At 63.3% G+C, this 97,303-nt stretch carries 96 protein-coding genes, 1 tRNA gene and 1 pseudogene (1 of these 98 cut by a window edge); 46 read left to right on the top strand and 52 right to left on the bottom strand.

Annotated features, from left to right (window positions below):
• Window positions 1-123: 123 nt before the first annotated feature.
• On the bottom strand, window positions 124-1,233 hold the full coding sequence (locus NKJ91_RS13865; protein ID WP_352456006.1) for a Gfo/Idh/MocA family protein: 1,110 nt from the start codon (window positions 1,231-1,233) through the stop codon (window positions 124-126).
• Window positions 1,234-1,386: 153 nt separating this feature from the next.
• On the opposite strand from NKJ91_RS13865, the gene NKJ91_RS13860 reads away from it, so the two are divergent.
• On the top strand, window positions 1,387-2,232 hold the full coding sequence (locus NKJ91_RS13860) for a MurR/RpiR family transcriptional regulator (protein WP_023677514.1): 846 nt from the start codon (window positions 1,387-1,389) through the stop codon (window positions 2,230-2,232).
• Between the two features lie 6 nt (window positions 2,233-2,238).
• On the opposite strand, the gene NKJ91_RS13855 is transcribed toward NKJ91_RS13860, so the two are convergent.
• From NKJ91_RS13855 to NKJ91_RS13845, 3 genes are read right to left on the bottom strand one after another with little or no spacing between them, the layout of a single operon-like run.
• Window positions 2,239-2,790 carry an IS630 family transposase gene (locus tag NKJ91_RS13855; RefSeq protein ID WP_352456005.1) on the bottom strand — a complete coding sequence of 184 codons (552 nt, stop codon included), beginning with the start codon at window positions 2,788-2,790 and terminating at the stop codon, window positions 2,239-2,241.
• 36 nt (window positions 2,791-2,826) lie between these two features.
• Window positions 2,827-3,225, bottom strand: coding sequence for a transposase (locus tag NKJ91_RS13850; RefSeq protein ID WP_352456004.1), 399 nt, complete (start codon window positions 3,223-3,225; stop codon window positions 2,827-2,829).
• A gap of 51 nt (window positions 3,226-3,276) precedes the next feature.
• Window positions 3,277-4,167, bottom strand: coding sequence for an AraC family transcriptional regulator (locus NKJ91_RS13845; RefSeq protein WP_352456003.1), 891 nt, complete (start codon window positions 4,165-4,167; stop codon window positions 3,277-3,279).
• 138 nt (window positions 4,168-4,305) lie between these two features.
• On the opposite strand from NKJ91_RS13845, the gene NKJ91_RS13840 reads away from it, so the two are divergent.
• The 9 genes from NKJ91_RS13840 to phnN all read left to right on the top strand — a co-directional run bounded on the left by NKJ91_RS13840 (window position 4,306) and on the right by phnN (window position 13,772).
• Window positions 4,306-5,034, top strand: a complete 729-nt coding sequence (locus tag NKJ91_RS13840; RefSeq protein WP_352456002.1) for an SDR family oxidoreductase — start codon at window positions 4,306-4,308, stop codon at window positions 5,032-5,034.
• Between the two features lie 200 nt (window positions 5,035-5,234).
• Window positions 5,235-7,169 (top strand): bifunctional 5-dehydro-2-deoxygluconokinase/5-dehydro-2-deoxyphosphogluconate aldolase, encoded by a 1,935-nt coding sequence (locus NKJ91_RS13835; protein ID WP_352453012.1) that lies wholly within the window; start codon window positions 5,235-5,237, stop codon window positions 7,167-7,169.
• A 34-nt stretch (window positions 7,170-7,203) separates the two neighbouring features.
• The gene (gene iolD / locus NKJ91_RS13830; protein ID WP_352456001.1) at window positions 7,204-9,048 is read left to right on the top strand and encodes a 3D-(3,5/4)-trihydroxycyclohexane-1,2-dione acylhydrolase (decyclizing); all 1,845 of its coding nucleotides are present in this window, start codon (window positions 7,204-7,206) and stop codon (window positions 9,046-9,048) included.
• 44 nt (window positions 9,049-9,092) lie between these two features.
• The gene (gene iolE / locus NKJ91_RS13825) at window positions 9,093-10,010 is read left to right on the top strand and encodes a myo-inosose-2 dehydratase (protein ID WP_352453010.1); all 918 of its coding nucleotides are present in this window, start codon (window positions 9,093-9,095) and stop codon (window positions 10,008-10,010) included.
• Between the two features lie 27 nt (window positions 10,011-10,037).
• Window positions 10,038-10,256: a DUF3329 domain-containing protein gene (locus NKJ91_RS13820; RefSeq protein ID WP_352453009.1), complete on the top strand. Its 219-nt coding sequence runs from the start codon at window positions 10,038-10,040 to the stop codon at window positions 10,254-10,256.
• A gap of 2 nt (window positions 10,257-10,258) precedes the next feature.
• A complete protein-coding gene (gene iolB, locus NKJ91_RS13815; RefSeq protein WP_352453008.1) occupies window positions 10,259-11,071 on the top strand; it encodes a 5-deoxy-glucuronate isomerase in 813 nt (270 codons plus the stop codon).
• A gap of 148 nt (window positions 11,072-11,219) precedes the next feature.
• Window positions 11,220-11,927: a DUF1045 domain-containing protein gene (locus NKJ91_RS13810; RefSeq protein WP_352453007.1), complete on the top strand. Its 708-nt coding sequence runs from the start codon at window positions 11,220-11,222 to the stop codon at window positions 11,925-11,927.
• A gap of 79 nt (window positions 11,928-12,006) precedes the next feature.
• On the top strand, window positions 12,007-13,146 hold the full coding sequence (locus NKJ91_RS13805) for an alpha-D-ribose 1-methylphosphonate 5-triphosphate diphosphatase (RefSeq protein WP_352455999.1): 1,140 nt from the start codon (window positions 12,007-12,009) through the stop codon (window positions 13,144-13,146).
• Complete coding sequence (gene phnN, locus NKJ91_RS13800) at window positions 13,143-13,772, top strand: phosphonate metabolism protein/1,5-bisphosphokinase (PRPP-forming) PhnN (protein WP_352455997.1); 630 nt, start codon at window positions 13,143-13,145, stop codon at window positions 13,770-13,772. Before NKJ91_RS13805 ends, phnN begins: the two co-directional genes overlap by 4 nt.
• A gap of 92 nt (window positions 13,773-13,864) precedes the next feature.
• Here the strand turns inward: phnN and NKJ91_RS13795 are convergent, their stop codons facing one another.
• From NKJ91_RS13795 to NKJ91_RS13780, 4 genes are all read right to left on the bottom strand, one after another.
• Window positions 13,865-14,395, bottom strand: a complete 531-nt coding sequence (locus tag NKJ91_RS13795; protein WP_352453004.1) for a DUF2231 domain-containing protein — start codon at window positions 14,393-14,395, stop codon at window positions 13,865-13,867.
• Between the two features lie 153 nt (window positions 14,396-14,548).
• The gene (locus tag NKJ91_RS13790; RefSeq protein ID WP_023677502.1) at window positions 14,549-15,544 is read right to left on the bottom strand and encodes an ABC transporter permease; all 996 of its coding nucleotides are present in this window, start codon (window positions 15,542-15,544) and stop codon (window positions 14,549-14,551) included.
• Window positions 15,545-15,567: 23 nt separating this feature from the next.
• On the bottom strand, window positions 15,568-17,112 hold the full coding sequence (locus tag NKJ91_RS13785) for a sugar ABC transporter ATP-binding protein (RefSeq protein WP_352455995.1): 1,545 nt from the start codon (window positions 17,110-17,112) through the stop codon (window positions 15,568-15,570).
• Between the two features lie 115 nt (window positions 17,113-17,227).
• Entirely contained in the window at window positions 17,228-18,190 is a 963-nt protein-coding gene (locus tag NKJ91_RS13780; RefSeq protein WP_352455994.1) for a sugar-binding protein, read from the bottom strand.
• A gap of 543 nt (window positions 18,191-18,733) precedes the next feature.
• Here NKJ91_RS13780 and NKJ91_RS13775 point away from each other — a divergent pair.
• Both NKJ91_RS13775 and NKJ91_RS13770 read left to right on the top strand, forming a co-directional pair.
• The gene (locus tag NKJ91_RS13775; RefSeq protein ID WP_352996191.1) at window positions 18,734-19,756 is read left to right on the top strand and encodes a LacI family DNA-binding transcriptional regulator; all 1,023 of its coding nucleotides are present in this window, start codon (window positions 18,734-18,736) and stop codon (window positions 19,754-19,756) included.
• 69 nt (window positions 19,757-19,825) lie between these two features.
• Window positions 19,826-20,968 carry an alpha-hydroxy acid oxidase gene (locus NKJ91_RS13770; protein ID WP_352455992.1) on the top strand — a complete coding sequence of 381 codons (1,143 nt, stop codon included), beginning with the start codon at window positions 19,826-19,828 and terminating at the stop codon, window positions 20,966-20,968.
• Window positions 20,969-21,015: 47 nt separating this feature from the next.
• On the opposite strand, the gene NKJ91_RS13765 is transcribed toward NKJ91_RS13770, so the two are convergent.
• The 3 genes from NKJ91_RS13765 to NKJ91_RS13755 form a co-directional block, all read right to left on the bottom strand.
• Entirely contained in the window at window positions 21,016-21,330 is a 315-nt protein-coding gene (locus NKJ91_RS13765) for an antibiotic biosynthesis monooxygenase family protein (protein WP_352455991.1), read from the bottom strand.
• Between the two features lie 638 nt (window positions 21,331-21,968).
• Window positions 21,969-22,045: transfer RNA gene (locus NKJ91_RS13760), tRNA-Arg, on the bottom strand.
• A 325-nt stretch (window positions 22,046-22,370) separates the two neighbouring features.
• A complete protein-coding gene (locus NKJ91_RS13755) occupies window positions 22,371-23,858 on the bottom strand; it encodes an ATP-binding protein (protein WP_352455990.1) in 1,488 nt (495 codons plus the stop codon).
• 334 nt (window positions 23,859-24,192) lie between these two features.
• Here NKJ91_RS13755 and rpmH point away from each other — a divergent pair, with 334 nt between their 5' ends.
• The 5 genes from rpmH (at window position 24,193) to yihA (ending at window position 27,980) form a co-directional block, all read left to right on the top strand.
• Window positions 24,193-24,327: a 50S ribosomal protein L34 gene (gene rpmH / locus NKJ91_RS13750; RefSeq protein ID WP_008833937.1), complete on the top strand. Its 135-nt coding sequence runs from the start codon at window positions 24,193-24,195 to the stop codon at window positions 24,325-24,327.
• A 23-nt stretch (window positions 24,328-24,350) separates the two neighbouring features.
• A complete protein-coding gene (gene rnpA, locus NKJ91_RS13745) occupies window positions 24,351-24,704 on the top strand; it encodes a ribonuclease P protein component (protein ID WP_352455989.1) in 354 nt (117 codons plus the stop codon).
• A gap of 13 nt (window positions 24,705-24,717) precedes the next feature.
• Window positions 24,718-26,541: a membrane protein insertase YidC gene (gene yidC, locus NKJ91_RS13740; RefSeq protein ID WP_352455988.1), complete on the top strand. Its 1,824-nt coding sequence runs from the start codon at window positions 24,718-24,720 to the stop codon at window positions 26,539-26,541.
• 144 nt (window positions 26,542-26,685) lie between these two features.
• Window positions 26,686-27,324, top strand: coding sequence for a CatB-related O-acetyltransferase (locus NKJ91_RS13735; RefSeq protein ID WP_352455987.1), 639 nt, complete (start codon window positions 26,686-26,688; stop codon window positions 27,322-27,324).
• The gene (yihA, locus tag NKJ91_RS13730; RefSeq protein WP_031193748.1) at window positions 27,321-27,980 is read left to right on the top strand and encodes a ribosome biogenesis GTP-binding protein YihA/YsxC; all 660 of its coding nucleotides are present in this window, start codon (window positions 27,321-27,323) and stop codon (window positions 27,978-27,980) included. Before NKJ91_RS13735 ends, yihA begins: the two co-directional genes overlap by 4 nt.
• A 21-nt stretch (window positions 27,981-28,001) precedes the next feature.
• Here yihA and NKJ91_RS13725 read toward each other — a convergent pair whose 3' ends face one another.
• The gene (locus NKJ91_RS13725) at window positions 28,002-28,751 is read right to left on the bottom strand and encodes a TetR/AcrR family transcriptional regulator (RefSeq protein WP_352455986.1); all 750 of its coding nucleotides are present in this window, start codon (window positions 28,749-28,751) and stop codon (window positions 28,002-28,004) included.
• 143 nt (window positions 28,752-28,894) lie between these two features.
• Between NKJ91_RS13725 and NKJ91_RS13720 the strand changes: the two genes are divergently transcribed.
• Window positions 28,895-30,073 (top strand): HlyD family secretion protein, encoded by a 1,179-nt coding sequence (locus NKJ91_RS13720; RefSeq protein WP_352455985.1) that lies wholly within the window; start codon window positions 28,895-28,897, stop codon window positions 30,071-30,073.
• 67 nt (window positions 30,074-30,140) lie between these two features.
• The gene (locus NKJ91_RS13715; RefSeq protein WP_245274730.1) at window positions 30,141-31,694 is read left to right on the top strand and encodes a DHA2 family efflux MFS transporter permease subunit; all 1,554 of its coding nucleotides are present in this window, start codon (window positions 30,141-30,143) and stop codon (window positions 31,692-31,694) included.
• Between the two features lie 126 nt (window positions 31,695-31,820).
• Here the strand turns inward: NKJ91_RS13715 and msrB are convergent, their stop codons facing one another.
• The 4 genes from msrB to NKJ91_RS13695 all read right to left on the bottom strand — a co-directional run bounded on the left by msrB (window position 31,821) and on the right by NKJ91_RS13695 (window position 34,498).
• Complete coding sequence (msrB, locus tag NKJ91_RS13710; protein ID WP_023677487.1) at window positions 31,821-32,321, bottom strand: peptide-methionine (R)-S-oxide reductase MsrB; 501 nt, start codon at window positions 32,319-32,321, stop codon at window positions 31,821-31,823.
• A 174-nt stretch (window positions 32,322-32,495) separates the two neighbouring features.
• Window positions 32,496-33,053 (bottom strand): fasciclin domain-containing protein, encoded by a 558-nt coding sequence (locus tag NKJ91_RS13705; protein WP_023677486.1) that lies wholly within the window; start codon window positions 33,051-33,053, stop codon window positions 32,496-32,498.
• Window positions 33,054-33,257: 204 nt separating this feature from the next.
• Window positions 33,258-33,962 carry an anti-sigma factor gene (locus NKJ91_RS13700; RefSeq protein WP_352456015.1) on the bottom strand — a complete coding sequence of 235 codons (705 nt, stop codon included), beginning with the start codon at window positions 33,960-33,962 and terminating at the stop codon, window positions 33,258-33,260.
• Window positions 33,959-34,498 (bottom strand): sigma-70 family RNA polymerase sigma factor, encoded by a 540-nt coding sequence (locus NKJ91_RS13695; protein ID WP_023677484.1) that lies wholly within the window; start codon window positions 34,496-34,498, stop codon window positions 33,959-33,961. Before NKJ91_RS13695 ends, NKJ91_RS13700 begins: the two co-directional genes overlap by 4 nt.
• Window positions 34,499-34,624: 126 nt before the next feature.
• Here NKJ91_RS13695 and NKJ91_RS13690 point away from each other — a divergent pair, with 126 nt between their 5' ends.
• On the top strand, window positions 34,625-36,121 hold the full coding sequence (locus NKJ91_RS13690) for an amidase (protein WP_352455984.1): 1,497 nt from the start codon (window positions 34,625-34,627) through the stop codon (window positions 36,119-36,121).
• Window positions 36,122-36,217: 96 nt separating this feature from the next.
• On the top strand, window positions 36,218-37,111 hold the full coding sequence (gene argB, locus NKJ91_RS13685; RefSeq protein ID WP_023677482.1) for an acetylglutamate kinase: 894 nt from the start codon (window positions 36,218-36,220) through the stop codon (window positions 37,109-37,111).
• A gap of 19 nt (window positions 37,112-37,130) precedes the next feature.
• Here argB and bchE read toward each other — a convergent pair whose 3' ends face one another.
• Together bchE and NKJ91_RS13675 are read right to left on the bottom strand one after the other, a co-directional pair.
• Window positions 37,131-38,669, bottom strand: a complete 1,539-nt coding sequence (gene bchE / locus NKJ91_RS13680; RefSeq protein WP_352455983.1) for a magnesium-protoporphyrin IX monomethyl ester anaerobic oxidative cyclase — start codon at window positions 38,667-38,669, stop codon at window positions 37,131-37,133.
• A 102-nt stretch (window positions 38,670-38,771) separates the two neighbouring features.
• Window positions 38,772-39,248: an Lrp/AsnC family transcriptional regulator gene (locus tag NKJ91_RS13675; protein WP_352455982.1), complete on the bottom strand. Its 477-nt coding sequence runs from the start codon at window positions 39,246-39,248 to the stop codon at window positions 38,772-38,774.
• 140 nt (window positions 39,249-39,388) lie between these two features.
• Here NKJ91_RS13675 and phhA point away from each other — a divergent pair, with 140 nt between their 5' ends.
• On the top strand, window positions 39,389-40,222 hold the full coding sequence (gene phhA / locus NKJ91_RS13670) for a phenylalanine 4-monooxygenase (RefSeq protein WP_352455981.1): 834 nt from the start codon (window positions 39,389-39,391) through the stop codon (window positions 40,220-40,222).
• A gap of 8 nt (window positions 40,223-40,230) precedes the next feature.
• Here phhA and NKJ91_RS13665 read toward each other — a convergent pair whose 3' ends face one another.
• The gene (locus tag NKJ91_RS13665) at window positions 40,231-40,716 is read right to left on the bottom strand and encodes a MarR family winged helix-turn-helix transcriptional regulator (RefSeq protein ID WP_352455980.1); all 486 of its coding nucleotides are present in this window, start codon (window positions 40,714-40,716) and stop codon (window positions 40,231-40,233) included.
• A gap of 93 nt (window positions 40,717-40,809) precedes the next feature.
• Between NKJ91_RS13665 and NKJ91_RS13660 the strand changes: the two genes are divergently transcribed.
• A complete protein-coding gene (locus NKJ91_RS13660) occupies window positions 40,810-40,977 on the top strand; it encodes a hypothetical protein (RefSeq protein WP_352455979.1) in 168 nt (55 codons plus the stop codon).
• A gap of 49 nt (window positions 40,978-41,026) precedes the next feature.
• Here NKJ91_RS13660 and NKJ91_RS13655 read toward each other — a convergent pair whose 3' ends face one another.
• On the bottom strand, window positions 41,027-41,788 hold the full coding sequence (locus NKJ91_RS13655) for a GGDEF domain-containing protein (protein WP_023677477.1): 762 nt from the start codon (window positions 41,786-41,788) through the stop codon (window positions 41,027-41,029).
• Window positions 41,789-41,949: 161 nt separating this feature from the next.
• Between NKJ91_RS13655 and NKJ91_RS13650 the strand changes: the two genes are divergently transcribed.
• Complete coding sequence (locus NKJ91_RS13650) at window positions 41,950-42,657, top strand: pyrimidine 5'-nucleotidase (protein ID WP_352455977.1); 708 nt, start codon at window positions 41,950-41,952, stop codon at window positions 42,655-42,657.
• A 34-nt stretch (window positions 42,658-42,691) separates the two neighbouring features.
• Here NKJ91_RS13650 and NKJ91_RS13645 read toward each other — a convergent pair whose 3' ends face one another.
• Window positions 42,692-43,531 (bottom strand): LOG family protein, encoded by an 840-nt coding sequence (locus tag NKJ91_RS13645; RefSeq protein ID WP_352455976.1) that lies wholly within the window; start codon window positions 43,529-43,531, stop codon window positions 42,692-42,694.
• A 145-nt stretch (window positions 43,532-43,676) separates the two neighbouring features.
• Here NKJ91_RS13645 and dapD point away from each other — a divergent pair, with 145 nt between their 5' ends.
• The 4 genes from dapD to NKJ91_RS13625 all read left to right on the top strand — a co-directional run bounded on the left by dapD (window position 43,677) and on the right by NKJ91_RS13625 (window position 47,185).
• Window positions 43,677-44,531 (top strand): 2,3,4,5-tetrahydropyridine-2,6-dicarboxylate N-succinyltransferase, encoded by an 855-nt coding sequence (gene dapD / locus NKJ91_RS13640; RefSeq protein ID WP_352455975.1) that lies wholly within the window; start codon window positions 43,677-43,679, stop codon window positions 44,529-44,531.
• 30 nt (window positions 44,532-44,561) lie between these two features.
• Window positions 44,562-44,939: a DUF805 domain-containing protein gene (locus tag NKJ91_RS13635; protein WP_352455974.1), complete on the top strand. Its 378-nt coding sequence runs from the start codon at window positions 44,562-44,564 to the stop codon at window positions 44,937-44,939.
• A gap of 21 nt (window positions 44,940-44,960) precedes the next feature.
• A complete protein-coding gene (locus NKJ91_RS13630) occupies window positions 44,961-45,749 on the top strand; it encodes a hypothetical protein (RefSeq protein ID WP_352455973.1) in 789 nt (262 codons plus the stop codon).
• A 335-nt stretch (window positions 45,750-46,084) separates the two neighbouring features.
• Window positions 46,085-47,185: a GGDEF domain-containing protein gene (locus NKJ91_RS13625; RefSeq protein WP_352455972.1), complete on the top strand. Its 1,101-nt coding sequence runs from the start codon at window positions 46,085-46,087 to the stop codon at window positions 47,183-47,185.
• On the opposite strand, the pseudogene NKJ91_RS13620 reads toward NKJ91_RS13625, so the two are convergent.
• Window positions 47,175-48,207 (bottom strand): annotated as a pseudogene (locus NKJ91_RS13620) (2-dehydropantoate 2-reductase). The gene NKJ91_RS13625 and the pseudogene NKJ91_RS13620 sit on opposite strands and share 11 nt — an antisense overlap.
• A 129-nt stretch (window positions 48,208-48,336) precedes the next feature.
• Here NKJ91_RS13620 and dapE point away from each other — a divergent pair.
• Both dapE and NKJ91_RS13610 read left to right on the top strand, forming a co-directional pair.
• On the top strand, window positions 48,337-49,536 hold the full coding sequence (gene dapE / locus NKJ91_RS13615) for a succinyl-diaminopimelate desuccinylase (protein WP_352455971.1): 1,200 nt from the start codon (window positions 48,337-48,339) through the stop codon (window positions 49,534-49,536).
• Window positions 49,537-49,538: 2 nt separating this feature from the next.
• Window positions 49,539-50,147, top strand: coding sequence for a transporter (locus NKJ91_RS13610; protein WP_352455970.1), 609 nt, complete (start codon window positions 49,539-49,541; stop codon window positions 50,145-50,147).
• Here NKJ91_RS13610 and truA read toward each other — a convergent pair.
• Genes truA through def form a run of 4 tightly spaced genes read right to left on the bottom strand, consistent with a single transcriptional unit; the run spans window position 50,129 to window position 52,885 of the window.
• Entirely contained in the window at window positions 50,129-50,884 is a 756-nt protein-coding gene (truA, locus tag NKJ91_RS13605; protein WP_352455968.1) for a tRNA pseudouridine(38-40) synthase TruA, read from the bottom strand. The genes NKJ91_RS13610 and truA overlap by 19 nt on opposite strands.
• 18 nt (window positions 50,885-50,902) lie before the next feature.
• Complete coding sequence (locus tag NKJ91_RS13600) at window positions 50,903-51,412, bottom strand: GNAT family N-acetyltransferase (protein ID WP_352455966.1); 510 nt, start codon at window positions 51,410-51,412, stop codon at window positions 50,903-50,905.
• Window positions 51,409-52,338 carry a methionyl-tRNA formyltransferase gene (gene fmt, locus NKJ91_RS13595; protein WP_352456014.1) on the bottom strand — a complete coding sequence of 310 codons (930 nt, stop codon included), beginning with the start codon at window positions 52,336-52,338 and terminating at the stop codon, window positions 51,409-51,411. The genes NKJ91_RS13600 and fmt overlap by 4 nt, the downstream gene beginning before the upstream one ends.
• Window positions 52,339-52,354: 16 nt before the next feature.
• A complete protein-coding gene (def, locus tag NKJ91_RS13590) occupies window positions 52,355-52,885 on the bottom strand; it encodes a peptide deformylase (RefSeq protein ID WP_352455964.1) in 531 nt (176 codons plus the stop codon).
• A gap of 103 nt (window positions 52,886-52,988) precedes the next feature.
• Between def and NKJ91_RS13585 the strand changes: the two genes are divergently transcribed.
• On the top strand, window positions 52,989-54,251 hold the full coding sequence (locus NKJ91_RS13585) for a DNA recombination protein RmuC (RefSeq protein ID WP_352455962.1): 1,263 nt from the start codon (window positions 52,989-52,991) through the stop codon (window positions 54,249-54,251).
• Window positions 54,252-54,290: 39 nt separating this feature from the next.
• On the opposite strand, the gene NKJ91_RS13580 is transcribed toward NKJ91_RS13585, so the two are convergent.
• The 3 genes from NKJ91_RS13580 to NKJ91_RS13570 all read right to left on the bottom strand — a co-directional run bounded on the left by NKJ91_RS13580 (window position 54,291) and on the right by NKJ91_RS13570 (window position 56,658).
• Window positions 54,291-54,695 (bottom strand): GFA family protein, encoded by a 405-nt coding sequence (locus NKJ91_RS13580; RefSeq protein WP_023676952.1) that lies wholly within the window; start codon window positions 54,693-54,695, stop codon window positions 54,291-54,293.
• A gap of 66 nt (window positions 54,696-54,761) precedes the next feature.
• Window positions 54,762-55,724 (bottom strand): cation diffusion facilitator family transporter, encoded by a 963-nt coding sequence (locus tag NKJ91_RS13575; protein WP_352455960.1) that lies wholly within the window; start codon window positions 55,722-55,724, stop codon window positions 54,762-54,764.
• A gap of 124 nt (window positions 55,725-55,848) precedes the next feature.
• Window positions 55,849-56,658 (bottom strand): transglutaminase-like domain-containing protein, encoded by an 810-nt coding sequence (locus NKJ91_RS13570; protein ID WP_352455958.1) that lies wholly within the window; start codon window positions 56,656-56,658, stop codon window positions 55,849-55,851.
• Between the two features lie 215 nt (window positions 56,659-56,873).
• On the opposite strand from NKJ91_RS13570, the gene NKJ91_RS13565 reads away from it, so the two are divergent.
• Together NKJ91_RS13565 and sugE are read left to right on the top strand one after the other, a co-directional pair.
• Complete coding sequence (locus NKJ91_RS13565; RefSeq protein ID WP_013528464.1) at window positions 56,874-56,999, top strand: hypothetical protein; 126 nt, start codon at window positions 56,874-56,876, stop codon at window positions 56,997-56,999.
• Between the two features lie 154 nt (window positions 57,000-57,153).
• Complete coding sequence (gene sugE / locus NKJ91_RS13560) at window positions 57,154-57,468, top strand: quaternary ammonium compound efflux SMR transporter SugE (RefSeq protein WP_352455956.1); 315 nt, start codon at window positions 57,154-57,156, stop codon at window positions 57,466-57,468.
• Window positions 57,469-57,550: 82 nt separating this feature from the next.
• Here sugE and NKJ91_RS13555 read toward each other — a convergent pair whose 3' ends face one another.
• Window positions 57,551-57,979, bottom strand: coding sequence for a DUF6481 family protein (locus NKJ91_RS13555; protein ID WP_023676956.1), 429 nt, complete (start codon window positions 57,977-57,979; stop codon window positions 57,551-57,553).
• 229 nt (window positions 57,980-58,208) lie between these two features.
• Between NKJ91_RS13555 and NKJ91_RS13550 the strand changes: the two genes are divergently transcribed.
• The 3 genes from NKJ91_RS13550 (at window position 58,209) to NKJ91_RS13540 (ending at window position 61,717) form a co-directional block, all read left to right on the top strand.
• The gene (locus NKJ91_RS13550) at window positions 58,209-59,270 is read left to right on the top strand and encodes an LLM class flavin-dependent oxidoreductase (protein WP_352455954.1); all 1,062 of its coding nucleotides are present in this window, start codon (window positions 58,209-58,211) and stop codon (window positions 59,268-59,270) included.
• A 133-nt stretch (window positions 59,271-59,403) separates the two neighbouring features.
• Window positions 59,404-60,564 (top strand): AI-2E family transporter, encoded by a 1,161-nt coding sequence (locus NKJ91_RS13545; RefSeq protein ID WP_023676958.1) that lies wholly within the window; start codon window positions 59,404-59,406, stop codon window positions 60,562-60,564.
• Between the two features lie 151 nt (window positions 60,565-60,715).
• A complete protein-coding gene (locus tag NKJ91_RS13540; protein WP_352455952.1) occupies window positions 60,716-61,717 on the top strand; it encodes an LLM class flavin-dependent oxidoreductase in 1,002 nt (333 codons plus the stop codon).
• Window positions 61,718-61,872: 155 nt separating this feature from the next.
• Here the strand turns inward: NKJ91_RS13540 and NKJ91_RS13535 are convergent, their stop codons facing one another.
• Window positions 61,873-62,496 carry a L,D-transpeptidase gene (locus NKJ91_RS13535; protein WP_352455950.1) on the bottom strand — a complete coding sequence of 208 codons (624 nt, stop codon included), beginning with the start codon at window positions 62,494-62,496 and terminating at the stop codon, window positions 61,873-61,875.
• Between the two features lie 254 nt (window positions 62,497-62,750).
• Entirely contained in the window at window positions 62,751-63,770 is a 1,020-nt protein-coding gene (locus tag NKJ91_RS13530) for a LacI family DNA-binding transcriptional regulator (protein ID WP_352456013.1), read from the bottom strand.
• 217 nt (window positions 63,771-63,987) lie between these two features.
• On the opposite strand from NKJ91_RS13530, the gene NKJ91_RS13525 reads away from it, so the two are divergent.
• The 3 genes from NKJ91_RS13525 to NKJ91_RS13515 are packed head-to-tail and all read left to right on the top strand — an operon-like array spanning window position 63,988 to window position 67,843.
• Entirely contained in the window at window positions 63,988-65,571 is a 1,584-nt protein-coding gene (locus NKJ91_RS13525; protein WP_352455948.1) for a sugar ABC transporter ATP-binding protein, read from the top strand.
• Complete coding sequence (locus NKJ91_RS13520; protein WP_352455946.1) at window positions 65,568-66,881, top strand: ABC transporter permease; 1,314 nt, start codon at window positions 65,568-65,570, stop codon at window positions 66,879-66,881. Before NKJ91_RS13525 ends, NKJ91_RS13520 begins: the two co-directional genes overlap by 4 nt.
• The gene (locus tag NKJ91_RS13515; protein ID WP_254815861.1) at window positions 66,878-67,843 is read left to right on the top strand and encodes a substrate-binding domain-containing protein; all 966 of its coding nucleotides are present in this window, start codon (window positions 66,878-66,880) and stop codon (window positions 67,841-67,843) included. Before NKJ91_RS13520 ends, NKJ91_RS13515 begins: the two co-directional genes overlap by 4 nt.
• Before the next feature lie 68 nt (window positions 67,844-67,911).
• On the opposite strand, the gene NKJ91_RS13510 is transcribed toward NKJ91_RS13515, so the two are convergent.
• Genes NKJ91_RS13510 through NKJ91_RS13485 form a run of 6 tightly spaced genes read right to left on the bottom strand, consistent with a single transcriptional unit; the run spans window position 67,912 to window position 74,976 of the window.
• Window positions 67,912-68,373: a MarR family winged helix-turn-helix transcriptional regulator gene (locus NKJ91_RS13510; protein WP_352456012.1), complete on the bottom strand. Its 462-nt coding sequence runs from the start codon at window positions 68,371-68,373 to the stop codon at window positions 67,912-67,914.
• On the bottom strand, window positions 68,370-68,954 hold the full coding sequence (locus NKJ91_RS13505) for an amino acid synthesis family protein (RefSeq protein WP_023676966.1): 585 nt from the start codon (window positions 68,952-68,954) through the stop codon (window positions 68,370-68,372). Before NKJ91_RS13505 ends, NKJ91_RS13510 begins: the two co-directional genes overlap by 4 nt.
• Complete coding sequence (locus NKJ91_RS13500; protein ID WP_352455944.1) at window positions 68,947-69,822, bottom strand: UPF0280 family protein; 876 nt, start codon at window positions 69,820-69,822, stop codon at window positions 68,947-68,949. Before NKJ91_RS13500 ends, NKJ91_RS13505 begins: the two co-directional genes overlap by 8 nt.
• A complete protein-coding gene (locus NKJ91_RS13495; protein ID WP_352455943.1) occupies window positions 69,819-71,363 on the bottom strand; it encodes a 6-hydroxynicotinate reductase in 1,545 nt (514 codons plus the stop codon). Before NKJ91_RS13495 ends, NKJ91_RS13500 begins: the two co-directional genes overlap by 4 nt.
• Entirely contained in the window at window positions 71,360-74,116 is a 2,757-nt protein-coding gene (locus NKJ91_RS13490; RefSeq protein ID WP_352455941.1) for a molybdopterin-dependent oxidoreductase, read from the bottom strand. Before NKJ91_RS13490 ends, NKJ91_RS13495 begins: the two co-directional genes overlap by 4 nt.
• Window positions 74,116-74,976, bottom strand: a complete 861-nt coding sequence (locus NKJ91_RS13485; protein ID WP_352455940.1) for an FAD binding domain-containing protein — start codon at window positions 74,974-74,976, stop codon at window positions 74,116-74,118. Before NKJ91_RS13485 ends, NKJ91_RS13490 begins: the two co-directional genes overlap by 1 nt.
• A gap of 272 nt (window positions 74,977-75,248) precedes the next feature.
• Here NKJ91_RS13485 and pncA point away from each other — a divergent pair, with 272 nt between their 5' ends.
• Window positions 75,249-75,848: a bifunctional nicotinamidase/pyrazinamidase gene (gene pncA / locus NKJ91_RS13480; RefSeq protein WP_023676971.1), complete on the top strand. Its 600-nt coding sequence runs from the start codon at window positions 75,249-75,251 to the stop codon at window positions 75,846-75,848.
• A gap of 40 nt (window positions 75,849-75,888) precedes the next feature.
• Window positions 75,889-77,316, top strand: a complete 1,428-nt coding sequence (locus NKJ91_RS13475; protein WP_352455939.1) for a sodium:proton antiporter — start codon at window positions 75,889-75,891, stop codon at window positions 77,314-77,316.
• Here NKJ91_RS13475 and NKJ91_RS13470 read toward each other — a convergent pair whose 3' ends face one another.
• The 8 genes from NKJ91_RS13470 to gcvA form a co-directional block, all read right to left on the bottom strand.
• Window positions 77,317-78,036 carry an ABC transporter ATP-binding protein gene (locus NKJ91_RS13470; RefSeq protein ID WP_352455938.1) on the bottom strand — a complete coding sequence of 240 codons (720 nt, stop codon included), beginning with the start codon at window positions 78,034-78,036 and terminating at the stop codon, window positions 77,317-77,319.
• Window positions 78,029-78,757 carry an ABC transporter ATP-binding protein gene (locus NKJ91_RS13465; RefSeq protein ID WP_352455937.1) on the bottom strand — a complete coding sequence of 243 codons (729 nt, stop codon included), beginning with the start codon at window positions 78,755-78,757 and terminating at the stop codon, window positions 78,029-78,031. The genes NKJ91_RS13470 and NKJ91_RS13465 overlap by 8 nt, the downstream gene beginning before the upstream one ends.
• On the bottom strand, window positions 78,754-79,716 hold the full coding sequence (locus NKJ91_RS13460) for a branched-chain amino acid ABC transporter permease (RefSeq protein ID WP_352455936.1): 963 nt from the start codon (window positions 79,714-79,716) through the stop codon (window positions 78,754-78,756). Before NKJ91_RS13460 ends, NKJ91_RS13465 begins: the two co-directional genes overlap by 4 nt.
• Complete coding sequence (locus NKJ91_RS13455) at window positions 79,713-80,594, bottom strand: branched-chain amino acid ABC transporter permease (RefSeq protein ID WP_352455934.1); 882 nt, start codon at window positions 80,592-80,594, stop codon at window positions 79,713-79,715. Before NKJ91_RS13455 ends, NKJ91_RS13460 begins: the two co-directional genes overlap by 4 nt.
• Window positions 80,595-80,680: 86 nt before the next feature.
• The gene (locus NKJ91_RS13450; protein ID WP_352455933.1) at window positions 80,681-81,985 is read right to left on the bottom strand and encodes an ABC transporter substrate-binding protein; all 1,305 of its coding nucleotides are present in this window, start codon (window positions 81,983-81,985) and stop codon (window positions 80,681-80,683) included.
• 162 nt (window positions 81,986-82,147) lie between these two features.
• Complete coding sequence (locus tag NKJ91_RS13445) at window positions 82,148-83,587, bottom strand: hypothetical protein (RefSeq protein WP_352455931.1); 1,440 nt, start codon at window positions 83,585-83,587, stop codon at window positions 82,148-82,150.
• 169 nt (window positions 83,588-83,756) lie between these two features.
• On the bottom strand, window positions 83,757-85,061 hold the full coding sequence (gene pncB / locus NKJ91_RS13440; RefSeq protein ID WP_254815847.1) for a nicotinate phosphoribosyltransferase: 1,305 nt from the start codon (window positions 85,059-85,061) through the stop codon (window positions 83,757-83,759).
• 192 nt (window positions 85,062-85,253) lie between these two features.
• Window positions 85,254-86,228, bottom strand: a complete 975-nt coding sequence (gene gcvA, locus NKJ91_RS13435) for a transcriptional regulator GcvA (protein WP_023676980.1) — start codon at window positions 86,226-86,228, stop codon at window positions 85,254-85,256.
• 180 nt (window positions 86,229-86,408) lie between these two features.
• Here gcvA and speB point away from each other — a divergent pair, with 180 nt between their 5' ends.
• From speB to NKJ91_RS13415, 4 genes are all read left to right on the top strand, one after another.
• Window positions 86,409-87,470, top strand: coding sequence for an agmatinase (gene speB / locus NKJ91_RS13430; RefSeq protein ID WP_352455929.1), 1,062 nt, complete (start codon window positions 86,409-86,411; stop codon window positions 87,468-87,470).
• A 130-nt stretch (window positions 87,471-87,600) separates the two neighbouring features.
• Window positions 87,601-88,422, top strand: a complete 822-nt coding sequence (locus NKJ91_RS13425) for a transporter substrate-binding domain-containing protein (RefSeq protein WP_352449471.1) — start codon at window positions 87,601-87,603, stop codon at window positions 88,420-88,422.
• Between the two features lie 6 nt (window positions 88,423-88,428).
• On the top strand, window positions 88,429-89,097 hold the full coding sequence (locus NKJ91_RS13420; protein ID WP_352449472.1) for an amino acid ABC transporter permease: 669 nt from the start codon (window positions 88,429-88,431) through the stop codon (window positions 89,095-89,097).
• The gene (locus NKJ91_RS13415; RefSeq protein WP_023722520.1) at window positions 89,094-89,741 is read left to right on the top strand and encodes an amino acid ABC transporter permease; all 648 of its coding nucleotides are present in this window, start codon (window positions 89,094-89,096) and stop codon (window positions 89,739-89,741) included. The genes NKJ91_RS13420 and NKJ91_RS13415 overlap by 4 nt, the downstream gene beginning before the upstream one ends.
• Window positions 89,742-89,757: 16 nt before the next feature.
• Here the strand turns inward: NKJ91_RS13415 and NKJ91_RS13410 are convergent, their stop codons facing one another.
• Entirely contained in the window at window positions 89,758-91,161 is a 1,404-nt protein-coding gene (locus NKJ91_RS13410) for an MATE family efflux transporter (protein WP_352449473.1), read from the bottom strand.
• 233 nt (window positions 91,162-91,394) lie between these two features.
• On the opposite strand from NKJ91_RS13410, the gene NKJ91_RS13405 reads away from it, so the two are divergent.
• On the top strand, window positions 91,395-91,976 hold the full coding sequence (locus tag NKJ91_RS13405; RefSeq protein WP_352456011.1) for a histidine phosphatase family protein: 582 nt from the start codon (window positions 91,395-91,397) through the stop codon (window positions 91,974-91,976).
• A 14-nt stretch (window positions 91,977-91,990) separates the two neighbouring features.
• On the opposite strand, the gene NKJ91_RS13400 is transcribed toward NKJ91_RS13405, so the two are convergent.
• The 5 genes from NKJ91_RS13400 to NKJ91_RS13380 form a co-directional block, all read right to left on the bottom strand.
• Window positions 91,991-93,577, bottom strand: a complete 1,587-nt coding sequence (locus NKJ91_RS13400) for an FGGY-family carbohydrate kinase (RefSeq protein ID WP_352455928.1) — start codon at window positions 93,575-93,577, stop codon at window positions 91,991-91,993.
• A complete protein-coding gene (locus NKJ91_RS13395; RefSeq protein ID WP_352455927.1) occupies window positions 93,574-94,257 on the bottom strand; it encodes an HAD family hydrolase in 684 nt (227 codons plus the stop codon). Before NKJ91_RS13395 ends, NKJ91_RS13400 begins: the two co-directional genes overlap by 4 nt.
• Before the next feature lie 15 nt (window positions 94,258-94,272).
• Complete coding sequence (locus NKJ91_RS13390) at window positions 94,273-95,751, bottom strand: mannitol dehydrogenase family protein (RefSeq protein ID WP_352455926.1); 1,479 nt, start codon at window positions 95,749-95,751, stop codon at window positions 94,273-94,275.
• Between the two features lie 71 nt (window positions 95,752-95,822).
• Window positions 95,823-96,593 carry an L-iditol 2-dehydrogenase gene (locus NKJ91_RS13385; RefSeq protein WP_023676990.1) on the bottom strand — a complete coding sequence of 257 codons (771 nt, stop codon included), beginning with the start codon at window positions 96,591-96,593 and terminating at the stop codon, window positions 95,823-95,825.
• Window positions 96,590-97,303, bottom strand: partial view of an ABC transporter ATP-binding protein gene (locus NKJ91_RS13380; RefSeq protein ID WP_023676991.1) — the 3' portion only. Its footprint extends 291 nt past the window's final position; only the last 714 of its 1,005 coding nucleotides appear in the window; its start codon lies off the right edge, out of view — the gene reads right to left on this strand; it ends in the stop codon at window positions 96,590-96,592. The genes NKJ91_RS13385 and NKJ91_RS13380 overlap by 4 nt, the downstream gene beginning before the upstream one ends.

Here is a 97,303-nt window from a genome sequence, read left to right as displayed (position 1 = left end):
CGTCCGCCAGACTCAACTGACCCAGAACACGATCCGCCATCCCGAATCTCCCTGCTTCGACCATCATCACAGAATCACCAATCGGCTTCTATGCAAAGGTCTCCTTGTGGGGGAAGGGGCTTACTACCGCACCTCCATCCAGCGCTGTTCCGCGAACGAGCGCGCCATCGCGTGCACCGTGCGCTCGATCTCCAGGCCTTCGTCGAAATCGATGATCCGCGCCGGCTTGCCGGCAAGTCGCGTCAACAGTTCCCGGCATTCGATAATCTTGAGGTCATTAAAGCCAAGTCCGTGGCCGGGCGCCGGCAGGAAGGCGTCATAAGGCTTATGATGCGGCGCCACCAGGATGGTGCGGTAGCCTTGCTCGGTCGGCCGGTCGGCCGTCAGATAGAGTTGGAACTCGTTCATCCGCTCCTGGTCGTACAGGATCGAACCCTTCGAACCAAAAATCTGGATGGCGATCCGGCCCTTGCGGCCCCACGCCGAACGGTTGACCAGCAGCGTGCCGGCGATGCCGTTTTCGAGATGCATCAGGATGCTGGCGATGTCGTAGGTCTCGACCGCGCGGCGCCCGCCCGAGGCGACGCGGCGGTCGGCATAGGGTTTGGCCATGTCGCACATGACGCGGGCAACGCGGCCGAACAGTACGGCGATGAGCGACAGCGGATGCACGGCGAAATCGTCGAGCGCGCCGTAACCGGACGCCGCCTCGTGCTTCCAGAAGAACAGCGCCTCCGGATCGGCCATGAAGTCCTCGTCCATCTCGATACGCAGATGGTTGACCTCGCCGATGATCTTCTCGTCGAGCAGCGCGCCGATATGGCGGATCGCTGGGTTCTGAATATAGTTATAACCAAGCGCGGCCACCTTGCCGGACTTTTGGGCCGCCGCAGCCATTGCTTGCGCCTCCGCAAAACTTGGCGCCATCGGTTTTTCACACCACAGGTGCTTGCCGGCTTCGAGGATGGCGATGGCCATTTCCGGGTGGAACTGGTTCGGCGTGGTCAGCGAGATGACATCGACATCCGGGTCGTCGACGACGGCGCGCCAGTCACCGGACGCCTTGGCGAAGCCGAATTCGCTGGCACGGCGTTTGGCAAGATCCTCGTTGACCTCGCCCAGATGGACCAGCCTTGGCTTGGCCACATCGGGAAAGACGGTGCCGACCGCGTTCCAGGCAATGGCGTGGCACTTGCCCATGAAACCCGTGCCGATAAGACCTACCCCGACCATCCGCTTGCCTCCCTGTGTGCAAAATTTGTGTGGATGAATTAGTCCATTTTGTCTGGAGATGGAACGCTTGTCTCATTTTTTATGGTGTTCTTGCACAGGCCCGCTATGATGGGGCACAGAGGGAACCAGACGATGAGCCTGGGCGGAGCGACGATGGACGAACGGGTGCCGCGCGATTTCGAGACGCTGCGGGCGACGATCCTGGAGCGGCGCCACAGCTTGCCGAAACGTATCGCCCAGATCGCCGCCTATGCGCTCGACAACCCAGACGATATCGCCTTCGGCACCGCTGCCAGCATCGCCGCTTCCGCCGGTGTCCAGCCTTCGACCCTGATTCGCTTTGCCCAGCAGCTTGGTTTTGATGGTTTCACCAGCCTGCAGTTGGTGTTTCGCGAGCGCCTGCGCGAGCGCAACTCATCCTATGATGAAAGGCTGGCGGCATTGCGCGCCAAGGCCGAGGAAGGCGCCGGCCACCGCGCGATTTTCGACGGTTTTGTTGCCGCAGCCAGTACCTCGCTCAACGACATTTCGCGCACGCTGAATGAAGACCATTTCGAAGATGCGATCACCGTGTTGGCCAAGGCCGAAACCATTTACGTGCTGGCCAAGCGGCGCTCCTACCCGGTCGCCTCATATATCGCCTATGCATTGGGCAAGCTCAAGATCCGCAACCAGCTGATCGAATCGGCCGCCGGCCTCAATGCAGAGATGATCGGCTTTGCCTCTCCAAGGGACGCCGTGATCGCCATCAGCTTTTCGCCCTATGCCCCGGCCACCATCGAGGAGGCGCGCGTCATTTCGGAGCAAGGCGTGCCGATCGTGGCGATTACCGACAGCTCCTTTTCGCCACTCGCCCAATTCGCCAGGGTCTGGTTCGAGGTCGCCGAGGCCGATTTCGCCGGCTTCCGCTCGCTGTCGGCGACGATGGCTTTGGCTATGGCGCTGACCGTCGCGGTCGGCGAGAAGCGGCGCGATACTGGCAAGAAGCGCAAGCCTTAGAGCCTTTCACGTTTTGATGGAAGCGTAGCCGGCGTTTGCGAAGTAGTTGTTGCATTCGGTTGCCTCGATCGTTTCAACGAGGTGGCCGATGTGGCGCCAAGTGTCCTCGACGGTACGTTTCTGAGCTTGGCGCATCCAGTGTTTGATTTTGGCAAAGGCCTGCTCGATCGGATTGAGGTCTGGGGAGTAGGGCGGTAGGTACCAAAGCCTGGCGCCGGCCGCCTTGATCATCTGCCTGATGGCCGCCGACTTATGACTTCCCAGATTATCCATGACGACGATGTCGCCGGGTTTCAGCACGGTGATGAGCTGCTGCTCGACATAGGCGCGGAAGCATTGGCCGTTGATTGGCCCGTCGAAGACGCAAGGTGCCGCGAGCCTATCGCAGCGCAGCGCGCCGAGGAAGGTCAGCGTGCGCCAGTGGCCGTGCGGGGCCAAGCCGCGCAGCCGCTCGCCCTTCGGCCCCAACCGCGCAGCGGAGCCATGTTGGTCTTGATCCAGGTCTCGTCGATGAAGACCAGATGCTGCGGATCGAGGCCGGCCTGCCAAGAGCGCCATCGCTGACGCCTGCGGGCAATATCAGCGCGCGCCTGCTCAAGGGCGAACAGCGTTTTTTTTGAAGCTCAGGCCCTCGCGCCTCAAGAACATCCAGACCGCGTTGTGCGAGACCTTGACCCCGCGTGCGGCCAACTCATCCTTCAGACCATGCAGTGTCAGATGCGGCGTCTCACGCACACGCGCCTCGATGAAGGCACGGTGCGGCTCCAGCACCCTCTTGCGATGTCCGCCCATCTTGCCAGGCGCAACCGAGCCAGTCGCCCGATGGCGCTGCAACAACTTCACCGCCGCCGAAACCGAAATGCCGAACCGTTTCGCGGCCGACCGGCGGCTCTCGCCACCCAAAACCGCCGCTACAACACGTTCGCGAAGATCATCCGAAAGAGGTCGCGTCATCCGATGCTGGCCTCCACTCCAGCCAGCATCTTGAATCACAAAACCGACTGATCCGGAATCCCCTTCGATTCCGTCAAATCAGGAACCGCTCTAGATCACCTCTATTGCCGTTTCGCCTTCTGCCGAAAGCCGCGCTGCGTCGCGGGCAGGCGGCGACCCGAACTGGCGGGCATACTCCCGGCTGAACTGGGAAGCACTCTCATAGCCGACGGCGAAGGCGACACGTGCGACGTTGCCCGGCTGGGCAATCAGCAGATGGCGGGCTTCCAGCAAGCGGATTTGCTTTTGATACTGGATTGGGCTCATGGCCGTCGCCGCCTTGAAGTGACGATAAAACGCAGCACTGCTCATACGGGCAATCTCGGCCAGATCGCCGACCCGGACCGGCTGATGGGGATGCGAACGGATCCAGGCGATCGCCCGGCCAATCCGGGACAGATGGCCATCGGCGCGCGCAAGTTCACGAAGCTTTCCGCCTTGGGGGCCTTGCAGGAGCCGAAACAGCATCTCTCGCTCGATCATGGTCGCGAGCACGGGAATCTCCGCTGGCCGGTCAAGCAGCCGCATCATTCGACGCAACGCGTCGAGCAGATCGTCATCAGCGGGAGAGGTGGAGAAACTGTCGCCACTGAGGGCCGGCGCGTGCTCGACGAGGAGCGCGGCGACGGCCTGCAGGTCAAGGGTCAAGCCAATGGCCAGGTAAGGACGCGCCGCGCTCCCTTCGATTATCTGGCTGATGGTGGGCGTCTCGACAGTATAGATGAAATAGCTGGCCGGATTGTAACGAAGAGCCCGGTCGCCGATCAGAACCGTCTTCGCGCCCTGCAGTACGAATAAGATCCCCGACCCCCACACCCCTGGCATTGGCGCCGTGGCGACTTCGCTGCGGCCGATCGAAACGCGGGGAACCGCCGTTCTTGTTCGTCGCCCGCGCGCATGGCGGCTGGCGATCTCGATCAACTCCTGCAGCGCTTCGCTCATTGCGCCAGCATCGCGCATTCGCACCGGCGGCGCAACAGCGTGAGAGGATTAGGCAAGAGCCGGAGAATTTCCGGCGCGCAACCCCCGCTGCCTCGCACCATTTGTGGGTCTTCCACAAGAAAAATGGAGACACCGATTATGAGAACATCGAAAAGCGCGCTGGTGACCGGCGCCAACAAGGGTATAGGCCGTGAAATCGCACGGCGACTGGCGACCATGGGCTTCAAGGTCTGGCTCGGCGCCAGGAGCGCCGAACGCGGCATGGCGGCGGCGCAGGCATTGCGCGCTGAAGGCCTCGACGTGGAGTGGCTTGAGCTGGACGTCACGCGGGATGACAGTGTGAAGGCGGCAGCCGAGGCATTCAGGCAGGCCAGCCCCTGCCTCGACGTGCTGGTGAACAACGCCGGCGTCGCCATCAATTACGACCTGCCGCCGAGCCAGCAGCGGATCGCCGACATCCAGGCCACCTACGACGTCAATGTCTTCGGCCCGATCCGCGTGACCCAGGCATTCCTGCCGCTGCTGCTAGCAGCACCTGCTGCCCGGATCGTGATGGTGAGCAGCTCCACCGGGTCCATCGGCCGGGCGCTCGATCCCGCCAGCGCGAATCACGCCGTCAATATTATGGGCTACGGCAGCTCCAAGACGGCCTTGAACGCCATCACCGTGGCCTTCGCCAGGGAGCTCGCGCCGCAAGACATCAAGGTCAACGCCGCGGCGCCCGGCTATACCGCCACCGATCTCAACGGGTATAGAGGTCACCGCACGGTGCAGCAGGCGGCCGAGATCGTCATTCACCTGGCGACCCTGGACGCCGATGGCCCGACCGCCGGGTTCTTCAACGATGATGGCCCGCTTCCTTGGTAAATCAGCTGGTTTCAGTGGTAGACACTTGACGTTCGTCTGACTTCAAAGTTTCTGAACGCGCGAGCCTTGCACAGCACTTTTCAGCCTTGGGAATGCTCGTTCCATATTGACTATGGATTGGAATTATTATTTCATATTGCCGGCGCCACGCTGCCGCTCGCGCGTGTTACCCAAGACAACAAAGCCGATGGGAGGTTCGAATGGGCGAAGCCGTGGAAGCGAGACATGCGCCGCTCGACATCATCACAATCGGCCGCGCTTCCGTCGATCTCTATGGTCAGCAGATCGGCTCGCGCCTCGAGGACATTACTTCCTTTGCCAAGTCGGTCGGCGGCTGTCCGGCCAATATCGCGGTCGGTACTGCCAGGCTCGGCCTGCGCTCGGCGCTGCTCACCCGCGTCGGCAATGAGCAGATGGGCCGCTTCATCCGCGAGCAGCTGACCCGCGAGGGCGTTTCGGTCCAAGGCCTCAAGACCGATCCGGAGCGGCTGACCGCCCTGGTGCTGCTGTCGGTCGAGGATGAAGGCGTCTCGCCGATGATCTTCTATCGCAGCGATTGCGCCGACATGGCGCTTTCGAAAGACGATATCGATGAGGCGTTTATCGCTTCGGCACGCGCGGTCGTCGTCACCGGCACGCATTTTTCACGGCCCAACAGCGACGCCGCCCAGCGCAAGGCGATCCGTGTCATGAAAGCCAAGGGCGGCAAGGTGGTGTTCGACATCGACTACCGCCCCAACCTCTGGGGTCTCGCCGGCCACGCCGAAGGCTTCGAGCGCTATGTGAAATCCGACCGCGTCTCGGCGCAGTTGAAGACGGTGCTGCCCGATTGCGATCTCATCGTCGGCACCGAAGAGGAAATCATGATCGCCTCGGGCGCAGACGATTGCCTGAGCGCGCTGAAAACCATCCGCTCGCTGTCGGCGGCAACCATCGTGCTGAAACGCGGCGCCATGGGCTGCATCGTCTATGACGGGCCGATCAGCGACGACCTCGAGGACGGTATCGTCGGCAAGGGATTTCCAATCGAGGTCTACAATGTGCTCGGCGCCGGCGACGCCTTCATGTCGGGCTTCCTGCGCGGCTGGCTCGGCGAGGAAGGCCTGGCGACGGCGGCGACCTGGGCCAATGCCTGCGGCGCCTTTGCCGTGTCGCGGCTGCTCTGCGCACCGGAATACCCGACTTTCGAGGAATTGCAGTTCTTCCTGAAAAACGGCAGCAAGCATCTGGCGCTGCGCAAGGACGAGGCGATCAATCACATCCATTGGGCGACCACGCGCCGGCGCGACATCCCCTCGCTGATGGCGTTCGCCTGCGACCACCGCGTCCAGCTGGAGGATGTCGCGGCAAAAGCCGGCGCCGATCCGTCGCGAATCCCAGCTTTCAAGGTGCTGACGGTCAAGGCTGCGGCCAAGGTCGCGGCTGGCCGCGCCGGCTACGGCATGCTGCTCGACGAAAAATACGGACGCGAGGCGATGTTCGAATTCGCCCACCATTCCTTCGCCTGGCTCGGCCGGCCGGTCGAGTTGCCGGGTTCGCGGCCGCTTCGCTTCGAGTTCTCGCAAGACATAGGTTCGCAACTGACCGAATGGCCGGTCGACCACTGCATCAAGTGCCTGTGCTTCTATCATCCCGACGATCCCGCGGCGCTGAAGAGCGAACAGCAGCAGAAACTGCGCGCTTTGTTCGAGGCCGCGCGGAAAGTGGGCAGAGAACTTCTGGTCGAGATCATCGCCGGCAAGCACGGCAGGCTCGACGACATGACCATCCCGCGCGCGCTCGAGGAACTCTACGCACTCGGCATCAAGCCCGATTGGTGGAAGCTCGAACCGCAGGCATCGGCCGGCGCATGGGCAAAGATCGAGGCGGTGATCCTGAAGAACGATCCGTGGTGCCGCGGGATTGTGCTGCTTGGCCTCGAAGCGCCGCAGGACGAATTGGAAGCGGCCTTTGCTGCCACCGCCAAGGCGTCTATCGTCAAGGGCTTTGCCGTCGGCCGCACCATCTTCATCAACGCGGCCGAACAATGGCTTGCCGGCAAGATGTCAGACGATGAAGCGGTTGCCGACATGGCATCTCGCTTCGAGAGACTGACCGAGGCATGGCTTGCGGCGCGCGGCCGCAAAGCAGCATAAGAAGGCGCGGCATAAGGACTGCGGAGGAACCGACATGACCAAGACAATCCGCCTGACGATGGCGCAGGCGCTGACCCGCTTTCTTGCTCGACAGATGACCGAGATGGACGGGAAGAAAGTGCCGATCTTCGGCGGCGTCTGGGCGATCTTCGGCCACGGCAATGTCGCCGGCGTCGGCGAGGCGCTCTACCAGGTTCGCGACGAACTGCCGACCTTCCGTGCCCATAACGAGCAGGCAATGGGGCATGCGGCGATCGCCTACGCCAAGGCCAATTTCCGCCGTCGCTTCATGGCCGCGACCAGTTCGATCGGCCCCGGCGCGCTCAACATGGTGACGGCGGCCGCACTTGCGCACGTAAACAGGTTGCCCGTCCTGTTTCTTCCCGGCGACGTCTTCGCCAACCGCATTCCCGATCCGGTATTGCAGCAGGCCGAGGATTTCTCCGACGGCACGGCGACGGTCAATGACTGCCTCCGCCCGGTGTCGCGCTATTTCGACCGCATCACGCGGCCGGAGCAGATCATGCCGGCGCTCAACCGCGCCATGCAGGTGCTGACCGATCCCGCCGAATGCGGCCCGGTGACGCTGGCGCTGTGCCAGGACGTGCAGGCCGAGGCCTATGACTACCCCGAGAGTTTCTTTGCCGAGCGACTCTGGACGCCGCGACGGCAGCGCCCGGACCGCAACGAACTGGCGGCCGCAGTCGCGGTACTCAAAGCGGCGAAAAAGCCGCTGGTGATCGCGGGCGGCGGCGTACTCTATTCGCAGGCGTCCGAGGAGTTGGCAAAACTGGTGCAAGGCGCCGGCATTCCAGTTTGTGAGACGCAAGGCGGCAAATCCTCGCTCCCGGACGATCATCCGTTGAACATGGGCGCGGTCGGCGTTACCGGCACTTCGGCGGCCAACAGGCTGGCCGAAGAGGCCGACGTCGTGCTTGCCGTCGGCACCAGACTGCAGGATTTCACCACCGGCTCCTGGGCATTGTTCAAGCATACCGGCAGGACCATCATCGGGCTCAACGTGCAGCCTTTTGACGCCGGAAAGCACCAGGCGCTGCCGCTGGTCGCCGATGCGGCGGAAGGGCTCGCCGAACTCGCTGCGGCGCTGAAAGGCTGGAAAGCCCCTTCAGGCTGGACCGACAATGCGATCACCGGCAAGAAGAACTGGCAAGCGGATGCCGACAAGGTGACGGCGTCGACCAATGCCGCCTATCCGTCCGACGCGCAAGTGATTGGCGCAGTACAGCGCACCATGGGCTCCAGCGTGGTACTGCTTCATGCCGCCGGCGGCTTGCCCGGCGAATTGCACAAGCTATGGCAGGCGGGCGCGCCCGGCTCCTATCACGCAGAATACGGCTTCTCGACAATGGGCTATGAAATCGCCGGCGGGCTTGGCGTCAAGATGGCCAAGCCGGACGAAGAGGTCGTGGTGATGATCGGCGACGGCTCTTACCTGATGCTCAATTCCGAGATCGCGACCTCGGTGATGCTCGGCCTCAAGCTGACCATCGTGCTGCTCGACAACCGCGGCTATGGCTGCATCAACCGGTTGCAGATTGCGACCGGCGGGGCCAGCTTCAACAATCTGCTGAAGGACACCCGTCACGAAACCTTGCCCGAGATCGACTTCGCCGCGCATGCTGCGAGCATGGGTGCGATTGCCGAAAAAGTGCCATCGATCGCCGGGCTGGAAACGGCGCTGGCGCAAGCGAAGAAGAACACGCGAACGACCGTGCTGGTCATCGACACCGACCCGCTGGTTTCGACCGAGGCCGGTGGAAGCTGGTGGGATGTCGCAGTGCCGGAAGTCTCGGCACGGCCGCAAGTGAATGCGGCGCGCAAGAAATATGAGGAAGCGCTGAGCGGGCGGGTTCTTTAGCCATCCGCGAACGCGCCTCGAATGTCTGAAACTGGAGTGACGACTTGAAAGCCAAACTGGGCATGTCCCCCATTGCATGGTGGAACGACGATCTTGCCGAACTCAGCGATGATGTGTCGCTGGAGGAGTGCCTGCGCCAGTCGCGCTCGGCTGGCTTTACCGGAATGGAAATGGGCCGCCGCTTTCCCAACGATCCGCAAATCATGCTGCCGATCCTGAAAGAGGCCGACGTGACGCTTTGCGGCGGCTGGTTCTCGGGGACGCTGGTCGACGAAGACATGGCGAAGAACAAGGATCGTATCCAGCCGATGATCGACCTGTTCAAGGCGGTGAACGCGCCATGCATCGTCTATGGTGAAGTCGGCCGCTCCATCCAGGGCGACCGCTCGAAGCCGCTCGCCAGCAAGCCCAGGCTTTCGGACGAGGAAATGAAAGCCTACGCCCGGCGGCTCACGCAGTTCGGCGAATGGTGTGCAGAGCAAGGCATGCCGCTCTCCTACCATCATCATATGGCGGCAGTAGTTGAGACCGAGCCAGAGCTAGATGCCTTCATGCGTTACTCGGGAGAAGGCATTCCATTGCTGCTCGACGCGGGTCACCTGGCCTTTGCCGGCGGCGATGTGCTGCGCGCTATTGATAACCACCACCCGCGCATCAACCATGTGCATGTGAAAGATGTGCGCATGGAGGTGATCGCGGGACTGGATCGCGAGAAGCAATCGTTCCTCGACGCGGTGGCACTTGGCGCCTTCACCGTGCCGGGAGATGGCTCGCTGGATTTTGGCGCCATCGTCCAGAGGCTCGCCGACCATGGCTATGAGGGCTGGTTCGTGGTCGAGGCCGAGCAGGATCCGAAGAAGAACCCGCCGCTCAAGATGGCGCAGGTCGGCTACAAGGAATTGATGCGGGCTATGACGGCGGCCGGCTATACGGTGGAGACACAGGGCTTTCCCAATGCTTGAGAGTTCGCGAGGAAAGGTGTTGATCCGATGAAAGACTCCGAGCACCCGTTTTTCCGGCCGCTGTGGCGGCGCGTTGCCGTTGTCGCGGTCTGCCTGGTCTGGTCGGTGATCGAATTCGCCACCGGCACGCCGTTCTGGGGCGTGATCGCGCTCGGCTTCGCCGGCTATGCCGTCTGGCAATTCTTCTATCTTTACAAGCCGGCTGACGAGGACAAGTCATCGGCGGACGCCGAACCGAAGGAATGACCATGTCGAAGCTGCTCGTCAAAGCCAATAAGGGCCACGGCCGCATCGCTCATGTGACGCCGCAAAACGCCGGCTGGACCTATGTCGGCTTCGATCTGCATCGGCTCAGGCCCGGCGAGAGCGCTTCCGGGCAAACCGCGGATCGTGAGGTCTGCCTGGTGTTCGTCACCGGCAAGGGCAAGGCCAAAGCCGGCGGCAAGGATCTCGGCCTGCTCGGCGAACGCATGTCGCCGTTCGAAGGCAAGCCTTGGTCGGTCTATGTGCCGCAGGGGTCGGAGTGGTCGGTGAGCGCCGATACCGATCTCGAACTTGCCGTCTGTTCGGCGCCAGGACTGGGCGGCGGTCTGCCGATCCGTGTCATCGGACCCGACGATCTCGGCCAGGAGGTTCGCGGCAAAGGCACCAACACGCGCTACGTCACCAACATCCTGCCGGAAGGCAAGCCGGCCGATTCCTTGCTGGTGGTTGAGGTCATCACACCCGGCGGCCACACATCGAGCTATCCGCCGCACAAGCACGACCAGGACAATCTGCCGGCTGAATCCTATCTCGAGGAGACCTATTACCACCGTCTCAACCCGCCGCAGGGCTTTGCTTTCCAGCGCGTCTACACCGATGCCGACGAGAACGGTGCTCGTTCGCTCGACGAGGCGATGGCGATCGAGGACGGCGACGTCGTGCTGGTTCCCAAGGGTTATCACCCCTGCGCAGCCTGCCACGGCTATGATCTCTATTATCTCAACGTCATGGCCGGACCGAAGCGGACGTGGAAATTCCACAACGCGCCCGAGCACGAATGGCTGATGAAGGCCTAACCACTTCCCCTTCGCCCCAACCGCTGGTCCAAGCGAAAAATCGTCGGCTAACGACCCGACTGTGTGGTTTTGTTACCGAAAACGCCGCAAAGCTTCGTCAATTCGTCATGGAAATCACCTATGGCAGCGGGGCTGACGAGGACTTTCGATGCGCTACGCGATCTATTTCACCCCCCGACAGGACGAACCGCTGGCACGGATCGCCGCCGACTGGCTCGGCCGCGACCCATTCGGTGCCGCCACAAAGCCGGTCGAGGCTGCGGGCGAGTTGTCGGCGGCAGAAGTTGCCTTCCATACCGCCTCGGCGCGCCGCTATGGCTTTCATGCGACACTGAAGGCGCCCTTCAGACTGGCCTCCAACGAGACGGAAACGTCGCTTCGTGCAGCACTCGACGATTTTGCCGAGGCGACGCCGGTGGTTACGATCCCGCGCCTCGTCGTCAGCCAGATCGACGGCTTCTTCGCGCTGTTGCCGGAAGCACCGCTGCCGGCGCTCAACCGCTTCGCCGACGACGTGGTGCGCGACTTCGACCGCTTTCGCGCGCCGTTGACGGAAGCCGAGATCGAACGGCGCAGCCCCGATTCGCTGAAGCCCGACGAGTTCCGCAATCTCTGCCAGTGGGGCTATCCCTATGTCTTCGAGACGTTTCGCTTCCATATGACGCTGTCCGGCCGGGTGTCGTCACAGGAAAGCCCTCGTCTTCGCCTAGCAATCGACAGCCTGTTTGCGGACGTGCTGCAACGGCCGGTGGCGGTGGACGCGCTGACGCTGTTTGTGGAAACTGAACCGGGCGCACCGTTCATGGTGCTGTCTCATCACGCGCTCGGGCGCCGCCCGGCCAGAAGAACTGCCTAAATGACTATTTGCTTTAACCGCATGGTGCGAAGCCAATTCATTTTCAATTGGCTGCAAAATGCTGCAAGGACTGCCTGAAATGACTGCCGAGACCGTTCTTGACAATGCCCGTATTGTGCTGGCCGACCAGATCGTCGAAGGGTCGATCGTGCTGCGCGACGGCATGATCGCCGCCATCGATGCCGGACCCGGCCGCAGCGGCGAGGACATGGGCGGCGACTTCATCATCCCTGGCCTGGTCGAGCTCCACACCGATCATCTCGAAGGCCATTACGCGCCACGGCCGAAAGTGCGCTGGAACCCGATCGCCGCGGTGCTCGCCCATGACGCGCAGGTGGCGACCGCCGGCATCACCACCGTGCTCGACGCCTTGCGTGTCGGCATGGACGAGGATGCCGACCTGACGGCCGCCGACATACGCAAGCTGGCCGACGCGATCGAGGACAGCGTGCAGCAGGACCGGCTCAGGGCCGACCATTTCCTCCATCTGCGTTGCGAGGTTTCGGCGCCGGACTGCATTCCAGCCTTCGCCAATTTCGACGGTGACGAGCGGGTCAGGCTGGCGTCGCTGATGGACCATGCGCCGGGACAGCGGCAATTCGTCGATCTCGAGACCTACGCCTACTACTATCAGCGCAAGCTGAAGCTGACGGATCGCGATTTCCAGAAATTCTGCGAAAAGCGGATGGCGGAATCGGCGAGGAATTCGAGCCCGAACCGCAGCTTCATCGCCGCTGCCTGCCAAGAGCGCGGCATCGTGCTCGCCAGCCATGACGACGCAACAGTCGGCCATGTCGACGAAGCGATCGAGCAAGGTGTGCGCGTCGCCGAGTTCCCCACCACTGAGGAGGCGGCGCGGGCTTCAAAAGAGGCAGGGCTCGGCGTATTGATGGGCGCGCCGAACGTCATGCGCGGCGCGTCGCATTCGGGCAATGTCTCGGCCCGCACGCTGGCCGGCGACGGCCTGCTCGATATCCTGTCATCGGACTACATTCCGTTCAGCCTGATCCAGTCAGCCTTCTTCCTCGGCGACGTGGTCGAAGGTATCTCGCTGCCGCAGGCTGTGGCGATGGTCTCGAAGAACCCGGCCGAGGCGGTCGGCCTCACCGATCGCGGTGTCATCGAGCCCGGCCGGCGCGCCGATCTGGTTCGGGTGCGCGTCGACGACCATGTCCCGGTCGTCCGCACGGTCTGGCGGCAGGGACGCCGAGTCGCATGATGGTGTCGGCATCGGTCGAGCGTGAATTGTCCGCTACGGGATTTCCGATCCGCGACGGTGTCTTCGTCGCCGTCGTCGGGCCGAGCGGTGCCGGCAAGGACACGGTGATCGGCTATGCGCGCGCCGTGTTTGCCGACGAGAGCCGGCTGGAGTTCGTGCGCCGGGTGATCACCCGGCCGAGCGATGCGGCCACCGAGGATCACGATACGCTAGCCGATGCTGCCTTCGTCGAGGCCGAAGCGGATGGCGCCTTCGCCATTTCCTGGGAGGCGCATGGCCTGCGCTACGGCATCCCGGCCGAAGTCGACTGGTCGGTCTCCAACGGCCGTGTCGCGATCGCCAACGTCTCGCGCGCGATCATCCCGGCGCTGCGGGAGCGCTACGCCAATCTGGCTATCGTCGAGATCACGGCTACACCGGAGATCCTGGCCGAGCGGCTGGCATTGCGCGGTCGCGAGTCGCGCGGCGAAGTGCTGGCACGGCTGGCGCGCAGTGCCAATGTGGCGCTGTCCGGACCGGGTGTCACCTCGATCGACAATAGCGGCCCTCGTGAAGCCGCCGGCGAGCGCTTCGCCGAGGTGCTGCGCAAGGCCATGGCCTTCTCCGACATGTCGGGCCTTATCTAAAGTAGCGCCCATCCCGATGCATTCGGTATGGGCGCTACTTGTCTAACCGATATCTTTTTGGAAACCGGTATCCACTTTTCGGGATTATGACCTCATGCGGCGTGCCGGTCCCGACCAGCGTGACGAGTATCCGTGGCAGTGGTTGTCGAAGGCTTCGCTGGCGCATCCGCTGGTGTGTCCAGAACTGCAACGTGGTGCCGATACACCATCTCCCAGCCCTTCCAGCCGGTGAACAGCAGTATGCAGACCACTATGAACGACAAGAGCACACCCCATGGGCGGACCGCGGCTTCGGCGCCTTGCGCATAGCGAAGGTAGAAATTGATCAGTGCCACAACGACCGCGGTCAAGTTGCCCAGCATGTGGTACCAGGCGTCGGACAAGGCGCGAATGCGCGGCTCGTTGAGGAAGTCGATAAAACCGGCTGTCGCAGCGAGAAGGGCCATTACTATGGCTGCCCCGATCAGCCACATCGATGCCCGTGCCCAGAAGGCATCGGCAGTCCCCCAGAAAACCAGGTCGGTGACAAACGCACCGACAAGAAACGCGACAGGAAAAGGTATCAGCATCGGGTGGAGGGGGTGAGTTCCTACTTTGGCGGTACTAACTGGATTCGTGGGCATGGAACGCCTCCGCGTAGCAAAGCTTAAATAAACGCTCAGATACGGGTTTCGTTCCAAATAGAGACCGACCTGAACTGCTGTCGCGAAGCTCCGGCTGACTCTTTCACGCCACCTGCCATGGCCGTCGGCGTATTTCATCCAGCTATTTTTGCGTCACTCAGCGGCAGCACCCGCCACGCCCTTGCGTGTGGCTTCCAGCATCCGCCGCCGCGCCCTGAACACGCCCCATTGCTGGTCGACCAGCACGCCGATGAGGATCACCCCGCCCATGACGGCGAAGTTGAGCGAGGACGGGATGCCGAGCAGGTTGACGAGGTTCTGCAGCTCCTGCAGCAGCACGGTGCCGAGCAGGACGCCGATCAGCGAGCCTTCGCCGCCACGCAGCGAGAAGCCGCCGAGCACCGCGGCCGCGATGGCATAGAGCTCGTAGAACTGGCCGTGGCTCGCCGGCGAGATCGAGCGTGTGTACATGGCGAAATAGATCGCCGACAGCGCCGTCAGCACGCCGCAGATGACATAGGCGGCCATGACGATGCGGCCGGTGCGGATGCCGGAATATTTTGCCGCTTCCTCGTTCTTGCCGATGGCATAGAGATAGCGCCCGAACACCGACCGGTGCAGCACCACCCACATGACGACGGCGATGACGATCAGCGCGATGAAGCTGTTCGGCACGCCCCAGGACCGCCCCGCCGTCAGGAACTCGAGTTCCGGGAAGTTCTGTCCGAAGGCAAAGCCGGCGGTGCCGTCGGCGGTGTAGAAGCGCGCCACGCCGCGATAGATCAACAGGCCGCACAAAGTCACCACGAAAGGCTGCAATTTGAGCCGGGTGATCAGCCAGCCATGCGCCAGCCCGATGATGCCGCCGAGCACCAGGATCAGCGGCAGGGCGACCGGCCAGGCCATGCCGCGCGTGGCGATGAAGTCGATGAACAGCACGCCGAGCAGCGCAACCACCGAGCCGACCGACAATTCGATGCCACCGGTGATGATGACGAAGGCTTGGCCGATCGACAGGATGCCGAACAACCCGATCAGGTTCGAGGTGTTGGCGAGATTGATCGGCAGGAGGAAGCGCGGGTTGATGATTGCCACCACCGCGCCGACCACCAGGATCAGGATCAGCAGGCCGAGATCTTTCTTGCTCATCGTCTTCTCCCAGTGCCTGCGAACTACTTCGGCTGCTTGCCGACCGCCAGCAGCAGCACGTTTTCCTGGCTGAACCGGTCCTTGTCGAGAATGCCGGAGATCTGGCCTTCATGCATGACGGCAATGCGGTCGGAAACGCCGATCACCTCCTCCATGTCGCTGGAGATCATCAGCACGGCGACGCCGGCATCGGCCAACGCCCGCATCAGCCCGTAGATCTCGGCCTTGGCGCCGATGTCGATGCCGCGCGTCGGCTCGTCGAGGATCATCACCTTCGGCTTCATCGCCAGCCATTTGGCCAGCACGACCTTTTGCTGGTTGCCGCCCGACAGCGTGCCGGTGCGCGTCTGGACGGAGGGCGCCCTGATGCCGAGATCGGTCTTCTGCTTCTCGGCGGTGGCGGCCTCCGCGCCGGCCGAGACCAGCGAGCGCCGCGAATGCGCCGGCAGATTGGGCAGCGAGATGTTCTGGGCGATCGACAGATCGAGCAGGATGCCGGTCAGCTTGCGGTCTTCGGGGACGAGGAAAATACCGTTGGCCACTGCGTCCGCGGCCGAACCAAGAACCAGATCTTTTCCGTCAAGCTGGAACGAGCCGCCAAAGCTCTTGTCGATGCCGAACAGAACGCGCGCCAGCTCCGTCCGGCCCGAGCCGACGAGACCGGCGAGGCCGAGGATCTCGCCATGCCTGACGTCGAGGTCGACGGGCCGGTCGGGATAGGCAGCGGTGCGAATGGCCTTGACCGACAGCGCGACAGAGCCCGGCGGGCGCGCCGATTCCGCGGCCTTCTCGCGCTCCTTCAGCATGCGGCCGATCATCAGCTTGACCATCTGGTCGTGATTGATGGCGCTCTTCGGCAAGGTTCCGGCGAGCATGCCGTCCCTGAGCACGACGACGCGGTCGGCGACGCGCTCGACCTCGTGCAGGCGGTGCGAGATGAAAATGACGCTGATGCCGTCTGCCTTCAGCGCCTTGATGACACCGAGCAGCTTGTCGGTTTCGGCGATCGGCAGGCTCGATGTCGGTTCGTCGAGGATGACCAACCGCGCCTTGATCGACAGCGCCTTGGCGATCTCGACCATTTGCTGCTGGGCCAGCGACAGCGCCGACACCGGCGTATCGGCCGAGAAATTGGCGCCCACGCGTTTGAGCAGCGGCGCCGCCAGCGCTCGCAGCCTGGCGCGGTCGACCAGCCTGAACGGGCCGGCGCGCAGCGGTTCGCGGCCGAAGAAGATATTGGCGGCGACGTCGAGGTTCTCGAACAGGTTGAGTTCCTGGTGGACGAAGGCGATACCCGAACCGATGCTGGCCTCGACGGTCAGACTGTCATGGGCGACGCCATCGACGGTGATGGTGCCGGTGTCCGGCCGGGTCACGCCGCCGAGGATCTTCATCAGCGTCGATTTGCCGGCGCCGTTTTCGCCGACCAGGCCGATGACCTCGCCGGGCCTGACCTCGATCGAGAACCCGTCCAGCGCGACAACGCCGGGATAGGTCTTGCGCACGCCGTCGAGGCTCAGGAACGGAGCGGCCGTGGATGCAACGATGGATGGATCGGAATAATTCATCACGCCTGACAGCAGCCGGTGAGCCGTTTTGGCCTCAGACTGACGGGCCTTGCGAGGCGCGTCAATAGAATCGCCGGCTCAGGGCGAACCCTTGAGCCGGCGCAACCTAATTCGCTCAGTTTCCCGACATCGCCTTGAGGTTGGCGGCGTAGGCGTCGACATCGTCCTTGCCGATGATCTTGGTCGGCACGATGATCAGGCCATCGGCGGGCACGCCCGACTTGTCGCCCTCGAGATAGGCGGCCATCAGCTTCATGCCCTGATAGGCCCATTCGAAAGGCTGCTGTACGACGGTAGCGGCGACGGTGCCTTCCTTGACGCCGCCCAGCGTGATCGGATCGTCGTCGAAGCCGACGACGGTGATCTGGCCGAGCTTGCCGGCATCGCGCAGCGCTTCATAGATGCGCGGCGTGTTGTAGGAATAGAAGCCGACCATGCAGGTGACGTCGGGGCTGGCGACCAGCGCGTCCTCGACGTTCTTCTTGGCGCGAGCCTGATCGATGTCGTCGCCACGCACGTCGACCAATTCGATCTTGGTGCCGGCGAGACCGTCCTTCATGCCCTGGATACGTTCCTTGGCATTGTCGGCGCCGAGCAGGCCGACGAAGCCGAGGCACTTGCCGCCGTCAGGCATTGCCTTCTTGGCGATCTCTGCCGCCTGCTTGCCGGCATCGACATTGGAAGAGCCGATATAGGCGACACGCTTGGTCTGCGGTGCGTCGCTGTCGGTGGTGAACAACGCCGTTTCCGAGGCGATCTTGTTCAGCCCGTCGGTCGACGTCTTGGGATCGACGGCCGAGACCATGATCGCCTTCACGCCGGCCGTCACCAGATCGTCCATCAGGCGCTGCTGGATGGCGACCGAGGACTGCTCCGGATATTTGAGCTCCAGATTGTAATTGGGCAGTTCGCCTTGAGCCTTCTTGACGCCGGCTTCGGCCGCCTTCCAGAAATCGGAAGCGCCGTTGACGACGAAGGCCAGAGTCGGCTTGTCGTCGGCCCGCGCAATTGCGCTGGCGGAAAGGCCGAGCAGCAGGGCCGCAGCGGCGACGGACGCATTTCGTATCACAGATTTCATATTCAACCTCCCATTTTGACTCAGTAATTTTCACTGATGATGAACGTGCCGGCGCGGCTTGGACGCCCTCCTCCTCAAGGGTTTCCGGCAACGAAGAATGACGCCATTCCAGCCGCTATCGTCGACTTTAGAGACTCATTCGCCGTTCGTAAATAGTCCGATTTGTCTGACATTTCCGGGAGCGGCAGGCAAGCTTCGACTGACGAGAACCGTCCGATACCAGGCTGACTTGCGTTCCGAACATGCGCGGTCTGACGTCGTCCGGGCATGATGGATTGACGTTATAGGGATGCCAGATATTAGTAAAGAGTATTAGTTTGGTCGGGATTCTCGCCACAAACGAGAGAGGCCTCCCCAGTCGCAACCGTTTTGGATCGGGGTCTAAATCGCCTAAGAGGGTCGATTATATCTATTAGTATCGCTTCGCCCTATAAATGCGAGATTCGCGAGACCAATGACATGAACGAACCACTGCGTGATCCCGTCCTTGAGGGTACCAGGCGGCGCAAGCTGTCCGGGAAAAATCCCAAGGGCCGCGTTACCATGACCGACATCGCCAGGGCCGCAGGCTGTTCGCAGGCGACGGTTTCGTTCGTGCTCAACAACACGCCGGGCATCAGGCTGTCGCAGCAAACCCGAGAGCGGGTGATCGAGACGGCGCGAACGCTGGGCTATTCGCCGCCCGTGTTTTCTGCCTTGCGAGCCCCGGTTGCCGCATTCGACGGGCTGGATGGCGTGATCGGCTTCGCCGTCGACCAGTTGGCGACCAGCCCGGAGGCGGTCGTCGCCATTGAAGGGGCGCGGCAAGCCTCGTGGAACGCCGGCAATGTAGTGTTGGTGGCGCAGACCATGGGCGACGAGATGATGGAGCCCCGGGCCATCGCGGCACTGACCAAGCGGGGCATTTCGGCGCTGATCTACATGACCATTTTCACCCGCGAGATCGTCGCGCCGGACTATCTCTACGGCCTCGACATTCCGGTCATCCTGCTCAACTGCTACACCGCCGACTATGCCTTCCCCGCCGTGGTGCCGAGCGAGATCGCCGGCGGCCAGAGCTCGACCCGGCACCTGATCAGCCATGGGCACAGACGTATCGCCACCATCACCGGCGAGCCCTGGATGCAAGCGGCGCAGGACCGCCTGAAGGGCTACCGCCGGGCGCTGGCGACGGCCGACATTCCGTTCGACCCGGCGCTGGTCGTCGAAGGCGACTGGTCGGCGAGCGCCGGCTATGCCGCGACCGTCAAGCTCTTGGCGCTGAAGGACCGGCCGACCGCGATCTTCTGCCAGAACGACCGCACCGCAATCGGCTGCTACGAGGCGCTGAAGGAGGCCGGCCTGCACATCCCCCGGGATATTTCGGTGATCGGTTATGACGACGAGGAGATCGCGCGGCATCTGTTCCCGCCGCTGACGACGTCGATCCTGCCGCATATGGCGATGGGACAATGGGCGATCGAGCAGCTCGAAGTCCCCGCTGCTCCCGGTCGTGGCCGCTATCCCATCACAAAGCTTGAATGCCCGCTGGTGGAGCGGGAGTCGGTTGGCGCTCTGGCGGGCTGAGGCGAGAGCGCCGGCGATCGACAATGGCACAGGCTTGACATCGGGCCCGGCATATACCCGATTGATTTCATGAGATTGCAAAGCTGCTACAATTTTCAGGACTTCCGCCGGCTGGCAAAACAGCGCCTGCCAGGTCCGATCTTCAATTATATCGATGGCGGCGCGGACGACGAGACGACGCTGCGGCGCAACACGGCGGCGTTCGAGGACTGCGATCTCGTCCCCAACGTCCTTGCCGGCGTCGGACAGGTCGACATGTCGGTCACCGTCATGGGCCAGAAGCTGGCGATGCCGGTCTATTGTTCGCCGACGGCTCTCCAGCGACTGTTTCACCATAGCGGCGAGCGCGCCGTCGCCGCGGCGGCGGAGAAGTTCGGCACGATGTTCGGCGTCTCGTCGCTCGGCACGGTCAGCCTGGAGGAAGTCCGCAAGCACAGGACGCCGCAGGTCTATCAGTTCTATTTCCACAGGGATCGCGGCCTGAACCGCGCCATGATGGAGCGCGCCAAGACGTCCGGCGTCGAGGTGATGATGCTGACCGTCGACAGCGTCACCGGCGGAAACCGTGAGCGCGACCTGCGGACCGGCTTTTCCATCCCCTTTCGGCTTACGCCCGGCGGCATGATGCAGTTTGCGATCAAGCCGAGATGGGCTATCGACTATTTGACGCACGAAAAGTTCAGCCTGCCGCAGTTGGACGGCCATATCGATCTCGGCGGCGGAGCGCTTTCCATCAGCCGCTATTTCACCGAGATCCTCGACCCGTCGCTGGATTGGAAGGACGTCGAGGACATGGTCCGCTTCTGGAACGGCCAGTTTTGCCTGAAGGGGATCATGAGCGTCGCCGATGCCAGAAAGGCGGTCGACATCGGCTGCACCGGTATCGTTCTGTCAAATCATGGCGGCAGACAGCTGGACGGCTCGCGCAGCCCCTTCGACCAACTGTCGGAGATTGCCGACGCGGTGGGCGACAAGATAGACGTGATCATCGACAGCGGCGTCCAGCGCGGCACGCATGTGCTGAAGGCCCTGTCGTTGGGCGCCAAGGCCGTCGGCGTCGGGCGCTACTATCTCTTCCCGCTGGCAGCCGCCGGACAGGCCGGCGTCGAACGGGCGCTCGGCCTGATGCGAACCGAGATCGAACGCGACATGCGGCTGATGGGATGCAGGTCGGTGGCAGAGCTTTCCAGGGGGAATGTGCGGTTTAGGTGATAGAGCCGGGAAGTGGCGCACGGCATAAGCTTTTTCGAAGTGCGATACTATACCGACCTGCCGCCGCTCCTGCCGTCCGTTTCGAAGACAGTCTCGCCGGAAACAGCATCCGTATATCCGCCCTCAAGCTGCTGCAACGTATGGCGGAACCGATCAAGATTGCCCAGCATTTTGGGCCTGGCATCGACCATGTGCTGAAAAGTGTCCCACTCTCCAATCGAGAAGAAGGCGCCATCTCCCGATTTGATGAGAGCCATTTTTCGCAATCCCTCGAAATTGCGCGGAGCGCTGCTGAACAGGTCGATGAATTCATCTTCACTACCCGGCTTGACCCGGAAGCGGACGCTGTTGAATGCCGTCATGTACGTTCCCCCGTGAAAGAACTCGAATATGCGAGGCCCTAACGCACCTCGAACCCTTCGAACAGGTGTACAGGAAAATCGGAAGGTTGGCTTCAGTCACCTCTGGCCGAAAGCCCCGTTTCTGGCGCTATTTTGTCAGGAAGAGGACGACGCTCGATCTCAATCGGTACGCCTTTCCGACCGGCAATGAAACGCGCTGTTAACGCCGTTCGCGGGTGACAGGATGTTGGCCGCAGTTCGAAGGTATAATCTGCGTCTCGCTGTCAGTTGCGGAGGCGAAAATGAATTTGGTTCGGATTGCGCTCTTGTGCACGGCCATGATCGACCTTGGAATGCCGGCCGTTCGCGCTGAGGATCGGCCTGTGCCGCAGAACAATAAAGCCGCAACAACGCAGCCGCCCGTTCATTGTGAAGGCCAAAATTGTCTCCCGCCGGCGAAAGATCCCGTGCAGGAATGCACTGGCCAGGATTGCACGCCAGGCCCGCCGACTGAACCGGGCCCGGAGATTAAGCAGGCCGACTGAGCAGCATTAGCTGACGATCCCCTTTTTGGCATGGATGGCGCTCAGCCCTCGCGACTTTCCGGCCACCGGTGGTAGATTCTGCTACCTATGTTCCCGGGGTAGGCATGAGTTTAATGGCGCGCCCGAAGAGATTCGAACTCCTGACCCCCAGATTCGTAGTCTGGTGCTCTATCCAGCTGAGCTACGGGCGCGCAACAGGCCATGCTTTGCATAGCCCCGCGATCCGATCCTGGCGACCGGCCGCGAATGTGAGCTGTTCCCTAGCGACTGAATTTGCGAAAAGCAAGCCGATCCTGGCCAAAAGTTTTGCCGTCATGTTTTGCCCTCATGCGCCGGCCGGCGAAGGCAAGATCGCGTCACGCGGCGGCCGAGCCGATAGGTCGTCGTCTTGGATCAGTCATTTGCCAATCGGAACGGCCCGTAACGAAACACGCCGTTGCACAGCGGCCGAGCCGATGGCTCGTAGTCTCGGACCAACCATTTGCGAATTGAAACGGTCCGTAACGAAACGGTTCGTTACGCCGGGCGGCGCAGACCGTTGCGGGCTTGGTCGAGCCGGACCGGCTGGTCGGGAATGGTGACCGCGAATGTGGTGCGGCCGCCGATGCTTTCGACCAGCTCCACCGTGCCGCCATGGGCGCGGATCAATTCATGGGCGATCGCCAGGCCAAGGCCGGTGCCGCCGCTGCGGGCCGAGCCGCGAAATGCCGCGAACAGGTTTTCTCGCGCCTTTGGCGGCAGGCCGGGGCCGGTGTCGGTGACGACGATGCGGCTGACGCTGCCGATGCGCTCGGCCGATATGGTCAAGCGGCGCACCACGGCGCTCTCGGTATCGGCCGCCATCGCCTGCACGGCGTTGCGGCTAAGATTGGTGAGCACGCGGAACAGCTGGTCGGAATCGGCGTCGACCTCGAGCACCGGATCGACGGCGTTGACGAATTCGATGCCGCATTCGATGTCGAGCAGGCCCTGGACGTCCTCGACCAGCTGGCGCAGCCGCAGCCTGCGGCGCGACGGCGGCGGCTCCTGGGTGCGGCCATAGGCCAGCACGCCCTCCGAGTAGGACACCGCACGGTCGAGCGCGCGCAGCAGTTTTGGCGCGAAGGCCTGCACGGTCGGGTCCTTGACCTGGCGCAGGCGGTCCGACATCAGTTGCGCCGAGGCGAGGATGTTGCGCATGTCGTGGTTGATCTTCGACACGGCCAGGCCGAGATCGGCCAGGTGCTTCTGCTCGGTCAGCATCTTCTGCAGCCGCTCCTGCATCTGCGACAGCTCGCGTTCGGCGACGCCGATCTCGTCGGCCCGGGCGGCGGGGTGAATGATGCGGCCGGGGTCGTCGGGCGCCTCGGAAAAGGACAGCATCGAGCGTGTCATCGTCCTGATCGGGCCGATCATGATCAGGTCTATCGCGGCGTAGACCAGCATGGCGGTGAACAGCGAGATCAGCAGCGAGACGAAGGCGACGTTGCGCGAATAGATCAGCATGGCATTGCGCAGGCGGTGGTCGGGCATGATCAGCTCGAATTCTTTGTCGCTGTCGCCGACCGGCCCGAAAACGCGCAGCATCCGCTTGCCGCCGAAAAACAGCGTGTCCAGCGCGCCGGTCATACCCTCGATCATGCCGACATTGGCGATATCGATATGCTCGTCGACCTGCGGCGGCATTTCGGCCACGACCAGAAGCCGCGAGACGCCGCCGTCGCGCACGGCGATCGCCTTGGCGCCGATCGCCATCAGTACGTCGTTCTGGGCGGCACGCGACAGCGAGGCAGGTTCGCCCTGCACTAGGACGATGGAAACCGCGGCGGCGGTGCTCAGCCTCTCCTTCAGCCAACTCAGCCTGTAGCTGGCGATCCAGGGCACGAAGATGAGGATTTCGGCCAAGAGCACGAAGACGATGGTGAGCAGCAGCAACTTGGTCGACAGGCCGCGCGCCAGCGGCACCCTGCGGGTGGCCGCCTTCGCCTGGGCGATGCTTTCGTCGGTTGCTGGGACTTCACTCATGCTCGTCGTCACGGCTGCCTGTCATCACGGCTGCTTGTCTTAGGGACTGCTCGTCTTCACGATCGCTTGATCGGGTGAGATTAGGCGATTGCGGCTTTTTTGCCAAATTCATCCTTGGTCGAAGCCGGACAAAGGGCCGCAAGACTTCAATGCCGGTCCGACAATGCCGGCCCGACACGCTGGATTGACTTCCAAAACCCTTCTTTCTATAAGCCCGCTCACGCTCGGGCCATTCGTCCCGGCGCGGTTTCGATCGCGCCTAAACCGGCCCGGCAAAGCTCCTGTTACAAAGTGACAGAATCAAGAAGGGCCGCACCCCGCGGTATTTAAACAAATGAAGCGTACTTACCAGCCGTCCAAACTCGTCCGCAAACGCAGGCACGGTTTCCGCGCCCGCATGGCCACCAAAGGTGGCCGCGGCGTCGTCGCAGCCCGCCGCAACCGCGGCCGCAAGCGTCTCAGCGCCTGAGCACCAAGCGAGAGACAAGATCGTTGCCCGCAACCGGCAAGCCAACGGGTGCCCATCCCAAGCGGCTTCTGAAGCGCGCGGAATTCCTGGCTGTCCGCCGCGGCGAAAAGCGCCGCGGGCGGCTTTTCCTCGTCGAGGTCCTGGGCCGCGGCGACAGCGAGGCGCCGCGCGTCGGCTACACCGTCACCAGGAAGGTCGGCAACGCCGTCGTTCGCAACCGCATCCGGCGGCGGCTCAGAGAGGCCGTGCGCACGCATGCCGTGGATGACATGGCGCCGGGCAATGATTATGTCATCGTCGGGCGCGAAGACGTGCTTACCACTCCGTTCGGCCAGTTGAAGGCCGAACTCTCCCGCAGATTGCGTGGAACACGATAGGCCAAGGGCTTCGATGGAAAACAACCGCAACTTCTTCATCACCATCGCACTGTCGGTGCTGATCCTGGCGCTTTGGCAATATTTCTATGTGATGCCGCGCAGCGAGATGCAGCGCGAAGCCGCCCGCATCGAAGAGCAGCGCGTGGCGGAGCAGAAGAAGGCCGCCCAAGGCACCAGCCCGGGCGCCACCGAAACACCGGTGCAGCCCGGCGCCATTCCGAGCGCGCCTGGCGGCGACGCAGTGACGCCGGCCGGCCGCGACCAGGCGATTGCCTCGACCAGCCGCGTCAAGATCGACACGCCGAGCCTCGAAGGCTCGATCAACCTCACCGGTGCGCGCCTCGACGACCTCCGGCTCAAGCATTACAGGGAGACGGTCGACAAGACTTCGCCCGAGATCGCGTTGCTCAACCCGGCGTCCCTGCCGAACGGCTATTTCGCCGAGATCGGCTTTTCCGGCACGCCGGATGTGGGCAGGCTGCCCGGCCCCGACACGGTCTGGCAGACCGACGGCAATGCGACGCTGACGCCGGCGACGCCAGTGACGCTCACCTTCACCAACGACAAGGGCCTGACCTTCAAGCGCACCTTCTCGGTCGACAGCCAATATATGTTCACCGTGTCCGACACGGTTCAGAACGGCGGCTCGGCGCCCGCGACGTTGTCGAACTATGGCCGCGTTACGCGTTTCGACAAGCCGGCTATCGCCAGCACCTATGTGCTGCACGAGGGCCTGATCGGCGTTACCGGAAGCGAGGGCCTGCAGGAATACAAATACTCCAGCGTCGAATCGGACAAGGAATACAAGCCAGGCAAGTCGACCGACGGCTGGCTAGGCATCACCGATAAATATTGGGCGGTGACCCTGGTGCCGCCTGCCGGCCGCGAATTTCAGCCCAAATTCTCTTATTTCGAGTTCAAAAGCGGGCCCCACCCGCACAGCTACCAGTCCGATTTCCTGTCCGATCCGGTCACGATCGCTCCCGGGCAATCGACGACCGTGGAATCGGAGATATTCGCCGGCGCCAAGGAAGTTTCGACGATCAACGCCTATGAAAAGGACCGTCATATCCGTCAGTTCGACCTCCTGATCGACTGGGGCTGGTTCTATTTCATCACCAAGCCGATGTTCTGGCTGATCGACACGCTTTACAAATTCTTCGGCAATTTCGGTCTGGCGATCCTCGCCACCACCGTCATCGTCAAGGCGCTGTTCTTCCCGCTCGCCAACAAGTCCTATGCGTCGATGGCGAACATGAAGAAGGTGCAGCCCAAGATGCTCGAGATCCGCGAGAAATACGCGGACGACAAGATGAAGCAGCAGCAGGCGATGATGGAGCTCTACAAGACCGAGAAGATCAATCCGCTCGCCGGCTGCTGGCCGGTGGCATTGCAGATCCCGGTGTTCTTCTCGCTCTACAAGGTGCTCTACATCACCATCGAAATGCGGCACGCGCCGTTCTTCGGCTGGATCCAGGATCTGGCGGCGCCGGACCCGACATCGATTTTCAACCTGTTCGGGCTGATCCCCGTTACCTTGCCGCACATGCTGATGATCGGCGTCTGGCCGCTGATCATGGGCGTGACGATGTTCCTGCAGATGCGCATGAACCCGACGCCGCCGGACCCGACGCAGGCGGCGATCTTCACGTGGATGCCCGTGATCTTCACCTTCATGATGGCGGGTTTTCCGGCCGGCCTCGTCATCTACTGGGCCTGGAACAACACGCTGTCGATCCTGCAGCAGGGCGTGATCATGAAGCGGCAAGGCGCCAAGATCGAATTGTGGGACAATCTGGTCGCGCTGTTCCGTAAGAAACCGTCGCCGGCGGAATAGCCGGCACTCCGACGATGCGAGACCAAAAAGCCCCGGTTCGTCCGGGGCTTTTTGCACAAGCTGCCCGCCTGGATTAAGCGATTGGTACTGCCGGACGGATCGCGCTATTTTGACCTGGCTGGCAGTTGCTCGACGGAGCTCGATATGACCGGACCCAATCCATCGATCAAGCATCCGATCCCGTTGCACACACGCGTCGGCTTTCTGAAACCGCTGGTGACGGCGCCGAATATCGAGATTGGCGACTTTACCTATTATGACGACCCTGACGGACCCGACAAATTCGCCGAAAAATGCGTGCTGCATCATTATCCGTTCATCGGCGACAGGCTGCTCATCGGCAAGTTCTGCGCCATTGCCGAGGGTGCGCGCTTCATCATGAACGGCGCCAATCACGCCATGTCCGGCTTTTCGACCTATCCGTTCAACATCTTCGGCCATGGCTGGGAAGAAGGTTTCGACCCGGCGACATGGTCGAAGGAGGTGCGCGGCGATACAATCGTCGGCAACGACGTCTGGATCGGCATGGAAGCGGTGATGCTGCCCGGCGTGAAGATCGGCGACGGCGCCATCGTCGCGGCAAAGTCGGTGGTGACGCACGATGTGCCAGCCTATGCGATCGTCGCCGGTAATCCGGCCAAAGTGGTGAAGATGCGCTTCGATGACAGGACCATCCGGCGGCTGCTGGCGCTGGCGTGGTGGCACTGGCCGGTGGAAAAGATCAGCCGCAATCTCGGTGCCATTCGTGGCAGCAACATTTTTCTTCTGGAGGCAGCGGTTTGAACGCGTTGAACAAGACCACGATCGGCATCGAATTGTTCACGCGAGCCTGGATCTTCATCCGCGGCGTGCCGGCGATGAAATTCCTGCCGCCGGAGGGTCCACCCGAGATCGCCTTTGCCGGCCGCTCCAATGTCGGCAAATCGTCGCTGATCAACGCGCTGGTCAACCAGAAGGGGCTGGCGCGCACCTCCAACACGCCGGGCCGCACGCAAGAACTCAACTATTTCGTGCCGGGCGGATTTTCGGGAGAGGGCGCCGATCTGCCGCCGATGGCCCTGGTCGACATGCCGGGCTATGGCTACGCCACGGCGCCGAAGGAAAAGGTCGACGAGTGGACGAAGCTCGTGTTCGACTATCTGAAGGGCCGGGTGACGCTGAAGCGCGTCTACGTGCTGATCGATGCCCGCCATGGCATCAAGGCCAAGGACGACGAGGTGCTGTCGCTGCTCGACAAGGCGGCGGTGTCGTATCAGATCGTGCTGACCAAGACCGACAAGATCAAAGCGGCGGGGGTACCGCGGCTGATCGAGGAAACGCTCCAGAAGATCAAGAAACGCCCGGCGGCATTTCCCTTCGTGCTCGCCACGTCGTCGGAAAAGAGCGAGGGCCTCGAGGAATTGCGTGCGGCGATCGTGCTCGCCGCCAACGGCGGATAGGCAACGGACTCCGACGGCTGGTCAGGCGGGGCTGGAGGCCCGTTCCTGCTCTGCAAGCTGTTCGGTGCCGTAGGCCTTCAGGAACACATCGACGCCCGACCTGACGATGTGTTCGATCTCGGCCGCACTTGGCGCCTTGGTGCGATAGGCGAAAATGCACTGGCGGAAAAGACCGGCCAGACACAGCTCGGTGAACTGATAGGCGGCAAGCTCGACGTCGTCGATCTTCAGCAGGCCGCGTTCGATAGCCATGTTGAGGAAAACGACAACCCTGTCATGGCCGCGCTTCGGGCCGCGTTCGTAAAATCGCGCGCCAAGCTCCGGGATGCGTTCCGACGCGCCGATCACCGTCCGCTGCGCCAGGATGACCCTCGCTGAAGTGATCTTCATGGACAGCACGATGCCGAACTTCACCAGCGTCTGGCGAAGGTCGCCAATCTGGTCGAGCACTTCGTACATGTTCTTGAAAATCGTGCCGCGCTCTTCCTCGATCAGCGCTTCGAACAGCTCTTCCTTGTTGGCGAAGTAGACATAGATGGTGCCCTTGGACACGCCGGCCTCGCGCGTAATGTCGTTCATCGACGCGGCTTCGAAGCCCTTGTCGATGAAGACACGGCGCGCACCCTCGATGATCTGGCTGCGCTTGACCGGGTCTTGCCCCGCGGCCGGGCGGCCGCGCGGCAGACTGTCCAGCAGATCGCACTGGTCCTTGCCGGCGCTGGGCAATGGGCCTGAATCAGGCAAAGGAGCGGCCTTGGGGGCTTCGGCCATAATGTCACACCTCGTAAAATAATTCGAACCATCCGGTTCGATTGCTCTTGATATGGGCCTCTTTAAGCGCTAAGTCAACGTCGAGATCGAACCGAACGGTTCAGTCTGACGAAATTCAGCGCCAGTTAATTTAGAGAGATATCATGTCCTCGAACGCGCCCACCAGTGCCGAAGTCCGCCCCTTCCCCAGTGCCAAGGTCCAGCCTGCGATCGAAGCGCCGGAAACCCCTCACAAGCCCGCCGACGTAACCCCGCTGGCTCCCGCCAAGAAGAAGCGCTCGATGCGCTCGATGTTGTTGCCCATCATCGGCCTGGCCATGCTGGGTGCCGGCGCCTGGTATGGCTATGATTACTGGACCGACGGGCGCTTCATGATCTCGACCGACGACGCCTATGTCCAGGCCGACACGGCGTTCATCTCGCCAAAAATCTCGGGCTATGTCGATCAGGTCAAAGTGACCGAGAACCAGCAGGTGAAGGCTGGCGACCCGCTGCTGATCGTCGATGACGGCGACTACAAGATAGCCGTTGCCCAGGCCGAGGCGCAGATCGCCACGTTGAGCAAGACGCTCGACCGCATCGATGCCCAGACCGAGGCGGCGCGCGCCTCGCTCAAGCAGGCGCAGGCGCAGAAGACCGCCGACCAGGCCGCGGCCGATAATGCGAAGCGAGCTCAGGTTCGTGCCGCCCAGTTGCTCAAGACCCGCGTCGGTACCCAGGCCCAGTTGGACGATGCCCAGACGGCGGTCGAGCAAGCCAATGCCGCACTAGCCGGCGCCGACGCGCAGATCGCCGCGGCTCAGGCCAATATCGGCGTGCTCCAGGCGCAGCGGGCGGAATCGGCAAGCACGCTGGCCTCGCTGCAGCCTGCCCACGACAAGGCGGTGCGGGATCTGTCCTTCACCGTGCTGCGCGCACCTTATGACGGCGTGGTCGGCAACCGCTCGGTCGAGCAGGGCGACCTGATCAGCCCCGGACAGAAGCTCGCCGTCATCGTGCCAATGGACAAGCTCTACATCGTCGCCAACTTCAAGGAGACCCAGCTTGCCCGGCTCGTGCCTGGTGAAAAGGTCAGAGTGTCGGTCGACGCGATCGACGGTCAGGACATCGAGGGTACCGTGTCGTCGCTGGCCCCGGCTTCGGGAGCAGTGTTCTCGCTCCTGCCGCCGGAGAACGCCACAGGCAATTTCACCAAGGTGGTGCAGCGCGTTCCGGTTCGCATCGACGTGCCCGCGGATGTGCTGAAGACGGGCAAGCTGCGCGCCGGCCTGAGCGTCGTCGTCGCCGTCGACAGCCGCACCGCGCCTTCGGCATCGAAGTAAAGCGGAACCGGGAGCAAGGGTCATGGCGACCGCAACCCTAACTGCAGGATCGGCGCCGGCGCCAGCCATGCCGGTGCCGGTCGACCACATCTCGACGCGCCGCGTCATCGCCTTCCTGGCAATGGTGTTCGGCATGTTCATGGCCATCCTGGATATCCAGATCGTCTCGGCCTCGCTGGCCGAGATCCAGGCGGGCCTGAGCGCCAGTTCGGACGAGATTCCGTGGGTGCAGACGGCGTATCTGATTGCCGAGGTGGTAATGATCCCGCTGTCGGGCTTCCTCAGCCGGATGCTGTCGACGCGGGTGCTGTTCACAATCTCGGCGGCAGGTTTCACCGCGGCCAGCGCGCTGGCGGCGACCGCAACCAATATCGACCAGATGATCGTCTACCGCGCCGTGCAGGGCTTCATCGGCGGCGGCATGATCCCGAGCGTCTTTGCAGCCGCCTTCACCATCTTCCCGCCGTCGCGTCGCGCCATCGTCTCGCCGATGATCGGCCTGGTGGCGACGCTGGCGCCAACCATCGGCCCGACCGTCGGCGGCTATATCAGCCATGCCATGTCCTGGCACTGGCTGTTCCTGGTCAACGTCGTGCCCGGCATCCTGGTGACGACGGCCGCCTGGTCGCTGATCGACTTCGACAAACCCAATCTCAAGCTGTTCAGCAAGTTCGACTGGTGGGGGCTTGCCGGCATGGCCGCCTTCCTGGGCTGCATGGAATATGTGCTGGAGGAAGGTCCCAATAACGACTGGCTGCAGGATCAGGCGGTGTTCATCTGCGCCGTCATCATGACCTTCGGCGCGGTGCTGTTCTTCTGGCGCGTGTTCACCGCCGAGGAGCCGATTGTCGACCTGAGGGCTTTCAGCAATATCAATTTTGCCTTCGGCTCGCTGTTCTCCTTCGTCGTCGGCATCGGCCTCTACGGTCTGACCTATCTTTATCCGGTGTTCCTGGGGCGGATCCGCGGCTACGATTCGATGATGATCGGCGAGGCGCTGTTCGTCAGCGGCCTGGCCATGTTCTTCACTGCGCCGATCTCCGGCATCCTGTCGAACAAGATGGACCCGCGCATCATGATGATGATCGGCTTCTTCGGCTTCGCCACGGGGACCTGGTGGATGACGCATCTCACCGCCGACTGGGATTTCTATGAACTGCTGATCCCGCAGATCCTGCGCGGCTGCTCGATGATGCTTTGCATGGTGCCGATCAACAACATTGCGCTCGGAACCTTGCCGCCGGAGCGGCTGAAGAATGCGTCTGGCCTGTTCAACCTGACCCGCAATCTCGGCGGCGCCGTCGGCCTGGCAGTCATCAACACCGTGCTGATCGACCGCAATGCCTTCCACTACGCCAGGCTCTCCGAGCACGTGCAATGGGGAAGTGCCGCTGCGCAGCAGAAGCTGCAGAACATGACGCTCAACTTCGAGCAGACCGCCGGGCTCGACGCCTCCAAGGCGGCCATCTCCAAACTGTCAGGCATGGTCCAGCAGCAGGCGTCGCTGCTGTCGTTCATGGACGTATTCTTCATGCTGACGGTTTTGTTCGCGACGCTTGGGCTCTTCACCCTGGTGATCCGCAAGCCAGCCGCTCAGGGCGGCGGTGGCGGAGGCCATTGAGGCGCGCTGGATCCCCCGCCTGGCGCCCTCGCGCATGACCCCGAAAAGCGATTTTTGGGGTCATGCGCAAAATCAACCATTACGAAGTCCTCTCGCGCTCCGACAAAGTCAGGGTCGCAGCCGTCCTCACGCCGTCGCCGGCTTGAAGGTCAAGGCAACGCCATTGATGCAGTGTCGCAACCCGGTCGGCGGCGGACCGTCGTCGAATACGTGGCCGAGATGGCCGCCGCAGCGGCGACAATGGACCTCCGTGCGGGTCATGCCCAAAGACCTGTCCACGGTCTTGCCGACGGAATTCGGGATTTCCTGCCAGAAGCTCGGCCAGCCTGTGCCGGAATCGAACTTGGTCTCTGACGAATAGACCGGCAGGCCGCAGCCGGCGCAAGCGAAGATGCCTTTGCGGTGCTCGTTGAGCAGCGGACTGGTGCCCGGGTATTCCGTGCCCTCCTTGCGCAGCACATTGAAGGCCGCGTCGGACAGGATGGCGCGCCACTCGGCTTCGGTCTTGGTAACCTCGAAAGTCTCAGCCGCGCGTGCATCCTGGGCTCCGCCCATGCGCAGCGCGGTGGCGCCTGCGACAACGCCAATGGCTGCCGCACCACTCAAAAGAAGCTCGCGACGGTTCATGGCCATTCCTCCTGTCATTGCTTGTGCCAAATTCGACCGCCACACGGAAATCAAAAGCCGGTGACGATCGCTGTCCTCAAAGCGGGACTCCGCGCCTATCCACATCTTGCGTGAACGGCGCGGAGCGTGCGCAGGGAGGCCCTTAGCGATATCTTCGCCGGCAGCGTGCGTTTGTTACATCTTCGGCAGGAGAACCTTGTCGACGACGTGGATGACGCCGTTGGACTGCTCGACATCGGCGATCGTCACATTGGCGACGTTGCCGTTCTCGTCGGTCACGGTGACCTTGCCGCCGTCGGCCTTGAGCGACAGTTCGCAACCACCGACCGTCTTCACCTTGTGGGTGCCGCCGTCGTTCTTGACCATCTTGGCGACGTCGGCGGCCATCGCTTTGGCGCCGATGACATGGCAAGTCAGGATCTTGACGAGCTTGTCCTTGTTTTCAGGCCTGAGCAGCGTCTCCACCGTGCCGGCTGGAAGTGCCGCAAAGGCCTCGTTGGTCGGCGCGAACACAGTGAAGGGGCCAGCGCTTTGCAGTGTATCGACCAGGCCGCCTGCCTTGACGGCAGCGACCAGCGTCGTGTGGTCCTTCGAGTTGACAGCATTTTCGACGATGTTTTTCTGGGCATACATGGCGGCGCCGCCGACCATCGGATTTTGAGCATAGGCAATGGTGGCGAGCGCGGAAATGGCGACCGTGCCGGCAAGCAAAAGGGTGGCGAATTTACGCATGATTTCAATCTCCTCGGGTTATCGTTCCCCTCATTTGGGAACGCAAGGAGATACGCGATAGAAATGCTGGAGTTTCGCCCTCTCCGCAAAAAAATATTTGCCGCTGCAATTTGCCGGGCTCGGATCGACAGCCGCCAACAAGCTTTGCAGGCGTCTACATCGCGGGAGATAGATTTCAGGTCTGCTTCCAGAGATGAGAAGTGGTCAGATGCTCTTCAGATCGCCCGCTGCGACCACCGGTCCAGTCGGCGCGCCGGTCGGTGAACCGCCGGCAGGCTCAACGCTGACCGCAAGCACGGCGCCTTGCGCCAATTTCTCCTGGACGGCGGGCGGGATGGCCAAATGCGCGGTCGCACCGGCCGGGATGACGCCCATCGACACCGGCGCCTTCTTGCCTTCTATCATCCACAGTTCGAAGTCCTTGCCGGCGGCCCGCTCGCCGGAAACGTGAGAAAGACCGACCTCGTGACGGGCGGCATCGTAGACGACGAGATATTTGACGTCGCTGCCTTCGGCCGCCAGCGAGGCGACAAGCCGCGCCTGCGGCGGTTCGGTGGACGGGCGGAAGTAAGGCACGGCGATGTAGATCGCCAGCGCCGCAATGGCGGCGGCGGCAAGACCGCGCCAGAAGCCAAGGCTCGACCACAGGCCGGCGCGCGGCTCTGCAGCGAAAAGCCGGCGGTCCAATGCTTCCTTGACCCTGATCGGAGGCTCTGTCTCCGGATAGGCGGCGGCCATCGGCGAAAGATGCGCCTCCCAGGCATCGACAAGGCGCGCGAAGGCGGCGTCCGCATCGATGCGGCGCGACGCGATCTCGCGTTCATCGGCGGCCAGAACGCCAAGAACGTATTCGGCGGCGAACAGGTCGTCGCCCCCACGTTCCGGTCCATTGTCGTCAGCCAGCGTCATCTTTCCAGGCATTCTCTCAGTTTCAACAGGCTGCGCCGCAGCCAGGTCCGCATCGTGTTCAGCGGCACGCCATAGCGCTCCGCCAGTTCGGCATAGCTTTTGCCATCCAGATAGGCGCCCCGGACGGCCGCCGCCCGGTCCTTCTCCAATTCCTTGAGACAATGGTAGATGCGTTCGGACTCACCGCCCGCCACGGCCATGGCCTCCGGCCCCGGCGCCGGATCGGCCACGTCGAGCGCGGCATCGATATAGGCGGCAGGCTCTCGCCGCGCCCTGATCCGATCGATCGCATGATTGCGCGCAATGGCCACCAGCCAGGAGATCGGGCTCAGATCCGAAACGGCGAAACGGTCCGCCTTCGTCCATATCTTGACGAAGACCTCTTGAAGCGCTTCTTCAGCATCTCCCCGATCCTTCAATACACGAAGGCAGACGCCGAAAAGTTTCGCGCTGGTCTGCCGGTAGAGCAGATCGAACGCAGCCCGGTCCTTCATCGAAGTCCGGACAATCAGGTTGCTGATGTCCTGCGGCGTCATCCGCCGCCAAATTAGGCGATTGCAATGCATTTGCAACGACTGAAATGGTCTTGCGCACCGGCAGCGCCAGCGTCGATTGCCAATGAAATCGCCGCCCGCTAGCTTGCAATGAGCGGGAGGGCGACCATGTCGATCGAGCGGGTTCTGTGGGAGCATGACGCAACCGGCCAGGCCGCACTCGTGCACAAGGGAGAGATCACACCGCAAGATCTCGTCGATGCGGCGATCGCCCGGGCCGAGGCCACCCTGCCGGAGATCAACGCCATCGCCGAACCGCTTTTTGAGGCGGCGCGGGCGCGAGCGAAAACCGTCGACCACAAGCTGCCGCTTGCCGGAGTGCCCTTTGCGCTGAAGGACCTCGGCATCGCCATGAAAGGCGTGCCGACGCATGGCGGCAGCCGCATCCCAGCTTTCACCCCCGATTTCAGTTCGGTGATGACGGAACGCTATCTGGCCGCCGGCCTGATCCCGATCGCCACCAGCACCGCACCCGAACACGGGCTGAGGCTGGTGACCGAGTCGGTGGCTTACGGCGTCACCCGCAATCCATGGAACACCGCGCATACGACCGGCGGTTCCTCGGGCGGTGCGGCTGCGCTGGTCGCGGCCGGCGTCGTGCCGGTGGCGCATGCCTCGGATGGCGGCGGCTCGATCAGGGTGCCTGCCGCTTGCACCGGGCTGGTCGGGCTGAAAACCTCGCGCGGCCGCGTACCCTTGACGCCGCTCGTCACCGAAAGCTGGTACGGCTTCGTCGTCGACCATGCGTTGGCCCGCTCGGTGCGCGATACGGCCCTGCTGCTCGACCTGACCCACGGGCCCGACCCGCTGTCGCCCTACGCGGCACCCTCGCCGAACGGCAGTTTCACTGCGGCCGCCGGGCGCGATCCGGGCAAGCTCAAGCTCGCCTTCTATCGAAAATCGCCGCTCGGCTTGCCGATATCCGAAGAGACGTTGAAAGCTCTGGATGCGGCGATTGCGCTGGCGCGCGAAGGCGGGCACAGCGTCGAGGAGATCGACCTGCCCTATATCGATCGTGATTTCATCGCCGATTTCGCCAGAACCGTCGCCGCGGCGGTGGCCGGCACGATGCGTGGCGAGGCCTTGCGCGTCGGCCGCTCCATCTCAGGCGACATCGAACGCGCCACGCGCGTGATGAGCCGGTTCGGTGAAATCCTCTCGGCCGGCGAAATCTATGCCGGCCTGCAGCGGCTGCACGCAACCTCGCGCCGGCTTATCACCGAAACCGCGCACTATGATGCAGTGCTGATGCCTGTCATCGCGCACCCGCCGCTCGCCTGCGGCACCATGGACCCGAAAGGCGCCGACGAATTCATCGAGAATGTCCTGGACAGACTGCGCCTCGCCGGCCTGCTGAAGTTCAAGCCGCTATTCGGCCAGCTGATGGACAAGAGCCTGTGGTTCACCCACTGGCCGGCGATCCAGAACGTCAGCGGGCAACCGTCGATCACGCTCCCGGTTTACGTCACCGATGCCGGCCTGCCGCTCGGCGTCCAGGCCGCCGGCCGCCCCGGCGACGAGGAAACGCTTTTGTCGTTCGCCGCGCAGATGGAAAGGATCTCGGGCTGGCTGGGCCGACGGGCGCCGCTGCAGCGGCCGGCATAGGCGGTGATTTGATCGATCGTGACCGCAAAGCCGTTTGCCCCCTCGTCCAATTCCCGCTAAGACGCCGCCGTTCATGCCAAGCTGGGAACCACGCCGATGACGGATGTCGCCGCCACCGCCGAAATGCAGGCCGCGCTGCTTTCAAGGGCGCTGCCCTATATGCAGCGCTACGAGAACAAGACGGTCGTGGTGAAATATGGCGGCCACGCGATGGGCGACATCGCGCTCGGCAAGGCTTTCGCCCGCGACATCGCACTTTTGAAACAATCCGGCGTCAACCCGATCGTCGTGCATGGCGGCGGGCCGCAGATCGGCGCCATGCTCAGCAAGATGGGCATCGAATCCAAATTCGAGGGCGGCTTGCGCGTCACCGACCAGAAGACCGTCGAGATTGTCGAGATGGTGCTGGCCGGGTCGATCAACAAGGAGATCGTCGCGCTGATCAATGCCGAGGGCGAGTGGGCGATCGGCCTGTGCGGCAAGGACGGCAACATGGTGTTTGCCGAAAAGGCGCGAAAGACCATGATCGATCCGGATTCCAACATCGAACGGGTGCTCGACCTGGGCTTCGTTGGTGAGCCTGTCGAGGTCGACCGCACATTGCTCGACCTCCTGGCGCGGTCCGAAATGATCCCGGTGCTGGCGCCGGTGGCGCCCGGCCGCGACGGCCATACCTACAACATCAACGCCGACACTTTTGCCGGCGCCATCGCCGGCGCCTGCCAGGCGACGCGCCTGCTGTTCCTTACCGACGTGCCCGGCGTGCTCGACAAGGACAAGAAGCTGATCGACGAGCTGACCGTGGCCGAGGCCAAGGCCCTGATCAAGGACGGCACGGTCTCGGGCGGCATGATCCCCAAAGTCGAGACCTGCATCGAGGCAATCGAGCGCGGCGTCGCAGGCGTCGTCATCCTCAACGGCAAGACGCCGCATGCGGTGCTGCTCGAGCTGTTCACCGAACACGGCGCCGGCACGCTGATCGTGCCGTGAGGCCGGGTGTCTGAGGGGCTCAAGCGTTTGGCGAAATAGCGGTCACGGACTTACGCGGCAGGCGTTCGACAACCATCGATTCCTCTTCCTCGTCTTGCGGCGCGCCCCAGAATTCGGCGAGCGTCGGGCCATTTTTGAGGCGGCGGTCGCGGACCAGAAAGCCCCAGACTTCGCGAAACCAGACGCGGCGGCCCATTCTGGTGTACCAGCGCATCGAATGCCGTTGCTCCGGATCCTTGTGGAACAGGATGCGCGCCAGCGCCTTGGGCCGCGACTGCACGGCCAATTCGATCAGCTTGACGGCGAAGAACAACATCCACGGCTTGAGGCGCGTCATCCGCAGCACCTGGTGCTTGTAGTCCCACAGGCGGGCGTCCAGTTGGATCACCTTGCGGTCCCTGGCAATCCTGAAGAACGGCGTCCAGCGGTGCGGCGTTACATAGAGCGCCTGGATCTGGTCGGCGTCATAAGCGATCAGCTGGCGGAAGCCGCGCCAGAGGTCGCGCAAGCCTTCGTCCTCGAAACCGGCCACCCAGGTCGCCATCGACAAGATGCCGTTGAGCCGCAGCAGCCGTATCGCCTCGCGGTCGGATGAGGTGCTGCCGCCCTTGCGGATCAATGCAAGCGTCTGCTCGTCGGTGTTTTCCATGCCAAGCAGCCAGCGGATGACGCCAGCCTGGCGATAAAGATGCAGGCTCTCGGCGTCGCGGACGATGTCGTCGGCGCGGGTGGAGCCGACGATCAGCACCGGCACATTCTCGGCGATCATCGCATCGAGAAAGGCGCGCCAGGCTTTTTTGGACGACGTCGGGTTCTCGTCCGCAAGGTTGATCAGTTCGACGCCATGCTCGCGGTATAGCCAGGCAATCTCCCGCGCGAACTTCCCGGGGTCGCGGTGCCGCCAGCGCGTCCAGAAGCCGCGCTGGCCGCAATAGTTGCACAGATGCGGACAGCCTCGCGAGAACTGCATGACCACCGCGCGCTTGCCTCCCCAATAGCTGTAGCGACTGAAATCGATCAGTTCCCAGCCGATGCGGTAGTCGTCTAGGTTGGCGATCGTTCTTGCCGGCTTGGTGGCAAAGGGCTGGCGCAAATCGTCAGGAAAGGCGATGCCCGCCACATCCGACAGCGGCTTGCGTTTCTCCAGCGCTTCGGCAAGCGCCACTATGGTCGCCTCGCCCTCGCCACGAACGATGACATCGAAGGCATCCGTTTCGGCCAGTATGTCGCGCCAGTGATAGGTCGGAAACACGCCGCCATAAATCAGGATTGCCGCCGGATCGATGTGCTTGACCATGCCGGCGATCAGCAGGGCTGTCGGATGTGCAGAGGTCGAGCCGGAATGGCCGATCAGAATGCAGTCGGGATGATCGCTCAACGCGTCCCGGACCAGCGTGGCAAGCGCCATCGGCCCGAATTCGGCGTCCACAAGCCGCACTTGATGTCCCGCGTCGATCAGCGGACCGCCCAGTGCCAGCAAACCGAGCGGCGGCAGATGGTCGTCCGGCACGCGGCTGCCGATAGCTGTATGTGGCGGATTGATCAGGACGATTTTCATGGCGGACCTTATGCAATGGCGGTCCGCATGTCGTAGTCGGCGATCTAGCTCTGGAGATTGGCTCGATTCAGCAGTTCGTGTGCAGCTTTTCCGCAGAAATGCCTATCGTCTGAGATGTGCAAGCGGGACATGGCCTGGCCCCTTGATGTTCTGCAGCACAAGCTGCGTGTGTACGTCGCGCACGCCTTCGAGCCGCATCAGCCGGTGCATGACGAAGGCATTGAGTTCGTCGACCGACGGCACCATGACATGCAGCAGGAAATCGTAGTCTCCAGTCATCGTCCAGCACGACGACACCTCGTCCATGCGCTGCACGGCGGCGATAAAGTTTTCGGGCGAGCCGTCGCTGTGGGTTACGAGGCGCACCTGGATGAAGACCTCGACCATCAGACCGACGGCGCGGCGGCTGAGCACCGCGGCGAAGCCCTTGATGATGCCCGCCTGCTGAAGAGCCTCGAAGCGCCGCGCGCAAGGTGTCGTCGACAGGCCGATCTCCTGCGCCAATTCGGAGACCGGCTTGCGCCCGTCGCGCTGCAGGATGTCGAGCATCTTGATCTCGAATTCGTCAAACTGAGGCATTTTCACTCTCCCAAAGCTCGATCGTGCAGCCTTTTACCTCCAACCCTGCGTTTGAGCCACCATCAAAGCTGATTTGCCTCGCGCGATCCGGCTAGAATTTCCGGCAATTGGCTGGTCATGATTTCCAGGGAGAGCAAGCCATGACAATGAACGTTGCCGACTATGCCCGCGAATGCGCGGCGCGAGGCCTTCGCGGCGATTATTCGGTCTGCCGTGCCGATTTCACCGTGGCGCAGGGCTACAATTATAGCGACGAAGAACAGGCGGTGTGGCGCACGCTGTGCGACCGCCAGACGAAGCTGACCAGGAAGCTCGCCCACCATTCCTATCTCGATGGCGTTGCGGCGCTCGGCCTTCTCGACAAGATCCCGGATTTCGGTGCGGTCAGCGAGAAGCTGCGCAAGCTCACCGGCTGGGAGATCGTCGCTGTGCCGGGGCTCATCCCCGCCCAGCCGTTCTTCGACCACCTCGCCAACCGCCGCTTCCCGGTCACCAACTGGCTGCGAACCCAAAAGGAGCTCGACTACATTGTCGAGCCCGACATGTTCCACGATTTCTTCGGTCACGTGCCGATCCTGACGCAGCCGGTCTTTGCCGACTTCATGCAGATGTATGGCAAAAAGGCCGATAACGTGATTGCGCTCGGCGGCGACGAGATGATCACCAGGCTTTACTGGTACACCGTCGAATACGGGCTGATACGCGAGCCGGGCCAGCCGCTGAAGGCTTTCGGCGCCGGGCTGATGTCATCCTTCACGGAGCTTCAGTTCGCGGTCGAAGGCGGCGAGGCGCACCATGTCCCCTTCGACCTGGAAACCGTAATGCGCACCGGCTACGAGATCGACAAGTTCCAGCGTGCCTATTTCGTGCTGCCGTCGTTCAACGCCCTGCGTGATGCTTTCGAGACCGCCGATCTTGCGGCGATCGTGGCGCGCCGCAAAGGCGAGCCAGCGCTCGACCCGGCGAGCCTATAGGCTGTCGGTTATTCCAACGCCTCGGCCTTCAGCCGGGCCAGCTGGTCGCGCTGAAGGTCGAGGGACGCCGTAACGAAGCGCAGGATCGTGGCGAGCTCAGTGTCGCTGAATGTGGCGATCACCTTTTCCCCCTCCTGCGCGATCGCGCCATAATAGCGCGTCGATAGTTCTCGTGTGAGTTCCGTCGCCTCTATGACCACCTTGCGCCTGTCCTCAAGGCTGCGCGTTCGTGTCAGCAGGCCGCGTGCCTCCAGCCGGTCGATCAGCGCGGTGACCGCGGCCGGCGTCAACCCTGTTGCGGCCGCGACCTCGCCAGCCGATCGCGGGCCGCCATAGAGCAGCGCCAGGCAATGGCGTTCCGCCATACTCAGCCCAAGCCTATCGCCCACTGCCTCGTCATAAGCCTGCGTCGCGTCCTGCCAGCCCATAATGGCAAGGCTGATGGCGGTCTTCATGTCGGCCCGATTCATGCTTGACGAATTTATTTCGATCATCTAACTATCAAACTGCCTAACATTATGGCTATTATAGTAATATGCTGCATCAGGCGCAAGGCAAGGCCTGTCGCAGCCTGCAAGGAGTGAAACATGAATCAGACCCCGACGCGCGGCCCACTCACACCGGCCGAGGAGTTCAAATATGCCAAGCTGGCGATGGAGTGGTATGGCTGGGGCTCTCCCATTGGCCTTGGCATCGCTCTGGTGGCGGTGGCGGCGGCCGCCCTGCTGTTCCGCATCGCCATCTTCGGATTTTGACAGTCTGGCAGCGGCGCGGTTGAATGCAGCAGAAGGCTTAGGGCCGAGCTCAGGCGGCTTCGGAAATATCGCGGTCGATGATCGACAGATTACGGCCGCGATGCTTGGCCTCGTAGAGCCGCTGGTCGGCGGCGCGCATTAGCTCCGACACTGCGGCGTCTCTGCCGCAGGTGATGCCGCCAATACTGACTGTCAGCGGAACCGTTCGTTCGTCGACGGGCCGGAAACGGATACGCTCGACTTCACGGCGGATGCGCTCGGCGATGCGCCTGGCCTCGTGTTCGGTGGCACCAATCAGAAGGGCGCAGAATTCCTCGCCGCCGATGCGGCCAAGCACGTCGCCGCTGCGCACGCCACGCTCTATCGCGTTTGCAATCAGGAGCAGCGCATCGTCGCCGATCAGATGGCCGTAGCTGTCGTTGATGGTCTTGAAATGGTCGGCATCGACGATCAGCAATGCCCCGCGATCGGATTTGCGCCGGGAGCCGTCGAGAGCGGCAAAGAAACTTTCGCGGTTGAGCATGCCGGTCATGTCGTCGCGGCTCGCCTTTTCCGCCAAGCGCCTGTGCGCGGCGGCGAGTTGGGCATGGGCGCGGGCGAGCTCGCGATGCGCGGTCTGCAACCTTTCGCCCTGCCAGAACGTATAGGCGCCGACGCTCCAGGCCAGCGCGAGCGGGCACACGGTGGATGTCAGCCAGATGGTGCGATTGATCGGAAACCCCATTGCCGGCACGACGATCAGCGTCAGCAAAAGCGAGACCGCGACGGAGGCGAAAGCGATGGCGGCAGACTTTAGAAATATGCGATTCATCGCTTGCTCCCACTGGTCCGTCTTGGTTCCAGCAAAGCGCTGAATGTCACCTTTCGGCGATGCTTAAGATTTTAATCATGGCGCCATTTTTACCACCCAGGGCGCGCATAGGTTGTGGATAAACCTCCTGTTAGAAAGATCGTTTCGTGCCATAAGGACGTATGACGACACTTCCCGACCCCGCCCGCTTTGCCCATGTCACCGACTGGGTGTTCGATCTCGACAACACGCTTTATCCGCATCATTCGAATCTGTTCTCGCAGATCGATGTGAAGATGACCGCCTACGTCGGAGAATTGCTGACGCTGCCGCGCGAGGAAGCACGCAAGCTGCAAAAGGAGCTCTACCGCGAATATGGCACGACGCTGAACGGATTGATGACGCGCCACGGCATCGACCCCGACGATTTTCTCGAGAAAGTGCACGATATCGATTATTCCTGGCTGGTGCCCGATCCCGTCCTCGGCACCGCCATTCGCCAGCTTCCCGGCCGTAAATTCATCTTCACCAACGGGGATCGCCGGCATGCCGAACGCACCGCGCGGCAGTTGGGCATTCTCGAGCATTTCGATGATATTTTCGATATCGTCGCAGCCGGACTGAACCCGAAGCCGGCGCGGCAATCCTATGAGAAATTTGCCGAACTCCACGCCGTTACCGGACAAAATGCGGTGATGTTCGAAGATCTTGCCCGCAACCTGTCGGTGCCGAAATCGCTGGGCATGACTACGGTGCTGGTGGTGCCGCGCAATTTCGAGCCGACCTTCTCGGAAATCTGGGAACGCGACCCGGCCAACGAGGACGATGTGGACTTCGTCACCGACGACCTCGCCAGCTTTCTCACGGCGATCGTGGAAGTCCCTGCTTGAGGCAGCCGGCGCGCTTCAAGTCCTTGCTTGCATGTCAAAGTTTATAGAAGCGGCTGACGATCCCCCAGGCCTCGTCAGCGGTGTCGACGAAATCGATGATATCCTGATCGCCGGGTGTGATCGTGCCTTGCTCGGCGAGGAAATCGAGGTCGATCGCCTTTGCCCAGAAAGCCTTGCCGAACAGAATGACCGGCACGCGTTCCATGCGGCCGGTCTGGATCAGGGTCAGCGTCTCGAAGAACTCGTCCATCGTGCCGAAGCCGCCTGGAAACACCGCAACGGCCTTGGCACGCATGACGAAATGCATCTTGCGGACCGCGAAATAGTGGAAGTTGAAGCAGAGTTCCGGCGTCACGTAGGCGTTTGGCGCCTGCTCGTGTGGCAGCACGATATTGAGACCGATCGACGGCGCGCCAACATCGTCGGCGCCACGATTGCCGGCCTCCATGACACCCGGCCCGCCGCCGGTCACCACGACGAATTCGCGATAGTACGAGGTGGCCGACTGCTGTGAGCAGAGGCGGGCGAATTTGCGCGCCTCCTCGTAATATTTGCTGTTTTGCTCGAGGTTCTTCTTCTGCGTCTCGTTCTTGGCCGCCCAGGCTTCGCCGCCGGGCTCGGGAATGCGGGCGCCGCCGAACAGGATGACGGTCGATTGGATGCCGCGCTCGGCCAGGATCATCTCCGGTTTAAGCAGTTCGAGCTGCAGTCTGACCGCACGCAACTCGCGCCGCGTCATGAAATCGGGATCGTTCCAGGCCAGCCGATATGTCTCCGCGCGCGTTTGCGGCGTGTCCGGCACGCTTCTCGACCGCTCCAGATCCTCGTCCGAATGCGGCAGCGGCGTCCATCCCGCCTTTTCCATGGGAGTCATATTTGCTTTACCCGTCCAATCATTCACCTGCGCCGTCCCGTGACGCTGCCGCGATTGACCCTCCCCAAGCCTTCACATAGGGTCCGCGCGACTTTCAAACAGGTTAAGGCGCCGGCCCTTAACAGCTTGGTAATGGAGCGAATTCATGTCGAAGCCCGATCTCGCGAGCCTCGAGGAGATTATCGAGAACGCCTTCGAGGAACGCGACACGATTTCGACCGCAACCCGCGGCGAGACGCGCGAGGCCATCCAATCGGCGCTCGACCTGCTCGACCGGGGCGTCGCACGCGTCGCCGAGCGGCAGGCCGACGGCAAATGGCACGTCAACCAGTGGCTGAAAAAAGCGGTGCTGCTGTCCTTCCGGCTCACCCCGATGGAGATCATAGAGGGCGGTCCCGGTCAGGCGGTATGGTGGGACAAGGTGCCTTCAAAATTCGACGGCTGGAGCGCCGTCGATTTCGAGAAGGCGGGCTTCCGCGCCGTGCCGTCGTCGATCGTGCGCCGCTCCGCCTACGTCGCGCCCGGCGCCGTGCTGATGCCGTCCTTCGTCAATGTCGGCGCCTATGTCGACAGCGGCACCATGGTCGACACCTGGGCTTCGGTCGGCTCCTGTGCCCAGATCGGCAAGAATGTGCATCTGTCGGGTGGCGTCGGCATCGGCGGTGTGCTGGAGCCGATGCAGGCCGGCCCTACCATCATCGAGGACAATTGCTTCATCGGCGCCCGTTCCGAAGTGGTCGAAGGCTGCATCGTTCGCGAAGGCTCGGTGCTCGGCATGGGCGTCTTCATCGGCCAGTCGACCAAGATCGTCGACCGTGCCACCGGCGAGATCTTCTACGGCGAGGTGCCGCCTAATTCCGTCGTCGTCGCCGGCTCGCTGCCGGGCAAGCCTTTTCCAAACAACGAGCCCGGCCCCAGCCTCTACTGCGCCGTCATCGTCAAGCGGGTCGATGCCAGAACCCGTTCCAAGACATCGATCAACGAATTGCTGCGCGATTGATCTTTCTCAACGAATACGGACGGAATTCGCTTGCCTGATAGATCAGACCTCATCTGGCTTTTCTTCAAAGCTTCGGGCCGCGTCAGCCGCGCGGCCTATTTTCTTGGAGGACTGCTGGTGGCCATCATACAGGCCTTCCCGCTCTACCGTTTCACGCTGGTGCCGGAAGGCACCACCGAGAGCAACATGTGGTCGTTCATTTTCTTCATCGCCTTCATTGCCTCGCTTTGGTCGAACGTGGTGCTGGCGGTCAAGCGGTTGCACGACCTCGACAAGCCGGGCGTTGCGGCGCTGGTGCTGTTCGTGCCGGTTGTCTCGATCATCGCTTTCCTCGTGCTTTGCCTGTTTCCAGGGCAACCCGGCCCCAACCGCTACGGCAAGCGCACCAACGCCCCGGCCGAACCCTGAGCACCGATCGGACATTTCGTCATGCGCTACCGCTCGCTTGATCCGAAACTGATCCTCGAAACCGCCGAACGGCTGGAAGGGCGCGTCGCCGAGCGCTTTCCCGATGCAGGCTTGCGCGGCGTCGCCGCCGAGCTCGTGTCGCTGTCGCGCGATCTGGCAAAGGCAGCCAAGGCGCTGGAGGCGCCGATCTGGTGGCTGCGCGGCCTCATCATCGCCGCCTTCGTCGTCGGAGCGCTGATGTTCCTGTTCGTCGGCACAATCCTGCCGCTCGGCCGCATCTCGGGAAACCACGATGCCTTCCAGTCGGTGCAAGGCATCGAAGCCTCCCTCAACATGATCATCCTCGCGGTGCTGGGCTTCCTGGCCCTGATTCGCTCCGAGGAGCGGATCAAGCGCAAGCGGGTGTTTCGCCAGCTCCACGGGCTGCGGTCGCTGATCCACGTCATCGACATGCACCAGCTGACCAAGGATCCGGCAACGCTTTCAGCCAGTTTCAAGCCGACTGCGCATTCGCCAGCCCGCATCACCAACGCCGCCGACCTTGCCCGCTATCTCGACTACTGCTCCGAAATGCTGTCGATCACCGGCAAGATCGCCGCGCTGTTCGCGCAATCGGTGAATGACGCCGTGGTCATCGACGGCGTCAATGACATCGAGAACCTGGCTTCGAACCTCTCGCGAAAGATCTGGCAGAAGATCACGCTGATCGAAACCCCTCATGGGCAGCCGGCACGTGCGGCGAAGACCGATCCCGAGCCGGGTCCGCCGCGCCGGCCTGCAGTCCGCAGGCGACCGGGGCCGGCAAGCTAAAACCGGCCACCCGGCGGCAGATCCGCTAGAACGGCTCATCGTTTCGCAGAAACGCCGAACCGCTCTATCTTTTTGTTTTGACGCAATTCCGGACGGAAAACCGCTTCACACTTTTCCTGGAATTGCTTGAGAGCGGCGGAACGGGGAGTTCCGAAAGCCCGGTTTTGCGCCGGATGCTCTAAGCGAATGTTAATCACCCTGGCCCAGCATGCTGGCGAAGACTGTGTCGACCGGCACGGAGCGCTCGACTGGCAAGCGACCTATCCCTGACCACCAAGGAGCCGCGCAAAACGTGGAGCGCCGCCGCTCGCCTGTTTGCCTGGTTCTCTTCGCCGATGAAATTGGAACCGGAAGCTGTCCGCGCCCGGCTTCTCGACACCACCTTCGACCGCAAATTCGCGGTCCTGTTCGGCACCATCAGCGTTCTGTTGGTTGCGGTCAGCGCCGCTCTTGCCACCGGGGATTGGTGGCCCTACGCCTGGATTGCCGCCGACCTGATGCTTTTCACCGTCCGCGTTCTGCTGATGCGGGAATGCGAGCAGGCCCGCAGGCGCGGCTCGAAAGGGCCGCTGGCGGGCCTGATGGCAGCCAGCGGCGTCTGGTCGGTCGTTTTCGGCCTCGGCTGCTATGGCTGTGTTGCCAGCGGGAATATGGCGCTTTCCGTACTTGCCGCCTTGAATGTCGCAGGCGTCGTCGGCGTGGTGTCGTCACGCAATGCGGCGACCCCGCGCTTCGCCATATTCGTCATGTTGGCCGTAAGCCTGCCTTACGTGGTCGGTGCATTGTTTTCTGCGGCGCCCGGAATGCCGATCGTCGGAATTCAAACGCCGTTCTATGTGGCCGGCGTCATCATCGTGCTGCTTCAGAACCACGCAATCAATGCCCGCATGATCCGCGCCGAACTGGACAATCGCGACCTGGCCATCAAGGACGCGCTGACCGGCCTGCCAAACCGCATCTTCCTGCAGGAGAAATTGCGCGACATGTGCCGCGACCTTGCGGCGCCGGCCGCCAATGGCGGCAAGCCGTTTGCAGTGCTCAGCATGGATCTCGACGGTTTCAAACAGGTCAACGACCGTTTTGGCCACGCCGTCGGCGACGTGCTGCTGCGCAAGGTGGCCGAGCGATTGAAGCGCGGCTTCCGTCCGGGGGACGTGGTCTTCCGCATTGGCGGCGATGAATTTGTCATCCTTTTGCCCGCAACCTCGGAGATCGAGGCCACCTACCTGGCAAAGCGGGCCATCGAAAAGGTCTCGGTGCCTTTCGACCTCGGGGTCGGTTCCGCCATCCATGTCGGCTTGAGCGTCGGCAGCGCATGCGCACCCGCCGACGGAGGCGATCCGGAAATCCTGCTCACCTGTTCCGACCATGCGCTCTACGAAGCCAAGCGCACCGGCAAGGGCCGTTACTGGGCGCCTGTGCGGGCTACGATCTGACGGTCGCAGCGACGGCTTCCGGCGACAGGCAGGGCGATCCGCTTCTCTCCTGCTCGGCCGCGCGCACCAGTGCCGTCACGCGCTTCAGCAAAGGCGCCGGCGTGCCGGCGTTTTCGGCCAAACGCAGGACCGCGCCTTGCAGTTCGCCGATCTCCGTCGGCCGGCGGCGCTGAAGGTCATCCCACATCGACGAACGCGCGGCCGGATCGATGGCAAGCATCCGCCGCGCCAAGAACTTGAACAGCCAGTCGGGCAGGCGAAGCACTTTCGGCAGCAGCGCGGGACGCAGGCCGGCGATGCGAGCGGGTTCGATGCCTGTCGCCATCATTGCCGCCAATGCTTCGTCGATCTGGTCGGCCAGGATCAACCGCCAGCGGCGATCGGCAAGTTCTGCCGCCAGCGGCAGGCCGGAAAGCGCCACCAGCGCGTTGTTGAGGTTGAGCAGCAGCTTGCCCCATAGCACCGCTTCGATGTCACCATGCGTGGCGACGGCAAAGCCCTCAACGTCAAGCAGTTCGTCAAGGCCTGTCGGAACCTGTTCGATCATCACCTTGCCGCCGCTGGCGCGGTGCAGACGAAGCGGCAATTCGCCCTCCGCCGATTGGACCACGTTGAACGGCACCATGCCCGCGAGCACCCGCCGGGCGGCGAGATTGGGCTCGCAACTTATCGGCATTGTCGACGCCGTTCTGCAGACTGAGTACCACCGCATCCGGTCGGGCATGGGCCGCAATAAGCCCGGCCATGTCCTGCGTCGCGCCGCTCTTGACCGTTACCAGGATGACATCGGCACTGGGGAATGCCGCGGCCGGATCGGCGGTGACCGACAATGCCTCCGGCTTGACGGATCGGTCGCGGCCATCACGGTCGGTGATGCGCAATCCACCTTTTTGCAGCGCCTTCTCGATGCGAGGCCGCGCCAGCAGAACCACCTTTCGCGTGGCAAGTATCAGGCAGCCGCCGGCGTAGCATCCGATACTGCCGGCACCGGCGATTACGATTGTCTTGCCACGCGTGACCATGCGATGGCCCTGTCCTGGTCGAGAGGCCTTGCCGCAACTATACGGCATGAAAACCATAATGTCGGCGGCATGGCTGGCCCTTATGTCTGGCCGTGACAGGCCTTGCGCTTTCGACTATCGCTTTTGCCCATGACGCTGCCTACCGATCCGACCAGAAATCTGGCTGCTCTCATCCGCTGCGCTTCCGTGACGCCCGCCGAAGGCGGTGCGCTGAGCGCGCTGGAAGAAATGTTGAAGCCGCTCGGCTTTGCCGTCGAGCGCCCGGTGTTTTCCGAATCCGGCACACCTGACATAGAGAACCTTTACGCGAGGCGTTCCGGCAACGGCCCGCATCTGATGTTTGCCGGCCATACCGATGTCGTGCCGGTGGGCGATGAAACAGCCTGGACGCACCCGCCCTTTGCCGCCGACATCGCCAATGGCGAGATGTTCGGCCGCGGCGCCGTCGACATGAAGGGCGGCATTGCTTGTTTTGTCGCGGCGGTAGCGCGACACATCGCGCAGAAGGGCGGCCCGAAGGGGTCGGTCTCGCTGCTGATAACCGGCGATGAGGAAGGTCCGGCGATCAACGGCACGACGAAACTGCTCGAATGGGCGGCCGCCAAAGGCGAGAAATGGCATGCTGCGATCGTCGGCGAGCCGACCAATCCCGACGCGCTCGGCGATATGATCAAGATCGGCCGGCGCGGCTCGCTCTCCGGCACGGTCGTCGTCAACGGCCGCCAGGGCCACGCCGCCTATCCGCAGCTAGCCGACAACCCGGTGCGCGGCCTGGTGACGCTGGTCGACGCCTTGCTTCACCCCGTCTTCGACAACGGAACAAGGGATTTCCAGCCGACCAACCTTGAGGTCACCTCCATCGATGTCGGCAACCCTGCCACCAACGTCATCCCAGCGAAGGCGGCGGCTACCTTTAATATTCGCTTCAACGACACATGGACCGCCGAGACGATCCAGGCCGAGATCCACAACCGCCTCGACCGGGCGGCGAAACGCAAGAAATACCGCGCCGGCAAGAAGACGCCGGTCGACTACGAGATCGTCTGGCGCGACGGGCCGAGCCATGTTTTCCTGACACGCGACGACAGGTTGATCGAGACGCTTGGCGGCTCGATCAAGGCGGTGACCGGCAGGAAGCCGGCGCTCTCCACCTCCGGCGGCACCTCCGATGCCCGCTTCATCAAGGATTATTGTCCGGTGGTCGAATTCGGACTGGTCGGCAAGACCATGCACATGGTCGACGAACGCGTGGCGATTGCCGACCTCGAGACGCTGACGCAGATTTATCTGCGCTTCGTTGAAGACTGGTTTGCGCAGGACATATCCTAGTGATGCTTTCAGCGGATGAAACCTACGCTTCGCTTGCCGGTGCCTGGCGGCTGATGCTCGGCAAGGCCGACGGATTTCGCCTGCTCGACCTTTCGGCGGACGGTTTCTGGAACTCCTTTTTTGCCATCGTCGTCGCGGCGCCGGCACTGATCGTCGGCTGGGTCGGTATTGCCAACGAGATCGGCGATCCCAACGCATTCGTCGGCCGTTTCAGCATGTTGATCCGCCTGGCCACCGTCGATATCGGCGCCTGGGTGCTGCCGCTCATAGGCCTCGCCCTGGTGGCGCCGCGGGTCGGCGTCGGCGGCCGTTTCGTCCATTATGTCGTGGCCAGCAATTGGGCCTCGGCGATCATCGCCTGGATGATGCTGCCATCGGCGTTGATCCGGCTTTTCCTGACGTCGGCCAACGAAGTCTCCGGACTCGTGTCGCTGCTGTTGTTCGCGCTGTCGATGGTATTGACCTGGCGGATGACCAACGTTGCGATCGGCAGGGGTGCGGCCACCGGCAGCGCCGTTTTTGCCGGCATGTTCGTGGCGTCGCTGATCGTCCTGTTCGGCCTGCAGGCGCTGCTCGGGATCAGCGTTCCGGATCAGCCAGGCGTCGGATAATCGACGCCGACGAGAAACAGCCCGTCGGGCGGCGCCACCTGGCCGCAGGCGGCACGGTCGCGCGCCTCGAGCGCCGCCTTCAGGTCGGCAATAGTCCAGCCGCCTTCGCCGACGCGCTTGAGCGAACCGACCATCGAGCGCACCTGATTGTGCAGGAAGGACCGCGCCGAAGCGTGAACTTCGATCAAATCGCCGGTGCGGCTGACGTCCAGCCGGTCGAGCGTGCGGACCGGGCTGGCGGCCTGGCATTGGGTCGAGCGGAAGGTGGTGAAATCATGCCGGCCAAGCAGCACCTTTGCCGCTTCGTGCATGGCCCCGGCATCCAGCTGCTTCGGTACCCACCAGATCTTGCCCTTGTCGAGCGCCGCCGGCGCGCGCCGGTTGACGATGCGGTAGAGGTAGTGGCGTCCGATCGCCGAGAAACGCGCATCGAACCCATCCGGCACAACGCCCGCCTCGAGAATGGCGATGCGCGCCTTGGCCGCTTGCAGATGCGCGTTGACCGCATCGCGCACCGTGTCGCCGGGCCATACCTTGATCAGATCGACATGCGCCACCTGAGCGGTCGCATGGACGCCGGCATCGGTGCGGCCGGCGGCGCGCAGCGAAACCTGCTCACCACAGAATTTCTCGATCGCCTGCTCGATCGCCTGCTGCACCGATGGCTGGTTGGCCTGGCGCTGCCAGCCGGCGAAGAGACTGCCGTCATATTCGATGTCGAGGCGAAAACGCGGCATTCCCGGATCGAGGCGAAATCAGGCGGCGAGGGCTGAGCCGAAGGCCGAGGCGTAGACCAGCCTGCCGGTCTCCGGCGCCTCGCCCCAGGCAAGCGCCTGCAGGGCTTCGCTTTGGTAGTCGCTCTCGAATTTTGCTGCACGGGCGCGGCTGTAGCCGAAACGGCCATAGTAAGCCGGATCGCCGAGCACCACGGCGAGCGTCTCGCCAGCAGCCTTCAGGCGGATATGCGCCTCGCGGACCAGCGCACCTCCGATGCCGGTGCCGTGGAACGACGGCTCGACCGCCAAAGGAGCCAAAGCCACCGCCGGGAAGCTCTTGCCGCCATTCTGCACGAAAAGCCGTGAAAACAGGATATGGCCGACCACTTGCCCGTCTTCGTCCGCCACCAGTTCGACGACGGCATCACCGCCGGTGACCAGCGCGTCGACCAGTCCGGCCTCCGTCTGCTGGCCGAATGCGTGTTCTTCGACAAGGCGGATCGCCTCGCGGTCCCGCGGCGTCGCCGCGCGTATGGACATCATGCTCATGACAATTTCATTCCTTTTTCGAGCTTGGCCCCGCGCAGAAACTCCTGCGCGGCAATGGGCCTTCCGCCCGCACGTTGAACTTCGACCGGCCTGATCGCGCCTGACCCGCAGGCGACCGTCAGCCGGTCATCGAGAATTCCTCCCGGTTCGCCGGCGCCTTGCGAGAGCGTCGAGCGAAGCAGTTTCAGCCGTTCCAAGCGGCCGCCGATTTCGGCCTCACACCATGCACCGGGAAAGGGCGACAGGCCGCGAATCTGGTTGTGCACGTCGCCGGCAGGTCGCAGCCAGTCTATGCGAGTCTCCGATTTATCGATTTTCTTGGCGTAGGTCACCCCCACCTCCGCCTGTGTGGTAAATGTCAGCGTATTCCGCTCCAGCCGTTCGAGCGCTTGCACCATCAGCGCAGCACCGAGGACCATCAGCCGGTCGTGCAGATCGCCGGCCGTCATGTCGGGTCCAATGGGACATTTTTCAACCATTGCCACCGGCCCGGTGTCGAGGCCTTCCTCCATCCGCATCACCATAATGCCCGTTTCGGTATCACCGGCCATGATGGCGCGCTGGACAGGGGCAGCGCCGCGCCAGCGCGGCAATAGCGATGCGTGACCGTTGAGGCAACCGAGCCGCGGCGCCTCGAGAATGGGTTTGGGTAGAAGCAATCCGTAGGCGACGACCACGGCGACGTCGGCGCGCAAGGCGCGGAACGCCTCCTGCTCCGCCTCGCTCTTCAGCGACACCGGCGACCGCACCTCGATGCCAAGCCGCTCCGCCTCGCGCTGCACCGGCGACGGCGTCAGTTCGAGCCCGCGCCGGCCGCCGGCGCGCGGCGGCTGCGTGTAGACGGCTGCCAACTCGTGCCCGGCCCCGGCAATCGCCCGCAGCGTCGGCACGGAGAATTCGGGCGTACCCATGAAGATGACACGCAGGGGCATTCGTCGACGCCTATCCCACCATCTTGCCCGGCGCCTTGTCCCTGGCGAGCTTCTTGAATTTCTTGACCACCATGTCGCGCTTCAGCTTGGAGATGTAATCGATGAACAGCACGCCGTTGAGGTGGTCGATTTCATGCTGCAGGCAGGTCGCCATCAGCCCCTCGGCCTCGATCTCCTGCAGCTTGCCGTCGCGATCGAGATATTTCACCCGCACCGCGGCGGGGCGCTCGACTTCGGCATAGTAATCGGGGATCGACAGACAGCCTTCCTCATAGACCGAACGCTGGTCGGAGCTTTCAAGGATTTCGGGATTGATGAAGACGTGCGGCGCCGGCGTCTCGTCCTCCTTGGCGAGGTCGATCACCAGCATGCGCAAGGGTTCGCCGACCTGGATCGCTGCGAGGCCGATGCCGGGCGCGTCATACATGGTGTCCAGCATGTCGCCGGCCAGTTTGCGCAAATCGCCATCGACACGCTCGACCGGTTTTGAAACCTGGCGCAGGACGGGATCGGGGAGGATGATAAGCGGCTTGATCGACATGGCGTCTCACCTAAGACCTCGCAGGAAAAGCGTCAACCGGGGCGCCTTCGGGTCGTTCACGTTTTGATCTGTGCCGGCAGACCGAATCATCTATGCTGTCGACATGAACGATCTGGCCACCATCCTGTCCGAACCTGTCGCCCGCCTCGGCGCCACTACGATCACGCTCGGCCAAGCCCTGGGTTTCGGCGCAATGCTGTTCCTCGGCCTGTTCGTGGCGCTCGTCGTTGCGCTCTGGCGATCGGCCAAGGCGCGTGCAGTGGCGGCCGCCGAAGCCGCCGACCACGCCCGCGACGCCGAGGTGCGGATGGCTGGTATCTTGGCAAGCCAGGCGGAAATGCAGGGCCGCATGGGCGCCATCGCCGAAGTGTTCGGGGCGCGCCAGGCCGAACTCACCCAGTCGATCGGCCAGCGTCTCGATGCCATGACCGGCCGCCTGGGCCAGACCATGACCGAGCAGACGAGATCGACGCATGAGAGCCTCGCCAAGCTGCAGGAACGGCTGGCGGTCATCGATATCGCGCAAGGCAACATCCAGTCGCTGGCCGGCCAGGTCGTGCAATTGCAGGCGATCCTTTCCAACAAGCAGACGCGCGGCGCCTTCGGCCAGTCGCGTATGGAAGCCATCGTCGCCGACGGATTGCCGCACGGCGCCTATGAATTCCAGGCGACCTTGTCGAATGGCAGCCGGCCCGACTGCCTGGTGAAGATGCCGAACGGCGCACCGTCGCTTGCCGTCGATGCAAAGTTTCCGCTCGAGGCCTGGAATGCCATCCGGGCCGCCGAAGGCGCCGAACTGCAGAAGTCCGCCGCACAGGCTTTCCGCCGCGACATCGAGGTGCATGTCCGCGATATTTCCGAAAAATACCTGATCCAGGGCGAGACGCAGGACACCGCCTTCATGTTCGTGCCTTCGGAATCGGTGTTCGCCGAAATCCACGAGAATTTCGAGGCCGTTGTCCAGAAGGCGCATCGCTCGCGGATCGTCATCGTCTCGCCATCGCTTTTGATGTTGTCGATCCAGGTCATCCAGGCAATCCTCAAGGATGCCCGCATGCGCGAGCAGGCACACCTGATCCAGGGCGAGGTTATCCGGCTGATGGAAGATGTTTCCCGGCTCGACGAGCGGGTGCGCAAATTGCAGACGCATTTCGGTCAATCGGCCAAGGATATCGACGACATCCTTGTCTCGACATCGAAGGTGACCAGGCGCGGACAAAAGATCGAGGCGCTGGAGTTTGGCGTGCAGCCGGCGGAGGACACCGCTGGTTCGAATGGCAGCGGAGCAAAAGCGGAAAGCAGCCCGCGCGTCGCCGATTCGAAAACCGGGCAGTTGAGGCTAAGGGTCGTCGAAGGCGACGATTGAGAGCTGCGCCGGAACCGGAGGCTTCGCCCCGGTCTGGCGCTACTGCTCCTCGATGATGGTTGTGCCTTCGAATTCCGGCAGCCAATGCAGCGCCGAGCGGTGCCAGATCTGCTTTCTCGGCACCAGTTGCTCGCGCTGCCGTGCCGTGCCGACCCTGATACCGTAAACCTTCGGTCCCTCGCCCGCCGACGTTGCGTAGAGATGCGAGCCGCACTCACCGCAAAATGCCTGGGCGCGTTTGGCGCCGCTCGAACCGGTCTTGATATAGATCTTCGGCGTGCCCTTGGTGATCCTGTAATTGTCCTCGGACGCCGGCACGGTGACGCGAAAGGCCGTTCCGGTTAGCTTCTGACAATCGATGCAGTGACAAATGGTGGTCTTTTCCGGATCGACTTCGGCCTCGTAAGTGATAGCGCCACAATGACACGCGCCGTCGATTTTCATCTTCGTTCCTCCTGGAGCTTTTGCCCGCAATCATAACCGGGACTGCCCGATGGCGCAGCCATTTCCTCAGGCCGGTTCCCCTCCGGACGCCGCCAAGGCCTTGCTCCGGCGTTCCCAGGTGCCGGTGGTCTGCGGCTTGACGAACAGCCGCGTCACCTCCGGCATCTCCGCTTTCAGCCGCGTCTCGAGGCGCTCGACACAGGTCTCTATCTCCGGCGCCGACAAATGATCCTCGAACTCGATGCTCAAAGCGGCGACGATCTCCTGCGGACCCATATGCAGCGTCAGCACGCCATTTGCCCGTTGCACCGCCGGGTCCTGCTGGACGATGGCCAGCACCTCTGTTTGCACCTCGGGCGAGGCCGGCTCGCCGAGCAGCAGGCTCTTGCTTTCGCGCGCCAGGAAGATCGCGGTCCCGCCCAGGATCAGCGCGATGCCGATCGACGCGGCGCCGTCGAGCTTCGGCATGTCCAGCAGTTCCGCCGCCAATATGCCGGCGAAGGCGACAACGAGGCCGAGAAGTGCCGCGCTGTCCTCGAAGAGTACGGTGTAGACACTCGGATCCTTGCTGAGCTGCACCGCCTCGAGCCAGCCGTGGCTGCCTTTTTGGTGGCGGAATTCCTTCAGCGCCACCAGCCAAGAGGTGCCTTCGAAGAGGAAGGAAAGGCCGAGGACAGCGTAGTTCACCTTGGCGTTGGCGATCGGCTCCGGCGCCATGATGTGCGTCACGCCTTCGTAGAACGATATGCCGGCACCCAGTGCAAAGACGAGGAGCGCGACGATGAAGCTCCAGAAGTACAGCTCGCGGCCATGGCCGAGCGGATGCGTGCGGTCGGCCGGCCGGGCGGCACGGTGCATGCCGTAAAGCAGCAGGCTGCCATTGCCGGTATCGACGAGCGAGTGGACGCCTTCCGAGAGCATTGCCGAGCTGCCCGTGAACAAGGCAGCGGCAAATTTGGTCAGTGCGATCGCAAGATTTCCGGCGAGCGCCGCATAGATCACTTTTTTCGACCCGCCATGCGCCGCCATGGTGTGCTGCCTTGGTTGATGCACCGAGATTGGCGGAGCGCCCGCCCACGCTCCACAGCTCTCACAACGCCCGAAGTGCCCAGTTGTTCACAAGGTCAGTTGTTCAAAAGCGCAGCGCGACGGGCTATTCGACGACCTCGTCCGTCCAGACCTTGAAGCCAGCCAGCGCGCCCGGCCCAAAAATGTGGGTCAGCGGCACATCGGCGGCATCGCGTCCGGAGGCAATCAGGATGCGGCCGATGCGCGGCGCGTTGTTGCGCGGGTCGAACGCGTGCCAGCGGCCGCCGAGATAGACCTCCATCCAGGCCGCGAAATCCATGTCCGACCACGGCTTTGGCAGGCCGATATCACTGATATAGCCGGTGCAGTAGCGGGTCGGAATGTTCAGGGCGCGGCAGAAGGCAACAGCGAGGTGAGCAAAGTCGCGGCATACACCACTCTGCTCGCGATAGGCCTCGGCGGCGGTGCGTGTCGGCCGTGCATTGAAATAGTTGAAGGCGATGTGGTTATGGACGAAGTCGCAGACCGCCTGGACGCGCGGAATGCCGAGCGGGGTGCTGCCGAACAGCCGCCACGCTTCATTCGACAGCACGTCGCTCTCGCAATAACGGCTGGGCAGCAGGAACAGCAGCGTCTCCGACGGCAGATCGCGCACCTCGTGCTGCCACGCCGTCAGCTCGCGCGTCTCGAAGGAGCCGGGGTCGCGGATCACCGCGTCCGTGCCGAACGCAAAGCGCCCGGCCGGCGCAACGAGACGGTTGCACCAATTGCCGAAACTGTCGCGGTAGCTTTCGATCGGCACCGGCGGGTTCGACGTCAGGAAGTCCGGCCGCTCAAGATCGGATGCGCGCGAATAATGGACGTTTAGCATCGCGATCAGCGGTGTTTCCTGCGGGAAGTCGAAGCTCATCTGGCAACCGATGTGGATCCGCATTGTCGTCCTGACCGGCCTGCCCGATCATCAGCCGGCGAAACGCAAGGGCTGATGCTGCAGTGCGAAGAAGACCATGGCACGGACCGCTGCGGTTTACGAGGGAATTAGAAACCGGTTGACAGCCATCGGCCAGGGCGACTGCACGGCAGCGGCCTCTTGCAGTCGAGCGTTTTCTCTTGTTTCACTTCGCCAGACGTCAACTGGAGGAACGAATCATGGCTAAGGGTGCGATGAAGGCAGGCAAGGAAGCCCGCAAGCCGAAGAAGGACGCGAAGAAACCCGCGCCGGCGCCGGCCCTGAAGGCACCGCCGGTGAAGGCGATGAAGCTGAAGGACAAGTAGGGCCGCAGCTACCGTTTCGGCTTATTTCGACCGGCCGCAAACGCGGCCGGTATGATTGTTCACTAAGCTCACGCGCATCCCCTATGGATGCGGCGAAGGCAATTTTTGCGCTTTTCAAGAAATCGCCCGGAAGCCATCGAAACGGAGCGTTCCGATGTCGTGGATTTTCCTGTTGTTCGCCGGCCTGTTCGAGATCGGCTGGGCGATCGGCCTCAAATACACCGACGGATTCTCGAAGCCGCTGCCGACCGTCCTGACGGTAGCCTCGATGATCGTCAGCCTGATCTTGCTCGGCCTGGCGCTGAAGGCATTGCCGGTCGGCACCGCCTATGCGGTGTGGACCGGCATCGGCACCGTCGGCACGGCGCTGTTGGGGATATGGCTGCTCGGCGAGCCAGCGACGGCGATCAGGCTGGCCTGCATCGCGCTAATCGTCTGCGGCATCATGGGACTGAAGCTCGCGGCTTAGCCGATTCTGACAGACGAACGCGTTCGGGGCCGCTGCAAGGCGGCCCTGATTCTTGAATTCGGCTGATCAGTGCCGGAAGGCGCTATCGCGCGGAGAAGCCGGGCGGCGTCCTGCCGGTGCGCTGCTTGCGCGCCGCATAGCGCGCATCACGCTTGGCCTTGCGTTCGGCCTCGTCGGCAAGAAAACGGGCGATGCGCTCGTTCTCTTCAGCTTCCCGGATCTTCGCTTCGGCCTGTGCGGCTTCTTCCGCGGCGATGCGTGCCGCTTCGGCAGCTGCCTCGCGCTCGGCCTTTTCGGCCGCTTCGCGCGCCAGCTTTTCCTGCTTCAGCCTGGCCTTTTCGGCCTCGCGTATCGCGCGGGCCTCGAGGATCGCCTTGCGCTCGGCCTGTCGTGCCAGCACCGCTGGATCATCTGGCGCCGGCTTTGCCTTGAAGCGCTCCAGAAGCGCCTTCTTTGCCTCGTTTGCGGCATTGCGCCGCTCGAAAACGTCTTTTTCCCTATAGATAGCCAAGTCCACTTCCCTGAAGTCAATTTGCGAGGCTTACATACGCGTGAAAACCGAGAGTTCAAGCGCCAAAACGGTATGCCAGCCATGAAATTCTGATCTGTTGCAGCCGGGAGACGCCATTTCGATTGAATTCGGCTGAAAGCACCCGCACTGTTCACCATCCAGGCATCTGGCGGGGCGGCGGACTGATCGCTACGTGTAGCGCCAAGACAAAACGCTGAGATGACACACTATGGAACTCGGTCTCTACACCTTCGCCGACGTCAGCCCGGAACCAGGTCCCGGTGCGATCGGTGCGCATGAGCGGTTGCGCAACGTGATCGAGGAGATCGAGCTCGCCGACCAGGTCGGGCTGGACGTCTTTGGTCTCGGCGAGCACCACCGTCCCGACTATGCTGCCTCGGCTCCGGTGGTGGCGCTGGCGGCGGCCGCCGAACGGACCAAGCGCATAAGGCTGACCAGCGCTGTCACCGTGCTGTCGTCCGACGATCCGGTGCGCGTCTTCCAGCAGTTTGCCACCCTCGATCTTCTGTCCGGCGGCCGTGCCGAGATCATGGCCGGGCGCGGCTCGTTCATCGAGTCCTTTCCGCTGTTCGGCTACAATCTCGAAGATTATGACGAGCTCTTCGCCGAGAAGCTCGACCTGCTGCTCGCCATCCGCGATCATGTCAAGGTGACCTGGTCGGGCAGTCTGCGCGCGCCGATCAACGACCGCGGCGTCTATCCACGGCCCTTGCAGGACAAATTGCCGATCTGGATCGCCGTCGGTGGAACACCGCAATCCGTCGCCCGCGCGGGCGTGCTCGGGTTGCCGCTGGCACTGGCGATCATCGGTGGCGAGCCGGCGCGGTTCGCACCGCTGTTCGACATCTACAGGGATGCAGCCAGGCGCGCCGGCAACGATCCGGCAAGCCTTGCCACCAGTCTCAATGTGCACGGCTTCCTTGCCGACACCACGGACCAGGCAGCCGACGATTTTTACGGGCCGCAGGCCGAGGTGATGAACCGCATCGGCCGCGAGCGCGGCTGGGGGCCGACATCGCGGGCGCATTTCGACCAATCGCGCGGCCCAAACGGCGCGCTGTTCGTCGGCAATCCAGAACAGGTGGCCGAGAAGATCATTGCCCAGCACAGGATATTCGGCAACGACCGCTTCCTGCTGCAAATGGCGATCGGCACCATGCCGCACGCCAAGGTGATGAAGGCCATCGAACTCTACGGCACCAAAGTGGCGCCGATCGTGCGCCGGGAAACTGCGAAGGCCGTTCCCGCCGTGGCGGCGCCGGTTGCCTGATTCCCAGTCACCTGATTCATTGCCAAGGCCGCGAGGCGGCCTTGCTGGTGACTCCAGCTAACGGAACCTTGAAGCGACAGAGGCGTTTTCGCCAACGGTCTGCACCAATCGCGGTGTGCCGCCGAGGGTCAGAATGAAAGCCGAACCCGACGCTTCGGGCGCAAGCGCTGCCGAAAGCCCGGATCCGCGCGTCGAGGCGCGGGCGGATGCGCATCTGATGCGTTCGCTGCTCGTCGGCATCTTCATTCTCATGGCGATCTACGCGCTTTACTTCGCGCGCGCCTTCTTCATGCCGGTCATTCTGGCTTTCCTGCTGGCGCTGACGCTGACGCCGATCGTTCGCTTCCTGCGCAAGCATGGCATGCCCGATGTCATTTCAGCGACACTGTTGGTGCTGCTTTCGTTCTGCCTCGTCGCCGTCGCGGGATATCTGCTCAGCGGCCCGGTCATCGACCTCATCAACAACACCTCGACGATCGGCCAGCAGCTTACCGAACGTCTGGCACAACTGCGCCGTCCGTTCGAACGGATCGTGGAGATTTCGCGCCAGATCGAGGGCCTGACACAGACATCCCAGGAGCCGGGCGTTCAGAGGGTGGCGACGGCGCCATCCGGTATTCTCTCGCAGGCCGCCGGCAATGTGCTGTCGGCCGGCGCCAGCGTTACCATCGTCTTCGTCCTGTCGCTGTTCCTGCTCGCCTCGGGCACGATGTTCTATGAAAAGATCGTCCAGTCCTTCCCCAGTCTCAGCGAAAAGAAGCGGGCGCTGCGCGTCGTCTACGACGTAGAACGTGAAATCTCGCATTATCTGCTTACTGTCACGGTCATCAATACATGTCTCGGCGTGGTCATCGGGCTCGGCCTGTGGGCGCTCGGCGTGCCTAACGCGCAGGTCTGGGGCGCGGCAGCGGCTCTGCTCAATTTCCTGCCCTATATCGGAGCGCTGACCACCATCACGCTGGTTACGATCATCGCGCTGATAAGCTTCGACACGATTTCCTATGCGCTGCTGGCGCCGGCCTTCGTCCTTATGTGCGATGTCGTCGAAGGCCAGTTCGTGACGCCGACGGTGGTCGGCCGCCGTCTCGAAATCAACGCAGTGGCGATCCTCATCGCCATCGCCTTCTGGTCGTGGCTGTGGGGTTTTGTCGGCGCGCTGCTGGCGGTGCCGCTGCTGGTCGTCATCAAGGTGTTCTGCGATCATTTCGACGGTCTCAGCCATGTCGGCAATTTCCTGGCGGCGCAACACACGGCAGCGATCGAGGACGAAGAGATTCCCGAGGTGAAAAAGTAGCGGCTTAAAGGGTCAAAAGCGTCCCCCCGATGGGGCAGATCACGACCTTGCATCGGTCGCACGTCCGCCCTCAGCGCTCCATCAACATTTTGAATTTGCCGCCTCGGCAACGGCTTCCTACATCCCTTCGGCCCACAGGAAACCCGCGCCGATGACCGTTCTTTCCGTTCTCGACCTGTCGCCGATCGTCGAAGGCAGCAACGCTTCACAGTCACTCGCCAATTCGCTCGATCTCGCCCGTCATGCCGAGCGGCTGGGTTACCGGCGCTATTGGCTGGCAGAGCACCACAATATGCCGGGCATCGCCAGCGCCGCCACCTCGGTGGTCATTGCCCATGTGGCCGGCGGCACCAATAAGATACGCGTCGGCGCCGGCGGCATCATGCTGCCCAATCATTCGCCGCTGGTCATCGCCGAGCAGTTCGGTACGCTTAACGCTCTGCATCCTGGCCGCATCGATCTCGGCCTCGGCCGGGCGCCCGGCACCGACATGGCCACCGCACGGGCGCTGCGCCGTAATCTCGACGCTGGCGCCGACAGTTTCCCGCAGGATGTCGTCGAGCTGATGGGTTACTTGCAGCCGGCCGAAGACGGCCAACGCATCCGCGCGGTGCCCGGCGAAGGCGAAAAGGTGCCGATCTGGATTCTCGGTTCCAGCCTCTACGGCGCGCAGCTTGCCGCCATGCTCGGCCTGCCCTACGCCTTCGCTTCGCATTTTGCGCCGGCCGAGCTCGACCATGCTCTGGAGATCTACCGCTCGCGTTTCCAGCCTTCGGAGCAGCTCGACAAGCCTTATGTGATGCTCGGCCTCAACGTCTTCGCCGCTCCTTCCGATGCCGAGGCGCGGCTGTTGTTCACCTCGCTGCAGCAGGCCTTCGTCAATCTGCGCACCGGCCGGCCCGGCCGATTGCCGCCGCCGGTCGAAGGATATGAGCGCGACCTCGATCCAATGGCCAACACCATGCTCGGCCAAGCGCTTTCCTGCGCCGTCGTCGGCTCCCCGGAAACGGTCAGGCAAGGCATCGAGGCGTTTGTGCGCCGCACAGGCGCCGACGAGCTGATGGTCACAGCGCAGATTTTCGACCATGCGGCGCGGGTGCGCTCGTTCGAGATCCTCGCCGACGCTCACAAATCGCTGTCGGAAGCTGCCTGAGAGTTGGTTCGCCACTTGCCACTGCTGCGGGCAAGGCCGGCCTTAGGCAGGGAACATCGCGAACAGGTGTGCGAAGCATAGCGAACATTTCGCGCGTTTTGCGCGGAGCTTTTCGATCCGTCATGCTCGTCCGTTAGCGGGAAACGCGGCGTCCACTAAATGACGATCACCTTGGTGCCAATTGTGGCGCGGTCATAGAGATCGATGATGTCCTGGTTCATGAGGCGAATGCAGCCCGCAGACACGGCTTTGCCGATGGACCACCATTCGGGGCTACCGTGCAGGCGATATCCAGTGTCACCTTCCTCGTTAAAAAGATAGAGCGCCCGCGCCCCGAGCGGGTTCATGAGTCCGCCCTCCATATGGGCCGGTATGATGCGGCCTCGCTTCTGCTCGCGCACGATCATCGCAGACGGCGCGTTCCAATCCGGCCATTCGCGCTTCCTCGCAACGTGAGCCGTGCCATGCCACTCGAAGCCCGCCTTGCCGACGCCGATGCCGTAGCGCAGCGCCTGACCGTCTCCCAACACGTAGTAGAGGAACTTCGCTCCTGTATCGACAATGATGGTGCCCGGCGCCTCGTCAGTCGCATAAGGCACTGTCTGCCGATGGAACTTTTGGTCAACCTTGTAGATCGGAACCGGCGGAACGCGAAAACCGGCGTCGGTGAGGCCGCCATAGGCCGAGGGGAAAGTCTTAAATGCGCCGCCGGTGGTGCAGCCGAAGATTGCGACCATCCCAGCAAGTACCAGCCCGATTAGGATCGATTTCACGCGCATGACTCAAGCCGGCGCCCGTGTGGGCGATCAGCCGCATCTCGTCATATTCCTAAACCGACATGCTTCGATTGCCAAGATTTTCCTGACTGTCGGCTGGCTGATTGTTGGCCACCTGGCTCGATTGGCGCCGCGTCCTTCAATTGCTCGGTTTTCGAAAGACGAACGCCCGTAGTGGCTGCGAAGGCCCGGGGTCGGCAGGACAGAGGGAGCGCTGTCCGTCCGGCATTGCAAAGTTTCTGAACAGAGCCCAAGCGCTACGCGCTGACGCTCTGCGCAGTCGCACCTAGCGGACGGCATGAATTGCGGATCATCAAGCGTCCCTTGAGCGTCAGCTTGCGCGGCGGCGCATCGCTGTTTCCGGCGAGCCGGTCGAGCAGCAGATTGGCCGCCTGTTCGCCAATCGCCTGCACCGGCTGTGCGACCGTGGTCAATTGCGGCCGGAACACATCCGACCACGGAAAGTCGTCGAAGCAGGCGACCGAAATATCCTCCGGACAGGACAGGCCGATATCGCGAATGGCCTTCATGGTGCCGATCACCATCGGGTTGTTGGCCGAAAAGATGGCGCTCGGCCGGTCGTGCAGCGAAAGCAGCTGCATGGTGGCGTTGTAGCCGTCGACTTCATGGAAGTTGCCGAAGCGGACGAGTTCGGCCTCGGCCGGCAGGCCGGCGGCCTGGAGGGCCTCGCGGTATCCCGCCATGCGGTCATGCATCGGCGAGATATCGAACGAGCCGGAGATGTAGCCGATGCGCCGATGGCCGAGATCGATCAGGTAAGTGATGGCGTCGAACACCGCGCGCTGATTGTCGAGAACGACGGCATCGGTGTCGACACCCTGGCAAACACGGTCGAGCAGCACGACCGGCACATTGGCGTCGTCGACAATCCGTTTGAGGATCGCGCCGTCACCGACACGCGCGACGATCAGTCCGTCGACCATGCGGTCGAGCAACAGCCTGATCTGGTCGTCCTGCGTGTTCAGGTGCTCGTCGGTGCAGCACAGCATGACGGCGTAGCCGGCCCTGTCGAAAGCCTGCTGGATGACCGAAACCACGTCGGTAAAGAACGGATTGGTGATGTGTGGGACGGTGAGCCCGATGGTGCGTGTGGTGCCCATCTTCAGGCTGCGGGCAATGGCGTTGCGCTTGTAGCCGATGTCGCGGATCGCCTGTTCGATGCGCTGGCTGAGCTCGGGGCTGACGGTCGCGGTGCCGTTGATCAGCGCCGATACGGTGGCCACGGAAACACGCGCGGCCTCGGCCACATGAAGCATGGTCGGAGCAGTGAATTTGCGCTGCTTTTTTCGTCCTGACGCTGTCATTTTCGAAACGTTTCACCACTCCACGGTAGCAATACGTACGGAATCTTATGATTTTGCGCAAGAATTGAAATGGAACAATCTCAGGCTCCAGATATTGCCTTGACATGATCGAAACGTTTAGATTAGCGTTTGAGGTGTTCGGTGACGACGGAGGGAGGCCGTCCTTGTCATGCAGCACGGCAATTCCATCCCTGCGGAAGGCGCTACGGCGGACGGCTCGGCTATCGTGCTGAGGGCCGAGCACATCTCCAAATCCTTCGGCGGCATCGCAGCACTCGTCGATGTCGGCTTCGAGCTGCGGCGCGGCGAAGTCCATGCGTTGATGGGCGAGAACGGCGCCGGCAAGTCAACGCTGATGAAGATCCTGTCCGGCGTCTACACGGATTATATCGGAACGGTCAGTATCGATGGCCACCCGGTGCGCTTTACCGGCGTCCGCGAGGCCGAGCGCGCCGGCATCGCCATCATCCACCAGGAGCTGAACCTCGTCCCCGAACTCAGCGTCGCCGACAACATTTTTCTCGGCCGCGAGAAGCTGATCGCCGGGCTGATCGTCGACCGCAAGGCGAGCAGCCGCGCTGCCGGCGCGCTCTTGCAAAGGCTCGGCATCGAGCTCGACCCGGATGCGCGGGTCGGTGCCTTGCGCGTCGGCGAACAGCAACTGGTCGAGATCGCCAAGGCGCTGTCGATGTCGGCACGCATTCTGATCATGGACGAGCCGACCTCGGCGCTTTCGCCAGCCGAATGCCAGCGGCTGTTCCGCATCATCCGCCAGCTCGCCGACAGCGGCGTGGCGATCGTCTACATTTCGCACCGCATCGACGAGGTCATGCATCTGGCCAGCCGGGTCACGGTGTTTCGCGATGGACGCCACGTCCTGACGCAGGCGATGGACAAGCTCGACGAAGACGCCATAATTTCGGCGATGGTCGGGCGAAACCTGCTTGCTTCCTCCCAGGAACACCGCATCCCCGGTGGCAACACCGTCCTTTCCGTAAGCGAGCTGTCGCTGTCGAAGCCCAATCGCCATGGCTGGCGCACCGTGCTCGACGGCGTCAGCTTCGATCTTGCCGCCGGAGAAATTCTCGGTATCGGCGGGCTGCTGGGCTCGGGCCGTACCGAAATCCTGGAAACCATCTTCGGGTCCAGCGGCGGACGTGCCGGCGGTGAGATCAGGCTCGATGGCGAGGCAGTAGAAATCCGTTCGCCGCGCGATGCGCGCCGGCTCGGCATCGCCCTGGTCACGGAAGACCGCAAGACGCAAGGCCTGCATCTCGAGGCCTCGATCACCGACAATGTCGCGCTGCCGCTGGTCGGCGCGCTGGCGCGGTTCGGCGTGCGCTCGCTGGCCGGTGAGCAAGGGCTGGCACGGGACGCCGTCAAGGCGCTCGGCATTCGCTGCGAGACCGTCGAGCAGCCGGCCGGCACGCTGTCCGGCGGCAACCAGCAGAAGGTCGTCATCGGCAAATGGCTAGCGACGAGGCCGCGGGTGCTGCTGCTCGACGAGCCGACACGCGGCATCGATGTCGGTGCCAAGCGGGAAATCTACGATCTCATCTTCAAGCTGGCGCGAGACGGGCTGGCGATCGCCGTCATCAGCTCGGAATTGCCGGAGCTGCTGCATCTTTCCGACCGTATCCTGGTCATGGCCGACGGCCGCCAGACGGGAATCCTGTCCCGCGCGCAAGCCAGCGAGGAGGCCATCATGCGGCTTGCGGCGCCGCGACGGACGATGACGAGGCCTGCCGCATGAGCATTTTGCATATCCTGTCCCGGACGAAGCTCTATTGGGGCCTGATCGCCATCTTCCTGATCGGCGTGCTCGGCTCGCCGATCAGCTCCAAGGGCAACAACATCTTCCTGTCCTACGGCAACCTGCTCGATGTGCTGCGCCAGGTGTCGACCACCGGGCTGATTGCCACCGGCATGACTGCGGTGATCATCACCGGCGGTATCGACCTTTCCGTCGGCTCGCTGATGGCTATCTGCACGGTCGTCTGTGCCATGCTGCTGACGGTCCCCGGCGTGACGCCGGCGGTGGTGCTGGGGGTGCCGACAGTTGCCCTGGCAGCCCTTTGCCTCGGCATTCTCGTCACTCGTTTCATCCTGCTGAACATCGAAAAATCCCGCGCCGGCGCGCAGGCCACGCACGACATCAGGTTGGACAGCGTTCGCGGGCTGGTGACACCCGGCATTGTCGGGGTGATCCTGTGCAGTCTGGTGCTGTGGTTCCTGCTGCCGCAGGTGGGCTCAAAATTCGGCGTGCTCGGCGTGCTGCTGGTGGCGCCTTGCGTCGGCCTGCTGTTCGGCGCGCTCAACGGCTTCATCATCGTCGCCGGGCGGCTGCAGCCCTTCATCGTGACGCTGGCGATGATGGTCACTGCGCTCGGCATCGCCCGGCTGACAGCCGGCCAGAACAATGCGGTGCTGCCGGTCTACACCGGCTCGAATGCCACCGCCGATTTCGAAATGCTGCGCTCGCTGGTATTCGGCGTGATCCCGATGCCGGGCCTGTTCTTCCTCGGCGCCATCCTGATCTACGGCGCCGTGCTGCGCTTCACCCCGTTCGGCCGCTATGTCTATGCGATCGGCGGCAATGAGGAGGCGGCGCGGCTGTCGGGCATCGCCGCAGGCCGCGTGAAGATCGCCACCTATGCCGTGTCAGGGCTGCTGGCCGGCATCGCGGCGGTGCTCTATGTCGCGCAGTACCGGCAAGGCAAGCCGGACGCCGGCGCCGGGCTGGAGCTCGACGCGATTGCCGCCGTGGTCATCGGCGGCACCAGCCTGATGGGCGGACGCGGCAGCTTGACCGGGACATTCTGCGGCGTGCTGATCTTCGGGCTGCTCTCCAACATCCTGCAGCTGCACAACATCAATTCGAACCTTCAGCTGGTGCTGAAGGGGATGATCATCATCGGTACCGTGCTCGTGCAGGAGCGCAATGCCGGTGATCTTCTTTTCTATCTGCGCTTGCCCGGTGGGCAAGCGCACAAGGAAACGGCCGCGGCAAAGCGGCCGTCGCAAGAGACCGCGTCTCTGAATATTGGAGGAAACAAGAAATGAAACGACGTGAATTGTTGAAGCTCGCCGGGCTGACAGCGGCACTCCTGACCACGACCGCCATGCTTGCCGGCGGCGCCCATGCGCAGGACAAGAAGTGGAAGATCGGCTTCTCGCAGGTGACGACCATCGAACCCTGGCGCGCCCAGTTCAACAAGGACATCCTGGCCGAAGCGGCCAAGCATCCGGAAGTCGAGCTGATCATCACCGACGGCGAGGACAAGACCGAGAAGCAGGTCGCCGATGTCGAAAACCTTATCCGTCAGGAGGTCGATGCGCTCTTGGTATCACCGAAAGAATCCGCCGGCCTGACCGGTGTCGTGCAGCAGGCGATCGATGCCAAGATCCCGGTCTTCGTGCTCGACCGGAACGTCGAAACCAACGACTACACGCAGTTCGTCGGCGGCGACAACAAGCTTATCGGCCGGGCTGCCGGTGAATATGCCGTTGAGCTGCTTGGCGGCAAGGGCAAGGCCGCCGGCAACGTCGTCGAGATCTGGGGCGGCATGGGCACCCAGCCGGCACACGACCGCCATGACGGCTTCCATGAATTCACCGACAAGGAGCCAGGCATAAAATACCTGCTCGACCAGCAGTCGGGCGACTGGAAGCAGGACCAGGCCTACAACATCATGGCGACGGCGTTGCGCAACAACGAGAAAATCGATCTTGTCTACGGCCACAATGATCCGATGGCCTATGGCGCCTATCTTGCCGCCAAGGACGTCGGACGTGAGAAGGACATCAAGTTCATCGGCATCGACGGCCTGCCCAATGAAGGCGTGCAGCTGGTCGCCAATGGCGAGCTGACGGCGACGTTCACTTATGTGACGCCGGGCGCCGAAGGGCTGCGGCAGGCGATCAAGTTCCTGAACGGGGAGAAGGTGGAAAAGACCATCACCCTGCCGACGCAGAAGATCACCAAGGAAAATGCCGCCCAGATCCTGAAGGACAACGGCCTCTGAGACGAGGCTTTCCTGCCGGGCGTTCAGCGCCCGGCAGGAACAACAACCAAACGCCGGCAGGCAGCAGATTAAGCCAGCTTGGCCAGCAGCTTCATGAAAATGGCCGCTTCCTTGGCGGAAAGCGGCGCCAGCGTTTCCTGCGTAATCTCACGGGCAAGCGGAATCAGCCGCTCGATCGCGTCGCGCCCGTCGGCGGTCAGATTGACCAGCAGGCGCCGTTTGTCGACTTCGTGTTTGCTAAGTTCGACAAAGCCACGCGCTTTCAGCCGGTCGATGACGCCCTTCACGGTCGCCGCATCCATGGCGATCAGGCTGCCAAGCTGGTTCTGCGAGGTCTCGCCGACGTCGCGCAATTTGGCCAAAGCGGCAAATTGCGGCGGCGTCAGATCGGCGATGTGTGCGGCGAAGATCGAGACATGGCGCTGATGCGCCTTGCGCAGGATGAAGCCGACCTGCTCCTGCAAGCGATAGTCGTTTTCGTCAGGCTCCTCGGCCTCGACCAGCTTGAGCAGATTGTCCTCGGCGCTCACCGCAGCCCATCCCATGCCTTAATGTCCTTGGCCGCCAGCCCACCCATGCGGTCGTGCACGCGCGGGCCGCAGGTCATGGCGAGGCAAAACAGGATCTCGTCGGGACGGGGGCCATCGCTGATGCCGATTTCCATGGCATCGAAATGGCTGCGCACATAGGCGGCGTTGATGTGGCCGAGCGGCACATCGAGCCGCGCGCCGAAGCCGCCGACCTTCTTCGCCGAGGGCACGATCGCCTTGGCGTCGCCGAGCCGTTCGCGCATGGCATAGCCGCCCGGCACATGCCACAGCGCGCCATGCTCCAGCTCGCCCGCCATGCCGACGATGGCGCCCTTGCCGTAACCGTCGATCTGTTTGACGTCGCCGCCCAATGCGGCAATAAGCCTGTCGGAGAGCAGCAGCCCGAGCGGCTTCAAATCCTCCATGGCGCTCTGCAGTTCCTCGACGTAACGGCCGGCGAACGGGTTCTTGACCACAGCCATTGCCGCGGCACGGCGCCGCGGCACCTTCGCCACCGGCCCGCCTTCGTGAAAAATCTCTTCGGTCAGCACGGCGATCTTGCGGATCGGAAACTCAGGCATGAGCAATTTCCCTCTCTAAAACTTTATTGGCGAGCGCCATCGGACCTGCGATGCGCGCCTGACCGCCGAGGAAAAGCGCCGCGGCGGCAATCAGGCCGCGCCGCCGAAACTCCTCGGCAACGGCAAATCCGCCTTCCAGCGCAATAGCGATTTCAGCGGCGGAAAGCAGCCCCACGCCCTGCGTCACCAAACGGTCGCCGAGATCGCTGTCAGGTGCGAGATCGCGCGCCCGTACGCGCCTAACGGCCGGATGACCGGGCAGGTCGACGGCGTTGGCGATCAAGGTCGCGGCGGCATCGGCTTCAGCACCCGTTCGCGCCAGCACCGTGACCGCGTCGGCGATGCCCAGCGAAAAGGAGCGGCCGCGCCAGCCGCTTGTCGCGACACCGCGGATCCCGTCTTCGGGGCGGATCGTGAGACGATCTGCCAACCCATGACCTGTCCCGGCAATGGCAAGCGTCATCGACTGCCCGTGGCCGAGATAGATCGCGCTGTCGCCGCCATTGTTGACATAGGCGCGCTCGAGCCGGCGGCCGGCAAGCAGCGCGCCAAGCACTTCGTCGGCTACCGAGCCGGCGACGGCCGCCATCGGTGTGATGAATTGTTTCGCTAGCGGAACGACCGCCGCTTCCATGTGGCGCGCCGTCGGGCCAGCGAAAGCACGTGGCCGCGAGGCGGCCGGGCGCCGCAGTTCGGGCAACTCTTCGACCAGTTCGGGCAGGATTGTCTGGAAGCGCGCCACTGCCTGACGATATGCGGCGCTGCATTCACTCGCCTCGCCGAATGCCTCGACGATCAGGTCGATCGGCCCATGATTGAGGTGAAGCCTCCGGCCGTCCTCGAGCCAATGCGCCTGCGGGCCGTTCATCGCCCGGCCCCGTTTGCGGCCGCGCGACGCAACTGCGCCAGCGGCGGCCAGGGATTGTCACGGGGTGCGGCCGTGCCGCGGCGCGGATTGAGATATTCGCCGCCCTTGGCCAGGATATCGTCGACGCTGCGGATTTCGCCTTCGTAGCCGCCAAGCCTGACATAATCGTCGCGGCGCATGGTGAACTCGATCGGCGCCACCAGCGCCGGGGTCGGCACATAGCCGAAGGCGCCTTCCGGCACGCGGGTGACGTCGACCATCAGCGTGATGCCGCCGCCCGGCCAGACATAGACCGGCGCGCCGCCGACCGTCACATAGGTCGTCAAGCCCTGCACCGAGCGGGTCAGATTGACCGGGTTCTCGGTGACGCCGGCGCGCAGCGAGCCGCCGGCGCCGCCGACGAAAAGCACGGTGCAGAGCGCCGGCTCGCAATTGTCCTCGATCAGTTCGACCGACTTCCGCAGCCGCTCCGGGAACGGTTCCTGGACCGGCTTCAGTTCGTCGTCGAGCTCGTAATAGGCGAATTGCTCGCCGGTGGTCGAGACCATCAGCAGCGACATGCCGGGGCGCGCACCCTTTTTGGCGTTCCATTCACCAAGGATCGACAGCGGGTCGGAAATGCTGGTGCCGCCCCAGCCGAGGCCGGGCTCCGACACCTTGAAATAACGGCCCGGCGTCGAACGGCGGCCGATGATCTTGATGCCGGTATCCTGCCAGCCAAGCACCTTGCCGGCCTGATGCTCGGAGACGACGCCGGTGATGTGGTCATCGACCACCACCACCTCGTCGACAAGGCCGCGCCATTGGGTCGCGAACATGCCTATGGTAGCCGAACCGCAGCCGACGCGCATGCGCTGCTCGAGCTTGCCGTCGATGACCGGCGGCTTGCCGGCTTCGACGATGATGGTGGCGCCGCCGTCGATCACGAGTTCAACCGGTTTGCGGTTGCACAGGGCGAGCATGGCGTCGCAGGTGGCGCGCCCTTCAGCCTTCGAGCCGCCGGTCAAATGATGTACGCCGCCCAGCGACAGCATCTGCGAGCCGTATTCGCCGGTCGTGACATGGCCGATCGCCTCGCCTTGGGCACGGACCGTCGCCGTTTCGGGGCCGATATGACGGTCGGTGTCGATCTTCACCTTGACGCCGCAATAGGAGAAGATGCCCTCGGTGACGACGGTGACCAGATCGACGCCCTCGACCTCCTGGCTGACGATGAAGGGCGCCGGCTTGTAATCGGGATAGGTGGTGCCGGCGCCGATGGCGGTGACGAAGCGGCGGCCGGTGTTGACCAGTTCGCCGTCCCATGCCTCGCCTTCTTCGGCAAAGGGTACGATTGCGGCGCCGGTCTCGGCCGCGTGGTCGAGGATGGTCAGTGGATCCATCCGCACGATCCTGCCGCCAACATTGCCGTAGCGGTCGCAGGCGCCGGTGCGGCCATCGGCGATGTAGCACATGACCGGACAGGCATCGCAGCGGATCTTCTCGGCCACCAGCTTCTCGCCGGGATCGTGTGTCTCGAAGCGTTCGGCAAGCTCGCTCATCGGCGCGCCTCCTTGTCGAGGATGGCGGCGCGGATGCGGGTCGGCGTCGCCGGAATTTTGGTGACCAGCACACCGGTGGCGTGGCGGATGGCGTTGAGGATCGCCGGCGCCGTCGGGATCAGCACATGCTCGCCCAAACCCTTGGCGCCGAAGGGTCCTTCCGGATCCGGAACTTCTATCAGGATGGTCTCGATCGGTGGCACGTCGCCGATCGTCGGGATCAGATAATCGTGCAGGTTTTCGGTGCGGCCGGGGATGAATTCCTCCATCAGCGCCATGCCGATGCCCTGGGCGATGCCGCCCTCGATCTGGCCCTCTGCCAGTAAAGGGTTGATGGCCTTGCCGACATCGTGAGCGGCGGTGATTTTTATAAGCTTCACGGTGCCGAGCCTGAGGTCGACCTCCAGTTCGGCGATCTGGGCGCCATAGCCATAGACGGCATAAGGCTTGCCCTGGCCCTTGGCATCGAGCGGCAGCGTCGGCGGGTCGTAGCTTTCCTCGGCGCGGAAGACAAAGCCTTCGGCGTCTACCTTCAGCGAGGAAAGATCGATGCGGCGCGTCGCTTCGCCTTCCCAGATGCTCAGACTTGTGCCGTCCAGCGCAATCGCCGCCTTTTCCGAGACATTGGCGAAACGCAAGATCTCATCGCGCAAGGCGCGGCCGGCCTTTTCGGCGGCCTTGCCGGTGACGAAGGTCTGGCGCGAGGCCGATGTCTTGCCGGCGTCGGGGGTGATCGCCGTGTCGGCGCCTTTCAGCCGCAGCTTTTCAAGCGGAAGACCCAACGCGTCGGCGCAGATCTGCGCGATGACAGTGTTCGAACCTTGCCCGATATCGACCGCCCCCTGATGCAGCACGACTTCGCCCGATGCCGAGATGCCGACCTTGATGGTCGACGGATTGGGCAGCGAGGTGTTGCCGCAGCCGTACCAGCAAGAGGCGACGCCGACGCCGCGTTTTTTTTCGCTGCTGCTACGGGCGTTGAACGCGTCGGCGTCAGTTAGGGCACGCCGCCAATGTGAGCGCAGGGCCGCCAGGCAGTCGGCGATGCCGACGCCCGACTCGAGCCGCTGCCCGGTAACTGTTTCGGATCCGTTCCGAAGGCAGTTCTTCAGGCGAAAGTCGAGCCGATCCATGCCGAGCTTGTCGGCTAGCTCGTCATAGAGGGTCTCCTGCATGATCGTCGCCTGCGGCACGCCGAAACCGCGAAAGGCGCCGGCAATCGGGCCATTGGTGTGGATGGCGCGGCCTTCGGCGCGATAGTTCGGCGTCGCATAGGGGCCGGAGGCGTGCACCGGCACGCGGTTGGCGACCGTCGGCCCCCAGCTGGCATAGGCGCCGGTGTTGAAATCGCCGGCGAAGACCATGCCGGTGATGCGGCCGTCGGCATCGGCGCCGATGCTCGCTCTCATCAGAGCCGGATGGCGCTTCGTGGTCGAGATCATCGATTCGGTGCGGCTGTAGGCGAGCGCCGCCGGCCGGCCGGTTTTCATGGCGACAAGGCCGATGAGCGGTTGCAGCGAGACGTCGAGCTTGGAGCCGAAGCCGCCGCCGGTCGCGGTCGGCACGATGCGCACCTTTTCCGGGGCAAGGCCGAGCACTTTTGCCGTGTCGTCACGGTCCATATAGGGCGCCTGCGTGCAGGCGACGACGACCAGCGTGTCGCCGTCCATGAAGGCATAGCCGGCTTCCGGTTCGATATAGGCATGCTCGACATAGGAGGTGTCGATGGCGCCGGAAACGACGAAAGCCGCACCGGCAAGCGCGGCTTCCGGGTCGCCACGCTCGACGAAGCCGGAAGTGAGCAGGTTCGAGGGCCGGTTTTCATGGACCAGTTGCGCACCGCCGGCCTGCGCTTCGCCAGTTTCCAGAAAATGCGGCAACTCGGTCCAACTGCAAGGAAAATCGGCAAGGTCGAGATCGAGGATAGCCTCGCGTTCGCCGGCAACCAGCGCCACCGCCTCACCACGAAAGCGCGAAACCCCTTCGGCCAGCGCCGGCTGGTCGGCGAAGGGCGCGATGACGCCGAAACAATTCTTTCCCGGAATGTCGGCGGCGGTGAAGACGCCGGCAATGCCGGGACGGGATTTCACCCAGCGATCGAGATCGCCGAAGCTGAAGGCCGCATGATAATGCGGCGAGCGGGCCACCAGCACCGACAATGCGTCGGCCGGGAATGAATCACCGCCGAATTTTTCGCCGCCAGTGACTTTCGGAAGGCCATCGAGGCGGATCGGGGAGGAGCCGACGGCATGGCCAGAGGATGGCATGCGCTGATCGAGACCGTCGGCGTGGCGCCAAGCATCCATCACCGCGGTGACGATCTTGCGGTAGCCGGTACAGCGGCAGAGCACGCCGCCCAGTGCATCCTGCGTTTCGGCCTCGCTCGGGCAAGGCGTCCTGTCCAGGAGTGCCGTTGCCGCGACCAGCAGGCCGGGCGTGCAGGCGCCGCATTGCGCTGCGCCATGGCTGAGGAACGAAGCCTGCAGCGCCGACAACCGGCCATTGGCGAGGCCTTCGACGGTCGTCACCACGGTGCCGGAGGCGGAAGCCGCGGGCATCAGGCAGGCGCAGACCGGCTCGCCGTCGACCAGCACCGTGCAGGCGCCGCAATCGCCGGCATCGCAGCCGATCTTGGTGCCGGTCAGCCGCAGTTCGTCGCGCAACACCGCGGACAGCCGCCGCACCGGCGGCACGCAAACGCTGACGGCGGCGCCGTTGACTTCGAAGGCGATGTCGGCGCGCTCCATGCCCATCAGGCGGCCGCCCTTTCGTCGGGAACAGCGCCCATCGCACCAAGCACGGCGCGGGCGACGATCTCGCGCGCAGCGTCCAGCCGATATTCGGCGCTGCCGCGCACGTCGCCGATTGGCGACAGCTCGTCCATCGGTGCGGATTGGATCGCAGTGGCCAGCGCGTGGCCGACGGGCCGGCCGCGTAGCGCCGCCTCGACACCCGCCAGGCGCCTGGCGACAACCGAGCAGGAACCGACGGCGACGGCCGCGTTCCTGACCATACCATCTTCGACGGCCAGGCGTGCGGCGGCCATGGCGATGGAGATGACGAGATATCGCCGCGCGCCGAGTTTCACGAAGGCGGAGCTGCCGGCGGTCGCGGGTTTGGGAATGCGGATTGCCGTGACCATTTCGCCGGGCTGCAGCGCGGTGCGACGGTTGCCGAGGATGAATTCTGCAAGGGGCAGATGCCGGGTCGCCACAGCGCAACGCAGTTCGACTTCGGCATCGAGCACCAGCAGCGCCGGCACGCCGTCGGCGGCCGGCGAGGCGTTGCAGAGATTGCCGGCAATCGAGGCAACGTTCTGGATCTGCACCGAGCCGACTTCCCGCGCCGCCTGCTTCAGCGCGTCGAAAGCCGCCGGCAGAGGATGGCGGACGAGATCGGTCCAGGTGGTGCGCGCGCCGACGAGCCAATGGTTTTCGGCTTCGGCAATGCCGCGCAATGCCACCAGGCCATTGATATCGAGGACATTGTCGCGGAAAGGCTTGCTGCCCTGTGCCGGATAGAAGTCGGTGCCGCCGGCGAGGATGCGCCATTGCCCTTCGCCCAGCAAAGCGAGGGCATCGTCGACCGTGGTGGGTTTTGCGTAACGGATCACGCTTTGCCTTCCCAGAATGGGCTTCCCGAGGGGGGATCCTGCCGAAAGATTTTCCCGAGCATTCAAGGCAGGAAATTCATTCGTATGCAAATGATATCAAGCCGGCAGGAATTGTCAAAGCCAGAGTTTGCACGGCTGTTGGCACCGGTGCACCCGGAACGCATTTGTTATGCCATGAGAGGTTGACGCAGCCGGCCATCTGGTCAAGTTTCTGCGTCCGGTCGCGTTTTCATTGGAGCCTAAGCTCAAGACCAAGAAAATAAGGAGGCTCCATGGCCGACGAAGCGCTTGTCGTTATCGACCTGCAGAACGATTTCTGCCCGGGTGGCGCCCTTGAAGTGGCCGGTGGCGACGAAATCGTGCCGTTGGTCAATGACCTGATCCGGCGGACCGAGCACGTCCTGCTGACGCAGGACTGGCACCCTGCCGGCCATTCGAGCTTTGCCTCCAGCCACCCCGGCAAGCACCCGTTCGAAACGATCGACGTGCCTTATGGCCACCAGACGCTGTGGCCGGATCACTGCATCCAGGGCAGCCTGGGATCGGATTTCCATTCGGGCCTCGCCTGGAGCAAGGCCGAGCTGGTGATCCGCAAGGGGTTCCGTCCTGCGATCGACAGCTATTCCGCATTCTTCGAGAACGACAGGACGACGCCGACCGGCCTTGCCGGCTACCTCCGGGATCGGAACATCGAGACGCTGACCCTGGTCGGCCTGGCGACGGATTTCTGCGTCGCCTTTTCGGCGCTCGACGCGGTCAAGCTCGGTTTTGAGACATCCGTGCGGCTCGACGCCTGCCGCGGCATCGATCTCAACGGCTCCGTGGAGAGGATGCTGGGCCGGATGCGCGATGCCGGCGTGACACTGATTTGAACGTCATCCAGCCGAACCTGACAGACTTTTGAGGGGCTTCATGCGGTTTGCGGCGTTGACGGCAAGTGCTGCACTTATTGCAGCAATCTTTTCTCCGAGAGCGGTTCTCGCGGCCGAAGCGCACGAATTGCCGGGCGCCGCCATGTCGCTTTGGTGGGTGCTGCCGTTTGCCGGGCTATTGCTTTGCATCGCGACCGGCCCGCTGCTGTTCCATCATGCTTGGGAGCACCATTACGGCAAGATCGCTGCCTTCTGGGCAGCGTTGGTGATCGGGCCGCTGGCCATCGCCTTCGGCATCCCGTCCGCCACGCAGGCGGTGCTGCATGCGCTGCTCACCGAATACATGTCGTTCATCATCCTGCTGTTTGCGCTGTTCACCATTTCGGGCGGTATCTTCGTTGCCGGCAACATACACGGCACGCCGCTGGTCAATGCCGGGCTGTTGCTGGGAGGGGCGCTGCTTGCCTCGATCATTGGCACAACCGGCGCCTCGATGATCCTGATCCGGCCGCTCATCCGCGCCAACGACAACCGGCGCTTCAACGCCCATGTCGTCATCTTTTTCATCTTCCTGGTGTCCAACATCGGCGGGTCGCTAACGCCGCTGGGCGATCCGCCGCTGTTCGTCGGCTTTCTGCGCGGCGTCGATTTCTTCTGGACGACAGTTCACCTGCTGCCCGAGACGCTGTTCGTCGCCGGCGTGGTGCTGGCTGTTTTCCTGGCGATCGACATCATCATGCATCGCCGGGAGGAAGGCGCGCCGAAGATCAAGGATCCGACGCCCGACAGCAAGGTGCGCATTCGCGGCCTGGCCAACATCCCGCTGCTGGCTGGCGTAATCGCCGCGATCCTGATTTCCGCTGCCTGGAAGCCGGGAGTGAGTTTCTCTTTTCAGGGCGTCAGCCTCGAGCTGCAGAATCTGGTGCGCGACGCCGCCATCCTGATACTGGCCTTCACTTCGCTTGTCGTCTCGCCGAAGGAGTTTCGCGGCGCAAACGCCTTCAGCTGGGGGCCGATTGCCGAGGTGGCGAAGCTGTTCGCCAGCATCTTCATCTGCATCGTGCCGGTCGTCGCCATATTGCGGGCCGGGCTCGACGGCGCGCTGGCGCCGTTGGTGCTGCTGGTCAGTTCGCCGACCGGCGCGCCGGACAACCTTGCCTATTTCTGGCTGACCGGAGCGCTGTCGTCCTTCCTCGACAATGCGCCGACCTATCTGGTGTTCTTCGAGCTGGCTGGCGGCGATGCGCAGCATCTGATGACCGAGCTCGCCTCGACGCTGGCGGCGATCTCGGCAGGCGCGGTGTTCATGGGCGCCAACACCTATGTCGGCAATGCGCCGAATTTCATGGTCTTTGCCATTGCCAGGCATCGCGGCATCAAGATGCCGAGCTTCTTTGGCTATATGGCATGGTCGGGCGCGGTGCTGATCCCGACATTCCTGCTTGCCGGCTTGCTGTTCTTTGCCTGATCATCCGACGCCGACATAGCGACGGACCGCCGAGGGATCGGAACGCAGTTCCTCGACATCGACCGTCTCGCGGTTGCGGCCGTTTTCGATGAAACAAACGCGGTCTGCGACCGACAGCACCGCATCGACGCGCTGCTCGACAAGAATTGTCGACACGCCAAGCGCACGCAGCTTCGACACGGTTTCGCGGATCTTGGCGATCATCGACGGCATCAGCCCTTCGGTTGGTTCGTCGAGCAGGAGCACCTGTGGTTCCAGGCACAGGGCGCGGGCCATGGCCAGCATCTGCTGCTCACCGCCGGACAGCGTGCCGGAACGCTGCCTGAGGCGCTGGCGCAGCAGCGGAAAAAGATCGAGCACGTTTTCGCGCGTCGCCTTGCCCTTGTTGCGGGCCATCAGGCCGATCTCGATGTTTTCAGCCACCGTCATCTCGGCGAACAGCCGCCGGCCCTGCGGCACGTAGGCGACGCCGGCCTTGGGCACCTCGTGCGCCGGCAAGCCGGTCAATTCTCGCCCTTCGAGCCGGATCGAGCCTGAGCTTACCGGCACCAGGCCCATGATTGCCTTCAGCGTCGTCGTCTTGCCGGCGCCGTTGCGGCCGAACAGGCAGAGCACTTCGCCCTCGTTCAAGACAAGATCGAGGCCATAGAGCACCTGGACCTCGCCATAGAAGCAGTCGACCCCGGAGATCGTCAGTGCCTTGGACTGGGCCTCAGCCATGGGTCGTCCCCAGATAGGCGTCCTGCACCGCGGCATTGGCGCGGATCTGCTCGGGCGTGCCTTCAGCCAAGATCCTGCCGGCGTTGAAGACGGTGATGCTGTCGGCGAGTTGCATGACCACCGGCATGTTGTGCTCGATCAAAAGCACTGTGGCGCTATCGGCGATCTCGCGCACCAGCTCGATGAAGTTGTCGATCTCGCTGTCGGCCAGGCCTTGCGTCGGTTCGTCGAGGATCAGCAGCCGTGGCTTCAGCGCCAGCCCCATCGCCACTTCCAGCAGGCGCTGGTGACCGTAGGACAATTGCCCGGCCGGCATTTGAGCGCGATCGGCAAGGCCGGTGCGCTCGAGCGCCGCCATGACGCCGGTGTGAACCGCGCCCTTCGAGCGGCCGTCGGTCAGCGTGCGCTGCACCGGCAGGGCAACATTGTCGTAGGCGCTGAGATTGGCAAAGACGCTGGTGATCTGGAACGTGTAGGCGATGCCAAGGCGAACCCGGGCGTAGGCAGGCAGGTTGGTGATGTCGGCGCCGTCGAAGACGATCATGCCCGACGAGGGCTGGATGCGGCCGCTGACCAGGCTGACGAAGGTGGTCTTGCCGGCACCGTTGGGGCCGATGATGGCGCGGATCTCGCCCGGCATCAGCGCGAAGTCGACGCCGTCGACGGCGCGCAAGCCGCCGAAACTGCGCGACAGGCCTTTGGTGGTGAGCAGCGGCATCATGGCAACCACCCGAGCCAGCGCTGGCGGATGCTGCCGAGAATGCCTCTCGGGAAGAACAGCACCAGCAGGATGAGCGCTATGCCGACGATCAGCAGATAGGCCGAGGTGTAGCCGCTGGCGACATCGATGACATAATACATGAACAGCGTGCCGATCAGCGGACCGAGCGTGGTGGCGGCACCGCCCAGCAGCACCCAGAGCAGCGGCAGGATGGAATATTGCACCGAGGCGAAGCTCGAGCCGACATAGCCGAACAGCAGCGCATAGGCCGCGCCGGAAGCCGCGCAGATGCTGCCTGAGATGACGACGGCGGCGAGCTTGTTGGAAAATGTATCGTAGCCAAGCATTTTGGTCCGCTCTTCGTTCTCGCGGATCGCGACCAGCACGCGACCGTAGCCGGAGCGGACTATCGCCAGGCTTATGAGCAGCACGATCGAGAACAGTGCCAGCGCGCTCATATAGCGCACGGTCGGGTTGGTGAGGTCGAGTGACGTGCTGCCCAGGACAAGGACACGCATCGGCTGCGGCACGACCATGCCCTGGTCGCCACCGGTCCAGGCAGCGAAATAGAGGATGACGAGATAGAATACCTGCGCGAACATCATAGTGACGATCATGAAGGCGACGCCGGAGGTGCGCAGCGCCAGCAGCCCGATCGCCAGCGCAAGCAGCGCGCCGCAGGCAAGCCCGGCTGCGAAGGCGGCCGGCACGCTCCAGCCGAGATGGATGACGGCAAGGCCGGCGCCATAGAGCCCGGCTGAAAAGAACATGGCATGGCCGAGGCTGAGCAGCCCGACATAGCCGAACAGCAGATTGTAGCCCATGGCGAAGACCGCCAGCACCATGATGCGGGCGAGCAGGCCGTGATGGTATTCCGGCAGGACGAAGCTAAGCCCGAAAAGCAGGGCGATGACGCCGAGGTGCAGCGCATATGGCTTTGCCGGCGAAGCATCCTTCATCGCGATGTCGTCCCGAACAGGCCCTGCGGCCGGAACACCAGCACCATGGCGACGAGCAAGGTGGCGATGATCTTGGCCAGCGTCGGTGAGAAGAACACCGAGATGATGCCGTCGGAAAGGCCGATCAGCACCGCGGCGACGACCGTGCCGCGCAGCGAGCCGAGGCCGCCGATGATGACGACGATGAACGACAGCAACAGCGGGTCCTGTCCCATCAGATAGTGGGCCTGGCTGATCGGCACGATCAGCACCGCGGCGACAGCAGCCAGCATGGCGCCGAGCGCGAAAACACCGGCATAGACTCTGGTCACCGGGATGCCGAAGGCCTGCGCCGTCTCGCTGTCATATTGCGTGGCGCGCATGACGAGGCCGATTTTCGTGCGCGTCAGCACCAGCCAGGTCGCGACCAGCAGCAGCGCCGATGCGGCGATGATTGACAGCTTGTACCCGGAATAACCGAACCACGGCAGGAGAATGCGGTAGCTGAACGGCGGCTCCACCGGCCGCGCCTCCGGGCCGTAGAAGGTCAGCGCCAGTTGCTGGATGATGTAGAGCATGCCGATGGTGGCGACGATGGTGGCTTCCGGATTGTAGTTGAGCCGGCGCAGCACCAGCCGTTCGGCGAGCAGCGCGATCAGGCCGACGATCAGCGGCGCCAGCACCAGGGCGGCCAGGAAGCCGAGCGCCGGATGGCCGGATATCGCCGTTGAGATCGCCCAGGCAAGCACCGCGCCCAGCATGAAGAACTCGCCATGCGCGACATTGACGACGCGCATGACGCCGAACACCAGCGACAGGCCAAGCGCCGTCAGCGCCAGCACGGCGGAGGTGACGAGGCCTTCGAGGGCGGCGAGGAGAAGGTGGGGTCCGAAGTGCATCGGCTAAGCACCGGCGGATGCGCGAAGCACCCCCCTCTGGCCAGAGGGGGGTATCTTGGCGCTCACGCTTGCTGCAGCAGCCAAGCTCACAGCGTCTGCGTCGTGTAATCCCCCTCAGGCTCGTAGAGGCCGTCCTCGATCTTGGTCTTGTGGACGACATTCAGCCGGCCGCCTTCAACCTTGGAGATGTTCTGGATGCCAAAGCACTGGTGGATCTTGCCGTTGAAGGTTTTCGGCCCTTGCGGGTGCTCCGGCCCCTCGGCGAACTCGGTCAACGCCTCGGTCGCCTCGACCAGCTTGGCGCGGTCTTCCGGGCCCTTGTAGCCGGCATCCTCCATCGCCTTCTTGACGACGTAGAGCGTTTCCCAGCAGCCGAACATATGCGCGGCGGTGGAGACGTCCTTGGGGTCGCCGACAGCAGCACCGTTGTCGTCGATGCCGACGGCGGCGCGGTAGGCCTTCTGTGCGGGGGAATCATCGGGCTGCGCGTAGCGCGGCGAACCTTCCCAGAAATGGCTGCCGTCGAGGAATTCGAGGCCGGGGCTGTTGATGTCGGTAGCTTCGAGCGAATCGATGAAGCCGAACAATTGTGGCCGATTGGAGCCATAGAACTCGCCGAGCTCCTTGACGAAGGTGAGCACCGCCGGGCCGACCATGACGTGGTAGATCACCTCGGTCTCTGCGGGGATCTGCGGGAAATATTTGGTGAAGGAGGATTCCGTCGGGGGGATGGCGATCTGGGCGATAACCTCGGCGCCTTGCGCCTTCAGGGCCGGCGGAAGGTAGTCGCGATGGTCGTAGCCGAAGGCGAAATCGGGAAATATCTGCGTCACCTTCTTGCCGGCATTGGCGGCAATCCACGGTGCCATCGACTGGATCTGGCTCTTCACATCGGTGATGCCGGGCTGGAAGACGTAGCGGTTCAATTTGGTCGAGGCGACGTGGTGGCCTTCGCTGACAACGAAATAGGGCATCTTGGCCTCGCCGGCGGCCGGCGCCGAGCCGATGACGACATGCGAAAACAGCGTGCCGTAGACTATATCGGTCTTGTGCTGAGAGGCGAACTTGCCGACGACTTCGGCGCCCCGGCCGGGATCGGTGCCGTCATCCTCGATGATCACGTCGACCGGCCGGCCGTTGATGCCGCCGGCTTCGTTGATCGCCTTGACGGCAGCCGCTGTGGTCTTCTCGTACCAGCGGCCATAGGCGGCGCCGATGCCGGTGCGGTGCGATTGGAAGCCGATCTTGATCGGCGCCGAGCTCTGCGCCTGGCTGTAACGCACGAAACCCGGCGCGACGGCAAGACCGGCGCCGGCGGCAAGGCCCTTCAGCGCCGTGCGGCGGGTGAGAGCGGATCTGGAGAGATCGAAAAACCCATTCTTGTCAGTCACGGCAGTTCCCCTTGTTTTTGAGCTTTGACCAATGGCTGTAGCAGGCAGGCCACTCTTGTTAAGAGGGGCGAAAATTGCATGTGTACAAACTAAATCACCAAAGCTCTGACGTGGCAAGCGAGCTTTCCCCAAGGTTCGATTGACGGGCATCGCACACCTCGTTCATCCGGCGCTCGGCGTCGCAAGCAGCCATAGGCCGAGGACGGTGTAGGCGATCATCAGCACGGTGAGCGGGAACTGGCTGACCGCGGCGCGAGCCGGAATGGCGTGCAGCCGCCAGGCCAAGCCATGGGCGACAAGCACAGCAAGCATGTGGCCGGCTATGATGACGCCGGCCTGGAGGTTCCACAGCCACCACGCCGAACCGGCACCGGCGACGACGCCGGCTTCAATTGACATGTCGGCGGTACCGAACAGGTTCCAGCCCAGCGCAAACGGGTCGGAGAGAGCGGCAATCACATATTGGCCGTCGACCAGCAGCGCGGTCAGATAATGCGCGAAGTGGTAGGCGAGCGCGATCGGTACGATCGACCAGACCAAAAGCCCGGCGGCGTGACCGAGCGAATGCTTGCTGCCGGCAAGGTTCTGGCCAAGAAAGACGGCGAGCGCGAACACGGCCGCAAGCACGGCAAAAGTCATCACAAGGCCGAAGCTGCCGATGCCGATCAAAGCGGTGCGTCCCGGAAATTCCAGCGGATTGATGCCGAACCAGCCTAGCCAGAAGAAGGTTTTCGACAGGCCGTCGAAGGACACCGACGACAGCGCAAGCAGCAGGAAAGCGACGCCGCTGAGCGGTAGCGGCGCGGCAGCGAGCAGCTTGGCGCCCGGCCAGCAGAGTTTTAGCCGGCCGTCTCCACTACGTTCGACGATGGCGAAGCGCGCCACCATGGAAAAGAACACGGTCAGGAACTCACCGCGCAGGGTCCAGTCGCGGTAGCCGAAGACCTGCATGGCGGCGAAGCTCAGCAGCCAGTAGAGGCCGGCGGCCCAGGCCAGCCGCGCCGGATCGTCGGGCGCAGGGTCGATCAGCTCGAACCAGGCGAAGGCGAAGAACAGCAGGAAAGCCGGCCAATAGCCGAGCCGTTGGGGGAGCAGATACGGCTGCGTTCTGCCGGACAGGCGCGAGACGACGCGGCACGGCCCGTACCAGGGATTGAGCCATGACCATAGATCGCCGCCGAGCCCTTGCAGCAGGGCCAGGCCAACCCAGAGCAATGTCCATACGGTCAACGGCAGCGGATTGGAGAGCGGATCGCGGCTGCCGAAGAGGCCGGCGGCAATGAGGATTGCAAAGCCGGCAAAGGATGTCAGGCCGACGGCAGTCCGCGCGCCGTCGCCGAAGGTGAACAGCGGCAGGCGCTTGCGCCAGAAGCGGTCGAGGGAGTCCGGCGGTAGTAGCGCCAAGACAAGGAAACTGGCGGCAACCGCGAGCGCGCCGCCGGCAAGGTAGTAGCGGGTGGGAAGGAGCAGGACGTGGCCGCGGTCGGAGGCGTGGGCGAAGGCGGGCGTGGATGGGAATGCCAAGAAAGCGACGAGGCCGGGAAAGGGCCTGATTGCAGAAATGCAGCGCTCTACGGCGCCCCCCTCTGTCCTACCGGACATCTCCCCCTCAAGGGGGGAGATCGGCGATTCCGCCGTTCGCTCTCCTTCTGCAACTTTAGCGATTGGCGAAAGCAGCAATGAGGGCGCAATCTCCCCCCTCGTGGGGGAGATGTCCGGCAGGACAGAGGGGGGCGCGAAGGAACTCATACTACGCAAGAGTTCCCCTACCTCACACCTTCACCAACTGCTCCACGCGGTCCTTCTGGCCGAAGATGCGCAAATAGCGCTCGATCTCTTTCTCGTCGCCTGTCGACTTGGCCGGATTGTCGGAAAGCTTGACCGCCGGCCTGCCGTTGGCTTCGGTGACCTTGCAGACCAGCGAGATGGCGTCTAGCCGGTTGGTCTCGGTCGGCGCGCAGCCCTCGAAATCGTTGGTCAGGTTGGTGCCCCAGCCGAAGGACATGCGCACCTTGCCGCGGAAGTGGCGGTAGGTTTCCTCGATGGTCTCGACCTCCAGCCCATCCGAGAAGATGAGCAGCTTCTGCTTGGGGTCCTTGCCCTTTTCGCGCCACCAGGAAATGATTTTCTCGCCGCCTTCGATCGGCGGCGCGCTGTCGGGGCGGAAGCCGGTCCAGTCGGCGACCCAGTCCGGTGCGTCGCGCAGGAACGCCGCGGTGCCGAAGGTGTCCGGCAGTACGATCAGCAGGTTGCCGCCGTAGTAGCGCTGCCAGTCCTGCAGCACGTTGTAGGGCGACTGTTTCAATTCCTTTTCCGAATTGGTGAGCGCGGCGAACACCATCGGCAGTTCATGCGCATTGGTGCCGAGCGCCTCGAGATCGTTGTCCATGGCGAGCAGCACGTTGGAGGTGCCAGTGAAGGCCTCGCCGATGCCCTCCTTCAACGCTTCGACGCACCAGCGCTGCCACAGGAAAGAATGACGGCGGCGGGTGCCGAAATCCGAGATGCGGATGCCGGGCAGCGCCTTCAGCCGCTCGGTCTTGGCCCACATCTTGGCCTTGGCGCGGGCATAGAGCACGTCGAGCGCGAACGGCCCGAACGCCCGCATGGCCGCGCGAGATCGAAGTTCATTGATAATTGCCAGCGCCGGGATCTCCCACAGCGTCGTGTACATCCACGGACCGCTGAAGGCGAGTTCGTATTGGCCGTCGCGCTTGGAAAGCTCGTATTCGGGCAGCCGGAAATTTTCCAGCCAGGCGAGGAATTCCGGTTCGAATATCTGCTTGCGGCCATAGAAGGTGTTGCCGCCGAGCCAGATCATCTCTTTCTTAGAGAAGCGCAAGGTGCGGGCATGGTCGAGCTGCTCGCGCAGCTCCGTCTCATCGATCTCCTCGGCAAGGCGGACCGAGGTGGTGCGGTTGATCAGCGAGAAGGTGGCGTCGACCTTGGGATACATGCCCCAGATCATCTGCAACATCAGAAGCTTGTAGAAATCGGTGTCGAGCAAGCTGCGGACGATCGGGTCGAGCTTCCAGGTGTGATTGTAGACGCGCCGCGCTATATCGGTCTTTGCCATCGCTCAATGCGCCTTCGCTGCTCGCTCTAGCTTTTGTCTAGCGCAATTCCGGACGGAAAACCGCTGCGCACTTTTCCTGGAATTGCTCCAAATGCCTCTTAGCATCGAATTTTTGAACGCGCCTCCCGCTTTGCGGGCTGGCCCGACAAAAAGAAGCCCCTGCGGCAAGCGGCGCCTACGGCAGTTTCGGCCTCAGGATGCGGTCTTGGCGCCGACCACCTTGAGCGCTGGGCGCTTGCGGCGAATGCCGATGCGGCCTGCCACCGGCGCGTCGGCGCGGCGGTCGGCCTGCTCTTTCTCGGCAAACAGCCAGTCGATGAACAATTGCACGATCGGCGCCGACCGCATCTCGTTGCGGCAGACGACGTAGAAATCGTCGACGGCCGGCACGGAAAGACTGAACGGGGCGACAAGCAGGCCCCTGGCGAGCAGTCCGCTTGCCGTCACCGTGTCGCCGAGCGCCACGCCATGGCCGTGGACAGCGGCCTCGGTCGCCATGCGCGCGTCGCCAAGATGGTGGCGGCGGCCGCGCTCGAGGTCCAGCGCGTCAGCGGCGGCCAGCCAGGTGTGCCATTCGCGGCCGTCGTCGCCATGCAGGAAGACGTGATCGGCGAGGTCGCGGACGGTGCGGATCGGGCGGTTGTTGATCAGCGTCGGGCTGACCACCGGGAACAGTTCGAGGCCCGACCATTTGCGCATCCAGCAGTCGGTCCAGCTGCCGTCACCATAGTGCACGCAGACATCGATATGCGGTGCGCGGACGTCCTTGGCATCATTGGATGGGATCAGCGTCAGCCTGATATCCGGATATTGCGAGGTGAAGCTGCCCAGCCGCGGGATCATCCACAGCAACAGTAGCGCCGGCACGCAGGATACAGAGAGAACGCCGGTGCTGGCCGGCCTCGTCATGCGCTGCGTGGCGGCGGCAATGCCGTCGAAGGCGGTCGACACCGCCGGCAGCAACTCGGCGCCGTGCGGCGTCAGCTTCACCCGCTGACCGGCACGCTCGAACAGCTTGACACCCAACGATTGCTCGAGCGCCTTGATCTGATGGCTGATGGCGCCGTGGGTGACGTTGAGCTCAGCCGCCGCCTTGCTCAGCGAGGCGTGGCGCGCCGTCGCCTCGAAGGCGCGCAGCGGGTTGAGCGGTGGCAAACGCTTGGCCATTTGGACCCCAGGCTCTGTGAGATTTTCTCACAGATAACACACTAACAATATCAATTGATTTTTCAATGCAGCTACGGGACACTTTGCCAGGCATTGCATCAAGACGTGAAATCTGCAGACAGCCGACGGCTGCGGCTATCGGGGCCGCCGTCCGCGCCGCACCAGCCATGGAGGACCGACATGGGTTACGACCGCGGCAAGCTCGAAGCGTTGCGCCGCAAATACGGCGAGAGCCATGGCGGCGAAATGTTCGACCCGAAATTCCAGCGTGTCGCCGACAAGATCTTCTCCAAGACCGGCACGCGACTGGCGCCCTATTCCGGCATCCCGACCTTCCTTGCGGCGCCCTATCGTGAAATCGCCGCCGACAATCCGGATTTCGGCGATCTGCAGGTGGCGATGATCGGTGTGCCGATGGATCTGGGCGTCACCAACCGGCCGGGCGCCCGTTTCGGGCCAAGGGCGCTGCGCGCCATCGAGCGCATCGGCCCCTACAATCATGTGCTGGAATGCGCACCGACGCATGAGCTGAAGGTCGCCGACATCGGCGACGTGCCGTTCCAGAGCCGCTACCGGCTGGAGACCAGCCATGACGACATCGAACGCCGCACCAACCAGATCGTCGACGCCGGCGTCCTGCCCTTGTCTGTCGGCGGCGACCATTCGATCAGCCACCCGATCCTGAAGGCTGTCGGCAAGAGGGCGCCGGTGGGCATGATCCATATCGACGCGCATTGCGATACCAGCGGCCTGTTCGACATGACCAAGTTCCACCATGGCGGGCCGTTCCGCAACGCGGTGCTGGACGGCGTGCTCGACCCGAGCCGCACCATCCAGATCGGCATTCGCGGCTCGGCCGAATATCTGTGGGAGTTCACCTATGAGTCCGGCATGACCGTCGTGCATGCCGAAGAGGTGACCGGCCTCGGCATTCCCGCAATTATCGAGAAGGCGCGCAGGATAGTCGGCGACGGCCCGACCTATGTCTCGTTCGATATCGACAGCGTCGATCCGGCCTTCGCGCCGGGCACCGGCACACCGGAAGTCGGCGGGCTGACGACGCGCGAAGTGCTCGAGCTGCTGCGCGGCCTGAAGGGACTCAACATCGTCGGCGGCGACGTCGTCGAGGTGGCACCGCAGTACGACGCGACCACCAACACGGCGCACGCCGGCGCGCAGGTGCTGTTCGAGATCCTCAGCCTGATGGTCTTCAGCCCGGCAATCACCGGCAAGGCGGGCTGACACGCTCGACCATGATCCGGAAAGTGGGAACCGGTTTTCGGAGAAGATCATGGTCCAGTAGAGAAGGCGGCCGCCGCGCTGGAGCCGGCGGCCGGACTCAAACAAACAAGCTTCCAGCAGGGGAATGACAATGACGCTTCACATGAAGACACTTCACATCAAGCTAAAATCAACCTTCGCCGCCATGCTGATGTTCGGCGCGGCCAGTTTCGGTTTCACCCAGGCCGCCAATGCCGACGCGATCGACGACATCACCAAGGCAGGCGCGATCAATGTCGGTATCTTTTCCGACTTCCCGCCCTTCTCCTCGGCCAGCGCCGACATGAGCATCAAGGGCTACGACATCGACGTGGCGCAGTTCATCGCCGACCAGCTCAAGGTCAAGCTCAATCTGGTCAGCGTGACCGGCCAGAACCGCATCCCGTACCTTACCGACAAGCGCGTCGACCTGCTGATGAGCGTCGGCTATTCCAAGGAGCGTGAGCAGGTGATCGATTTCGCCGCCGCCTACGCGCCCTATTACATCGCCGTCATCGGCCCGGCAGCTCTTGCGGTCAAAGGCAAGGAAGACCTCGCCGACAAGTCGATCGCCGTCAATCGCGGCACGCTGGAGGATACCTCGCTGACCGAGGCGGCACCGGCCTCGGCCGACATCCGTCGCTTCGACAACTATAATTCCGTCATCCAGGCCTTCATTTCGGGCCAGACCCAGCTGATGGTGGTCGGCAACGATGTCGGCGCCCAGGTGCTTGCCCGCCAGGAGGAACTGAAGCCGGAGCAGAAATTCCAGCTTCTCACCTCGCCCTCGCATATCGGCCTCAACAAGAAGGAAGACCGCCTGAAGCAGGCGGTCAATGACGCGGTTGCCAAGATGCTGGCCGACGGCAAGCTGGACGAAAGCTCGAAAGCCTGGCTGAAGACGCCGCTCGATCCCGCCAATCTCAAGGATTGATGGCCGGTGAGCTATAGCCTCGACTTCGGCTGGCTTGCCGGGGCGACAGGGGCGATCGCGCGCGGCGCGGCCACGACGATCCTGTTGATCGCCGTGACCACGCTGGCGGGAACGTTGCTCAGCATCCTCGGCGCCGCAGGGCGGCGGAACGGTCCGCTCCTGCTCAAGCGGGCGATCGGCGTCTATGTCGAGGTGATCCGCAACACGCCGTTCCTGGTGCAGCTATTCTTCATCTTCTTCGGGCTGCCCAGCATCGGCGTCAGGCTCGATCCGGTGCTGGCAGCCATGCTGGCGATGACGCTCAACATGGCCGCCTATACGATCGAGATCGTTGGCGCCGGGCTCGACGCGGTGCCGCCCGGGCAGACGGAAGCGGCACTGGCGCTTGGGCTCAGGCCGCGCCAGGTCTTCATCAAGATCGTGCTGCCGCAGGCGCTCAAGGTGATCTATCCGGCGCTGACCAGCCAGATCGTCATCATGATGCTGGAATCCGCCGTGGTATCGCAGATCGCCGTTCGCGAGCTGACCTATGAAGCCGATATGCTGCAGGCGCGCACGTTCCGGGCTTTCGAGACCTATTTCATCGTGACGATGGTCTATCTCATCCTGTCGATTGGGCTGCGCCGGCTGCTGGTCGGCGGCGGGCGCCGGCTTCTCGGAGCCGGCGTGTCATGATCGAATTCACCTTCTGGGACATTCTGCGCAACCTGCTGCTGGCGGCGCGCTGGACGGTGCTCTTGTCGCTGGCCGCCTTTGTCGGCGGGGCCGTGGTCGGCATGATCGTGCTGTTCTTCCGGATCGCCAAGAATAAATGGGCGCGCCGGTTTGCCTCCGGCTACATCGCGCTTTTCCAGGGCACGCCGCTGCTGATGCAGCTCTTCCTGATGTTCTTCGGCTTGCCGATGCTGGGCCTGCGCATCGAGCCGTGGACCGCGGCGGTGCTTGGCCTGACCTTCTTTGCCAGCGCCTATCTCGCCGAGATCTGGCGCGGCGGCGTCGATGCACTGCCGCGCGGCCAGTGGGACGCCGGCGCCAGCCTCGGCCTGCACTATCTGCAGGAACTCCGGCTGATCATCTTACCTCAGGCGTTTTCGATCACCCGCGCACCGACCGTCGGCTTTCTGGTGCAGCTGATCAAGTCGACCGCGCTGACGTCGATCATCGGTTTCGAGGAGCTGGTGAGGACATCCAACGCGATCAACAATGCGACCTTCGAACCGTTCAAAGTCTATGGGCTGGTAGCGCTGATCTTCTTCGTCATGTGCTTTCCGCTGACGCAATACGCACGTTCGCTCGAGCAGCGGGCGGCGGCCCGCTGAGCGGGCGACCAGCAATTCAACGCCCGAATACCAGCGGCGGCGCGATCCTGTCACGCCGCAGCCAGCGCACCAGCAGGAGTGCCGCAACCACCGCCAGTCCCGACGACAGGCCGATCCAGATGCCGACGCCGTTGAAGCTGAAACGAAAGGCTAGCAGCACGCCGAGCGGCAGCCCGACGCCCCAATAGCCGATCGCGGCATAGATCATCGGCACCTTGGTGTCGTGCAGGCCGCGCAGCATGCCGCTGGCGACCGCCTGCGCACCGTCAAAAACCTGGAACAGCGCGGCAAAGGCGAGGAACGACACGGCAAGCGCCACCACCTCGGCATTAGCCGGATTGCCCAGATCGATGAAGGCGCCGATCAAGAGATGCGGCCACAGGATCATCACTAGCCCCATCAGCGCCATGAAGGAGACACCGACGACATAGGCGGTCCAGCCAGCCCGGCTGACACCTTCCGGATTGCCGGCGCCGTGGGCAAGTCCGACGCGCACCGTCACCGCCTGGTTGAGGCCGAGCGGCACCATGAAGGTGATCGAGGCGATCTGGATGGCGATCGCATGGGCGGCAAGCGAAGCCGCATCGATCAGGCCCATGAGAAAGGCCGCCGCGTTGAAGATCGTCACCTCGAACGCCAGCAGGCCCGCGATCGGCAGGCCGAGCCGCAGCAGGCCCTTGAAGCGCGGCCAATCGGCGCGCCAGAAGCGTCCGAACAGGCGATAGCGCCGGAATTTCTTCTCAAGCATCACCACCGCCGCCATGCCGGCGAACATCAACGTGCTGGACAGAGTGGTGGCGAGGCCGGAGCCGGCGATGCCCATCGATTGGATGCCGAGATTGCCGAACATGAACAGCCAGTTGAAGAAGGCGTTGCAGGCGACGGCAACGAAGACGATGATCAGCGCCCAGCCCGGCCGCTCCAGCGCCGAAATGAACGAGCGCAGGACGATGTAGCCGAAAAAGGGCAGCACCGCCCATTCGAGCCAGCGCAGATAGATGCCGGCCTGGTGCGCCAGCGCCGGTTCCTGACCCATGGCCAGCAACACGCTCTCGCCGTGCCAGAGAAGGGCCCATATCGGAATGCAAATGAGGATCGCCAGCCACAGACCCTGGCGCACGGTGCGGCGCAGGTCGCGCACCGAGTGCCGGCGACGGCCGAGCTCGGTCGCCATCATCGGCGAGGTCGCAAGCATCAGGCCGAGCCCGAAGATGAGCGGCATGAAGTAGAGGTTGGCACCAAGCGCACCGCTGGCCAGCGTGTCCGCCCCCAGCCGCCCCATCATCATGACGTCGGTAGCGGTCATCGCGGTCTGGCCGAGATTGGTCAGCACCATCGGCCAGGCGAGCGCCAGCATCGCCCTGATTTCCCGACGCCAAAGGTTTTCCGGCGCGCGAGCGTCGGCTTCGATCGCAGACATTCTAGTTTTCCGCCTATCCGATTGCGGCACGTCAGCAAGAGCCGGAAGCCGCGTCTCAGCGCGGAAAATGGCCAAGATCGGCCGGATTCCGCATTACGACGGGTTTGTCTATCAAATGGGCACCGGTGGCAAGAGGCTGACTTGCGGAAGGGTTAAGCCAGTCGGTTCAATGCAGGCTATTGGAGAGGCTATGGAAGCCGCTATGGTCGCGGCAGATCCATTTGAAAGGCAGCCTGATGAGCGCGTTTCCCGAAATCTATCTGGTTCGGCATGGCGAGACGGAATGGAGTGCGTCCGGAAAACATACCGGCCGAACCGACATACCGCTGACGCCGGCCGGCGAGGAAGCGGCAAGGCGGATCGCTGAGCGGCTCAAGGGCCTGTCCTTCTCGGCGGTGTGGTCGAGCCCGTCGCAGCGCGCCTTCAACACCTGTGCGCTGGCCGGCTTCGGCTCGTCAGGCGTGAAGAAGGACGATCTGGCGGAGTGGGATTATGGTGCCTATGAGGGATTGACCACCAAGCAAATCCTCGCCGAGCGCCCCGGCTGGCGTCTCTTTCGCGACGGCTGCCCGAGCGGCGAGTCCGCCACGGATGTCGGCTCGAGGGCGGACCGGATCGTCAGCCAGTTGCGCGAGGTCGGCAGCAATGTCCTGGTCTTCTCAAGCTCGCATTTCCTTAGGGTGCTGGCCGCACGCTGGCTCGGCCTGCCGCCGCAAGCCGGCGCGTTTTTCGTGCTGGATACCGCCAGCATAAGCGTGCTCGGTTATGAGCACGACCTTGACGAGCCGGTCATCCGGCGCTGGAACCAGAGATAGCAACCGATCCCGATTTATCGGATCGCGTCCAGCGCCTGCCTTTGCCTGTGCATTTCGAGAAACACGCGGTAGTCGCGATCGAACCGGCCGGCGGCAGCCGGATTGGGCCCTCGCGTCCTGCCGCCCTGTTGCATGGCGACGCAGGCAGCGTTCAAATCGGGAAAAAGCCTGGCCGCGGTGGCGGCAATCATGCCGGTGCCGAGCAGCACCGCCTCGTCCGCCAGCGGCTCGACCACCGTGCAGCCGGTGGCATCGGCATAGAGCTCCATCAACAGCGGGTTCTTGGTGTGGCCACCGGTGACGTGCAGCGTGTCGATCAGATAGCCGTTCTCGTTCAGCGCTTCCAGCACATGACGGACGCCAAGCGCGATGCTGACGGCGGTGCGCCAGTAGAGCTTGCACAGACTGTCGAAGGAGGCATCCAGCGTCAGCCCGCTGATGACGCCGACGGCATGCGGGTCGGCGAGCGGCGAGCGGTTGCCGTGAAAATCGGGCAGTACGTGCAGCCTTGCGGCGAGGTTGTCGCCCTCGGCGGCGCGCAGCTCGGCGACGCGGTGGGCAATCCTGGCATGCATGGCGGCATCCGGCTCGCCGCCGGCGCCATGCCAGCGGATGATGTGGTCGAGCAGCGCGCCGGTGGCCGACTGGCCACCTTCCGACAGCCACAGGCCGGGAAGGCCTGCGCCATAATATGGGCCCCAGACACCGGCGAAAGGCTGCGGATCGGGCGACATCGCCATGACGCAACTCGACGTACCGGCAATCAGGGCCAGATGGCGGCCGATGTTCGTCGCGTCACCGGCGAAACCGCCGAGCACGCCAAGCGCGCCGGCATAGGCATCGATGACGCCGGCGCCGACCCGGCATTTTTCGGTGAGGCCAAGCTCCGTCGCGGCTTGCGCGCCGAGCGGGCCGATATCGGCACCGACCGGGCTTGCCTTTTCCGGCAGGTTGCCGTGCTCAAAGATATCGCCGAGCCCGACTGCTTCGAAGAAGTCGCCCCGCCAGCCGGTTGCTTCATGGGCTAGATAGGTCCATTTGGCGGTCAGCGTGCATTGTGAACGGGAGAGCGAGCCGCTTGCCTTCCAGGTGAGAAAGTCGGTGAGGTCGAATAGATAGCCGGCTTCGTTCCATGTTCCGGGCAGGTTGCGCTTCAGCCACATCAGCTTCGGCGTCTCCATTTCCGGCGACATGACGCCGCCGATATAGTCGAGCACAGCGTGGCCGCTTTCAGTGCATTCGTCGGCCTCGGCAATTGCGCGATGGTCGAGCCAGACAATGGTGTCCCAGCGCCTTTCACCAGTGACGGACACGCTGAGCTGGCCGCCATGCCGGTCTCGCACCACCAGCGAGCAGGTGGCATCAAAGGAGATGCCGACGATATCCTCGGCCCGCACGCCCGCCTTTTCGCGGGCAGCGCGGACGGCCATGCACACCGCCGACCATATATCCTGCGAATCGTGCTCGGCATGGTCGGCCTTCGGCTGTTGCATGGCGATCGGGTGCTCGGCGCGGCCGAGCAAGGCGCCACCGGTGTCGAGAATGCCGGCACGAGCGCTTCCGGTGCCGACATCGACCGCGCAAACGAAACTGTTGGTCAAGGTGTTCTTGCTCTCGCTCCCAGGCCTGCAATCAGATCGGGCAATTGCAGCATGTCAGCGAATATAAAGTCCGGCTCACTCGACGCAAGCCGCGCTTTCAATGCCGGGTTGCCGGTGTGCGAGCCGCCGGTGAAGGCAAGGACGCGCATGCCGGCCGCCCGCGCCGCTTCGATGCCGGCCGGGCTGTCCTCGACGACGAGGCAGTTTCGCGGGGCCGCTCTCATTTTATCTGCTGCATGGAGAAAGAGATCGGGCGCCGGTTTGCCCCGCGCCACCATGGCGGCGCTGAACAAATGCGGCTCCAGCAGCCCAAGCAACCCGGTGACGTCGAGCGCATAGCGGATGCGTTCCAGGGTGCCGGAGGAGGCGACGCAGCACGGTACGCCGAGCCTCGGCAGGACCTGTGCGATACCTGGCATCGGTTTCAGCTCCTCGCGGAATCTGCGCATCAGTTCGGAGCGCATCTCGGTCAGATGCTGGTCGGTGAGATCGAGCCCGAAGTCGCTTGCGAGGATTTCGCGGACGCTCTTCATGCTCTTGCCGAGGAAGTGCTCGTAGGCAATGTCCTCGCTGACGTTGCCGCCGGCAAGCGCGATCATCTCCAGCAATGCCGAGACGGACAGCATCTCACTGTCCACCAGCACGCCGTCACAGTCGAAAATGACCAGTTCAGGCGTCATCGCGCTGGATCGGCTTCAGAGGTCGCCGGCGAGATAGCGCGTCAGTGTCGCGCGCGCGCCGTCCGCCCACAGCAGTCTCAGCGCTTGGCCGAAGGCTTCAGCGAACGGCGGCGAGCGGCCGACATCGCCATAGATGTCCTCCATGGCAAGCCAGGCGGCAGGCATGTCCCTGGCCGCCTTGGCCGTCGCCTGCAACCGGCCCCAGTTCGGGTCGTTGGGCTCGGTGACGGCACCGGAATCCGTCGTGCCGAAGCAGTAGCGACACCAGAGCGCCGATTCCAGTGCAAGGCCGGTGACACTTTTGCCAGCCTTCAGCCGGTCGGCGATGGTCGGAATGATGAATTTCGGCTGGCGGTTGGAGCCGTCGAGGCAAAGCCGGCGTATGGTGTCGCCGATCTTCGGATTGGAGAAGCGGTGCTCGATGAGCTGGTAGTAATCTTCGAGGTCGGTGTCCGGAACCGGCGGCACGGTCGGGATGATTTCGTCATGCTCAAGCTTGTCGAGGAAGCCGCGTACCAGCGGCTCCTGCATCGCCTCATGGACGAAATGGATGTCCATCAGCCCGGCCGGATAGGCGATGGTCGCATGGCCGCCATTGAGGATGCGGATCTTCATCAGCTCATAGGGCGCGACGTCGCTGACGAACTGCACGCCGACCTTTTCCAGCGGCGGGCGGCCGTCGGTGAAACGGTCCTCCAGCACCCATTGCTTGAACGGTTCGCAAAACACCGGCCAATTGTCGTCGAGGCCGAACTCGCTGGAGAGAATGCCGCGCTCGCGGTCGGTGGTGGCCGGCGTGATGCGGTCGACCATGCCATTGGGAAAGGCAACGTTCTCGCTCACCCAGTTTGCCAAACCTTCGTCGATCAGCCGCGCAAGGCCGATGACGCCATCTGAGGTGACGTGGCCGTTATGGGGGATGTTGTCGCAGGACATAATTGTGAAGGGCACGATACCGTCGGCGCGGCGGCGCAGCAGCCCGGCGAGGACGAGGCCGAAGACGGTCTTCGGCGTCGCCCCCGGCTCAGCGTCGGCAACGATGTCGGGATGTGTCGGATTGAAGACGCCGGATGCCGGATCGATGAAATAGCCGCCCTCGGTAATGGTCAGGGAGACGATCTTGATCGCCGGATCGGCAAGCCGCTCGACGATTGCGGCCGCATCGCCCGGCACCAGGAAGTCGATCATGACGCCGGTGACGCGCGCGCTCATATGGCCGCTGTCCTGCTCGACCACGGTGGTCAGCCAGTCCTGCTCCTGCAACTTGCCGCGGCCGACCTTCTCGCCCTCGAAGACGCCAGCGCCAACAATGGCCCAGTCGTGGCCGACACCCGAATTGAACAGGTCGTCGAGATAGACGGCCTGGTGCGAGCGATGGAAATTGCCGACGCCGAAATGCACGATGCCGGCCTTGAGCGCGGCGCGATCATATTTCGGGCCGGCGACCTTGGGCGGCAGCTTGGCGAGGATGGAAGAAGAGAGTTTCACGGTCATCTGCTTTTACCCTTTAGCGGGACGGCTCTTCCCCCCGTGGAGGAGACGGGGGGAAGAGCGCCTTCGCCCCCTCAACTCATCCACTGGCCGCCATCGACATTATAGGTCTGGGCGACGATGTACTCGGCCTCATCGCTGGCCAGGAACACCGCCATGCCGGTGAGGTCTTGCGCCGTGCCCATGCGGCCATAAGGCACGGCTTCGCCGACCAGCCTCTTCTTCTCGCCCCTCGGCCGGTTCTCGAACTTGGCGAACAAGGCATCGACATGGTCCCAATGCTCGCCGTCGACGACACCCGGGGCGATGGCATTGACGTTGATGCGGTGTTTGATCAGGTCGAGCCCTGCCGACTGGGTGAGCGAGATGACCGCCGCCTTGGTGGCGCAGTAGACGGTGACCAGCGCCTCGCCGCGGCGCCCGGCCTGGCTTGCCATGTTGATGATCTTGCCGCCCTTGCCCCGGGCAATCATCGAACGGGCGGCGGCCTGCAACGTAAACAGCGTGCCGGCGACGTTGACCGAAAACAATTTGTCGTAGCTTGTCTTGGTGATCTCGACGATCGGCGCCAGGTCGAACAAAGCAGCGTTGTTGATCAAGATATCCAGGCCGCCGGCCCTGGCTTCGACCGCCTTGACGGCCTCATCGATAGACGCGAGATCGGTGACGTCGAGCTTTACCGCGTAGGCGTTGCGGCCGATTTCCGAAGCCGTCTTCTCGGCGGCTTCGAGATTGATGTCGCCAATCGCGACCGTCGCCCCTTCGCGCATGTAGGCTTCGGCAAACGCCCTGCCGATGCCGCGCGCCGATCCGGTAATCAGCGCCGATTTACCCCGGAGCCTCATTGCAGCATCGCCTTCCCGTCGGCGCCGAAACGATGCAGCTTGGCCTTTTCCGGCGTCAGGTAGATCGTGTCGCCGTGATGGGCGGCCAACTCGCCGTCGGCACGCACCGTCAGCTGCCCGACACCATCCGCCTGGACGTGCAAAAACGTGTCGGAGCCGAGATGCTCGGCAACCCCGACCGTCGCCTTCCAGTCGCCTGACGTCTTCGAAATGTTCATATGCTCCGGGCGGATGCCGACTGTCTTGGCGCCATATTTGGCGGCCGGCGCGCCTTCGATCAGGTTCATCTTCGGCGAACCTATGAAGCCGGCGACGAACAGGTTCTTCGGCGTCTTATAGAGCTCCATCGGCGAGCCGACCTGCTCGATATTGCCGGCATTGAGCACGACGATCTTGTCGGCCATGGTCATCGCCTCGATCTGGTCGTGGGTGACGTAGACCATGGTTGTCTTGAGCTGGTGATGCAGCTCGCTGATCTCCAGCCGCATGGTGCCGCGCAGCGCCGCGTCGAGATTGGACAAAGGCTCGTCGAACAGGAAGGCCGACGGCTGGCGCACGATGGCGCGGCCGATGGCGACGCGCTGCCGCTGGCCGCCGGAGAGCTGGCCGGGGCGGCGGTCGAGGTAGTTGGTGAGGTTCAGGATCCGCGCGGCGTCCTTCACCTTCTTGTCGATGGTCGCCTGGTCCTCGCCCGCCATCTTCAGCGGGAA

It is taken from the genome of Mesorhizobium sp. M0040 (assembly GCF_040323505.1).
GTDB lineage: Bacteria > Pseudomonadota > Alphaproteobacteria > Rhizobiales > Rhizobiaceae > Mesorhizobium.
The sequence above is the reverse complement of the archived record's forward strand: the minus strand, read 5'-3'. Positions and strand labels throughout refer to the sequence as shown.

What these genes read in the sequence shown, in the direction of transcription:
- NKJ91_RS13865 (WP_352456006.1), bottom strand. Translation starts at nt 1,233, where the DNA reads ATGGTCGGGGTAGGTCTTATCGGCACGGGTTTCATGGGCAAGTGCCAC.
- NKJ91_RS13860 (WP_023677514.1), top strand. Translation starts at nt 1,387, where the DNA reads ATGGACGAACGGGTGCCGCGCGATTTCGAGACGCTGCGGGCGACGATC.
- NKJ91_RS13855 (WP_352456005.1), bottom strand. Translation starts at nt 2,790, where the DNA reads ATGGCGCTCTTGGCAGGCCGGCCTCGATCCGCAGCATCTGGTCTTCAT.
- NKJ91_RS13845 (WP_352456003.1), bottom strand. Translation starts at nt 4,167, where the DNA reads ATGAGCGAAGCGCTGCAGGAGTTGATCGAGATCGCCAGCCGCCATGCG.
- NKJ91_RS13840 (WP_352456002.1), top strand. Translation starts at nt 4,306, where the DNA reads ATGAGAACATCGAAAAGCGCGCTGGTGACCGGCGCCAACAAGGGTATA.
- NKJ91_RS13835 (WP_352453012.1), top strand. Translation starts at nt 5,235, where the DNA reads ATGGGCGAAGCCGTGGAAGCGAGACATGCGCCGCTCGACATCATCACA.
- iolD (WP_352456001.1), top strand. Translation starts at nt 7,204, where the DNA reads ATGACCAAGACAATCCGCCTGACGATGGCGCAGGCGCTGACCCGCTTT.
- NKJ91_RS13820 (WP_352453009.1), top strand. Translation starts at nt 10,038, where the DNA reads ATGAAAGACTCCGAGCACCCGTTTTTCCGGCCGCTGTGGCGGCGCGTT.
- iolB (WP_352453008.1), top strand. Translation starts at nt 10,259, where the DNA reads ATGTCGAAGCTGCTCGTCAAAGCCAATAAGGGCCACGGCCGCATCGCT.
- NKJ91_RS13810 (WP_352453007.1), top strand. Translation starts at nt 11,220, where the DNA reads ATGCGCTACGCGATCTATTTCACCCCCCGACAGGACGAACCGCTGGCA.
- NKJ91_RS13805 (WP_352455999.1), top strand. Translation starts at nt 12,007, where the DNA reads ATGACTGCCGAGACCGTTCTTGACAATGCCCGTATTGTGCTGGCCGAC.
- phnN (WP_352455997.1), top strand. Translation starts at nt 13,143, where the DNA reads ATGATGGTGTCGGCATCGGTCGAGCGTGAATTGTCCGCTACGGGATTT.
- NKJ91_RS13795 (WP_352453004.1), bottom strand. Translation starts at nt 14,395, where the DNA reads ATGCCCACGAATCCAGTTAGTACCGCCAAAGTAGGAACTCACCCCCTC.
- NKJ91_RS13790 (WP_023677502.1), bottom strand. Translation starts at nt 15,544, where the DNA reads ATGAGCAAGAAAGATCTCGGCCTGCTGATCCTGATCCTGGTGGTCGGC.
- NKJ91_RS13785 (WP_352455995.1), bottom strand. Translation starts at nt 17,112, where the DNA reads ATGAATTATTCCGATCCATCCATCGTTGCATCCACGGCCGCTCCGTTC.
- NKJ91_RS13780 (WP_352455994.1), bottom strand. Translation starts at nt 18,190, where the DNA reads ATGAAATCTGTGATACGAAATGCGTCCGTCGCCGCTGCGGCCCTGCTG.
- NKJ91_RS13775 (WP_352996191.1), top strand. Translation starts at nt 18,734, where the DNA reads ATGACCGACATCGCCAGGGCCGCAGGCTGTTCGCAGGCGACGGTTTCG.
- NKJ91_RS13770 (WP_352455992.1), top strand. Translation starts at nt 19,826, where the DNA reads ATGAGATTGCAAAGCTGCTACAATTTTCAGGACTTCCGCCGGCTGGCA.
- NKJ91_RS13765 (WP_352455991.1), bottom strand. Translation starts at nt 21,330, where the DNA reads ATGACGGCATTCAACAGCGTCCGCTTCCGGGTCAAGCCGGGTAGTGAA.
- NKJ91_RS13755 (WP_352455990.1), bottom strand. Translation starts at nt 23,858, where the DNA reads ATGAGTGAAGTCCCAGCAACCGACGAAAGCATCGCCCAGGCGAAGGCG.
- rpmH (WP_008833937.1), top strand. Translation starts at nt 24,193, where the DNA reads ATGAAGCGTACTTACCAGCCGTCCAAACTCGTCCGCAAACGCAGGCAC.
- yidC (WP_352455988.1), top strand. Translation starts at nt 24,718, where the DNA reads ATGGAAAACAACCGCAACTTCTTCATCACCATCGCACTGTCGGTGCTG.
- NKJ91_RS13735 (WP_352455987.1), top strand. Translation starts at nt 26,686, where the DNA reads ATGACCGGACCCAATCCATCGATCAAGCATCCGATCCCGTTGCACACA.
- NKJ91_RS13725 (WP_352455986.1), bottom strand. Translation starts at nt 28,751, where the DNA reads ATGGCCGAAGCCCCCAAGGCCGCTCCTTTGCCTGATTCAGGCCCATTG.
- NKJ91_RS13720 (WP_352455985.1), top strand. Translation starts at nt 28,895, where the DNA reads ATGTCCTCGAACGCGCCCACCAGTGCCGAAGTCCGCCCCTTCCCCAGT.
- NKJ91_RS13715 (WP_245274730.1), top strand. Translation starts at nt 30,141, where the DNA reads ATGCCGGTGCCGGTCGACCACATCTCGACGCGCCGCGTCATCGCCTTC.
- msrB (WP_023677487.1), bottom strand. Translation starts at nt 32,321, where the DNA reads ATGAACCGTCGCGAGCTTCTTTTGAGTGGTGCGGCAGCCATTGGCGTT.
- NKJ91_RS13705 (WP_023677486.1), bottom strand. Translation starts at nt 33,053, where the DNA reads ATGCGTAAATTCGCCACCCTTTTGCTTGCCGGCACGGTCGCCATTTCC.
- NKJ91_RS13700 (WP_352456015.1), bottom strand. Translation starts at nt 33,962, where the DNA reads ATGACGCTGGCTGACGACAATGGACCGGAACGTGGGGGCGACGACCTG.
- NKJ91_RS13695 (WP_023677484.1), bottom strand. Translation starts at nt 34,498, where the DNA reads ATGACGCCGCAGGACATCAGCAACCTGATTGTCCGGACTTCGATGAAG.
- NKJ91_RS13690 (WP_352455984.1), top strand. Translation starts at nt 34,625, where the DNA reads ATGTCGATCGAGCGGGTTCTGTGGGAGCATGACGCAACCGGCCAGGCC.
- argB (WP_023677482.1), top strand. Translation starts at nt 36,218, where the DNA reads ATGACGGATGTCGCCGCCACCGCCGAAATGCAGGCCGCGCTGCTTTCA.
- bchE (WP_352455983.1), bottom strand. Translation starts at nt 38,669, where the DNA reads ATGAAAATCGTCCTGATCAATCCGCCACATACAGCTATCGGCAGCCGC.
- NKJ91_RS13675 (WP_352455982.1), bottom strand. Translation starts at nt 39,248, where the DNA reads ATGCCTCAGTTTGACGAATTCGAGATCAAGATGCTCGACATCCTGCAG.
- phhA (WP_352455981.1), top strand. Translation starts at nt 39,389, where the DNA reads ATGACAATGAACGTTGCCGACTATGCCCGCGAATGCGCGGCGCGAGGC.
- NKJ91_RS13665 (WP_352455980.1), bottom strand. Translation starts at nt 40,716, where the DNA reads ATGATCGAAATAAATTCGTCAAGCATGAATCGGGCCGACATGAAGACC.
- NKJ91_RS13660 (WP_352455979.1), top strand. Translation starts at nt 40,810, where the DNA reads ATGAATCAGACCCCGACGCGCGGCCCACTCACACCGGCCGAGGAGTTC.
- NKJ91_RS13655 (WP_023677477.1), bottom strand. Translation starts at nt 41,788, where the DNA reads ATGAATCGCATATTTCTAAAGTCTGCCGCCATCGCTTTCGCCTCCGTC.
- NKJ91_RS13650 (WP_352455977.1), top strand. Translation starts at nt 41,950, where the DNA reads ATGACGACACTTCCCGACCCCGCCCGCTTTGCCCATGTCACCGACTGG.
- NKJ91_RS13645 (WP_352455976.1), bottom strand. Translation starts at nt 43,531, where the DNA reads ATGACTCCCATGGAAAAGGCGGGATGGACGCCGCTGCCGCATTCGGAC.
- dapD (WP_352455975.1), top strand. Translation starts at nt 43,677, where the DNA reads ATGTCGAAGCCCGATCTCGCGAGCCTCGAGGAGATTATCGAGAACGCC.
- NKJ91_RS13630 (WP_352455973.1), top strand. Translation starts at nt 44,961, where the DNA reads ATGCGCTACCGCTCGCTTGATCCGAAACTGATCCTCGAAACCGCCGAA.
- NKJ91_RS13625 (WP_352455972.1), top strand. Translation starts at nt 46,085, where the DNA reads ATGAAATTGGAACCGGAAGCTGTCCGCGCCCGGCTTCTCGACACCACC.
- dapE (WP_352455971.1), top strand. Translation starts at nt 48,337, where the DNA reads ATGACGCTGCCTACCGATCCGACCAGAAATCTGGCTGCTCTCATCCGC.
- NKJ91_RS13610 (WP_352455970.1), top strand. Translation starts at nt 49,539, where the DNA reads ATGCTTTCAGCGGATGAAACCTACGCTTCGCTTGCCGGTGCCTGGCGG.
- truA (WP_352455968.1), bottom strand. Translation starts at nt 50,884, where the DNA reads ATGCCGCGTTTTCGCCTCGACATCGAATATGACGGCAGTCTCTTCGCC.
- NKJ91_RS13600 (WP_352455966.1), bottom strand. Translation starts at nt 51,412, where the DNA reads ATGAGCATGATGTCCATACGCGCGGCGACGCCGCGGGACCGCGAGGCG.
- def (WP_352455964.1), bottom strand. Translation starts at nt 52,885, where the DNA reads ATGTCGATCAAGCCGCTTATCATCCTCCCCGATCCCGTCCTGCGCCAG.
- NKJ91_RS13585 (WP_352455962.1), top strand. Translation starts at nt 52,989, where the DNA reads ATGAACGATCTGGCCACCATCCTGTCCGAACCTGTCGCCCGCCTCGGC.
- NKJ91_RS13580 (WP_023676952.1), bottom strand. Translation starts at nt 54,695, where the DNA reads ATGAAAATCGACGGCGCGTGTCATTGTGGCGCTATCACTTACGAGGCC.
- NKJ91_RS13575 (WP_352455960.1), bottom strand. Translation starts at nt 55,724, where the DNA reads ATGGCGGCGCATGGCGGGTCGAAAAAAGTGATCTATGCGGCGCTCGCC.
- NKJ91_RS13570 (WP_352455958.1), bottom strand. Translation starts at nt 56,658, where the DNA reads ATGCGGATCCACATCGGTTGCCAGATGAGCTTCGACTTCCCGCAGGAA.
- NKJ91_RS13565 (WP_013528464.1), top strand. Translation starts at nt 56,874, where the DNA reads ATGGCTAAGGGTGCGATGAAGGCAGGCAAGGAAGCCCGCAAGCCGAAG.
- sugE (WP_352455956.1), top strand. Translation starts at nt 57,154, where the DNA reads ATGTCGTGGATTTTCCTGTTGTTCGCCGGCCTGTTCGAGATCGGCTGG.
- NKJ91_RS13550 (WP_352455954.1), top strand. Translation starts at nt 58,209, where the DNA reads ATGGAACTCGGTCTCTACACCTTCGCCGACGTCAGCCCGGAACCAGGT.
- NKJ91_RS13545 (WP_023676958.1), top strand. Translation starts at nt 59,404, where the DNA reads ATGAAAGCCGAACCCGACGCTTCGGGCGCAAGCGCTGCCGAAAGCCCG.
- NKJ91_RS13540 (WP_352455952.1), top strand. Translation starts at nt 60,716, where the DNA reads ATGACCGTTCTTTCCGTTCTCGACCTGTCGCCGATCGTCGAAGGCAGC.
- NKJ91_RS13535 (WP_352455950.1), bottom strand. Translation starts at nt 62,496, where the DNA reads ATGCGCGTGAAATCGATCCTAATCGGGCTGGTACTTGCTGGGATGGTC.
- NKJ91_RS13530 (WP_352456013.1), bottom strand. Translation starts at nt 63,770, where the DNA reads ATGCTTCATGTGGCCGAGGCCGCGCGTGTTTCCGTGGCCACCGTATCG.
- NKJ91_RS13525 (WP_352455948.1), top strand. Translation starts at nt 63,988, where the DNA reads ATGCAGCACGGCAATTCCATCCCTGCGGAAGGCGCTACGGCGGACGGC.
- NKJ91_RS13520 (WP_352455946.1), top strand. Translation starts at nt 65,568, where the DNA reads ATGAGCATTTTGCATATCCTGTCCCGGACGAAGCTCTATTGGGGCCTG.
- NKJ91_RS13515 (WP_254815861.1), top strand. Translation starts at nt 66,878, where the DNA reads ATGAAACGACGTGAATTGTTGAAGCTCGCCGGGCTGACAGCGGCACTC.
- NKJ91_RS13505 (WP_023676966.1), bottom strand. Translation starts at nt 68,954, where the DNA reads ATGCCTGAGTTTCCGATCCGCAAGATCGCCGTGCTGACCGAAGAGATT.
- NKJ91_RS13500 (WP_352455944.1), bottom strand. Translation starts at nt 69,822, where the DNA reads ATGAACGGCCCGCAGGCGCATTGGCTCGAGGACGGCCGGAGGCTTCAC.
- NKJ91_RS13495 (WP_352455943.1), bottom strand. Translation starts at nt 71,363, where the DNA reads ATGAGCGAGCTTGCCGAACGCTTCGAGACACACGATCCCGGCGAGAAG.
- NKJ91_RS13490 (WP_352455941.1), bottom strand. Translation starts at nt 74,116, where the DNA reads ATGGGCATGGAGCGCGCCGACATCGCCTTCGAAGTCAACGGCGCCGCC.
- pncA (WP_023676971.1), top strand. Translation starts at nt 75,249, where the DNA reads ATGGCCGACGAAGCGCTTGTCGTTATCGACCTGCAGAACGATTTCTGC.
- NKJ91_RS13475 (WP_352455939.1), top strand. Translation starts at nt 75,889, where the DNA reads ATGCGGTTTGCGGCGTTGACGGCAAGTGCTGCACTTATTGCAGCAATC.
- NKJ91_RS13470 (WP_352455938.1), bottom strand. Translation starts at nt 78,036, where the DNA reads ATGGCTGAGGCCCAGTCCAAGGCACTGACGATCTCCGGGGTCGACTGC.
- NKJ91_RS13465 (WP_352455937.1), bottom strand. Translation starts at nt 78,757, where the DNA reads ATGATGCCGCTGCTCACCACCAAAGGCCTGTCGCGCAGTTTCGGCGGC.
- NKJ91_RS13460 (WP_352455936.1), bottom strand. Translation starts at nt 79,716, where the DNA reads ATGAAGGATGCTTCGCCGGCAAAGCCATATGCGCTGCACCTCGGCGTC.
- NKJ91_RS13455 (WP_352455934.1), bottom strand. Translation starts at nt 80,594, where the DNA reads ATGCACTTCGGACCCCACCTTCTCCTCGCCGCCCTCGAAGGCCTCGTC.
- NKJ91_RS13445 (WP_352455931.1), bottom strand. Translation starts at nt 83,587, where the DNA reads ATGTCCGGTAGGACAGAGGGGGGCGCCGTAGAGCGCTGCATTTCTGCA.
- pncB (WP_254815847.1), bottom strand. Translation starts at nt 85,061, where the DNA reads ATGGCAAAGACCGATATAGCGCGGCGCGTCTACAATCACACCTGGAAG.
- gcvA (WP_023676980.1), bottom strand. Translation starts at nt 86,228, where the DNA reads ATGGCCAAGCGTTTGCCACCGCTCAACCCGCTGCGCGCCTTCGAGGCG.
- speB (WP_352455929.1), top strand. Translation starts at nt 86,409, where the DNA reads ATGGGTTACGACCGCGGCAAGCTCGAAGCGTTGCGCCGCAAATACGGC.
- NKJ91_RS13425 (WP_352449471.1), top strand. Translation starts at nt 87,601, where the DNA reads ATGACGCTTCACATGAAGACACTTCACATCAAGCTAAAATCAACCTTC.
- NKJ91_RS13415 (WP_023722520.1), top strand. Translation starts at nt 89,094, where the DNA reads ATGATCGAATTCACCTTCTGGGACATTCTGCGCAACCTGCTGCTGGCG.
- NKJ91_RS13410 (WP_352449473.1), bottom strand. Translation starts at nt 91,161, where the DNA reads ATGTCTGCGATCGAAGCCGACGCTCGCGCGCCGGAAAACCTTTGGCGT.
- NKJ91_RS13395 (WP_352455927.1), bottom strand. Translation starts at nt 94,257, where the DNA reads ATGACGCCTGAACTGGTCATTTTCGACTGTGACGGCGTGCTGGTGGAC.
- NKJ91_RS13390 (WP_352455926.1), bottom strand. Translation starts at nt 95,751, where the DNA reads ATGACCGTGAAACTCTCTTCTTCCATCCTCGCCAAGCTGCCGCCCAAG.
- NKJ91_RS13385 (WP_023676990.1), bottom strand. Translation starts at nt 96,593, where the DNA reads ATGAGGCTCCGGGGTAAATCGGCGCTGATTACCGGATCGGCGCGCGGC.